At 64.7% G+C, this 111,695-nt stretch carries 106 protein-coding genes and 1 pseudogene (1 of these 107 running past the window's edge); 66 read left to right on the forward strand and 41 right to left on the reverse strand.

Translation table 11 applies throughout. The annotated features are described in order from the left end of the window. Window positions 1-249: 249 nt before the first annotated feature. Entirely contained in the window at window positions 250-2,217 is a 1,968-nt protein-coding gene (locus RPS27_RS00005; RefSeq protein WP_212067423.1) for a methyl-accepting chemotaxis protein, read from the reverse strand. Between the two features lie 168 nt (window positions 2,218-2,385). Beyond that, window positions 2,386-3,351, reverse strand: coding sequence for a glyoxylate/hydroxypyruvate reductase A (locus RPS27_RS00010; protein WP_212067422.1), 966 nt, complete (start codon window positions 3,349-3,351; stop codon window positions 2,386-2,388). A gap of 141 nt (window positions 3,352-3,492) precedes the next feature. On the opposite strand from RPS27_RS00010, the gene RPS27_RS00015 reads away from it, so the two are divergent. From RPS27_RS00015 to RPS27_RS00030, 4 genes are all read left to right on the forward strand, one after another. Then, window positions 3,493-3,861: a YciI family protein gene (locus RPS27_RS00015; RefSeq protein ID WP_194404359.1), complete on the forward strand. Its 369-nt coding sequence runs from the start codon at window positions 3,493-3,495 to the stop codon at window positions 3,859-3,861. After that, complete coding sequence (locus RPS27_RS00020; RefSeq protein ID WP_212067421.1) at window positions 3,858-5,144, forward strand: RNA polymerase sigma factor; 1,287 nt, start codon at window positions 3,858-3,860, stop codon at window positions 5,142-5,144. Before RPS27_RS00015 ends, RPS27_RS00020 begins: the two co-directional genes overlap by 4 nt. A gap of 185 nt (window positions 5,145-5,329) precedes the next feature. Continuing rightward, complete coding sequence (locus RPS27_RS00025; RefSeq protein WP_212067420.1) at window positions 5,330-5,869, forward strand: SRPBCC family protein; 540 nt, start codon at window positions 5,330-5,332, stop codon at window positions 5,867-5,869. Window positions 5,870-5,899: 30 nt separating this feature from the next. Beyond that, a complete protein-coding gene (locus RPS27_RS00030) occupies window positions 5,900-6,313 on the forward strand; it encodes a VOC family protein (protein ID WP_211415950.1) in 414 nt (137 codons plus the stop codon). A gap of 122 nt (window positions 6,314-6,435) precedes the next feature. On the opposite strand, the gene RPS27_RS00035 is transcribed toward RPS27_RS00030, so the two are convergent. The 4 genes from RPS27_RS00035 to RPS27_RS00050 all read right to left on the reverse strand — a co-directional run bounded on the left by RPS27_RS00035 (window position 6,436) and on the right by RPS27_RS00050 (window position 10,535). Further along, a complete protein-coding gene (locus RPS27_RS00035) occupies window positions 6,436-6,807 on the reverse strand; it encodes a hypothetical protein (protein WP_211415951.1) in 372 nt (123 codons plus the stop codon). 537 nt (window positions 6,808-7,344) lie between these two features. Continuing rightward, complete coding sequence (locus RPS27_RS00040) at window positions 7,345-7,779, reverse strand: hypothetical protein (RefSeq protein WP_212067419.1); 435 nt, start codon at window positions 7,777-7,779, stop codon at window positions 7,345-7,347. 113 nt (window positions 7,780-7,892) lie between these two features. Further along, window positions 7,893-8,681, reverse strand: coding sequence for an SDR family NAD(P)-dependent oxidoreductase (locus RPS27_RS00045; protein WP_212067418.1), 789 nt, complete (start codon window positions 8,679-8,681; stop codon window positions 7,893-7,895). A gap of 189 nt (window positions 8,682-8,870) precedes the next feature. Further along, the gene (locus RPS27_RS00050; RefSeq protein WP_212067417.1) at window positions 8,871-10,535 is read right to left on the reverse strand and encodes a PAS domain-containing methyl-accepting chemotaxis protein; all 1,665 of its coding nucleotides are present in this window, start codon (window positions 10,533-10,535) and stop codon (window positions 8,871-8,873) included. 319 nt (window positions 10,536-10,854) lie between these two features. Between RPS27_RS00050 and RPS27_RS00055 the strand changes: the two genes are divergently transcribed. The 7 genes from RPS27_RS00055 (at window position 10,855) to RPS27_RS00085 (ending at window position 15,682) form a co-directional block, all read left to right on the forward strand. Next, window positions 10,855-11,220 carry a nuclear transport factor 2 family protein gene (locus RPS27_RS00055; protein ID WP_212067416.1) on the forward strand — a complete coding sequence of 122 codons (366 nt, stop codon included), beginning with the start codon at window positions 10,855-10,857 and terminating at the stop codon, window positions 11,218-11,220. 110 nt (window positions 11,221-11,330) lie between these two features. Continuing rightward, on the forward strand, window positions 11,331-11,735 hold the full coding sequence (locus RPS27_RS00060; protein WP_212067415.1) for a YciI family protein: 405 nt from the start codon (window positions 11,331-11,333) through the stop codon (window positions 11,733-11,735). Between the two features lie 56 nt (window positions 11,736-11,791). After that, window positions 11,792-12,157: a YciI family protein gene (locus tag RPS27_RS00065; RefSeq protein ID WP_211415955.1), complete on the forward strand. Its 366-nt coding sequence runs from the start codon at window positions 11,792-11,794 to the stop codon at window positions 12,155-12,157. A gap of 127 nt (window positions 12,158-12,284) precedes the next feature. Beyond that, window positions 12,285-13,025, forward strand: a complete 741-nt coding sequence (locus RPS27_RS00070) for a TetR/AcrR family transcriptional regulator (RefSeq protein WP_212067414.1) — start codon at window positions 12,285-12,287, stop codon at window positions 13,023-13,025. Window positions 13,026-13,143: 118 nt separating this feature from the next. Then, complete coding sequence (locus RPS27_RS00075; RefSeq protein ID WP_194404347.1) at window positions 13,144-13,629, forward strand: DUF2852 domain-containing protein; 486 nt, start codon at window positions 13,144-13,146, stop codon at window positions 13,627-13,629. 351 nt (window positions 13,630-13,980) lie between these two features. Next, entirely contained in the window at window positions 13,981-14,874 is an 894-nt protein-coding gene (locus RPS27_RS00080) for a peptidoglycan-binding protein (RefSeq protein WP_313753834.1), read from the forward strand. A gap of 106 nt (window positions 14,875-14,980) precedes the next feature. Then, entirely contained in the window at window positions 14,981-15,682 is a 702-nt protein-coding gene (locus RPS27_RS00085) for a peptidoglycan-binding protein (RefSeq protein WP_212067411.1), read from the forward strand. A gap of 88 nt (window positions 15,683-15,770) precedes the next feature. Here RPS27_RS00085 and RPS27_RS00090 read toward each other — a convergent pair whose 3' ends face one another. Then, window positions 15,771-16,934 (reverse strand): acyl-CoA desaturase, encoded by a 1,164-nt coding sequence (locus RPS27_RS00090; RefSeq protein ID WP_212067410.1) that lies wholly within the window; start codon window positions 16,932-16,934, stop codon window positions 15,771-15,773. A gap of 320 nt (window positions 16,935-17,254) precedes the next feature. Here RPS27_RS00090 and RPS27_RS00095 point away from each other — a divergent pair, with 320 nt between their 5' ends. The 13 genes from RPS27_RS00095 to RPS27_RS00155 all read left to right on the forward strand — a co-directional run bounded on the left by RPS27_RS00095 (window position 17,255) and on the right by RPS27_RS00155 (window position 33,025). Next, window positions 17,255-18,022, forward strand: coding sequence for a serine acetyltransferase (locus tag RPS27_RS00095; protein ID WP_212067409.1), 768 nt, complete (start codon window positions 17,255-17,257; stop codon window positions 18,020-18,022). A 128-nt stretch (window positions 18,023-18,150) separates the two neighbouring features. Next, complete coding sequence (locus RPS27_RS00100) at window positions 18,151-18,408, forward strand: hypothetical protein (protein ID WP_194404342.1); 258 nt, start codon at window positions 18,151-18,153, stop codon at window positions 18,406-18,408. Between the two features lie 533 nt (window positions 18,409-18,941). After that, window positions 18,942-19,658 (forward strand): protein TolQ, encoded by a 717-nt coding sequence (gene tolQ / locus RPS27_RS00105; RefSeq protein ID WP_018641591.1) that lies wholly within the window; start codon window positions 18,942-18,944, stop codon window positions 19,656-19,658. A gap of 43 nt (window positions 19,659-19,701) precedes the next feature. Further along, the gene (gene tolR / locus RPS27_RS00110) at window positions 19,702-20,151 is read left to right on the forward strand and encodes a protein TolR (RefSeq protein ID WP_212067408.1); all 450 of its coding nucleotides are present in this window, start codon (window positions 19,702-19,704) and stop codon (window positions 20,149-20,151) included. A gap of 3 nt (window positions 20,152-20,154) precedes the next feature. Beyond that, window positions 20,155-21,114: a protein TolA gene (locus RPS27_RS00115; RefSeq protein WP_211415961.1), complete on the forward strand. Its 960-nt coding sequence runs from the start codon at window positions 20,155-20,157 to the stop codon at window positions 21,112-21,114. 41 nt (window positions 21,115-21,155) lie between these two features. After that, window positions 21,156-22,505, forward strand: coding sequence for a Tol-Pal system beta propeller repeat protein TolB (gene tolB, locus RPS27_RS00120; protein WP_194408453.1), 1,350 nt, complete (start codon window positions 21,156-21,158; stop codon window positions 22,503-22,505). A gap of 239 nt (window positions 22,506-22,744) precedes the next feature. After that, a complete protein-coding gene (locus RPS27_RS00125; protein WP_212067407.1) occupies window positions 22,745-25,075 on the forward strand; it encodes a putative bifunctional diguanylate cyclase/phosphodiesterase in 2,331 nt (776 codons plus the stop codon). Window positions 25,076-25,267: 192 nt separating this feature from the next. Continuing rightward, the gene (locus RPS27_RS00130) at window positions 25,268-26,002 is read left to right on the forward strand and encodes an N-acyl amino acid synthase FeeM domain-containing protein (protein WP_194404339.1); all 735 of its coding nucleotides are present in this window, start codon (window positions 25,268-25,270) and stop codon (window positions 26,000-26,002) included. A gap of 328 nt (window positions 26,003-26,330) precedes the next feature. Beyond that, window positions 26,331-26,819, forward strand: a complete 489-nt coding sequence (pal, locus tag RPS27_RS00135) for a peptidoglycan-associated lipoprotein Pal (protein WP_151647458.1) — start codon at window positions 26,331-26,333, stop codon at window positions 26,817-26,819. A 202-nt stretch (window positions 26,820-27,021) separates the two neighbouring features. Continuing rightward, on the forward strand, window positions 27,022-28,065 hold the full coding sequence (gene ybgF / locus RPS27_RS00140; RefSeq protein ID WP_212067406.1) for a tol-pal system protein YbgF: 1,044 nt from the start codon (window positions 27,022-27,024) through the stop codon (window positions 28,063-28,065). A gap of 76 nt (window positions 28,066-28,141) precedes the next feature. Beyond that, window positions 28,142-29,200, forward strand: a complete 1,059-nt coding sequence (gene tilS / locus RPS27_RS00145; RefSeq protein ID WP_212067405.1) for a tRNA lysidine(34) synthetase TilS — start codon at window positions 28,142-28,144, stop codon at window positions 29,198-29,200. Between the two features lie 290 nt (window positions 29,201-29,490). Continuing rightward, complete coding sequence (ftsH, locus tag RPS27_RS00150) at window positions 29,491-31,416, forward strand: ATP-dependent zinc metalloprotease FtsH (protein WP_097659839.1); 1,926 nt, start codon at window positions 29,491-29,493, stop codon at window positions 31,414-31,416. 163 nt (window positions 31,417-31,579) lie between these two features. After that, on the forward strand, window positions 31,580-33,025 hold the full coding sequence (locus RPS27_RS00155; protein WP_212067404.1) for a hypothetical protein: 1,446 nt from the start codon (window positions 31,580-31,582) through the stop codon (window positions 33,023-33,025). Between the two features lies 1 nt (window position 33,026). Here the strand turns inward: RPS27_RS00155 and RPS27_RS00160 are convergent, their stop codons facing one another. The 3 genes from RPS27_RS00160 to RPS27_RS00170 all read right to left on the reverse strand — a co-directional run bounded on the left by RPS27_RS00160 (window position 33,027) and on the right by RPS27_RS00170 (window position 36,451). Continuing rightward, window positions 33,027-33,710 carry a class I SAM-dependent methyltransferase gene (locus RPS27_RS00160; protein ID WP_212067403.1) on the reverse strand — a complete coding sequence of 228 codons (684 nt, stop codon included), beginning with the start codon at window positions 33,708-33,710 and terminating at the stop codon, window positions 33,027-33,029. A 7-nt stretch (window positions 33,711-33,717) separates the two neighbouring features. Beyond that, window positions 33,718-34,713: a glycosyltransferase family 2 protein gene (locus tag RPS27_RS00165; RefSeq protein WP_212067402.1), complete on the reverse strand. Its 996-nt coding sequence runs from the start codon at window positions 34,711-34,713 to the stop codon at window positions 33,718-33,720. Between the two features lie 175 nt (window positions 34,714-34,888). Further along, window positions 34,889-36,451 (reverse strand): hypothetical protein, encoded by a 1,563-nt coding sequence (locus RPS27_RS00170; protein WP_212067401.1) that lies wholly within the window; start codon window positions 36,449-36,451, stop codon window positions 34,889-34,891. A gap of 360 nt (window positions 36,452-36,811) precedes the next feature. Here RPS27_RS00170 and RPS27_RS00175 point away from each other — a divergent pair, with 360 nt between their 5' ends. Beyond that, on the forward strand, window positions 36,812-36,976 hold the full coding sequence (locus tag RPS27_RS00175) for a Flp family type IVb pilin (RefSeq protein WP_194404332.1): 165 nt from the start codon (window positions 36,812-36,814) through the stop codon (window positions 36,974-36,976). 69 nt (window positions 36,977-37,045) lie between these two features. On the opposite strand, the gene RPS27_RS00180 is transcribed toward RPS27_RS00175, so the two are convergent. Both RPS27_RS00180 and RPS27_RS00185 read right to left on the reverse strand, forming a co-directional pair. Continuing rightward, window positions 37,046-37,963 (reverse strand): phosphatase PAP2 family protein, encoded by a 918-nt coding sequence (locus RPS27_RS00180; RefSeq protein WP_249131871.1) that lies wholly within the window; start codon window positions 37,961-37,963, stop codon window positions 37,046-37,048. A gap of 323 nt (window positions 37,964-38,286) precedes the next feature. Then, on the reverse strand, window positions 38,287-38,718 hold the full coding sequence (locus RPS27_RS00185) for a RidA family protein (protein ID WP_212067400.1): 432 nt from the start codon (window positions 38,716-38,718) through the stop codon (window positions 38,287-38,289). 475 nt (window positions 38,719-39,193) lie between these two features. Here RPS27_RS00185 and RPS27_RS00190 point away from each other — a divergent pair. Next, window positions 39,194-39,832: pseudogene (locus RPS27_RS00190) on the forward strand (M23 family metallopeptidase); the annotation flags it as partial. 273 nt (window positions 39,833-40,105) lie between these two features. After that, window positions 40,106-40,786, forward strand: a complete 681-nt coding sequence (locus RPS27_RS00195) for a TetR/AcrR family transcriptional regulator (RefSeq protein ID WP_194404328.1) — start codon at window positions 40,106-40,108, stop codon at window positions 40,784-40,786. 151 nt (window positions 40,787-40,937) lie between these two features. Here RPS27_RS00195 and pyk read toward each other — a convergent pair whose 3' ends face one another. Together pyk and RPS27_RS00205 are read right to left on the reverse strand one after the other, a co-directional pair. Next, entirely contained in the window at window positions 40,938-42,374 is a 1,437-nt protein-coding gene (gene pyk / locus RPS27_RS00200) for a pyruvate kinase (protein WP_211415971.1), read from the reverse strand. Continuing rightward, window positions 42,371-42,952 (reverse strand): DUF1036 domain-containing protein, encoded by a 582-nt coding sequence (locus RPS27_RS00205; protein WP_194404326.1) that lies wholly within the window; start codon window positions 42,950-42,952, stop codon window positions 42,371-42,373. Before RPS27_RS00205 ends, pyk begins: the two co-directional genes overlap by 4 nt. 186 nt (window positions 42,953-43,138) lie before the next feature. Between RPS27_RS00205 and RPS27_RS00210 the strand changes: the two genes are divergently transcribed. The 3 genes from RPS27_RS00210 (at window position 43,139) to RPS27_RS00220 (ending at window position 44,494) form a co-directional block, all read left to right on the forward strand. Then, entirely contained in the window at window positions 43,139-43,450 is a 312-nt protein-coding gene (locus RPS27_RS00210) for a DUF1244 domain-containing protein (RefSeq protein ID WP_194404325.1), read from the forward strand. A gap of 190 nt (window positions 43,451-43,640) precedes the next feature. Then, window positions 43,641-43,913, forward strand: coding sequence for a DUF2312 domain-containing protein (locus tag RPS27_RS00215; RefSeq protein ID WP_142250883.1), 273 nt, complete (start codon window positions 43,641-43,643; stop codon window positions 43,911-43,913). 155 nt (window positions 43,914-44,068) lie between these two features. Next, window positions 44,069-44,494, forward strand: a complete 426-nt coding sequence (locus RPS27_RS00220) for a DUF1801 domain-containing protein (RefSeq protein WP_212067399.1) — start codon at window positions 44,069-44,071, stop codon at window positions 44,492-44,494. A gap of 121 nt (window positions 44,495-44,615) precedes the next feature. Here RPS27_RS00220 and RPS27_RS00225 read toward each other — a convergent pair whose 3' ends face one another. From RPS27_RS00225 to RPS27_RS00235, 3 genes are all read right to left on the reverse strand, one after another. After that, window positions 44,616-46,232, reverse strand: a complete 1,617-nt coding sequence (locus tag RPS27_RS00225) for a DUF882 domain-containing protein (protein WP_313753835.1) — start codon at window positions 46,230-46,232, stop codon at window positions 44,616-44,618. 281 nt (window positions 46,233-46,513) lie between these two features. Next, complete coding sequence (locus RPS27_RS00230) at window positions 46,514-48,727, reverse strand: L,D-transpeptidase family protein (RefSeq protein WP_212067397.1); 2,214 nt, start codon at window positions 48,725-48,727, stop codon at window positions 46,514-46,516. Window positions 48,728-49,074: 347 nt separating this feature from the next. Then, window positions 49,075-50,571, reverse strand: a complete 1,497-nt coding sequence (locus RPS27_RS00235) for a sigma-54-dependent transcriptional regulator (protein ID WP_211415976.1) — start codon at window positions 50,569-50,571, stop codon at window positions 49,075-49,077. A gap of 127 nt (window positions 50,572-50,698) precedes the next feature. Here RPS27_RS00235 and RPS27_RS00240 point away from each other — a divergent pair, with 127 nt between their 5' ends. Further along, on the forward strand, window positions 50,699-52,642 hold the full coding sequence (locus RPS27_RS00240) for a M3 family oligoendopeptidase (protein ID WP_313753836.1): 1,944 nt from the start codon (window positions 50,699-50,701) through the stop codon (window positions 52,640-52,642). A gap of 22 nt (window positions 52,643-52,664) precedes the next feature. Here RPS27_RS00240 and RPS27_RS00245 read toward each other — a convergent pair whose 3' ends face one another. Then, window positions 52,665-53,447: a sterol desaturase family protein gene (locus RPS27_RS00245; protein ID WP_212067395.1), complete on the reverse strand. Its 783-nt coding sequence runs from the start codon at window positions 53,445-53,447 to the stop codon at window positions 52,665-52,667. Window positions 53,448-53,533: 86 nt separating this feature from the next. Here RPS27_RS00245 and RPS27_RS00250 point away from each other — a divergent pair, with 86 nt between their 5' ends. The 11 genes from RPS27_RS00250 to RPS27_RS00300 all read left to right on the forward strand — a co-directional run bounded on the left by RPS27_RS00250 (window position 53,534) and on the right by RPS27_RS00300 (window position 65,587). Next, the gene (locus tag RPS27_RS00250; RefSeq protein WP_211415979.1) at window positions 53,534-54,232 is read left to right on the forward strand and encodes a TetR/AcrR family transcriptional regulator; all 699 of its coding nucleotides are present in this window, start codon (window positions 53,534-53,536) and stop codon (window positions 54,230-54,232) included. 70 nt (window positions 54,233-54,302) lie between these two features. Beyond that, a complete protein-coding gene (locus RPS27_RS00255) occupies window positions 54,303-57,275 on the forward strand; it encodes a cell division protein (RefSeq protein WP_212067394.1) in 2,973 nt (990 codons plus the stop codon). 138 nt (window positions 57,276-57,413) lie between these two features. Then, on the forward strand, window positions 57,414-57,566 hold the full coding sequence (locus tag RPS27_RS00260; protein WP_018317799.1) for an aa3-type cytochrome c oxidase subunit IV: 153 nt from the start codon (window positions 57,414-57,416) through the stop codon (window positions 57,564-57,566). Window positions 57,567-57,704: 138 nt separating this feature from the next. Then, window positions 57,705-58,832 (forward strand): Re/Si-specific NAD(P)(+) transhydrogenase subunit alpha, encoded by a 1,128-nt coding sequence (locus RPS27_RS00265; RefSeq protein WP_212067393.1) that lies wholly within the window; start codon window positions 57,705-57,707, stop codon window positions 58,830-58,832. 11 nt (window positions 58,833-58,843) lie between these two features. Further along, window positions 58,844-59,161, forward strand: coding sequence for a proton-translocating transhydrogenase family protein (locus RPS27_RS00270; RefSeq protein ID WP_024337650.1), 318 nt, complete (start codon window positions 58,844-58,846; stop codon window positions 59,159-59,161). Window positions 59,162-59,199: 38 nt separating this feature from the next. Then, window positions 59,200-60,597 (forward strand): NAD(P)(+) transhydrogenase (Re/Si-specific) subunit beta, encoded by a 1,398-nt coding sequence (locus RPS27_RS00275; protein WP_194404315.1) that lies wholly within the window; start codon window positions 59,200-59,202, stop codon window positions 60,595-60,597. 217 nt (window positions 60,598-60,814) lie between these two features. Further along, window positions 60,815-61,612, forward strand: a complete 798-nt coding sequence (locus RPS27_RS00280; protein WP_212067431.1) for an alpha/beta hydrolase — start codon at window positions 60,815-60,817, stop codon at window positions 61,610-61,612. A 97-nt stretch (window positions 61,613-61,709) separates the two neighbouring features. After that, window positions 61,710-63,044: a sodium:proton antiporter gene (locus RPS27_RS00285; RefSeq protein WP_249131908.1), complete on the forward strand. Its 1,335-nt coding sequence runs from the start codon at window positions 61,710-61,712 to the stop codon at window positions 63,042-63,044. 50 nt (window positions 63,045-63,094) lie between these two features. Further along, window positions 63,095-64,192 carry a calcium:proton antiporter gene (locus RPS27_RS00290; protein ID WP_212067392.1) on the forward strand — a complete coding sequence of 366 codons (1,098 nt, stop codon included), beginning with the start codon at window positions 63,095-63,097 and terminating at the stop codon, window positions 64,190-64,192. Window positions 64,193-64,244: 52 nt separating this feature from the next. Further along, window positions 64,245-64,529, forward strand: a complete 285-nt coding sequence (locus RPS27_RS00295; protein WP_028140292.1) for a cupin domain-containing protein — start codon at window positions 64,245-64,247, stop codon at window positions 64,527-64,529. A 92-nt stretch (window positions 64,530-64,621) separates the two neighbouring features. Next, complete coding sequence (locus RPS27_RS00300) at window positions 64,622-65,587, forward strand: hypothetical protein (RefSeq protein ID WP_212067391.1); 966 nt, start codon at window positions 64,622-64,624, stop codon at window positions 65,585-65,587. A gap of 27 nt (window positions 65,588-65,614) precedes the next feature. Here RPS27_RS00300 and RPS27_RS00305 read toward each other — a convergent pair whose 3' ends face one another. Further along, a complete protein-coding gene (locus tag RPS27_RS00305; protein ID WP_212067390.1) occupies window positions 65,615-66,265 on the reverse strand; it encodes a tetratricopeptide repeat protein in 651 nt (216 codons plus the stop codon). Window positions 66,266-66,479: 214 nt separating this feature from the next. Continuing rightward, a complete protein-coding gene (gene rpsU / locus RPS27_RS00310) occupies window positions 66,480-66,776 on the reverse strand; it encodes a 30S ribosomal protein S21 (protein ID WP_014492442.1) in 297 nt (98 codons plus the stop codon). 259 nt (window positions 66,777-67,035) lie between these two features. Between rpsU and aqpZ the strand changes: the two genes are divergently transcribed. Continuing rightward, window positions 67,036-67,758 (forward strand): aquaporin Z, encoded by a 723-nt coding sequence (aqpZ, locus tag RPS27_RS00315; protein WP_211415984.1) that lies wholly within the window; start codon window positions 67,036-67,038, stop codon window positions 67,756-67,758. Window positions 67,759-67,805: 47 nt separating this feature from the next. Here aqpZ and RPS27_RS00320 read toward each other — a convergent pair whose 3' ends face one another. Both RPS27_RS00320 and purE read right to left on the reverse strand, forming a co-directional pair. Continuing rightward, on the reverse strand, window positions 67,806-68,912 hold the full coding sequence (locus RPS27_RS00320) for a 5-(carboxyamino)imidazole ribonucleotide synthase (protein ID WP_212067389.1): 1,107 nt from the start codon (window positions 68,910-68,912) through the stop codon (window positions 67,806-67,808). Beyond that, a complete protein-coding gene (gene purE / locus RPS27_RS00325; RefSeq protein WP_212067388.1) occupies window positions 68,909-69,397 on the reverse strand; it encodes a 5-(carboxyamino)imidazole ribonucleotide mutase in 489 nt (162 codons plus the stop codon). Before purE ends, RPS27_RS00320 begins: the two co-directional genes overlap by 4 nt. A gap of 141 nt (window positions 69,398-69,538) precedes the next feature. On the opposite strand from purE, the gene RPS27_RS00330 reads away from it, so the two are divergent. Next, on the forward strand, window positions 69,539-70,264 hold the full coding sequence (locus tag RPS27_RS00330; RefSeq protein WP_212067387.1) for a GGDEF domain-containing protein: 726 nt from the start codon (window positions 69,539-69,541) through the stop codon (window positions 70,262-70,264). A gap of 75 nt (window positions 70,265-70,339) precedes the next feature. On the opposite strand, the gene RPS27_RS00335 is transcribed toward RPS27_RS00330, so the two are convergent. From RPS27_RS00335 to RPS27_RS00345, 3 genes are all read right to left on the reverse strand, one after another. Then, window positions 70,340-70,591: a hypothetical protein gene (locus tag RPS27_RS00335; protein ID WP_211415987.1), complete on the reverse strand. Its 252-nt coding sequence runs from the start codon at window positions 70,589-70,591 to the stop codon at window positions 70,340-70,342. Between the two features lie 22 nt (window positions 70,592-70,613). Continuing rightward, window positions 70,614-70,832, reverse strand: coding sequence for a hypothetical protein (locus RPS27_RS00340; protein WP_194404305.1), 219 nt, complete (start codon window positions 70,830-70,832; stop codon window positions 70,614-70,616). A 113-nt stretch (window positions 70,833-70,945) separates the two neighbouring features. Further along, entirely contained in the window at window positions 70,946-71,152 is a 207-nt protein-coding gene (locus RPS27_RS00345) for a YdcH family protein (protein ID WP_008546179.1), read from the reverse strand. A 330-nt stretch (window positions 71,153-71,482) separates the two neighbouring features. Here RPS27_RS00345 and RPS27_RS00350 point away from each other — a divergent pair, with 330 nt between their 5' ends. Further along, window positions 71,483-71,662, forward strand: coding sequence for a YdcH family protein (locus RPS27_RS00350; protein ID WP_061880823.1), 180 nt, complete (start codon window positions 71,483-71,485; stop codon window positions 71,660-71,662). A 147-nt stretch (window positions 71,663-71,809) separates the two neighbouring features. Here the strand turns inward: RPS27_RS00350 and RPS27_RS00355 are convergent, their stop codons facing one another. Further along, complete coding sequence (locus RPS27_RS00355) at window positions 71,810-72,913, reverse strand: NAD(P)/FAD-dependent oxidoreductase (RefSeq protein ID WP_212067386.1); 1,104 nt, start codon at window positions 72,911-72,913, stop codon at window positions 71,810-71,812. A gap of 202 nt (window positions 72,914-73,115) precedes the next feature. On the opposite strand from RPS27_RS00355, the gene RPS27_RS00360 reads away from it, so the two are divergent. The 7 genes from RPS27_RS00360 (at window position 73,116) to RPS27_RS00390 (ending at window position 81,798) form a co-directional block, all read left to right on the forward strand. Continuing rightward, the gene (locus RPS27_RS00360) at window positions 73,116-75,803 is read left to right on the forward strand and encodes an EAL domain-containing protein (protein ID WP_212067385.1); all 2,688 of its coding nucleotides are present in this window, start codon (window positions 73,116-73,118) and stop codon (window positions 75,801-75,803) included. Window positions 75,804-75,941: 138 nt separating this feature from the next. After that, window positions 75,942-77,405, forward strand: coding sequence for a glycerol-3-phosphate dehydrogenase (locus tag RPS27_RS00365; protein WP_313753837.1), 1,464 nt, complete (start codon window positions 75,942-75,944; stop codon window positions 77,403-77,405). Window positions 77,406-77,465: 60 nt separating this feature from the next. Further along, window positions 77,466-78,632: an ABC transporter ATP-binding protein gene (locus RPS27_RS00370; RefSeq protein ID WP_313753838.1), complete on the forward strand. Its 1,167-nt coding sequence runs from the start codon at window positions 77,466-77,468 to the stop codon at window positions 78,630-78,632. Continuing rightward, window positions 78,629-79,543, forward strand: a complete 915-nt coding sequence (locus tag RPS27_RS00375; RefSeq protein WP_212067382.1) for an ABC transporter permease — start codon at window positions 78,629-78,631, stop codon at window positions 79,541-79,543. The genes RPS27_RS00370 and RPS27_RS00375 overlap by 4 nt, the downstream gene beginning before the upstream one ends. A 4-nt stretch (window positions 79,544-79,547) precedes the next feature. Next, window positions 79,548-80,360 carry an ABC transporter permease gene (locus RPS27_RS00380; protein WP_212067381.1) on the forward strand — a complete coding sequence of 271 codons (813 nt, stop codon included), beginning with the start codon at window positions 79,548-79,550 and terminating at the stop codon, window positions 80,358-80,360. A 174-nt stretch (window positions 80,361-80,534) separates the two neighbouring features. Beyond that, a complete protein-coding gene (locus tag RPS27_RS00385; protein ID WP_212067380.1) occupies window positions 80,535-81,383 on the forward strand; it encodes a C1 family peptidase in 849 nt (282 codons plus the stop codon). Window positions 81,384-81,486: 103 nt separating this feature from the next. Then, the gene (locus RPS27_RS00390; protein WP_211415995.1) at window positions 81,487-81,798 is read left to right on the forward strand and encodes a protease inhibitor I42 family protein; all 312 of its coding nucleotides are present in this window, start codon (window positions 81,487-81,489) and stop codon (window positions 81,796-81,798) included. Window positions 81,799-81,822: 24 nt separating this feature from the next. On the opposite strand, the gene RPS27_RS00395 is transcribed toward RPS27_RS00390, so the two are convergent. The 4 genes from RPS27_RS00395 to RPS27_RS00410 all read right to left on the reverse strand — a co-directional run bounded on the left by RPS27_RS00395 (window position 81,823) and on the right by RPS27_RS00410 (window position 86,214). Then, complete coding sequence (locus tag RPS27_RS00395) at window positions 81,823-82,689, reverse strand: carbohydrate ABC transporter permease (protein WP_194404297.1); 867 nt, start codon at window positions 82,687-82,689, stop codon at window positions 81,823-81,825. Further along, window positions 82,686-83,558: a carbohydrate ABC transporter permease gene (locus RPS27_RS00400; protein ID WP_194404296.1), complete on the reverse strand. Its 873-nt coding sequence runs from the start codon at window positions 83,556-83,558 to the stop codon at window positions 82,686-82,688. The genes RPS27_RS00395 and RPS27_RS00400 overlap by 4 nt, the downstream gene beginning before the upstream one ends. A 94-nt stretch (window positions 83,559-83,652) precedes the next feature. Beyond that, complete coding sequence (locus tag RPS27_RS00405; RefSeq protein ID WP_194404295.1) at window positions 83,653-85,038, reverse strand: ABC transporter substrate-binding protein; 1,386 nt, start codon at window positions 85,036-85,038, stop codon at window positions 83,653-83,655. Window positions 85,039-85,233: 195 nt separating this feature from the next. After that, window positions 85,234-86,214, reverse strand: a complete 981-nt coding sequence (locus tag RPS27_RS00410) for a LysR family transcriptional regulator (protein ID WP_212067378.1) — start codon at window positions 86,212-86,214, stop codon at window positions 85,234-85,236. A 118-nt stretch (window positions 86,215-86,332) separates the two neighbouring features. Here RPS27_RS00410 and RPS27_RS00415 point away from each other — a divergent pair, with 118 nt between their 5' ends. After that, complete coding sequence (locus tag RPS27_RS00415) at window positions 86,333-87,406, forward strand: 4-oxalomesaconate tautomerase (protein WP_212067377.1); 1,074 nt, start codon at window positions 86,333-86,335, stop codon at window positions 87,404-87,406. A gap of 52 nt (window positions 87,407-87,458) precedes the next feature. Next, complete coding sequence (gene dctA / locus RPS27_RS00420; RefSeq protein ID WP_211415999.1) at window positions 87,459-88,844, forward strand: C4-dicarboxylate transporter DctA; 1,386 nt, start codon at window positions 87,459-87,461, stop codon at window positions 88,842-88,844. 126 nt (window positions 88,845-88,970) lie between these two features. Here the strand turns inward: dctA and RPS27_RS00425 are convergent, their stop codons facing one another. Continuing rightward, window positions 88,971-90,857, reverse strand: coding sequence for an AsmA family protein (locus RPS27_RS00425; protein WP_212067376.1), 1,887 nt, complete (start codon window positions 90,855-90,857; stop codon window positions 88,971-88,973). Window positions 90,858-91,144: 287 nt separating this feature from the next. On the opposite strand from RPS27_RS00425, the gene RPS27_RS00430 reads away from it, so the two are divergent. Genes RPS27_RS00430 through RPS27_RS00440 form a run of 3 tightly spaced genes read left to right on the forward strand, consistent with a single transcriptional unit; the run spans window position 91,145 to window position 93,176 of the window. Next, window positions 91,145-91,852, forward strand: coding sequence for a CoA transferase subunit A (locus RPS27_RS00430; RefSeq protein ID WP_018317833.1), 708 nt, complete (start codon window positions 91,145-91,147; stop codon window positions 91,850-91,852). Window positions 91,853-91,867: 15 nt separating this feature from the next. Further along, a complete protein-coding gene (locus RPS27_RS00435) occupies window positions 91,868-92,518 on the forward strand; it encodes a 3-oxoacid CoA-transferase subunit B (RefSeq protein ID WP_027532494.1) in 651 nt (216 codons plus the stop codon). 22 nt (window positions 92,519-92,540) lie between these two features. Further along, complete coding sequence (locus RPS27_RS00440; protein ID WP_212067375.1) at window positions 92,541-93,176, forward strand: GNAT family N-acetyltransferase; 636 nt, start codon at window positions 92,541-92,543, stop codon at window positions 93,174-93,176. 34 nt (window positions 93,177-93,210) lie between these two features. Here the strand turns inward: RPS27_RS00440 and RPS27_RS00445 are convergent, their stop codons facing one another. From RPS27_RS00445 to RPS27_RS00460, 4 genes are all read right to left on the reverse strand, one after another. Continuing rightward, entirely contained in the window at window positions 93,211-94,089 is an 879-nt protein-coding gene (locus tag RPS27_RS00445; protein WP_212067374.1) for an SUMF1/EgtB/PvdO family nonheme iron enzyme, read from the reverse strand. A 51-nt stretch (window positions 94,090-94,140) separates the two neighbouring features. Continuing rightward, the gene (gene nirK / locus RPS27_RS00450; RefSeq protein WP_211416002.1) at window positions 94,141-95,238 is read right to left on the reverse strand and encodes a copper-containing nitrite reductase; all 1,098 of its coding nucleotides are present in this window, start codon (window positions 95,236-95,238) and stop codon (window positions 94,141-94,143) included. A gap of 123 nt (window positions 95,239-95,361) precedes the next feature. Then, window positions 95,362-96,237, reverse strand: a complete 876-nt coding sequence (locus tag RPS27_RS00455) for a copper chaperone PCu(A)C (RefSeq protein ID WP_212067373.1) — start codon at window positions 96,235-96,237, stop codon at window positions 95,362-95,364. 25 nt (window positions 96,238-96,262) lie between these two features. After that, a complete protein-coding gene (locus RPS27_RS00460; protein WP_211416004.1) occupies window positions 96,263-96,463 on the reverse strand; it encodes a hypothetical protein in 201 nt (66 codons plus the stop codon). 211 nt (window positions 96,464-96,674) lie between these two features. Here RPS27_RS00460 and hemN point away from each other — a divergent pair, with 211 nt between their 5' ends. Together hemN and RPS27_RS00470 are read left to right on the forward strand one after the other, a co-directional pair. Continuing rightward, window positions 96,675-98,027: an oxygen-independent coproporphyrinogen III oxidase gene (gene hemN, locus RPS27_RS00465; RefSeq protein ID WP_212067372.1), complete on the forward strand. Its 1,353-nt coding sequence runs from the start codon at window positions 96,675-96,677 to the stop codon at window positions 98,025-98,027. Between the two features lie 133 nt (window positions 98,028-98,160). Continuing rightward, complete coding sequence (locus RPS27_RS00470) at window positions 98,161-98,358, forward strand: DUF1858 domain-containing protein (RefSeq protein WP_212067371.1); 198 nt, start codon at window positions 98,161-98,163, stop codon at window positions 98,356-98,358. A 111-nt stretch (window positions 98,359-98,469) separates the two neighbouring features. On the opposite strand, the gene RPS27_RS00475 is transcribed toward RPS27_RS00470, so the two are convergent. Then, window positions 98,470-99,180: a Crp/Fnr family transcriptional regulator gene (locus tag RPS27_RS00475; protein WP_211416006.1), complete on the reverse strand. Its 711-nt coding sequence runs from the start codon at window positions 99,178-99,180 to the stop codon at window positions 98,470-98,472. Between the two features lie 129 nt (window positions 99,181-99,309). Between RPS27_RS00475 and RPS27_RS00480 the strand changes: the two genes are divergently transcribed. Further along, entirely contained in the window at window positions 99,310-100,521 is a 1,212-nt protein-coding gene (locus RPS27_RS00480) for an NnrS family protein (protein ID WP_212067370.1), read from the forward strand. Between the two features lie 2 nt (window positions 100,522-100,523). Here RPS27_RS00480 and RPS27_RS00485 read toward each other — a convergent pair whose 3' ends face one another. Then, complete coding sequence (locus RPS27_RS00485) at window positions 100,524-101,561, reverse strand: AraC family transcriptional regulator (protein ID WP_212067369.1); 1,038 nt, start codon at window positions 101,559-101,561, stop codon at window positions 100,524-100,526. 205 nt (window positions 101,562-101,766) lie between these two features. Between RPS27_RS00485 and RPS27_RS00490 the strand changes: the two genes are divergently transcribed. Further along, window positions 101,767-102,387 (forward strand): response regulator transcription factor, encoded by a 621-nt coding sequence (locus RPS27_RS00490; RefSeq protein ID WP_194404284.1) that lies wholly within the window; start codon window positions 101,767-101,769, stop codon window positions 102,385-102,387. A 168-nt stretch (window positions 102,388-102,555) separates the two neighbouring features. Beyond that, window positions 102,556-104,235 carry a mucoidy inhibitor MuiA family protein gene (locus tag RPS27_RS00495; protein WP_212067368.1) on the forward strand — a complete coding sequence of 560 codons (1,680 nt, stop codon included), beginning with the start codon at window positions 102,556-102,558 and terminating at the stop codon, window positions 104,233-104,235. Between the two features lie 47 nt (window positions 104,236-104,282). Here RPS27_RS00495 and RPS27_RS00500 read toward each other — a convergent pair whose 3' ends face one another. The 4 genes from RPS27_RS00500 to RPS27_RS00515 are packed head-to-tail and all read right to left on the reverse strand — an operon-like array spanning window position 104,283 to window position 107,331. Further along, the gene (locus RPS27_RS00500) at window positions 104,283-105,083 is read right to left on the reverse strand and encodes a heme ABC transporter ATP-binding protein (protein WP_212067367.1); all 801 of its coding nucleotides are present in this window, start codon (window positions 105,081-105,083) and stop codon (window positions 104,283-104,285) included. After that, the gene (locus RPS27_RS00505; protein ID WP_212067366.1) at window positions 105,080-106,171 is read right to left on the reverse strand and encodes an iron ABC transporter permease; all 1,092 of its coding nucleotides are present in this window, start codon (window positions 106,169-106,171) and stop codon (window positions 105,080-105,082) included. Before RPS27_RS00505 ends, RPS27_RS00500 begins: the two co-directional genes overlap by 4 nt. Continuing rightward, a complete protein-coding gene (locus RPS27_RS00510; RefSeq protein ID WP_212067365.1) occupies window positions 106,168-107,121 on the reverse strand; it encodes a hemin ABC transporter substrate-binding protein in 954 nt (317 codons plus the stop codon). The genes RPS27_RS00505 and RPS27_RS00510 overlap by 4 nt, the downstream gene beginning before the upstream one ends. Window positions 107,122-107,127: 6 nt before the next feature. Continuing rightward, window positions 107,128-107,331 carry a hemin uptake protein HemP gene (locus tag RPS27_RS00515; RefSeq protein WP_313753839.1) on the reverse strand — a complete coding sequence of 68 codons (204 nt, stop codon included), beginning with the start codon at window positions 107,329-107,331 and terminating at the stop codon, window positions 107,128-107,130. A gap of 263 nt (window positions 107,332-107,594) precedes the next feature. Here RPS27_RS00515 and RPS27_RS00520 point away from each other — a divergent pair, with 263 nt between their 5' ends. The 4 genes from RPS27_RS00520 to exbB form a co-directional block, all read left to right on the forward strand. Beyond that, window positions 107,595-109,940: a TonB-dependent hemoglobin/transferrin/lactoferrin family receptor gene (locus RPS27_RS00520; protein ID WP_212067364.1), complete on the forward strand. Its 2,346-nt coding sequence runs from the start codon at window positions 107,595-107,597 to the stop codon at window positions 109,938-109,940. A gap of 93 nt (window positions 109,941-110,033) precedes the next feature. Next, window positions 110,034-110,366 (forward strand): antibiotic biosynthesis monooxygenase, encoded by a 333-nt coding sequence (locus RPS27_RS00525; protein WP_212067363.1) that lies wholly within the window; start codon window positions 110,034-110,036, stop codon window positions 110,364-110,366. Window positions 110,367-110,393: 27 nt separating this feature from the next. Beyond that, a complete protein-coding gene (hutX, locus tag RPS27_RS00530) occupies window positions 110,394-110,903 on the forward strand; it encodes a heme utilization cystosolic carrier protein HutX (protein WP_212067362.1) in 510 nt (169 codons plus the stop codon). 25 nt (window positions 110,904-110,928) lie between these two features. Next, window positions 110,929-111,695, forward strand: partial view of a tonB-system energizer ExbB gene (gene exbB / locus RPS27_RS00535; protein ID WP_212067361.1) — the 5' portion only. 10 nt of this gene lie beyond the right edge of the window; the window shows 767 of its 777 coding nt (coding positions 1-767); its start codon is at window positions 110,929-110,931; its stop codon lies beyond the right edge, outside the window.

The raw sequence follows: 111,695 nt of genomic DNA on the forward strand, positions 1-111,695 counted from the left end.
GTGCAACTGTTCAGGTTGATAGATGGAACGGGCGGGAGACCGAGCCGGCTCACGGCGTCAAGCGCCAAGGACCCAACGGCTTCCCGCCCACTCCACCATGACAGAATTTCGATACACAGGGACCCATACGCCGCAGCAGTCATTTGGCGAGGACACGGAGTCGCCACCTTGCGCCGCAACTTCTCCCTGTGGTTATGGGTCCCCGCGTTCGCGGGGACGACACTGAAGTCGCCGCGTTGGTTTCGTCCCCTACGCCGCGCGGATCTGCCCGAGGAAGCGATCCACCTCGTCGCGCAGCCGCTGCGACTGTTTCGACAGCTCGATCGCCGAACCCAGCACTTCCTCCGCCGCCGTGCCGGTGGCGGCGATGCCGTCGGTGACGCCCGCGATGTTTTGCGAGACCTCGCCGGTGCGGGCGGCGGCCTGTTGGACGTTCTGTGCGATCTCCTGTGTCGCCGTGCCCTGCTGGCCGACGGCAGCCGCAATCGCGGCGGAGATTTCGTCGACCTGCTGGATCGTCGCGCAGATCGACTGGATGCCGTCGACCGCGCCTGACGTCTCGCCCTGCACGGCCGTGACCTGTGCGCCGATCTCCTCGGTCGCCTTCGCCGTCTGCGTCGCCAGCGCCTTGACCTCGGAAGCGACCACGGCAAAGCCGCGGCCGGCTTCGCCCGCACGCGCCGCTTCGATGGTCGCGTTCAGCGCGAGCAGGTTGGTCTGGCCGGCGATGCCGTTGATGAAGGAGACGACGTCGCCGATCTTCTGTGCGGCTTCCGCCAGGCTCTGCACGCGTGCATTCGACTGCCGTCCGTCGTTGGCGGCCTTGCCGACGACCTCGGTCGCGTGGGCGAGGCGGCGGCTGATCTCGGTCATCGACGAGGACAGTTCCTCCGCCGCTGCGGCGACGGTCTGCACGTTCTCCGAGGCCAGTGTCGAGGCCGACGACACCGCGCGCGTCTGCTGCCTCGACTGCTCGACGATGGCCGACATCGAGCGGGCCGTATGCTCCATCTCGACCGCGGCCGAGGACACCGTGGTGACGACGTCGCGGATGCTGGCCTCGAAATTGTCGGCAAGCGCGGCGAAGGCGCGCCGCTTCTCCGCCTCCGACTTCGCCTTGGCTTCCAGCTGCTCGGCCTGGAGCTCGTTGAATCTCACGGCATTGTCGCGGAACACCGTGACCGCCTTCACCATCGCACCGACCTCGTCATTCGCCTTGCTGGCGGGAACGGCGACGTCGATGCGCCCGTCCGCAAGCTCGCGCATGACGGATGTGATGGCGAGGATCGGACGCGAGATGCTGCGGGCAATGAGATAGCCGACGATCGCGGCCAGCACGAGGCCGAGCGCGGCGATGCTGAAGGCAAGCAGCCAGGCGCGGTCGGCCGAGGCCACGTAATCGGCATTGTCCATCACCAGCTCGACGGCGCCGAGCGGCTTTCCGGAGAAATCCTTGATCGGTCCGAGCAGCGCGGCGACCGGAATGTTGTCGAGCTTGGCCTGTCTCACGGTGAAGTCGCCGGCGGTGGCGCGGCCGTAATCAGCCGCGTCGAAGAAGCTCTTGCCCTTCAGCGTGCCGCCGAACAGCTTGAAGGCCGAGCCGTCGGCCAGATGGAAGGCGATGTCGACGTGGCGGTTCGCCTTGAAATCGTCGAGGAAGGACTGGCCGAAGGTCAGGCCGAATTCGACCGTGCCCAGTTGCTTGCCCCCTTGCGCGATCGGCACCACGCCGCGGATGCCGAGCCCGGCGACGCCGCCTTCGAGGCCGACGACGACCTTGTGCTCCTGGTTGGCGACCAGAACGGTCTTGCGGAAGCCGGAGAGGTCGTCGCCGAATTTCGCGGGCTGGTGCACGCGCAGGAACGAGGTCGCCGGCGCCGTATGGAACTGGAACTGCTCGACACCGTATTCCGATTTTGTCGCGGCAAAGACCGGCCCGAACAGGGCCGTCAGGGCGCTGCGGTCCTGCTTGGCCATCGCATCCTGCGTCGCCGGCATCGCGGCCACGACCGTGCTCATGGCGGCCGCGCGGTGCGACTCTTCCGCGATCCGCGACAGCAGGGCATCGTAATGGCTGCGCAGCTCGCGCTGGTCGGCGCGATCGATGATCCCGGCGATGATCCACATCGCCCCGAGCACGGCAAACAGTGCCGTCGCCGCCGCCGTCACCGCGAGGGCAACCGTGATCCGCATCCTGAGACCGAGGCTCGCGCGCATATCCGACTCGTTCGTTGACCGTTGGTTAAGGACGCATATCAAGTTCTCGCTAAGAGAGGATGAACGGGATACCGCCGGAGCGCAGTGGTTGTGGGGAGAGATCGTCGGGGCAGGGCTGTCTGACCCACCTGGCATGAGGCGCGCGTGCCTCTTCCGGCCAGCTAAAGCCTAATACCCCCGCGTCCGGTCCACCACGTTGTCGAGCGCGCCGCCAGCCTCGAACCGTGCGATCTGCTCGGCGACATAGGCCGAGATCGCGTCCGCATCGGTGTCGGCTGCGTTGTGTGGCGTCAGCACCACCTTGGGGTGGGTCCAGAACCGGCTGTCCTGCGGCTGCGGCTCCTGCACGAAGACGTCGAGCGAGGCGGCGCCCAGCGTGCCGTCGTCGAGGCAGGCCAGGATGTCGGCCTCGTTCTGCAGGCCGCCGCGGCCGGCATTGATCAGCACGGGTGCGCCGAGCGGGCTGTTGCGGTTGAGCTTTGCGAAGACGTCGCGGTTGAGGATGCCGTTCGTCTCCGGCGTCAGCGGCAGCAGGCAGACCAGGATGTCGGTCTTGCGCAGGAACGCATCCATGCCCGTGGTGCCATGGAAGCATTCGACGCCGTCGATCGTGCGGGGGCTGCGGCTCCAGCCGGCGACACGGAAGCCGAGCCGCCGCAGCACGTCGGCGGCATCGGCCCCCAGCGTTCCCAGCCCCATGATGCCGACCGTCACGGCACTCGCCGGCCACTGATATTTCGGCTCCCAACGCTTCGCGCGCTGCGAAGCCCGCAAATAGGGCTCCTGGCGGTGGTGCATCAGCACGTGTAGCACGACATATTCGGTCATGCGGTTGGTGAGATCTGGCACGGCGACGCGGACCAGCGGCACGTCAGGCAGGCTCTTGTCCGCCATCAGCGCATCGACGCCGGCGCCCAGATTGAAGATGGCCCGCAGATTGGGAAACGCGCCGAGAGCGCCCGGCACCGGCTTCCACACCGCGGCATAGTGCACCTCGGCCGGGTCGAGCCCGGCATCCGGCAGCAGCACCACGCGACGGTCGCCGCAGACGGCGTCGAACCGGGCCTTCCAGCGCTCCGGCGACCAGTTCTGCTGCGTGCTGTTGATCAGGACGGCCAGGGTGCCCATGGTCATGCGAAGTGCCTCGTCAAAGTTCCGCTGGAGAAGGCCCTCCTTGGCACGATCTGCCTGATTTTTCCTGCAAATTTTTTCCGCAGTCCTGTCGGAGCGGGGCATATTGGCGCGTCTTTAGAACAGACGAGGAAAGTGCCGCCTATGCTTTATGCCATCCTTTGCTATCACGATGAGGACTTCGTCGGCTCCTGGAGCAAGGAGCAGGACGAAGCCGTGATGAAGAAGCTCGCCGTGGTGCAGGAGAAGCTCACCCAACAAGGCCGGCTCGGCCCGGTGGCGCGGCTGTTGCCGACCACGGCGGCGGCGACCTTGCGTAAGGAAGACCCGCCGCTGGTGCTCGACGGCCCCTATGCCGAGACCAAGGAGCAGTTGCTCGGCTTCTACATCGTCGATTGCAAGAATCTCGACGAGGCCCTCGACGTCGCCCGCGATCTCGGCGCCGTCAATCCGGGCGGCGCCTATGAGGTGCGCCCCGTGGGCGTGTTCAGGCCGGGAGGACTTTCGACGTGAGCGAAGCCGACACCGCCTGGATCGAGACTGCGCTGACCTCGGCGCGCCCCCAGGCGGTCGGCGCGCTGCTGCGCTATTTCCGGGACCTCGACACGGCCGAGGAGGCCTTCCAGAACGCGTGCCTGCGCGCGCTGAAGACCTGGCCGCAGAATGGGCCGCCGCGCGATCCCGCGGCCTGGCTGATCATGGTCGGCCGCAACGTCGCCATCGACGAGGTGCGGCGCACGCGCAGGCAGCAGCCGCTCCCTGAGGACGACCAGGCGATTTCCGATCTCGACGACGCCGAGGGGGCGCTCGCCGAGCGGCTCGACGGCTCGCATTACCGCGACGACATCTTGCGGCTGATGTTCATCTGCTGCCATCCGCAATTGCCGGCGACGCAGCAGATCGCGCTGGCGCTGCGCATCGTCTCGGGCCTGACCGTGAAGCAGATCGCGCGCGCCTTCCTGGTTTCGGACGCGGCGATGGAGCAGCGTATCACCCGTGCCAAGGCGAAGGTTGCCGAGGCGGGGACGCCGTTCGAAGCGCCCGGCGCGGTCGAGCGCTCCGAGAGGCTCGCCGGTGTCGCGGCGATGATCTATTTGATCTTCAACGAGGGCTATTCGGCGAGCGGCGACACCGCCGAGATCCGCAAGCCGCTCTGCGAGGAGGCGATCCGGCTGGCACGGCTGCTGCTGCGGCTGTTTCCGAGCGAGCCGGAGATCATGGGGCTCACCGCGCTCATCTTGCTGCAGCATGCGCGCAGTGCCGCGCGCTTTGCCGCGGACGGCTCGCTGATCCTGCTGGACGATCAGGACCGTTCACTGTGGAACGGGACCATGATCGCGGAGGGGCTTGCCTTGATCGACAAGGCGATGCGCCATCGCCGCAGCGGGCCGTACCAGATCCAGGCTGCGATCGCCGCGCTGCATGCCCGCGCGGCGGCACCGGAAGAGACCGACTGGGCGCAGATCGACCTGCTCTACGGCGCGCTCGAGGTCGTGCAGCCCTCGCCGGTGGTGACGCTCAACCGCGCAGTCGCGGTCTCCAAGGTGCGAGGGCCGCAAGCCGCGCTCGATTTGATCGAGCCGCTGGCCCCCAAGCTCGCCAATTACTTCCATTTCTACGGCGTCCGCGGCGCCTTCCTGATGCAGCTCGGCCGCAACGACGAAGCCCGCATCGCCTTCGACCGCGCCATTGCCCTGGCCAACACATCCGCGGAAGCCGCCCATATCCGCATGCATCTCGATCGCCTGATCCGGGACAGCCAGCCGAAGGCAAAGGAAACTGCGAAGGCGAAATAGGGGCGCCTCGTCATTCCAAGGCGATGCGAAGCATCGGACCCGGAATCTCGAGATTCTCAGGGGCGTAATTGCGCACCGGAGACTGGTCCTTCGGACCGTTCCGAAATGACGATCAAAAAACATTCCATCAATTGTCGGCTCCAGCCCTCCCGTTTCGTCCTTTGCCCGTATCCACGGAGCCATCCATGCTGAAAGCCATTGCCATCATCGCCATCGTGCTCGCGGTCGGAATCGCGGGCGTCCTCGTCTTCGCATTGACAAAACCCGACACCTTCCGGGTCGAGCGCAGCCTCGCGGTGAAGGCGCCGGCCGGTGCGATCTACCCGCAGGTTGCCGATTTCCACCGCTGGACCGGTTGGTCCCCCTATGAGAACCGCGATCCCGCCATGAAGCGCAGCTTCGGTGGACCTGAGGAAGGCAAGGGCGCGACCTATGCCTGGGACGGCAACAACAATGTCGGCGCCGGCCGCATGGAGATCCTCGAGGCGAACGGGCCGTCCAAGCTTCGCATCCAGCTCGATTTCGAGCGGCCTTTCGAAGGTCACAACACCGCCGAGTTCACCTTTGTGCCGCAAGGCGATGCCACTCTGGTCACATGGGCGATGTACGGTCCGGCTCCGTTCATGTCCAAGATCATGCAGGTGTTCATCAACATGGACAGCATGATCGGCAAGGATTTCGAGGCCGGTCTCGTCAGCCTCAAGAAGCTGGCCGAGAAACAATAAACCTCACTGTAAACGAAGAGGAGAGAAACGATGCTCAATGCCTATCTGTTCTATCAGGACAATTGCGAAGCCGCGTTCAACTTCTACGCCAAGGTTCTCGGCGGCAAGATCGATGCGATGATGCGCGCCTCGGAGGCGCCGCCCGACATGCCCGCCGCGCCAGGCCGCGAGAAGACGATCATGCATGCGCGGATGTCGCTGCCCGACGGCAGCGTGCTGATGGCCTCCGACGCTCCGCCGGAGCATTTTCACAAGCCGCAGGGCTTCTCGATTTCGCTCACGGTCAAGGATCCCGCCGATGGCGAGCGCAAGTTCAACGCGCTCGCCGACGGTGGCAGCGTCACCATGCCGTTCAGCAAGACCTTCTGGGCCAAGGGCTTCGGCATGTGCGTCGACAAGTTCGGCATTCCCTGGATGGTGAACTGTCCGGCGGAAGGCATGTGACGCGCGCATGTTTGGTTGAGTTGGAAATCCCCTCTCTCCAAATGCTGCGGGAGAGGGGACACAGGGGAGCCGTCACAGGGCGCAAGCGTCGTTCCGTCACGCGCCGATCGGCCGATTCCCTTTTAGCGGATTGATCCGGTCACCTCCTCGCCTTGCGGCGAGGGTTGCACGCAGCGAGGGCAGATGACGAGTTTGGTGCCGAGCTGCCTGTCGTTCTCCGCTTCGATCTCGTCGTGGACCGCCCACCACGCCTCGGAGTAGGGCCGCAAGGTGCCGAGCACGCGTTCCCGTTCCTGATTTGGATCGCTCGCCGCAGGCGTGGGACTCGCTGCTTGCCGCTTCGCGCTATGAGGGCGGCTCTTGTTGGCGGCGCTCTTGTTGGGGTCTTGGCCAAGACCATCCCACGCGATCGGACGACGCTCCTGCGCCGGCGCGACTGCACATCCGAGCAGCGCTGTGCAGAAGGTGAGCAAGATGAAGCCGTGTCGCAGCATGCCGGACCCAAAGTTCGCGCAATGCGCACGCTCCGCCAGGGAACTCGCATCGCGTCGGTGAAATGGAACTTAAGGCAAACGAGTTGGCCGGCATGGCCGCGGAATGAACACAACGAGTCGCATCACTTTGCGGGAGCAGTGAGGCCGCTTCGTGAAACCGTGCGGACTGCATCGCACAACAATTGACGCAATATTGGGCTGTGATGTGCACGTCAGAATCGCTATTGGTGACTCATAAAATCTAAAAAGCTGGGGTGGACGTCACTCGTGGAAGGGGAGCGACCGATGGCGGCGGCGCTACAGATCAATTTTGCCCTGTGGGGGATGCTTATCTGCGTCAGCATGAAGCTGGGGCCGGTGATCCAGACTCTTTATTGAAGGCAGCCAAGCGTGATGGCGTAGCAGACCTGGTGCGCACATTCGGTGCGAGCACAGGGAACCTGCCGTATGGCCTCGCGCCAGCCAAGCCACATGCCATTGGTGTGACGCGGTTCACACAACTCGTTCACGTCGCATGCAAGGCGGTTGCCACACTCGTCAGCGGCAGCGCGGATAGATCGCGGCGAGATCACGCCCCTTGAGCAGGAGCAGCCGCGAGGTGAGGCCACCGCGGCGGCTGATCCAGTCGCGGACCGGGCCGGGATAGGCGGCAAGCACAGCGACCGATGCTTCCGGCTCGGCATAAAAGCGCCCGCGCCGGTCCACCGAACGTGCTGCGTGGAAGCCCAGCACGGCGCGCTTGGTGACGCAGATGCGTTCCTCCGGCACGATGCTCAGCACCAGCGTGCAGGCAGACAGGCAGGGACCGTCGATCACGACGCGCTCGCCGCTCTCGCGCACCTTCTCGAACAAATCGAGGAACGGTCCGACCTGTCCGCCCGGAGATTGGATGATGCGGATTTCGGCGGCGGCCGGCGAAATCGCAAGAAGTGCCGATGCGAGCATCAGGGCTTTGACGAAAGCGCGTCGCATGGAGCACTCCACAAGCTCGGTTTCGTAAGGGTGGGCAAAGCGCGCCGTGTCCACCAATGTCACGTGGTGGATACGGCGCTCACGCGCCGTTACCCACCTTACAATTTTCGTACCTACCCGTTCCGCCTTTGACCGCGCAGCGTCGGCAGGCCGATCCCGGCCGCATCGAAGCCGCCATCAACGGCCAAAATTTGGCCGGTGATGTAGCTCGCATTTGCCGAGCACAGGAAGTAGATCGCTTCCGCGAGCTCCTCCTCCAGGCCGTAACGGTTGAGCGGGATGGCGTCGTGATAGTCCGCGCGGATCTCCTTGGTGTGCACCTGCTTGGCCATCGCGGTGTCGACCGGCCCCGGCGCGACCGCGTTGACGCGGATGTTGAGAGAGGCGAGCTCGACCGCGAGCTGCTTGGTCAGGTGTGCGAGTCCGGCCTTGCTGGTGCCGTAGGCCGAGCGCAGCGTCGAGGCGCGCACCGCCGAGATCGAGGTGATGTTGACGATGGCGCCGCCATGGCCCTCGCGCATCAAGGGCACGGCCGCCTTGGTGCAGAGGAAGGGGCCGGTGAGATTGACCTCGAGCACGCGGCGCCAATCGGTCTCGGATGTCTCCATCAGCGGTGCGAACACGGCAATGCCGGCATTGTTGACCAGCGCATCCAACCGGCCGAACCGCCGCTCGATCGCCGTCATCGCATCGCTCACGGCAGCTGCGTCGGAGACGTCGCAGGTCAGCGCCAGCGTCACCTCGTTTTGGTCGATCCCGGCGACCGCCCGGCCGAGCAACTCGCCCTCGATGTCGAGCAGCGCCACACGCCAGCCCTCGGCCAGGAACTTCTTCGCGGTCGCAAGTCCGATGCCGCGCGCGGCTCCGGTGACGAGGGCGACTTTTTGCGGGGAGGCGGGCATGGGCGATTTGTCCTGTGTCGAAATACGGGCGCGCGTGAGCAGCCGCTCCTTTTACTGTGCTTCGGTATCGATGAGGAAGAGCTTATGGCGCTGGAGCGGCGCGCTCACGCTTGAACCGTCCCCCTGCGGTGGCCACTTTTTCAGAGGCCCCCGAAGGAGGACAGGACTAAAAACAGCGGAGACGACGCCCTATGACAGCTCTGCCGACGCGCGCTGCATGTTGGCCGACATGTCGGAGGTCACGATGCTCTGCTCCTCGACCGCGGCGGCGGTGGAGGCGATGAACTCGTTGACGCCGGCGATCGCAACCTTGATCGCGCTGAGCGAGCTCGCGACGTCGCCGGAGATGGTGTTCAACGCGTCGATCTCGGAGGTGATCGTGTCGGTCGCGCGCTTGGCCTGGCCGGCGAGGTTCTTCACCTCGGAAGCGACCACTGCAAAGCCTCGCCCGGCTTCGCCCGCTCGCGCCGATTCGATCGTGGCGTTGAGTGCGAGCAGGTTGATCTGGCTGGTGATGCCCGAAATCATGTCAACAATGCCGCTCATGGCGTGGGCGGCCGTGGCCAGTTTCTGCGCCTGGTTATCCGCCGATTCGACTCTCGTGGTCGCGACCTTGGAGGTCTCCCGCGACTTCGCCATGGTCTCGGAGATTTCGCGGATCGAGGCGCTCATCTGCTCGCTGCCGGCGGCAACCGCCTCGATCAGTCCGCGGGCATTGTCGGCCTTCTTGCGGCCGATCGCCTGCGCGGTGATGTCGGTGGCGTATTTCACCACCTTGTAGGGCTTGCCGTTGAGGTCCAAGATCGGATTGTATGATGCCTGGATCCAGATCTCGCGGCCGCCCTTTGCGATCCGCTTGTATTCGGCGGCCTGGTATTCGCCGCGGTTGAGCGTCTCCCAGAACTGGCGGTAGGCGGCCGAGTTCTTCTCGTTTGGCTCGACGAACATCGCGTGGTGCTGGCCCTTGATCTCGGCCAGCGCATAGCCCATCGCCTTCAGGAAGTTCTCGTTGGCGGTGCGGATCGTGCCGTCCATGTTGAACTCGATCACCGCTTGCGATTTCTCAATTGCGGCGAGCTGGCCGTCATTGTCGGCCGCCTTCATCTTCTGCGCGGTGACGTCGGTCGCGAACTTCACAACCTTGAACGGCTTGCCGGCTTCGTCGAGGATCGGATTGTAGGTGGCGATGATCCAGATCTCCTTGCCGCCCTTGCCCAGCCGCTTGTATTCGGCCGCCTCGAACTCGCCGCGGTTCAGCTTGGCCCAGAACGCGGCATAGGCCGCACTCGCGCGGTCCTCGGGCGTCACGAACATGCTGTGATGCTTGCCCTTGATCTCGTCGAGCGAGTAGCCCATCGCGGCAAGGAAATTCTCGTTGGCGGTGACGATGGTGCCGTCCATGTTGAACTCGATCACGGCCTGGGCGCGATTGATCGCGGCGATCTTGCCGGAATCCTCCATGGTCTTGATCTTGTACGCCGTGATGTCGGTGGCGAACTTGATGAAGCTGATGACCTTGCCGTTCTCGTCGCGCAGCGGCGCATAGGAGGCGTGGATCCAGACCTCCTTGCCGCCCTTGCCGAAACGCTTGTATTGCGTGGTCTGGAATTCGCCGCGGTTCAGGCTGGCCCAGAAGTCGCGGTAGCGCGCGCTGTCGCGCTCGATCGGGCTGACGAAGATGCTGTGATGCTTGCCCTTGATCTCGGCCAGCGTGTAGCCGCTCATCTTGAGCAGGTTCTCATTGGCATCGAGGATGGTGCCGTCGAGACCGAATTCGATCACGGCCTGTGACCGGTCGAGTGCCTCGACCTCCGCGATCGCGTGTCTGATCTTCTTGCTCTGGAAATTAAACACGTTGGCTCCGCAATGCTCGGGAACGAATCGGCAGATCGAATACCGTTATCCCGAACTGAAAATTGCAGGCTCTTCTTGATCATCTGTAAACCATGCTCAACCTCCGCCGGTTCCGCAATTCGATGTGCGTTCGGTCCAACCCCTTCAACTAACGGGTGTTTCTGATCTGTATGCACGGCGGAGTTCATAACTCGGACCCGCACTTTTACGGAGGCCCAGGAGAAATATTTTTCGCGTCGCGTGACCGCGCACGGCCGGCGGTGTCGGCAGGCTCAGGCGTGAACCGTCTTTATAGGATGTTTGTCTGCGGAGACGATTGATGCCCGACGACCATGAACGCCTGATCCGAGACCTATTCGCCGCCTATCTCGCCAACGACCGGCCGCGGGTTGCCGACGCGTTGGCCGACGATTTCCGCTTCACCAGCCCGTTTGACAGCGATCTCGACAAGGCGACCTATTTCGAGCGCTGCTGGGGCGACAGCGGCTGGATCGCGCGCCATGACATCGAGCGCATCTTCGTCCGGGGCGAGGAGGCCTTCGTCACTTATCTCTGCCTTGCGACGGATGGCCGGAGTTTTCGCAACACGGAGTTCTTCACCTTCGCAGCCGGCAAGGTCCGGCGCATTGAGGTCTATTTCGGCGCTGCCCGAAAGGAAGGTCGGTTCCTGCCGCAGCCGCGCTGAGGCTCCTCGAATTAATTTCACTCTCGTGTCGGTTCCACGAGGGGCCGTTCGTCTTGAAGGCGAGCGCGACCCGGGCGGGAGCCCGGCAGGACGAACAACGAGGAAACTCCATGCGATTCATGATGCTGATGATCCCGCTCGGTTACGAGACCGCGCCGCCGGACGTGCAGCTCGATCCCGAGCGGGTCGCGGCGATGATGCGCTACAATGAGGCGCTGAAGGACGCCGGCGTGTTGATCACGCTCGACGGTCTGCATCCGCCGTCGATGGGCGCGCGGGTGTCGTTTGCGACCGGCGAGCCCATCGTCACCGACGGCCCGTTCGCCGAGGCCAAGGAAGTCCTCGGCGGGTATTGGATGATCGAGGTGGCCTCGCGGGCGGAGGCGATCGCCTGGGCAAAGCGGTGTCCGGCCTCGCCGAACGAAATCATCGAGATCCGGCAGGTGCAGGAGATGGCCGACTTTCCGCCTGACGTGCAGGCCGCTGCCGCCGGTTTTGGCGACCTGAAGACATAGCCCGCATTGGCCGCGACGAGATCGCGGCCGTCACGATATCAACAAGGGAGAGACCGATGAGCACCGAACACAGATTCCTCGCCATTTACCTCGGCAGCATGAGTGGCGAGAAGATGAAGGCCTGGCATGCGATGCCCGAGGCGGAACGGAAGGCAAAGGAGCGCGAGGGCATGGCCGCCTGGCACGGCTGGGTCGAGAAGCACAAGGATGTCATCGTCGAGCTGGGCGGCCCGCTCGGCAAGACCCGCAGGATCGACGGCCGCGGCATCTCCGAGATCAGCAATGCACTGACCGGTTTCACGGTGGTACGCGCCGCCTCGCAGGAGGAAGCCGCAAAACTGTTCGAGAACCATCCGCATTTTGCGATCTTCCCGGGCGAGGCGATCGAAGTCATGCCCGTGCTGCCGATTCCGCAGATGTAGCTGCGGACGAGGCCCAATTCCGGGCGATGTCGTCGCTCCGGCCCGGCATCGCCGTGGAAGCACGGGGGTAATCACGCCCAATTCCCGCTAGTGACCTTCACCGCCGGCTCATGTAAAAGTCGTTCACATGAGCTGGCGCAAGGAGCAGCGCCGCGCCGAGCGCGGCTATCATCACGGCAATCTGAAGGAAGCACTTCTGCAGGCCGCTCTCGGGCTGATCGCCGAGAAGGGTGCGGCCGGCTTCACCTTCGCCGATGCCGCGCGCATGGCCGGCGTCAGCGCCGCGGCGCCCTATCGGCATTTCCGAGACCGCGAAGAGCTGTTGTCCTCGATCGCCCAGCGCGGTTTCGAGCAGTTCGAGGCGCGCCTGACCGCGGCCTGGGACGACGGGCGGCCCGACACGGTCACCGCATTCGAGCGCGTCGGCAGGGCCTATCTTGCTTTCGCCCGCGAGGAGCCCGCCTTCTACAACGCGATGTTCGAGTCCGGTCTGCCGGTCGATGCCAATCCGGCGCTGCAGGCCGCGAGCGAGCGCGCTTTCAACATCATTCGCGCCGCGGCCGAGCGGCTCGCGGCGCTGGCGCCGCCCGGCATGCCCCGACCGCCGGCGATGATGATGGCCCTGCACATCTGGTCGATGGCGCACGGCGTCGCCTCGCTGTTCTCCCGTGGCGACGCCGCGCGACGAAAACTGCCGATGTCGCCGGACGAGTTGCTCGAAGCCGAGGTGTTGATCTATCTGCGCGGTCTCGGCTTCCCGACCGATCGCCGTCCGCCAGCCAAGAGCGCCGAGCCGCCGCCGGTGCCACCGGAGGCGTCCTCCGGTTCAGGCGTGCCGCCAGGCGGTCCTTGGGGCAAGCCGAAATAAGATTACGCAAATCATCACGCGGGCGTGTCTTGCAGCCAGCTTGACAAAATCCCGGGATGGTCTAGCTATGTAAATGTTATTTACATTCACAACGGCTGATGCCGTCATGGAGAAGGAAATGGCCTACACCGCTGATGTCAATCGCTGGCGCGGCCCTTCGGACCAAAACTACGAGCGCCCCCATATGCTCGATACGCCCTGGCATCCCGGCTGGATCGCCGTGACCATCCTCGGCTTCATCATCTGGTGGCCGATCGGACTTGCCCTTCTCTTTTTCACACTCGGGAGCAGAAGAATGTCGTGCTGGAGCCACCAGGATCGCTGGCAGAACAAGATGGAAAAGATGCAGTACAAGATGGACCGCATGCGCGGTCGCATGGAGCGCCGCGGCTTCGGCTTTGGCTTCGGCCCGCCGTCCTCCGGCAACCGCGCCTTCGACGAATACCGCTCTGAGACGCTGCAGCGCCTCGAAGAGGAGCAGGTCGAGTTCAGGAACTTCCTCGACCGTCTGCGTCACGCCAAGGACAAGGAAGAGTTCGACCAGTTCATGGCGCAGCACAAGACGCGTCCGACCCCGCCGCCGACCGATCAGCAGCAGGGCTGACCTTCAAGCCTGACATCTCTCAAAGCCTTCAGGCGCATGCCCCCAAAGTCCTGATGGCCCCGAGCCGCCCGTCTGCGCAACCCGCAGGCGGGCGGTTTGGTTTGAGGATCTGCTTTCGATTCTCCGTGCGCGAAGAGGAGGGGCGGAGTTCGGACGACATCCGGACGGCGGGTTGTAGTTGCGCGCGACAGCAACCGTAATCATTGGCCGGGCAACCACCTCTCATGCCGCCGACTGCGGCGATCCGGCTCGCCCCGAAATTGAATCAGCTCTTGCAACCAGAGGGTGCCACGCGTAACCTCGGGGCGTTTCATGCGATGATATTTGACTGAATATTTCGGGAGTATTTTCGTGCGGATCGTATCGATCGTTCGGAAAGTGGCCCCTCGCTGCTATCCCAATTATCTCAAGGCCTTTGAAGACGGCGACGACATCTTCGACCGCTTCAAGATCAACACACCCCTGCGCATCTCGCACTTCCTCGCCCAGGCGCTCTACGAGACGGGCCGCGGTACGGTCCTGTTCGAGAACCTCAAATACAAGACGGCAGCGCGCCTCCTCGAGATTTTCGGCGTCGGCAATCACACCGCGGCCATCCGCCCCGACGAGGTCGATCAGTATCTCAACAATGATCGCGCTCTGGCCGAGCGCGTCTACGGGCTGGGGAATCCAAAGAAGGCGAAGGAGCTCGGCAACACCAAGCCCGGAGACGGGTACAAATATCGCGGCGGCGGCCTGATGCAGACGACGGGCGGCGCCAACTATCTGCGCATGGGCAAACTTGCAGGCGTGGATTTCTACAATGATCCGGACCTGATCGTCGCACCCGAAGCATCTCTCCTTCCCGCGCTTCACGAATGGAACGAGGGAGGACTGAACGCCTACGCGGATCAGAACGATATCCGCACGATCACGCGCATCATCAACGGCGGCTACAACGGCCTCAGCGGTCGCACGGAGCTGTTCGAAACCGTGTGGAGCGCAATCGGCAAGAGCGGCGCCAACCAGGTGGCCTGGAAAGCCGCGGCTACTTCGGATGAAACGCGCGAGCTTCAGGAGGCCCTGAACGATCTTGGGGTCGACCCGGCGCTTGTCGTGGACGGACGATATGGTCCTGCCACCGAGAAGGCCGTCACGTGGTTTCAACGCCAGGCCAAGATACCGGTCGATGGAAATGCCGGCATGGTCACGCTGGCGGCGCTGAAGCTCCGCTTGAACGCAAGGACTGCTTCAGAGCGCGCTTGAGCGCTCGTCGCCTTTGACATGCGAGCTTCGCCGGAGCTTCGCAGATGGATGTCTCGATATTGAGGGCCGAACTTTAGCGAATTTGATCACGCAGAAGGGAAATAGCATGACCGACGGCGAAAAGATGCTGAAGCTGGCCGAGTCCCGCATCGGCGAGAAATACGTCAACGTCTGCGTGCCGAAGAACAACAAGAACTGGCACGGTCCATGGGACTGTGCGGAGTTCATGTCCTGGCTGGTGTATCAGGTCGGCGGATCCCTGTACGGCTGCGTCGACGACAACGGCAATCCCGCAACGGTCGAGGCCTACACCGGCGCCTGGAAGAGCGATTCACAGAGACTCGGAAAGCGTGTTCCGTGGCAGAAGGCAGCTGCAACGGTCGGAGGCATTCTGCTTCGCTACCCGCCCGGGCCCGGCATGATGGGACACATCGTCGTATGTGACGGCGAGGGAGGCACCGTGGAGGCGATGGGCTCGGCCTATGGCGTCCGTCGCGGCAAGGTGTCGGGCCGGAATTGGGATACGGGCGTCTTTCTCCCAAACTTCACATACGGGAAGGCCGGTGAAGATCTCGATGTGGCCGAGCCGACCCAGCTCTATGCGCTCGGGCGCCCGGGCATGAAGGCGTCCGTGGTTCGCGATATTCAGCGCGCCCTGAAGGAGCTGGGGTTCAATCCGGGGCCGATCGGCGGTGAATATAACGACCTGACGGTGGCGGCGGTCGCGGCGTTTCAGGCGACCAAGGGACTCGTCGTCGACGGCCAGGTCGGGCCTCAGACGGCAAGGCGGTTGAAGGTCGAGCTCTAGGGTTGGCGCAGTTCTTTCAGTTGCCGGCGCGTACGACGCACGCGCCGGCAGCAGCACCGGCACCGAGCTGCTTCACCTGAGAAACGCTTCAGCGCACCGTCACGAGCTGCGACCGAACCGAAGCCAGGAAGTGCTCGTAGGCGTGATCAACGATCTCGTTGAGCGATCGCGTCCGCGCGAAGATCGCCTTGGCCTCCGTGAGAAACTCTTCGCGGGTCGGTATCTTCGGCAGATGCAGGTGGGTCAGCGCGTCCACCCCGTCATGCGCACGATTGAGGATGTCGTGCAACGTCGGCAATTGCAGCTGTGCGAGGTCGGCGCGGTGCAGCGCCGACGAGATCGCGTGCGCCAGAGCCTGTGCATCGAACCGTCCGGCCAGCTCGCGGGCGGCGCGATTGATCACCCGGGCGCCGAGCGGCTGCTCGTTGCGTAGCACCTGTTCGGGCGGTGCCTTCATGTCCCAGACGATTCCGAACCACGACAGCATTGTCAGGACGTAATAGGTGACGTCGATCTCCCACCAGCGAAAGCCCTGTCGCACGCTGCTCTGGTAGGCGTGATGATTGTTGTGCCAGCCCTCGCCCATGGTGAGGAGCGCAAGCAGCCAGTTGTTGCGGGAATCATCGCCGGTCACATAGCGCTTGCGTCCGTGAACGTGGGCGAGCGAATTGATGCAGAAGGTCGCGTGATAGACCAGCACCGTGCTCCACAGGAAGCCGACCACCAGGCCCGACCATCCCCCAACCAGGAAGCAGAGTCCTGCAAGCACGAAGGCCGGCAGCAGCTCCAGCCGATGCAGCCACAACAGCTCCGGATAGGCCGTGAGATCGCCGACCTTCACGAGGTCGGTCGCATCGTGTTCGCGATAGAAGATCCAGCCGACATGGCTGTACAGGAAGCCGCGTTGACGCGGCGAATGCACGTCCAGCTCGGTGTCGGAATGCAGATGATGGTGGCGATGCTTGGCGGCCCACCACAACACGCTCTTCTGGGCAGTGCTCTGCGCAAGGCAGGCCAGAATGAACTGAAACACCCGGCCGGTGGCAAAAGCCTTATGCGAGAAATAGCGGTGGTAGCCTGCCCCGATGGCAAACATGCGCACGACATACAGTGAAACGCAGATCGCCAGGGCTTGCCAGGTGACGCCAGTCCAGATGGCGGCAAAGCAGCCGAGATGAACCAGCACGAACGGTATGGCGGAGGGGTACATGACGTCGTCGTGGTGGTCGTCGGCGGGCGCGTTAGGCGACATGTCTTGGCGTGACCTCAGGTAACGGGGATCCGGGATTCGTGTCGGCAGCGTTGCGAGCCGCCGGGTACGAAAAACCCGCGGATGGCGGACCACCGCGGGGTTGAACCAGCTGCTTGACGTGGGCAGTCCCGGCCAAAGCAGCGTCGGCCGGACATTCGACGGACTATATGGGCGTGGATGCCTGGCATGCAAGCTCGTAGCCTCACGGGGAGCTGCGGCATGGTGCTCGGGTCGCGCGCCGTGCTCGCGGCGTGGCGAGCGGGCTGCCTACGGCCTATATTTCGAGATGTGAAGCAAGTACCCAAGCACCGGAGGCGGCGATGACGCCAGCTGTGACCGCGACGAAAGATCGCCTCTGGCAGAAGATTCGCGACGAGGCGCAGCGTGCGCTTGCATCCGATCCCGTCTTCGGCAAGTCGCTGGCCGAGACCGTCCTCGTGCATGAGAGTCTTGCCGCGGCTCTCGCCGATCTGATCGGGCGCAGGCTTGGCGGCAACCTCGCCGAGCAGGCGCGCTTCGCAGCGTTTGCCCGCAACGCGTTTCACGCCTCGCCGGAACTGATCGAAGCTGCGGGCCGCGACTTGCAGGCCATCGTGCGCAGCGATCCCGCCATCAGCGGTCTGTTGGCGCCGCTGCTGCATTTCAAGGGCTATGTCGCGTTGCAGGCCTGGCGCGTCTCGAACTGGCTCTGGCGCCATGACCAGCGCGATGCCGCGCTCTTGTTTCAGAACGAGGCGTCGAACGTCCTGCAGGTCAGCATTCATCCGGCCGCCAGCATCGGCTCGTCCGTCTATCTCGATCACGCCACGGGCATCGTGATCGGCGCCGATGTCGTGATCGGCGACGAGGTCACGATCCTGCAGAATGTCAGCATCGGCCGCAGCCACGAGCTGCCGCCGCGCTCGCCGCGCATCGGCCGCCATGTCTTCATCGGCGCCGGCGCGACCATTCTGGGCGATATCCGGATCGGTGACTTCGCCAGGATCGGCGCCGATACGGTCGTGACCTCCGACGTTCCCGGCGGCTGCACCGCGGTCGGAAATCCCGCGCGATTGACCAACTGCCCCGAGCCCGTCTCGGCGGCCTGACACGCCTCCAATGGCGACGTCGCGGTCCCGGTGCCCGTCTGAAAACGTGCGCCCCATAGAACCTGGTCGCGACGAGATCCGACCAAGCCGCAACGGCGCCTTTTTCGCCTGTGCCGACGGGTAGGGCCATGACCATTGCTGAATGCAAGGAGACCAGGCAGCGCATCGCTCTGTTCGCGCGTGCCTCAGACCGGTTCGAGCGGTTCGGGTGCTGGCTGCCGCTCGCGATTGCATTCCTCAATGGATGGCCGACAGAGGTCAAAACCTATCAGGAGTTCGTAGACGGCGGTGCCTGGCACCTCTTTCTCAGCGGCGCCCTCTATCAACTCGCCGCCTTCGCGCTCAGGCGTGCGGTCTCATTCGCCGAAGCGGGTCTTGACCCGTGATCCTGCTGCGCGATTTCACCCTCTTCGGCCTGCCCGTGCTGATCGCCGCTGGCGGCTGGGTGTATGCGTTCAGCCTGCGCCGGCAGCGCCGCCTGTAACCCCGGGCCACGTCGCCGCTATTGGCGGAAAGTGATTTTCGGGACAATTTTCCGGGGTGGGCGTGGTTCCTCGGGTCGAACCGGGACAAGGGCCAGGCCTGCCCACCCCCCAACCGCCTGCGCCGCCTACCTTTCCCGCGGCCTAATTCACCTCTGGTAACCCGGCATTAACCAACGCCGGGCTCTGGTAAGGGCGGACAGTCGCGCCCAAAGCCCGCAGCCGAGCCCCGTCAAGGCCCGGGGCCAAAGGCCCATAGTTTTGACATCTTGGCAGGGAATGCAGACGGCCGCTTTGGATGAGCCCCTGCACCCCAGAAAGACAAGGCTTTGAGCGGGCTTGCCGGCCGCGCCGGTTCTGACGCGGCCCATTGGGGAACCGGCAGCCATTTGCTGGCCGGCACATCGGGTAACGATCGCCTTGAGAGGATACTGCTTATGAATCCGGCCGACGTGGCTCAGTCAGCCCTTCCGGTTGCCGCTTCCGCGGACGTGTCGCTGATCGCTCTGTTCTGGCAGGCTCACTGGATCGTGAAAGCGGTGATGCTGGGACTTCTGTCCTGCTCGGTCTGGGTCTGGGCGATCGCCATCGACAAGATCTTCCTGTTTGCCCGCACCCGCCGCTCGATGGACCGGTTCGAGCAGGCGTTCTGGTCCGGCGAGTCGATCGAGGAGCTCTATCGCACGCTCTCCGCCAAGCCGACGCATTCGATGGCGGCCTGTTTCGTCGCGGCGATGCGCGAGTGGAAGCGCTCGTTCGAGAGCCACGCCCGCTCGGTCGCGGGCCTGCAGATGCGTATCGACAAGGTCATGAACGTCTCGATCGCGCGCGAGGTCGAGCGGCTGGAGCGCCGCCTGCTGGTGCTCGCGACGGTCGGCTCCGCCGGCCCCTTCGTCGGCCTGTTCGGCACGGTCTGGGGCATCATGTCGAGCTTCCAGTCGATCGCGGCGTCGAAAAATACCTCTCTGGCGGTGGTGGCGCCTGGCATCGCGGAGGCGCTGTTTGCGACCGCCGTCGGCCTTATCGCCGCCATTCCTGCCACTATCTTCTACAATAAGTTCACGTCCGAGGTGAACCGGCAGGCCCAGCGGCTGGAGGGCTTCGCTGATGAATTTTCCGCCATTCTGTCGCGTCAGATCGACGAGCGGGGCTGACGGGCGGCATGTATAGTGTGAAGGGCAATTTGGGCACGCGATCATGGCGATGAACGTTGCGAGTTCGTCCGGCGGCGGCGGGCGCCGAGGCCGGCGCAAGCCGGTCGTGGCCGAGATCAACGTCACGCCGATGGTCGACGTGATGCTGGTGCTGCTCATCATCTTCATGGTGTCGGCGCCGATGCTGACGGTCGGCGTGCCGCTCGACCTGCCGCAGACCCGGGCCAAGAGCCTCGAAAACAACGACCAGAAGCCGATCCAGATGTCGGTCGACATCAAGGGCAAGGTGTTCATCAACGATGCCGAGATCGCGATCAACGAACTGATACCCAAGCTGAAGGCGATCACGGACGCGCGCGGCGGGCTCGAGGAGCGCATCTATCTGCGCGCCGACAAGAAGGCGGATTACGGCACGGTGGCCAAGGTGATGGGCCTGCTGTCCGGCGCCGGTTTCAAGAAGCTCGCCCTCGTCACGGAAGCGGATCAGGGGTAAGCCGTGAAGGTGAACGTCGACAAGACACTCGTTGCGTCGATTGCCCTCCACGTCCTCGTGCTGGGATGGGGGCTCGTCACCTTCAGCAGCAAGGCCTACATCGCGCCGGAAGAGTCGCTGCCGGTCGACATCATCTCCACCGATCAGCTCGCCAAGATGATGGCGGGACAGAAGACCGGCAAGAAGGAAGAGCCCAAGCCGAAGGTCGAGAAGATCGCGGAGCCGAAGCCCGAGGAAGACGCGGTCGGCAAGGTCACCGAGAAGAAAGAGCTGATCAAGACCAATTCGCAGCCGGAGCCGCCGCCGAAGCCCGTCGAGAAGCCGGTGGAGAAGAAGCCCGAGCCGCCGAAGCCCGTGGCTGAGGCGAAGCCGAAGGAAGAGCCGAAGCCGCAGGAAAAGAAGCCTGACCCGGCCAAGGAAGATCCGATCGCCGAATTGCAGAAGAAGCTGGAGACGAAGAAGCCGCCGCCGAAGCCCGTGGAGCAGAAGGTCGCGGCGGTGCAGCCGCAGCAGCAGCCGAAGCCCAAGGAACGCAGCTTCGATCCCGCGCAGATCCAGCGCGATCTCGACAAGCGCGCTGCGACCCGGCACGAGCAGACCGGCTCGGCGCTGAATGCGTCAGCCTCGCTGGGGGCAGCGACAGGGACTTCCGCCAACAACGTTGCGACCTGGCAAGGCGCCTTCCAGGGCGCCGTCAAGCGCTGCTTCACGCCGACCTATAATGGGCAGGACGCCAATCTCTACGAAGCCGACATCGACATTCCCATGAAGGTCGATGGCTCGCTCGCCTCCGAGCCCATCATCGTCGCGGTGCGAGGGCCCTCGCGGTCGATCGCCCAGGCGGTCGCCGAGAGCGCCAAGCGCGCCATCGTGCAGTGCCAGGTCTATTCGTTCCTGCCGAAGCAGCAGTACGACAGCTGGAAGCTCATCCCGATGACTTTCGGCCTGAAAGATATGTTGTGACATCCGAACAAAAGAATTTTGCAATGAATGACGTCCGATCGATGAACCGCCGCCGCTTCATGACCCTGACGGGGTCGACGCTCGCGATGCTCGGGGGCGGGCATGCTTTTGGCCAGACCCAGCAGGGGCGCCTTCGCATCGATCCAACCGAATTCCAGCCAATCCCGATCGCGATCTCCGGCTTTGTGCCGGGCTCGCCCTCCGACGGCGACGTTGGCAATGGCGTCACACAGGTCATCACCAACAACCTGAAACGCTCGGGCCTGTTCGCGCCGATCGACCAGGCCGCCTTCATCGAGCGCATCAGCAACATCGACGTCGCGCCGCAATTCCAGAACTGGAAGACCATCAACGCACAGGCGTTGGTCACAGGCCGGATGACGCGCCAGCCGGACGGCAGGCTCAAGGCCGAATTCCGTCTCTGGGACGTCGTCACCGGCCAGCAACTCGCCGGCCAGCAATATTTCACCTCGCCGGAATATTGGCGCCGGATCGCCCACATCATCTCCGACCAGATCTACGAGCGGATGACCGGCGAGAAGGGTTATTTCGACAGCCGCGTGGTGTTCGTGGACGAAAGCGGCCCGAAGGAGCGCCGCGTCAAGCGGCTCGCGATGATGGACCAGGACGGCGCCAATGTGCGCTATTTGACCCGCGGCTCCGATCTCGTGCTGACGCCGCGCTTCTCGCCGAACTCGCAAGAGATCACCTACATGGAGTTCGGCCAGGGCGATCCGAAAGTCTATCTGTTCAACATCGAGACCGGCCAGCGCGAGATCGTCGGCAACTTCCCCGGCATGACCTTTGCGCCGCGCTTCTCGCCGGACGGCCAGCGCGTCATCATGAGCCTGCAGCAGGGCGGCAATTCCAACCTGTTCGTGATGGATTTGCGCTCGCGCTCGACCACGCGCCTCACCGACACGCCGGCGATCGACACCTCGCCGTCCTACTCGCCGGACGGCACCCGCATCTGTTTCGAGTCCGATCGCGGCGGCCGGTCGCAGATCTACGTGATGGCGGCGGGCGGGGGGCAGGCGCAGCGCATCTCGTTCTCCAAGGACGACACCAACGCCAGCTATTCGACCCCGGTGTGGTCGCCGAAGGGCGATTACATCGCCTTCACCCGGCAAGGCGGCGGGCAGTTCTCGATCGGCGTCATGAAGCCTGATGGCTCTGGCGAGCGGCTGCTCACCTCCGGCTTCCACAATGAAGGTCCGACCTTCTCGCCGAACGGCCGCGTGCTGATGTTCTTCCGCGATCCCGGCGGCAATGGCGGGCCGTCGCTGTACAGCGTCGACATCTCCGGTCGCAACGAGCTCAAGGTGCCGACGCCGGGCTTCGCCTCAGACCCGGCCTGGTCGCCGCTGTTGTCCTCGACGGCAGGTCAATAGACTCGCGCGTTCGCAACGCGCGATTTCTTCGAAGAAAAGTGCATCGATTCTTGGCATTCGGTGAGGAAAGCAATCCTTTCTTCACCTTGCGCCCGGCAAGGCTTGCCCAGTTGCTTGATATTTAAGCGGAAATCGGTTCGCCGTTACCGAAAAACAACTCGACTTTAACGATGTTCCCTCAGAAAGACTTCATATGGCTTGAGTAAAAGTACGCGCCAAACAGGACGCGTAACAAGCCAATGCAACTGGCCGACCAGAAGCAGAGTGATCGAGACGAGCTGGAGCCGATACTCTTCGCCGCTCTCATCAACTCCATGGTGCAGAATTTCTGGGCGATCTTCCTCGGCTCGGCCTCCGCGGCCGTGGCCGCGGTGATGACTGCGTTGAAGACGGGCGACGTCCTTCTGTGGCCGATCGCATTCCTGCTCATCGCCATCGGCACCGCGCGCGCCTTCCAGATGCGCGGATACGAGAACCGCACCCAGCCGCTGTCGTTCGAAGAAGCCAAGCATCTGGAGCCGCGTTACTGGATCGGCGCGCTGAGCTACGCGGCGGTGCTCGGCGTGTGGGCGTTCGTCGTCATCTACAACAACAACGATCCGGTCGCCGACATGCTCTGTGTCGCCATCGGCATCGGCTACACCGCGGGCGGCGCCGCCCGCAATTACGGGCAGCCCCGCGTCATCCAGTGGCACGTCGCGCTGGCCTGCGGTCCGATGTCGCTCGCTCTGCTGCTGCACGGCGGCTTTTATCACATCGGTCTTGCCATCCTGCTCGTGTTCTTCTTCATCGGGCTCAAGAACATCAACCTCAGCCTGCACGCGATCTTCGTCAAGGCGTTGACCTCGAGCTTCCGCGAATCCGCGCTGGCGAGTCAGTTCGACACCGCGCTCAACAACATGCCGCACGGCCTGTGCATGTTCCGCGCCGACGGCCGCCTTGCGGTGATGAACCACCGCTTCGGCGAGCTGATGAGCTTGCCGGAGGATCTCGTCAAGCGCGGCGCCACGGCCGCCGACATCGTGTCGGCATGCGTTTCCGCCGGATCGATCTCGGCGGAGAGCGGCGACCAGATCCTGGCGGAGATCGAGCATGCGCGGGTTTGCGAGATCGTCACCGCCGATCCGGATTCCTCGCGCGGCCGCACGCTGTCCTGGACGTTCCAGCCGATGTCCCGCGGCGGCACGGTGCTGCTGCTGGAAGACATCACGGAACGCACCAATGCGGAAGCCCGCATCAGCCATCTGGCCCGTTACGACGAGCTCACGGCGCTGCCCAACCGGGTCAGCTTCCATGACGAGATCGAGCGGCTGCTGAAGAATTCGCATCATGCCGAGCGGCTCTCGGCGCTGCTCTTCGTCGACCTCGACCAGTTCAAGCAGGTCAACGACACGCTCGGTCATCCCTGCGGCGACCAGTTGCTTTGCGCCGTCGCCAATCGTCTGCGCGAGATGCTGCGTCCCGACGATTTCGTCGCTCGCTTCGGCGGCGACGAGTTCGTTGTGTTCCAGCAGGACATCGCTTCGCCCGAGGACGCCGCCGCGCTTGCCCGCCGCATCGTCGAGCGGCTGAGCGAGCGCTACCGCATCGACAATCACCTCGTCGAGATCGGCGCCAGCGTCGGCATCGCGCTGACCTCGCCGGGGGGCGTCAGCGCCGACACGCTGCTCAAGAACGCCGACATGGCGTTGTATCGTGCCAAAGCGGATGGCCGCGGCACCTTCTGCTTCTTCCGCGACGAGATGGCGGCGACCGTCGAGGCGCGCCGCATCCTCGAACTCGACCTGCGCAAGGCGCTCGCCAACGAGGAGTTCGAGCTGTTCTATCAGCCGCTGGTCAACCTGAAGTCCGGCAAGATCACCACCTGCGAGGCGCTGCTGCGCTGGAACCATCCGGTGCGCGGCACGGTCTCGCCGGTCGACATCATTCCGGTCGCCGAGGACATGGGCCTGATCGTCGACCTCGGCCGCTGGATCCTGCGCCGCGCCTGCATGGAATGCATGAAGTGGCCGGAGGGCGTCAGCGTCGCCGTCAACTTCTCGCCGCAGCAATTCCACCAGCGCGACGTCCTGAGCGAAATCCGCTACGCGCTCGAAGTGTCGGGCTTGCCGGCGCATCGGCTGGAGATCGAGATTACCGAATCCTCGCTGCTGCGCAACACCCAGCTCACCCACGACATCCTGTCGCAATTGCATGCGCTCGGCGTGCGCATCTCGCTCGACGATTTCGGCACCGGCTATTCCAGCCTCAGCTATCTGCACAATTTCCCGATGCAGAAGGTGAAGATCGATCGCTCCTTCCTCGAGGGCATCGACACCGACCGCCCGCTGACGCTGCTGCGCGGCGTGGCGCGGCTATCCGCCGATCTCGGCATGTCCGTCGTGGTCGAGGGCATCGAGACCAACGAGCAGCTCGATCTGATCAGCGCCGACGGCACCGTCTCCGAGGCGCAGGGCTATCTGTTCAGCCGCCCGGTGCCTGCCGTCCGGATGCGCCAGCTGCTCAACGCTTCGCATGGACGGCGCGGCGAAGGCCAGCTTCAGGTCGTCGGCTCGCGCTCTATCGCTTAAGTCCATTTCCCGAAACGTCTCATCATTTCACGCCGTTGCAGCGTCACCGTAGTGCTACGGGGGTTAACCCTAACCCTTCGATTGCTTTGCAAGCTTGTTAAGAAGGTGTTAATAAATTCCCACGCGCGCGCAAGTTGTCTTGCAGGAAAGACCTTCGAATACCGCGGCGTGAGTGTGGGTAAGGGAGTTGGAATGCAGTCCTCAGCCAGATCTGTCATTTCGGCTGTTGGACGAGGAGCAGAACTCCTGACCGACGTCGATTATCACCTTGCGGAAACCGCGGCGGAGAAAGAGGAGATCTACAATCTCCGCTATCGCGCCTATTTGAGGGAAGGCGCCGTCAAGCCGTCTGCAGACCAAAGGGTCACCGACCGCTACGACGAGCTGCCGAACGCGTGGACCTTCGGCGTCTATCTCCATGGCGAGCTCTGCAGCTCGGTGCGCATCAGCGTGCTGACGTCGGAATGGCGCGAATCCACTTCGGCCGACGTCTTCCCGGACATCCTGCTGCCGCGGCTCGACCGCGGCGAGGTCATGATCGACCCGACCCGCTTCGTCGCCGATCCCGACCAGGTCAAGCGGGTTCCGGAATTGCCCTATCTGACGACCCGTCTCGCCTACATGGCCTGCGAGCATTTCAATGCCGATCTCGGCCTCGCCATCGTGCGTTCCGAGCATCAGGCCTTCTACCGGCGGGTCTTCCTGCACGAGACCATCGCCGAGCCGCGGCTGGTTCCCGGCCTCACCAAGCCGTTCGGATTGATGGCGGCGGATTTCCCAACCTTCCGCAAGAAGGTGTTCGAGCGTTATCCGATCATGCGGTCGACCGCTTTCGAGCGGCGGATGCTGTTCGGACGCGGCGGCCAGCGTCAGGTGCCGCAGCGGCCGGTGCTCGTGGCCGACCTGGCGGACGCCGCACACGCCTGAGACCGTGCCGGCCCGGTCCTGGATCCCCACCGGGAGCCCAAGGCCTCAGGGCAGGACCTGGCCATGAGCCGGGTGCCGGCATGTCGCCCACCGGCACCACGCCCTCCATCCAAAATTCCGGCAAAAGCCAGCGTTTTTGCTGACGGGCCCGACTTGCCTTCACCCTCGTGCCACATTTACAACCCATTAACCATGACGGGTGCTTTTCGCTGGTTGGGGGCATTTGACCGGCTGAGGCAAGGTTCCGTCAAGGTTGACGGAACGTTCGCTTAACCAACCCCCTGTAGACCGGACAGCAGTGGACGAACGTGAGCGTGGAGGCTCCGGAATGAAATATCCTATGCGTATCCTCCAGGGATTGAAGCTGGCGGCAGTGGTCGCAATCGCGCTGTCGATGGGCGCCTGCGCCAACAAGAATGCTGCGACGGATGCGATGGCCAATGCGGCGACGCCGGGCAGCCAGCAGGACTTCGTGGTCAATGTCGGCGACCGCGTGTTCTTCGAAAGCGACCAGACCGATCTGACCCCGCAGGCGATCGTGACCCTGGAGAAGCAGGCGCAGTGGCTCCAGAGCTATCCGCGCTACAGCTTCACCATCGAAGGTCACGCCGACGAGCGCGGCACCCGCGAATACAACATCGCGCTCGGCGCCCGTCGTGCCCAGTCGGTGCGGTCGTTCCTCGCCTCGCGCGGCATCGATCCGAACCGCATGCGCACGATCTCCTACGGCAAGGAGCGGCCGGTCGCCGTCTGTAACGACATCTCCTGCTGGTCGCAGAACCGTCGCGCCGTCACCGTGCTGAACGCGAGCTCCTGATACCGGGACACTGACACTCGGTCAGGCGCCGTTCATCTTCAGAAACCGATCATGCCGGCGCCCTCTCGGGCGCCGGTTTCGTTTCAGCAATCCGTGACCTAAAACCCCGTGGTGCCTGTCACAGTTTTGGCGTACTCCCCTTCAATGTGTGGCGCGTCGCATGTTCCGTCGCAGGCCATTTCGCTTTCGTCGTCAGGGCAAGATGTCATCCAGATTTAAGGTCTTTACCGGCACCGTGGCGATGGCCACGCTGCTCTCTTTGGGCTCGCCTGCATTCGCGCAGACGGACGATGATCCCGAGATGCGGATCGAGCGGCTGGAGAACCAGCTGCGCCAGCTCACCGGCCAGAACGAGGAGCTGCAGTACCGCAACCGCCAGCTCGAAGAGCGGCTGCGGGCGCTCGAAGGCGGCGCGCAGGCCGCACCCGGACAGGCGCCCAATGTCGCGGCCATGCCGCCCGCCCACATCGCACCAAATCAGGTCGCGCCGGGCTATCGCCAGCCGCAGCAGCAGGCCGTGCAGCCGAATTACGAGCAGCCGCAGGTCGCATCTCCCGCGCCGATCGTTCAGGAGCAGCCGGCGCCCGGCGGCCCCGGCAAGAGCCGCCGCGGCGATGCCTTCGACCCCGGCCAGAACCCGAATGCGCCCGGCGCGCCGCGCGCACTCGGCGGCGGCCAGCAGCCGATGTCGGCAGGAGCTCCGGGCGGGCGTAACGCCGGCGAGCCGCTCGATCTCGCCAACACCAGCCCGCGCTATCAGCCGCAGGCCGCCCCGCCGGCGGCCCAGCCGGGCTATCCGCCCGCCCAGCAAGGCTATCCGCCACAAGCTGGCGCTCCGGCCTTGACCACGCTGCCTCCCTCGGCAACGCCGCGCGACGAGTTCGACCTCGGCATCGGCTACATGCAGCGCAAGGACTATGCGCTCGCCGAGCAGACCATGAAGAACTTCACGCAGAAATATCCCAGCGATCCGCTGCTCGGGGACGCGCAATACTGGCTGGGCGAGAGCTATTTCCAGCGCCAGCAATATCGCGACTCCGCGGAAGCCTTCCTCGCCGTCACCACCAAATACGAGAAATCGGCCAAGGCGCCGGATGCGCTGCTGCGGCTCGGCCAGTCGCTCGCCGCGTTGAAGGAGATGGAGGCCGCCTGCGCCGCCTTCGGCGAGGTCGGCCGCAAATATCCGCGCGCCTCCGCTGGCGTCAAAGCCGCCGTCGACCGCGAGCAGAAGCGGGTGAAGTGCTGACGCCTGGGTCCTGACAACGCGGATGGTGCTGCGCTAGATTGTGCCCGCCATTCGCTGGCGATTGCTGGGCAACGTCATGTCAGACGACGACAATTCTCCGATCTCGGCACGCGAGGCGAGGCGGCTCTTCGCCGGCCTGCGAAGCGCGCCAGCGCTGGTGCTCGCCGTCTCAGGCGGGCCCGATTCGGTCGCGCTGATGTGGCTTGCGGCGCGCTGGCAGCGCAGCTTGGCGCGCGCGCCGGTTCTCACCGCCGTCACGATCGATCATGGCCTCCGGCAAGAGGCGGCGCGCGAGGCGCGCGAGGTCAAGCGGCTTGCCACCGAGCTTGGCCTGCCGCACCGGACCCTGCGCTGGCGCGGGGCCAAGCCGAAGACGGGAGTGCCGGCCGCCGCGCGCGAAGCGCGCTACCGCCTGCTCGCAGAGGCCGCGCGTGCTCTCGGCGCGAGCCATGTGCTGACCGCCCATACCCGCGACGACCAGGCCGAGACATTGTTGATGCGGCTGCTCCGCGGCAGCGGACTTGCCGGGCTCTCGGCGATGGCGCAGCTGACGGAGCGCGACGGCATCGTGCTGGCGCGCCCGCTGCTCGACGTTCCGAAGGCGCAGCTGATCGCGACCTTGAAGCGGGCCAAGATCGGTTTCGCCGACGACCCCACCAACCGCGACACCGCCTTCACCCGGCCGCGGCTGCGCGCGCTGCTGCCGCTTCTCGCGGCCGAGGGCGGCGATGTCAGGAATCTGGCGCGGCTTGCGACGAGGTTGGCGCGGGCCAATGCGGCGGTCGAGGTGCTGGCCGACGGCGCCGAGCGCTTCCTCCGTTTGCGTGATCGCGGCGAAGCGCCGCAGGTGGGGGTGCGAAGCTTCGAGGCTTCGGCCTTTGCCGCCCTGCCGGACGAGGTCCGGCTGCGGCTCCTGCTGCGGGCCATCAACGCGCTCGGGCATGAAGGTCCTGCGGAACTCGGCAAGGTCGAAACCCTCCTGGCGGCGCTCGATCAGGCCATCGCCGCACCTCCTCGCGCAGCCTCAAATGGCCGGCCAGCCATGAGGCAGACGCTTGCGGGAGCCTTGATCAGCCTCGCTGGCGGGCGTATCCAGATCGCGCCGGCGCCGGCCCGGCGGCGCAAGGGTGCATGAATGGCGCCCCGAGGGCCGCATGAAGTCGGATCATGACACCGGCCATTTCGGCCCCGCAGCGTCAGGACACCTTAACCAGGCAGGAAAAACCCCGCCTCAAGCGCCATTATTTCAGCGGGAATCGCTCTAAGATGGGCTAAATAGTCCCATCTCGTTCCCTTGGCAGCGACCGGGGCGGCACCTAAATTGTATGCGTCTAACCGAGAGGATTCCTTGGGGATTTCCTCGTACGGCCCAAAATAACCGCCCGAGGATCAGGCCGCGATCCGCGCGACCACGAAGGAAGATCGATGAACGCCAATCTGCGCAATTTCGCCCTCTGGGTCATCATTGTCTTGCTGCTGTTGGCGTTGTTCACGCTCTTCCAGAATCCGGGTCAGCGAGCCTCCTCGCAGGACATCGCCTTCTCGCAGCTGCTGAGCGAAGTTGACCGCGGCAATGTGCGCGACGTCGTGATCCAGGGGCCTGACATTCACGGCACCTTCACCAACGGCTCCAGCTTCCAGACCTATGCGCCGAACGACCCGACGCTGGTGAAGCGCCTGTATGACAGCAAGGTGCAGATCACCGCGAAGCCGCCCGGCGACAACGTGCCGTGGTTCGTCTCGCTGCTGGTCTCCTGGCTGCCGTTCATCGCGCTGATCGGCGTGTGGATCTTCCTGTCGCGGCAGATGCAGGGCGGCGCCGGCAAGGCGATGGGCTTCGGCAAGTCGCGCGCCAAGATGCTGACCGAAGCGCATGGCCGCGTCACCTTCGAGGACGTCGCCGGCGTGGACGAAGCCAAGCAGGACCTGCAGGAGATCGTCGAATTCCTGCGCGACCCCGGCAAATTCCAGCGCCTCGGCGGCCGCATTCCGCGCGGCGTGCTGCTGGTCGGCCCTCCCGGCACCGGTAAGACCCTGATCGCACGTGCGGTCGCGGGCGAAGCCAACGTGCCGTTCTTCACCATTTCGGGTTCGGACTTCGTCGAGATGTTCGTCGGCGTCGGCGCCTCTCGTGTGCGCGACATGTTCGAGCAGGCCAAGAAGAACGCGCCCTGCATCATCTTCATCGACGAAATCGACGCCGTCGGTCGTCACCGTGGCGCCGGTCTCGGCGGCGGCAATGACGAGCGCGAGCAGACGCTGAACCAGTTGCTGGTCGAGATGGACGGCTTCGAGGCGAACGAGGGCGTGATCCTGATCGCCGCGACCAACCGCCCCGACGTGCTCGATCCCGCGCTGCTGCGTCCGGGCCGCTTCGACCGTCAGGTCGTGGTGCCGAATCCCGACGTCGTCGGCCGCGAGCAGATCCTGAAGGTCCACGTTCGCAAGGTGCCGCTGGCGCCGGATATCAACCTCAAGACCATCGCGCGCGGCACCCCGGGCTTCTCCGGCGCCGACCTGATGAACCTCGTCAACGAAGCCGCGCTCACCGCCGCCCGCCGTAACAAGCGGATGGTGACGCAGGCCGAGTTCGAGGAAGCCAAGGACAAGGTGATGATGGGCGCCGAGCGCAAGTCGCTCGTCATGACCGAGGAAGAGAAGCTGTTGACGGCCTATCACGAGGGCGGCCACGCCATCGTCGGCCTCAACGTGCCCGCGACCGATCCGATCCACAAGGCGACCATCATCCCGCGCGGCCGTGCGCTCGGCATGGTCATGCAACTCCCCGAGCGCGACAAGCTGTCGATGTCTCTGGAGCAGATGACCTCGCGCCTCGCGATCATGATGGGCGGCCGCGTCGCCGAAGAGCTGATCTTCGGCCGCGAGAAGGTGACCTCGGGCGCCGCCTCCGACATCGAGCAGGCCACGCGCCTCGCCCGCATGATGGTGACGCGCTGGGGCCTGTCGGAAGAGCTCGGCACGGTCTCCTACGGCGAGAACCAGGACGAGGTGTTCCTGGGCATGTCGGTGTCGCGGACGCAGAACGCCTCTGAGGCGACCGTGCAGAAGATCGACTCCGAGATCCGCCGTCTGGTCGAGGAAGGCTACAAGGAAGCAACCCGGATCCTCACCGAGAAGCATGCCGACCTCGAGGCGCTGGCCAAGGGCCTGCTGGAGTTCGAGACGCTGAGCGGCGACGAGATCGTCGATCTGCTCAAGGGCAAGAAGCCGAACCGCGAATCCGTGCTCGAGCCGACCACGCCGCGCGCCTCCGCGGTGCCCCCGGCCGGCAAGTCGCCGCGCCCGCGGCCCGATGCTGATCCCGGCCTGGAGCCGCAGCCGCAGGCGTAATCGCCGGGCGTCATATGAGATTGAAAAACGCGGCGGAAACGCCGCGTTTTTTGTTGGCTGGCTGCGCATCGCGGGGCGCGAGCGAAGTGCCTGAACCGCCTTCGCGGCAAACGCGCGAAACATTAAAGAAGAACTTAACGCTTGCGGCCTATTTTGGCCCGCCATGACTGACCAGGTCGTCCACAGCGCGGTTCAACCGTTCTCGGCACGTGCAGCGCTCCCTTGGGCAGTAGGCCTTTGCGTCTATGCCATGCTGCTGGTGGCGGGGCCGCGGCTGCTTGCCGATCCCGACAGCTATTCTCACATCGAGGTTGGACGCTGGATCATCGCGCACGGCGCCCTGCCGGCGAGCGACCCGTTTTCCTTTTCGATGCGCGGCGCGCCCTGGATCACCTTCGAGTGGTTGTCCGAGGTCATCTACGCCGGAATCTACGCGCTTGCCGGCTGGCCAGGCGTGGTCGCCATCGCGGCCGCGGCGATCGCGCTCGCCTTCGGCCTGTTCACCTCCTTCCTGCTGCGCGAGCTTTCGCCGACCCTGACGCTGCTCATGGTGATGGCGGCCGTCGTCCTGCTGGCGCCGCACATGCTCGCGCGTCCCCATGTCTTCGTGCTGCCGGTGATGGTGACCTGGGCGGCTGCGCTGGTCCGCGGCATGGATCGTGCGGGGCCGCCGCCCTATTGGGCCCTGCCGCTCCTGGTGCTGTGGACCAATCTGCACGGCAGCGTGGTGCTGGCGCTTGGACTGATCGGCCCGGCGGTGCTCGAGGCGCTGCTGCGTGAAGCGCGAAGCGAATGGCCGCGCGTGCTGCTGCGCTGGCTGCCATTCACGGCCCTTGCGGTCGCCGCATCCTGCCTGACGCCGCACGGGCCGGAGCCGCTGCTGATGCCGCTGACGACGCTCGGCCTCGGCTCCGCGCTCGCCTGGATCGCGGAATGGCGGCCACAGGATTTCAGCCACATCGGTGGCTTCGAGTTGCTGCTGCTGGGCAGCATCTTCGCGCTCTCGCGCGGCATCACGCTGCCGGTCGTGCGCGCCCTCGTGGTGATCGGCCTGCTGCATTTCGCGCTGGCGCAAATCCGCAATGCGGATCTGCTGGCCATGCTGGCGCCGCTCTATCTGGCGGCTCCGCTAGGCCGGAAGTTCGGCGGACCGGCCGAGGATGATGCAGCGGTCGCCTCGCGCGGCCTGAGCCTGGCTGGGCTCGGTGTTTTGATCGCGATGAGCGGGGTGGCCCTGGCGCGCGACGTCAGGCCGGCTCCATCCGTCGCCCCGCAAGCCGCGATCGCCAAGGCCGACCTTGCCAAGGCGGGGCCTGTGCTCAACGATTATTCCTTCGGCGGCTATTTGATCTTTTCCGGCATTCCCACCTTCATCGATGGTCGCGGCGAACTGTACGGGGGCCCGTTCATCAACCGCTACAATCGCGCGCTGGCGCTGGTCGACCTCGTAGACTTTCTCAAGCTGCTCGACGAATACAAGATCGGCGCGACGCTGCTCGCACCAAGCACGCCGGCGGTCGCCATGCTCGACCGGCTGCCGGAGTGGCAGCGCGTCTACAGCGACGATGTGGCGGTCGTGCACAAGCGGCGGGATACGCCGCAAAAATAACTCAGGCGGTTCCGAAGGCGGCGTATTGGCCGCCGAGCCACACGCCGCTCAGGGCGCCTTCCAGGCGCCGTGCCGGCTTGCTGTCCCAGGGAAGCAGCAGGAAATGCCGCGCACCGATCTCGCGCAGGCCGCCAGCCGTCATCAATTTTCGGGTCGTGCCGGCACCGAGCAACACCGCGTCGCGGTCGAACTCGCAGCGCGCGACGGCAAGCCGCGTCAGCGGATTGTACGGATTGTGCTCGATCACGCAGACGAGCCCGCCGGGGCGTGCCACCCGGCGCATCTCGGCGATGAACTGCGCCCACTCGGTCGGCACGATATGGTGCATCACGCAGACGGCGGTGACGAGATCGAAGCTGGCATCGGCAAACGGAAAAGCGCGCCCGTCGAACTCCCGGTAGTCGACCCCGTGATTGCGAGCGCGCGCCTGCGCCAGGCTGGCCGAGGAGACGTCGATGCCGCTCAAGCGGCCGACCATGCCGTGCAGCAGCGGATGAAGGCTGCCGACGCCGCAGCCGACGTCCAGCAAGTCGGGCTTCTCGACATCCAGCCGCTGCGCGATCAGATCGCGCAGCAGGTCGGCCTTTGCGCGCATGAAGAAATCATGCGGCAAGCCCGAGAAGTCGATCGAGGATTGCACCACGTCACGGTAGTTGTCGTGATAGCCGTCGAACAGTTCGGTCATGCGTTGGTCACTCGTTGACGGCGTGGATCGCCGGCGTCGCCGCCGTCTCGTCGCGATCGAAGCCGACGCGGGCCTGCACCACGTAGAGCGGGCGGCGCTTCACCTCGGCATGGATCCGGCCGACATAGAGCCCCACGATGCCCGTCATCAGCATGTTCATGCCGCACAGCAGCGACACGACGACCATCGTCGAGGACCAGCCGGTGACGAGATGACTGTCCTTGCTGAGCCACAACAGGACGACCCAGCCGCCGTAGAGCAGCGCGAGCCCGGACACCGTCAATCCGCACCAGATGGCAAGCCGCAGGGGCAGATCGGAAAAGCCGAGCGCGGCGTTCACCGCCAGACGAACCATTTTGAACAGCGGGTACTTGGTTTCGCCCGCGGCGCGCTCGAGGCGGTGGAAGGCGACCTCGGCCTGGCGGAAGCCGAGCCAGGCGATCATGCCGCGCACGAAGCGGTCCTGCTCCGGCATCTGCCGCAGCGCCTCGAGCACTTTGCGATCGATCAGGCGGAAGTCGCCGACATCGGCAGGGATCCCGACCGAGGACATCTTGCCGAGCAGCCGGTAGAACAGATGCGCGGTCGCGCGCTTGAAACGGCTTTCGCCCTCGCGCGACAGGCGGCGGGCGTGGACGATGTCGTTGCCCTCCTTCCACTTCGCGATCAATTGCTCGATCACCTCGGGAGGATCCTGCAGATCGGCATCCATGACGATGATCGCGTCACCTTCCGCGGCGTCCATGCCGGCGGTGATGGCGATCTGGTGGCCGAAATTTCGCGACAAGCCGATGTAGCGAAAGCGCGAGTCGCGCGCGGCGAGCGCCTTTAGCACGATCGAGCTGGAGTCGCGGCTGCCGTCGTCGACGAAGATCGCTTCCGCCGGCCCGTCGAGCCGGAACATGACCTGGTCGAGCCGGCGCAACAGGACCGGCAGCACGGCTTCCTCGTTGAACACGGGGATGACGAGGCTGTAGCGGATCGATCTGGAAGTGGCCGCCATGCGAGGGGATTCCGACTGGGTTGCAGGGGCGGAAGTCTATGAGGCGGTGGTTAAGGTCGCCTTGCCGCAACCGTTAAGGGTCTAGCGCCCGGAGCATTGCCGGAGGCGAACAGCGGGGAGGCGGAGCGGGATGGTGAAGGCCGGTTAACCACGCTTGGGCAGCCGCGGCGTCGGTCTAGGGCTTGCGGCGGATCCTGTAGAGAACAAATCGCTCCGAGGTCTCCAAGACTTCCAGCCGATCCGGCAGCGGGTTCGCGGCCGGCGCCCCAAGCATATAGAGGTAGTCGAAATCGCGGTCCCAGCTGCGGACGAACGGCGGAACGTCCGCCGGCGGCTGGCCTGTCGCGATCGCGGCCAGCAGGCCTGACGGCACCGGTCCGCCATAGGGAATGGCGATATTGCGCATGGCCTCGCGCGGCCGCACGGGCTGCTTGCCCGTTTCAGTGAACAGGTTCGGCACGAACGCATTGGCGTAGTGCACGGCCAACGTCGGCGCATAATACATGGGATACGAGGTGAGGTCGGCGAAGGGCGGGTCTCCATCGTCGACCGTGCTGCCGACCAGGACGCGCGAGCCGCGATCGATCTTCTGGAACGAGGCGATGATCGCCGCGTAATCGGCGCGGTAGGGCAGCCACACCGAAAGGACGACGGCGAGATTGAGCAATATGATGCTGCTGATGCCCGCGAGCGACGCCATTTTCCACCGACGGCTCGGCAGCGACAGCGAGCAGAAGGCCGGCAGGATCAGGGCCGCGGCGGGAATCACGCGAAGATCGACGAAGGAGGTTCCGAACAGCTTCGATGGAATGACCAGATAGAGCAGCGCAAAACCGATCGCGAGCCAGGTGCCTGAAGGCTCGAGCCGGAGGATGCCGCGTCGTGCCGCGAAAAACAGCGCGATCATCAGCGCCAGTCCGGTCGCTGCCGCCGTCGTCAGATTGTAGCCGTTCATGATGCGCAGCGGCCAGATCGGCTTGAAGGCAAGGAACCAGCTCGTCCCTTCGCTTCCGATCGAGCCTGCGGTGAAATGCATGAGCGCAAACAGCGCCAGCGCCGGGAGCGCCAGCGCGCCAAGCCGTGCGGCCGCGACGGGATAGGCGATCTGCCGTTGGCGAATGCGCGACAACTCGAACAGGCCCAGTGTCGCGCCATAAATGCCGAGCGAAAAGAAATGCGCCACATACAGCGCAGCGACGAAGATCAGATTGGCGAGGAAACGCAGCGGCCATGGGCTTTCTGCCAGCATCAGATAAACGGCGATGCCCCAGAGCGCGAGGCCGAGCCCGAACTCGAAATTCACGAAGCCCCAGCTGAACGGCAGGCAGTAGAGGACAGCGAGCGCGGCGAAGCCGGCAAGCTCGACCCGTCCCTTCCGGACCCATTCGAGCAGCAGCGCGCCTCCGACGATCAGCAATTGGCTCAGCAGCAGAAACAGCCGTGTGGCGCTCTCGACGCTCATCAGCCGCGCCATCTGCGGCACCAGCAGATCCATGCCGAGATTGGGATAGAAGGCCCAGGTCACCTCGTAATGCGGATTGGCGTTGGGGGTGCCGCTTTGGCTCAGAATGTACATGCGGGCGAGGTGATTGGGATAATCGACCATCGCGGGAATGGGGGTCAGCAGAACCGGAAGGAACGAGACGGCCGCCAGCACCGCAAGAACGATGATCGCGATGGATCGGTCCGAGCCGGGACGCGTCGAGATTGTCAAAGCCGGCCTCTCGGAGGGAACCATGTCATGGGATCGCTGTGCGGCGCGGATTTCCGAGAGGGCCATGCTCGAACAACGTCATGAAGCGCGACGCATGATCATCATGTCGCGCTTCGGTTCGAGCGGGCGGCATTGGACCATGGCGGTCATAACTTCGGGTAAACCGGCAGCGTCATGCCGGCTTCATGTCCCGACAATTTAACTGATTGTTTTAGATTTCGATTTACCATCGGCCCACACACGCAATCCGCTCGGTGTTTACGCAGTCGAATTAACTGCGGCGCAATTCTTTGTCTCTACATTCGGTTCCATGGTCGGGCGGCGCTGGGAAGCCGAAAAGACCAGATCAGTTGCAAGCCTCGTGTACTCATTTGGAGCACCTCTATGAAGAACCTCGTTGCGCGTTTCGTGAAGGATGAATCTGGCGCCACCGCCATTGAATACGGACTGATCGCTGCCGGCATCGCGCTGGCGATCATCACCGTCGTCAACAACCTCGGCACCACGCTGAACACCAAGTTCACCGCGATCTCGACCGGCCTCAAGTAAAGCCGGACGACCAGAAGATTTCAGAGAGCCCCGTCCTTGACGGGGCTCTTTTCTTTTCGAAGAAGCTTGTCAATTCTCCTGGACGAGGCCTGTCAGTCCGCTCGACGCAGCGGGCGCTGCAGACCCATGCAGCGCGCGGCTCCGGCCGAGGTAGAACTTCGCCGCCCAGATCGAAGCCGCTGCGAGACCGACGCCGGCAGCGACGTCGATGATGTAATGCGCGCCGATCACCGGCGTCGCCGCGATCATTGCCAAGTTGAGCACGGCCGCGATGCCGCCGAGGCCGCGCACCGGCCACAGCGCCCACATGTAGAGCACCCCGGATGCCGCGTGAAAGCTCGGAAACGAGACGATTCCGGAGAGAAAGAACAGCCGAAGCTCCTGCAGGCTGCCGTCCCGGAGCGCCAGGATGTCGCGCAGCTGCCCGGCATAGACCTCGGTGTTGATCTCTGGGAAATGCGCGGCCGATAAATGCAGGCCGTAATAGGTTCCGATCGCGGGGACCACGGCCGAGATCGTGATGGTGACCGCGAGCGCGAGGCTCATCGCCAGCATGAATAATTGCAGCCGCACATAGCGCGCCGTCAGTGCCAGCACGACGGGAATGCCGAGCAGCGGAAACTTGATCAGTCCATAGGCGCGCGTGAGGCAGTTCGCGAGCCAGGGGTGATCGTTGACATAGCGCGCGATCGGTTCCGGATCGAGGCCCAGCGCCCGGTCGATCGCCAGCAGCGCCTGGTCCTGCAGCGGCCAGTTCAGCTTGCCCGCGACGTAAGTCAGCGGCCCGATAATGGTGCAGAGCAGGAGGAGCTGTCCGATGGTGCCGAGCGAAAACACCAGCTTCGGGTCCGCAAGGTCTCCTTTGACGATCCGGTGCCCATAGACGATCGCGGCCAGCGCCGCGGCGATCGCAACGGTCACGCCAAAGGCGACCGGCTCGAGAGCGAGTCCGGTCAAGGGAAGGCCAAGCGCCAGCAGGGTCCCCATGCCGAGAATCGGAAGCCAGTTGAGTTGGAAAAGCTGCCAGGCGGTCCGGGAGTCCCTGTCGAGCATGGTGTACCGAGATGGAATTACATTGCCTCCGCACAGTTACGGATCTGCATTAAGATCGCCGTAAGAAGTGTGGTTATCGGACTTAGAACCATTGCATGGTACTTTTATCTATGCGTTTACAGCGCCCTCTCCCGGGGGCGTCCACGCGTTTGGTCCTTCTGTGATCCGGATTGGAAGGCCAAGCCCATTTTCGAGATTACGATGTCTCGATTTTGGGTAGACCGTACACTTCGGGCCCCAAATTGAGGTCGCGTGACCTAAGGTCGTTCGCGGCCTGCTCGCGCAAGAAAAACGTTGGAGGGCTCGACCTCTATCAGGAATGCGTCGTTGGCGAGACCTGGCACCCCGATCCACGTTGCGCATGGCGGGTCGTCGCCGAATGTTGCCCTGAGCGCGCCACTGATCGCCTCGCCTTCGTGCAGATGATCGTGCTTGATGTAGAGACGGAGTGAGCCGACGTCATTGAGCGTTGCCCCAACCGACGCCAATGCGACAGCCAGATTTTCCAGGCTCTTTTCCAGTTGACGTCCGATGTCGCCGGGGCCAACGATCTTTCGATCGGCATCCCAAGCGACCTTGCCAGATATATTTGCAACGTCACCAAACGGTGTCCGGATGATTGCGACCTGTGCAAAGCCATACGGCCGGCTATCAAAGAGTCCTGCAGCAACCTGAATGGATCGGCTCATTGTCGCTCCTTGCTTTTTGGTGCGGGCTGACGGCGTGCGGCAGCATGATACTAGCCAGCTTTCGGGCGCCGCGCGTGGCGCGTCTTGGCGCCAAGCTCATTGAACGGACGGATCGGATGAGAAGGTGTTTGGCTGCATCGGCTATTTGCATGCTCGTCACTTGCGCATCAGTATCTCACGGCTCCGAGCCACAGCTTTTCGCCTGGCCGGTTGCCTGCGAGTTGGGAACGACCTGCTTCATCCAGAACTATGTCGACCATGATCCCTCGGACAATGCCCTGGACTTTCGATGCGGGCACCGAACCTATGACGGCCACGACGGCACCGACATCCGGTTACCCGATCTGGACGTTCAGAGAAAAGGCGTCGAGGTCGTTGCTGCCGCTGCGGGGCGCGTCGCGCACACGCGCGACGGCATGGATGACATCTCGGTCAAGGTCGTCGGCAAAGCCGCAATCGTCGGCCGGAATGCGGCAACGGCGCGCTCGTCGAGCATGAGAACGGCTGGAGCACGCAATACTGCCACATGGCCAAAGGCAGTCTCAGGGTGCAGCCCGGTGACCGGGTCAGCTCCGGGCAGGCGCTCGGGTTGGTGGGCCTGTCCGGAAACACCGAATTCCCACACCTGCATTTCACCGTGCGGCATGACAGGACGGTTGTGGATCCGTTCGCTGAGGGCGCCGCGAAAGGCGAATGCAGCTCCGGCCGTTCGCTGTGGCAGCCGACGCCAAGCACGGTTTCGAACTATCGGCCGACGGAGATCATCAATGCCGGCTTTGCCGATCGAGCAGTGACCATGGACGAGATCGAGACCGGAGAGATCAAGCAATCTCTACCTGGCTCTCATTCGGCCGCCATCGTGGCCTATGTTCGCGCGATCGGACTTCAGGCGGACGACGAGCAAACTCTCGAGCTGAAGTCACCCGAAGGGCAAGTGATCGCGGAGTATCGGGCACCGAAGTTGCCGCGTGACCAGGCCCAATATTTCATCTCGGCCGGAAGGAAGCGCGGAGGCGTCGTCTGGCCGCCTGGCACCTATAGGGCAACTTACGTTCTTCGCCGAAAAGCTGCCGAGATCGGGCGGCGGTCCTTCCAGTTGGACATCGCGCCATAGCATCGCGTCTCGCGACGCCGGCCATCGCACAGGCGGCATTTCGGCTCCCTTTCGGCAAGCAGGAATCCGCGGCGAGGTGGAGCGAGCACGCCCTGATCAGCCTCCGCAACCAGGGTTGGCGCTTCAGTCCGTCGCCGTGACGCTCCACGCATTTCCCATCTTGTCATCTACCCTGAATAGTTGTTCAGTCCTTGCGGGGCGATTTGCATCTTTGACGTGACGAAGCGTTCGGCCGCAGGGCGTGCGGCACGCGTGTGGGACAGGAAGCGCGCCATGGTTTATCGGCGGACGCATCAAGTGGTGAAGCGCCTTGCGGCGCGGCGCAGTGCGATTCTCGCGGCGGCGCGGGAGACTGCGGCGGAAGGCGGGATGGCGGCGGTGCAGATCGCGCCGGTCGCGGTCCGGGCCAATGTCGCGGCCGGCACGGTCTACCGCTATTTTCCCTCCAAGGCCGAGCTGATCTCTGAACTCATCGCCGAGGTCTCCCGCGACGAGCTCGCGGCGATCCGCCGGGCGGCCGATGCGGCGCCGGGGCCGTCCTCAGCCTTGGCCGCGGCCGTGACCACCGTGGCGGTCCATACCCTGTCGCAGCGCCGGCTCGCCTGGGGCATCCTGGCCGAGCCCGTCGATGTCGATGTCAGTGCCTCGCGCTTGGCCAGCCGGCGCGAGATCGCGGGCGAGATTGCTGGGCGGATCGACGCTGCGGTGCGGGCCGGTCACCTGCCGGCGCAGGACACCGCGCTCGCCGCCACCGCGTTGCTCGGTGCGCTACACGAGGCGCTGGTCGGGCCGCTCGCGCCCGACAATCTCGATGATCCCGTCAAGATGCGCGATGCGGTGCAGACCGTGACGCTGCTGGCGCTGCGCGCGGTCGGCGTCATGGACGCCCGCGCCCGTGGTCTGGTGGTGCAGCAGACGCTGCTGCCGGCGACGAAAGCGCTGGTTGGCGCGTAAGAACCGCCGCGCGATCGGGGCGGCGGCCTGATCCTGCTTAGGTCGTTGAGCGGGAAAGCCTTTTCGTCAGATCGCAGCAAGCTCGCCGGACCCTCCGGCTACTGTGCATGGGGTTGTTCTTCGATATTTGTGTTGGAGGGGTGCCGGCGACCTACATGTTCGCGTCGCCTTCGGGGCCGACCGAGGCGATGCGTACCATGTTGGTGGTGCCGGGAATGCCGAGCGGCACGCCGGCGACGATGAGCACGCGCTGGCCGGCACGGACGAAGCCGTCACGGAACGCGATCTGGCCGGCACGGCTGACCATGTCGTCCTGGTCCCGGGCATCCTCAGCGACCACGCAGTGCACGCCCCAAGTGACGGCGAGCCGCCGTCCTGCCGTGATGTTCGGCGTGATCGCCACGATCGGCGGCTTCGGCCGTTCGCGCGCCACGCGCACTGCGGTCGAGCCCGACGAGGTCCAGCAGATCAAGGCGGGCAGGTCGAGGGTCTCGGCGATCTGCCGCGCCGCATCCGCGATCGCATCGCCCACAGTCGCTTCCGGCGCCGGGCGCTGGGCCATGATCACCGAGCGGTATGTCGGGTCGCGTTCGACCTCCTCGCCGATGCGGTTCATGGTCGAGACTGCCTCGACGGGGAATTTGCCGGCGGCCGACTCGGCCGACAGCATGATGGCGTCGGCGCCCTCATAGACCGCCGTTGCGACGTCCGAGACTTCGGCGCGGGTCGGGACCGGCGACTGGATCATCGATTCCAGCATCTGGGTCGCGATCACCACCGGCTTGCCGGCGCGGCGCGCCATCCGCGTCATCTGCTTCTGCAGGCTCGGCACGCGCTCGAGCGGCAGCTCGACGCCGAGGTCGCCGCGCGCCACCATCAGCGCGTCGGAGGCCTCGATGATGTCGGCGAGGCGGTCGATCGCCTGCGGCTTCTCGATCTTGGCCATGACGGCGGCGCGGCCGCGGATCATCTTCTTGGCTTCGAGCACGTCGTCGGCGCGCTGCACGAAGGACAGCGCGATCCAGTCGATTCCGGTGACGAGCGCCGCCTCGAGGTCGGCGCGATCCTTCGGCGTCATGGCGGAGACCGGCAGGTCGGTGTCGGGCAGGCTGACGCCCTTGCGGTCGCTCATCTTGCCGCCGACCACGACACGCGTCACCGCGTGCTCCTTCGAGGTCTCCTCTGCGATCAGGCGCACCTTGCCGTCGTCGAGCAGCAGCGCGTGGCCCGGCCTGAGCGCGGCCAGGATCTCCGGATGCGGCAGGTGGACGCGCGTGGCATCGCCGGGCGTCTTGTTGGAATCGAGCGTGAAGGTCTGGCCGTTCTGGAGCTGCACCGAGCCTTCGGCGAAGGCGCCCAATCTGAGCTTCGGGCCCTGCAGGTCGACCAGGATGCCGATCGGCCGGCCGTAGCTCGACTCGACGTTGCGGATCGTCGCCACCAGCTCCCGCATCTTGTCATGCGGGGTGTGGCTCATGTTGATGCGAAACAGGTCGGCGCCGGCCTCGAACAGGCGGCGGATCATCGCGAGATCTGAAGAGGCCGGTCCCAGGGTCGCGAGAATCTTGATACGGCGAAGACGCCTCATGGCTTATTTCCAGACTGGGGTGGCAGGCCGGGCGAGCCCGGGGGCGTAGCACCGGGCGGGCTGGTGGGCAAACCCGGAACCCCGCCTGGGCCAACCGGACCGGGCAGGCCAGGTACGCGTTGCTGCGCCGGCTGTTCGTTGGCGTCGGTCAGTTGCACCGTCCACGCCCGCTGCTCGCCGGTGTCGACCTCGAAATAGCCGGTCCGGTCGTAGCCGCGCGCGAGGCAATCCTCGGTGCCGCGGATGGTGAACTCCTTGTCGCGGGAGCACATGAAGGCCTGCCCCGACCACTCGCCGCCGCGATCATAGTCGATCGCGTAGATGTAATAGTAACGGGCGACCAGCGTTCCCCGCAGCAGGGTCTCGCAGGAGCGCGACGAGATGTTCCACCAGCCCTCGGTGGTCCAGCCCTCGGCGTCCTTGTAGCCGAGGGCAATGCCGACCCGGCTCGATGTGTTGTTGCAGAGCCGGAAATCGGCCGAGGCCGGGCTGGCGCCAAGGCATAGCCAGGCGACCATCAGCACCGGGACCAACCGGGCGAGCAGGCGAAGCGGGGAGCGGGGAGATTCGGCAATCATTGTCGCGGTAGCTATACCAGATCATTGACGATTTGGCGTAGGGCCGGGGAACCGCCACAAACGAGCGGCAACCCGGCTTCGGACCGGTCTGCGCCGGGATATGGCAAAATCTGTGACAGGGCCCAATTGATCCCGTAAGGGTGACCCCCATCGGGGTCAGGCCCAAAGGTTACCGGGGATACAGCCATGGCAATCGACGACAAAACCAGAACCGAGCTCGAGGCGGCCGCTTTCCGGCGTCTGGTCGATCATCTCAAGACCCGGACCGACGTCCAGAACATCGACCTGATGAATCTGGCGGGCTTCTGCCGCAACTGCCTGTCCAACTGGCTCAAGGAAGCTGCCGACGCCCAAGGTGTCGCCTTGAGCAAGGACGAGAGCCGTGAGGCCGTCTACGGCATGCCCTACGAGACCTGGAAGTCGAAACATCAGGGCGCGGCCACGCCCGAGCAGCTCGAGACCATGAAGAAGGTCCATCCCCACGGCCACGGGCATTGAGTTCGCGCAAGCCTTGAGTCGCACCGCACAACAGCTTTCTTCGCCCCGCCGCAGGAAGGTGTGGGCGCGCTGTGGACGAGCGCGATGCTGCCTTGAACGCGACCGGCGCCAACCCTAAGGGTTCTGCCAGCACGCGCGGTGAGGGATGCCGGCGTCACCTCGTTTTGCCAGTTCCATTTGGAGTACCAAGATGGCCACCACCGCCGCCGTCCGCGATGACGAGCCCGCGACGAAATTTGCCAAGGACCAGCTCAAATCCATCATCGAGCGCATCGAGCGGCTGGAGGAAGAGAAGAAGGCGATCTCCGACGACATCCGCGACGTCTATGCCGAGAGCAAGGGCAATGGCTACGACGTCAAGGCGCTGCGCACCATTGTGCGGCTGCGCAAGCAGGATCCGAACGAGCGCGCCGAGGCCGAAACGATTCTCGAGACCTACATGCAGGCGCTGGGGATGATCTGAGGCGCTCGCGCCTCAAACGTCGCTGCCGTAGCCCGGATGGAGCGCAAGCGGAATCCGGGTTCTGGCAGCGCAGGCCGCATTCCCGGGATGACGCTTTCGCTCCGTCCGGGCTACAAGGCTGGCGTGTTGCCCTTCGTTTGTGAACGGAGACCGCCGTGACTGCGCCACCGCTGCCGCGCGAATTGAACCGTGCCTTCGGCGCTCTGCCGGCACCGATCGGCAAGCGGCTGCTGCAGGTGCGCGACCTGATCTTCGCGACTGCCGCTGCGGACGAGCATGTCGGCCGCCTTACCGAGACCCTGAAATGGGGCGAGCCGGCTTATCTGACCGATGAGACCGGCAGCGGATCGACGATCCGGCTTGGCCGCGTCAAGGACTCCGACGCCGCCGCCATTCTCTTCAACTGCAAGACGACCCTGATCGACACGTTCCGCGAACGCTTTCCCGATCAGTTCGAATATCGGCAAACCAGGGCGCTGTTGTTGCCGGTGTCGGGCAAGCTGCTGACGCGGGAGCTATCGATCTGTCTGTCGCTGGCGCTGACCTATCATCGGGATCGGCGGGGCAAGCAGGCGCGGTAGCACCACCTGTAGCCCGGATGGAGCGCAGCGAAATCCGGGGCCGTCGTTGCATGCGGCATGATTCCCGGATTGCGCTTCGCTCCGAGCTACGAGAGTGAAATTCTGGAAACAGCAGCGGCGCTCAGCGCAGCGCCGCGGTCCGCACGACGAACGACGTCGTCTGGAGCTTTGCGGTGGCGCTGCCGGAGAAGGTCTCGCAGGACAGCCCCTGCATCGGGTCGTCGGCAAAGCCCATCGCGATCACGGCCCGCGGCTTGACGAAATAAGCGCGCAGCGCCGCGGTATCGAGCTCGCCCATCAGCGTGACCGACATCGCACGGCTGGCGCTCGGCGACAGCATCACGATCTTGAGCCAGACGCTCTCGCCCTTGGCGGCAGAGAGGCGCGTCGCGGTCGCGACCATGCCGTCGGTGCTCTTGCCGACCACGGTGTTGATCTCCGTCGCCTGGGCGAGGCTGCGCGAGGCGGGGCGGGCGGAGCGCGGGATCGGCGCCGAGGCGGCAACGACATTGGCGCGGTCAACCGGGGAGGCCGCGGGCGCGAAAGCCAGCGCCTGCAGGGCCGCGTTGGACACGCTCGCGGTGGCCTGCGGATCGGTGGCGGCGGCAAGGGCCTGGCGGGCCTGCAGCGCAGCGACCTGCGCCGGCGTCGCCTGCTGTGGCGCGGCCGGGACGTCATCCCAGAAGCCGCGGGCATTGATGATGTCGGCCGGCGTCTCCGGCTTGTCGTCAGCAGATTTGCCGGCAGCGGGCTTGTCAGCAACCGGCGCGGGCTTCGGCTTGGGCGGGGCAACGAGCTGCGCATCGGCCGAGGCGAGCTGGATCGCGGCCATTTGCGGCTTGGCTCGCGGCGTCGGCACCGGTTCGGCGGGCTTGGCTGCGGCTGCGACGACGGTGGGGGCTGCCGGCTTCGCGGCCGGGGCGGGCGCGCCCTCGTCATCCTCATCGCTGCTGGCAGCCGGAGCTGCCGATTTGCCCCTGAACAGGGCGGCGAAGAAGTTCGGCTTGCTGCTGCTGGAATCGTCGCCGTTGCCGCGGCGCTCGATCTCGGCCTTGGCGAGCTCATAGCCCTTCAGCGGCGTGCCGTCGGTCGGCAGATGCACCGTCTTGCCGTCCGGGAAGACGCGGGCGAGTTGGTCATGCGTCATGCGCGGCCAGTGCCGGATGCTGCCGGTGTCCAGATGCACGAAGGGCGAGCCTGAGGTCGGATAGAAGCCGACGCCGCCGCGCTGCAGGCGCAAGCCGGCGAAGCGGATCTGCTCCAGCGGCACGCCCGGAATGTAGAAGTCCATCGCATGTCCCAGCATGTGCTGGCTGAAGCGCGCCACCCCGGAGGAGCGGCGGCGGAGCATGGCGTTGGTGGCGGGGGAGCGGTAGGACGAGATGATCTGGATCGGCTGCTTGGCGTCGACGTCGCGATAGACTTCCCAGAGGATGTCGAACAGGCGGCGGTCCATGACCGTCTCGTCCTGGGTGCGCCAGTCGCGCAGGAAGTGGTTGAGCTGCTTCAGCGCCGCTTCGTCATAACGGCCGTCGCGCTTGAAGGTGACGGTGAGGTCTTCGCCGGAATGGGTGTGGTGGAAGGAGAGCGTCTTGGTCTCGTTCAGCGCGGCCGCGTTATGAACCGATCCCGCGGCAGCAAGCAGCAATGCGGCAGCGAGGCCGATGCGCGAACCGGCCTTCACTCCCGCATGGGACAACGACAGCACAGCGAATTGGCGTGCGAGACCAGTCAGCACGTATGAGCCCACCCAGTCGACGAGCGTTCAAAATGGACTCTCCCGCCAACCCCGTTAGCAGCGCGAAGAGGATGAACGCTTTCTTAAAGCGAGAAGGTTAATTCGAGGTTGACCTTCCCGCCCCCAAACCAAGTCAGAATACGATCCTAACCGGTTGACTGTGGCAAAAAAACGCCCGCTCTCCGGGCCGAGGTGGACAATGGTTAACGTTAAACGGCCCCATCCATGGGATGGGACCGTTGATATCGTTGCAGAATTTTGGAAACAGCCGTCGAGCAGGCTTACCGGGTAAATACCCGCTGCTGCTGGGGCCGGCGGCCGACCGGAGCCGGCGGCGGGGTCGGAGCCCCGCCTCCGAACAGCCGCTCGAAGAAGTTCGGGCCGGACGAGCCGAAGCCGCCGCCATTGTTGGCCACCGCGACGCCGGAGGGCAGGGTCGTCGCCGGGCGCGAATAGCTGGGCTGCGAGTGCGCAACGACGGCCTCAAGGTCCTTGCCGCGATTGTTCTTCAGGATGTTGATCATGGTCGCGTCGCGGCCATAGACGTCCTTGCGGAATTGCAGCTTGCCGGCGTCATCCACGAACGCGGTCTGATAGGTGATGTTGACCGGCATCGGCGTCGGGAATTTCAGGTCGATCTCGCTCCTGCCGTACATGCTGCGCACGCGCTCCGGCGTGTACTTCTCGTTCGGCATGACGATGTTGAGCAGCACCGAGGCGTACTGATCGGGGTTCTGCACGCGCATGCAGCCATGGCTGAAGGCGCGATCTTCCCTGGCGAACAGGTTCTTGTCCGGCGTGTCGTGCTGATAGACCAGGAACTTGTTCGGGAAGTTGAAGCGGATGCGGCCGAGCGCGTTGGCTTCGCCGGGCGGCTGCGAGATGTGCACCGAGCCATCGCGGTTCTGCTCGAGCTTGAGGCCCATGCGCTGCAGCACGGTGGGGTCCTGCTGAAGCGCCGGCAGATACTCGTTGTAGACGATCGACGGCGGCACGTTCCAGGTCGGGTTGACCGTGATGTACTTCATCGTCTCGGTCAGCAGCGGAGTCGCATGCGTGCCCGGCTTGCCGGTGACGACGCGGGTGGTCCAGACCTGCTGGCCGCGCTGCATCACCTTCAGCGTGTAGTCGGGAATGTTGAGGATCACATAGGCATCGCCCAGCGATGGCGCGCCGAGGTCGCGCGGCAGCCAGCGCCAGCGCTCCATGTTGACCAGCACGACGTCGATCTGCTTGTCGCGCTTCGGGGTGTTGAGCGCCTTGACCGTCTTGTCGTCGAGGATGCCGGTCGCCTTCATTTCGGCGCTGTTCTGGAACTTGCGCACGGCGTCGGCGACGGCGGCGTCATAGCGGGTGTCGCTGGCGTTCTCGGCGAGGCCCAGCTTGGCGCGGAGCTGCGGCACGCGCGAATCTTCCACGACGATTTCGGCCTGCTTCTTGGTGGCCGGAGTGTATTTCAGCGCCGGACCGTCGGTGATCTCGATCGCCGGGCCGCTGCCCTGACCGCGAAGCTCCGCGAGCTTCGCCTTCAGCTCCTTGTAGAGCTTGTGCGGCGGGTTGTAGCTGTCGAGCGCTGCGGAAGCGTCAGTTGCGGTCGTGACCTTGGCGAGCACCTCGTTCGGGTCGACCGGATGCTCGGGATATAGGATGTCGCCAGAGACCTGCGACCAATGCATGCGGCCGCTCTGGGCTTGGCGCGCATAGTCGAACATGCTGGCGGTGAGCTTGAGCTCGGCATCGGCCAGCGCATCGGGCGTGGTGGCGCTGGCGAAATCCGGCACCGGATAATCCGCCGGATTGAGGCCGTCGGAGGCGGCGTCCTTCAGCCGCGCGATGACCCCCTTGGCCGCAGCCGTCAGGCTGCCGCCTTGCGTCCAGACCGGCGCGAAGTCGCGTGCGCCGTAAAATTTCTCGATCGCCGCGCGCTCGTTCTTGCGGTCGAAATGGCGCGACGTCTTGGCGCCGACGATGTCCTTGAGCTTGTCGGCGACCGGCTGGTCGGCGGCGGGGACGCTGCTCGCAGCCTTGACCGGCTCGGCGGCCGGAGCCGCAGCGGGTGCTGAAGGCGCAGCCGGATTTGCCGTGGCGGTGTCGGCCTTTGCAGGCTCGGTCTTCGCAGGCTCAGTCTTTGCAGACTCGGTTTTGGCAGTCTCGCTCTTCGGCGCCTCGGTGGCGGGCGTCGTGGCGACGTCGGAAGGCTTGGTCTCGACCTTGTCGGCGGCTGGGGCGACGTCAGCCCTCACAGGCTCCCTTGCCGGCTCCTTGGCGGAGTCCTGAACCGTGGCGGTGGTGTCGAGCTTGATGTCCGATGCGGTCGGGGGCGGGACATTGGCCGGCTCGGGGCGCGGGATCGCGGCTTCGATCGCGAGCTCCGCAGCGCTGCTGCGCGCCTGATCCTGCGCCAGGGCTGAGCTGGCCGACACCGTGAGGAAGGTTGCCGCGACCGTCATCAAGACACGGTCGAAGCCCGCACGGTGGTTCAAACAGTCACGCATTGTGTCGCACCCCTTGGGTGAACTGTCCCTTATGGAACAGCTTTGTTATCGCCAATTGAGCTTCGGCTAAATCGCGCCGGCCTCTCGAAAGTTGCACGCCTGCACGCAACGATTCATACGCAGACGATATACAGACCCCGGTTTTGCAGCCAGCGCTAACCGGGACAACTCACGCCAAACTGACTTCAAGGGAGCCTCTTGGCAACGGATTGTGCGCTGGCCTCAAGCGCTTTTCCCTGTGTCTGTCACTTCCAAGTCACGGTTCAAGTCGCAGTCGAATTCCGTCGTCATGCGAACGGCTTACAACCGGTCTCGCATCGCCTCGCGAACCTCCGTTCGCATGAGGCTCAGTGCGTCTCTTCGCCGCTTTTCCCGCCATGGCCGGGAACCCCGGCTTCGTCGAGTTTGCGGTAGAGGGTGGACCGGCCGATTTTGAGACGGCGGGCCACCTCGGACATCTGGCCGCGATAATGCGAGATCGCGAAACGGATGATCTCGTTCTCCATGTCCTCGAGTGCGCGGACATCGCCGGTTGGGGTCAGCATCGCCAAAGTTCCCACGGCCGGGAGAGGAGCGATTGGTATATCGTTACCTGACACGACCGACGGGCTCGCCGCCGGCTCGAGCATCAGCGGCGCGGTCGGAATCTCGGTGGCGTGGTGCGGCTGCGACGCGAGCAGCGGGAAATCACTGAGGCCGAGCTGGTCGCCCTCGCTCATCACCACCGCACGGTAGACCGCATTCTCGAGCTGGCGGATGTTGCCGGGCCAGTCGAGTTGGGCGAGATGCGCCATGGCCTCGCCGCTGATGCCGGTGATCTGGCGGTTCTCCTCGGCGGCAAAGCGCGCCAGGAAATGCCGGAGCAGATGCGGGATGTCCTCGCGCCGGGCCCGGAGCGAGGGGATCGTCAGCGGCAGCACGTGCAGGCGATAGAACAGATCTTCCCGGAAGTGTCCCTGCTTGACCCGCTCCAGCAGCCGGCGATTGGTGGCCGAGACGATGCGGACGTCGACCTTGACGGGCTTGCGGCCGCCGACCGCCTCGACGGCGCCTTCCTGGAGCGCGCGCAGCAGCTTCACCTGCGCGGTCAGCGGCAGCTCGCTGACCTCGTCCAGAAACAGCGTGCCGCCATGGGCTTCGACGAATTTGCCCATGTGCCGTTCGGTGGCGCCGGTGAAAGCACCCTTTTCGTGGCCGAACAGAATGGACTCGACGAGGTTGTCGGGAATCGCGCCGCAATTGACGGCGACGAACGGCTTCGCCTTGCGCTCGCCGCTGCCATGGATGGCGCGCGCGAACATCTCCTTGCCGACGCCGGACTCGCCCTCGATCAGCACCGGAATGGAAGAGTTCGCGGCTTTCTGCGCGGCGCGCATCACGCCGGCCATCGCCTCGGCGCGGGTGATGATATCGGAGAAGGTCAGCCGGCCCTCGCGGCTGTGCCGGATACGCTGCAATTCGCCCTTGAGCGCGGAGGCGTTGAGAGCATTGCGCAGTGAGACCTGAAGTCGCTCGAGGCCGACCGGCTTGACCACGAAATCGGCCGCGCCAGCGCGCATCGCCGAGATCACGTTGTCGATGCCGCCATGGGCGGTCTGCACGATGACGGGGACGCTGAGGCCCGCTTCGCGGATTTTGGCCAGCACGCCCATGCCGTCGAGGCCGGGCATCACGAGATCGAGGATGACACCGTCGATGGCCGGAGCATCGGGAGCGGTGAGGGCGGCGATCGCGGCATCGCCGGAGTCCACGACGACCGTCTCATAGCCGCATTTCTGCACCATGTTCTCGACCAGCCGGCGTGCTACGGCATCGTCGTCGGCGATCAAAATACTGGCAGCCATGGTGTTCCCCGCACGCTACTACTATCTGTCTCGAATCGGGGCACTCTGGCCGAAGCCGATTAACGCACTCTTAAACCTTGATGCCCCCGCCCGCCGCCGCGATGGTTGAACACAGGTTTCCCACACAATGAATTCGCGCTCCAAGTCTGCTCTCAACAAGCCTGCCCTCAACAAGTCTGCCCTCAACAAGCCTGCTCTCCGCAAGTCTGCTGCTGCGAAGACATCTGCCGTCAAGAAATCGGCAGCCAAGAAATCTACCGCCAAGGCAAAACCCTCCGCTAAGCCTGCGAGCAAAACCGGCAAGCTTCCCGAGTGGAACCTGGCCGATCTCTATTCCGGGATCGATGCGCCGGAAGTGGCGCGCGATCTCGAAAAGATGGATGCCGACTGCGTCGCGTTCGAGACGGACTACAAGGGCAAGCTCTCGACAGGGACAGCAAACGAAGATGGCGGAAAATGGCTCGCGGAGGCGGTGCGACGCTTTGAGGCGATCGACGATCTCGCCGGCCGCCTCGGCTCCTATGCAGGGCTCGTCCATGCCGGCGACAGCGTGGACCCTGCGATTTCAAAGTTTTACGGCGATGTTTCGGAGCGGCTGACGGCGGCGTCGACGCATCTTCTGTTCTTTGCGCTCGAGCTCAATCGCGTCGATGACGATATTTTGAACCGCGCGATGCAAGCCCCCGAGCTTGCGTACTACCGCCCGTGGATTGAGGACCTGCGCAAGGAGAAGCCGTATCAGCTCGACGACAAGCTCGAGCAATTGTTCCTGGAGAAGGCGCAGACCGGCTATTCCGCCTTCAACCGGCTGTTCGACCAGACCATCTCCGGCCTGCGTTTCAAGGTCGGGTCCAAGGAGCTGGCGATCGAGCCGACGCTCAATCTGCTGCAGGACCGTGATGGCGCAAAGCGCAAGAGCGCGGCTGAGGCACTGGCAAAGACTTTCAAGGCCAATGAGCGCACCTTTGCGCTGATCACCAACACGCTCGCCAAGGACAAAGACATCTCCGACCGCTGGCGCGGTTTTCAGGATGTTGCGGATTCCCGGCACCTCAACAACCGGGTCGAGCGCGAGGTTGTGGATGCGCTGGTGGCCTCGGTGCGCGCGGCCTATCCAAAGCTGTCGCATCGCTATTATGCGCTGAAGGCGAAGTGGTTCGGCAAGAAGCGGCTGGCCTATTGGGACCGCAACGCGCCGTTGCCGTTTGCCGCGACCGACGTCATCGGCTGGCCCGATGCGCGCAACATGGTGCTGACGGCCTATCGCGGCTTCTCGCCCAAAATGGCCGATATCGCCGAGCGCTTCTTCACCGATCGCTGGATCGACGCGCCGGTGCGGCCGGGCAAGGCGCCGGGTGCGTTCTCGCATCCGACCACGCCCTCCGCGCACCCTTACGTGCTCATGAACTACCAGGGCAAGCCGCGCGACGTGATGACGCTCGCCCACGAGCTCGGCCATGGCGTGCATCAGGTGCTGGCGGCCAAGAACGGTGCGCTGATGGCGCCGACGCCGCTCACGCTGGCGGAGACCGCGAGCGTGTTCGGCGAGATGCTGACGTTCAAGCGGCTCCTTGCCCAGACCAAAAATGCAAAACAGCGCCAGGCGCTGCTGGCCGGCAAGGTCGAGGACATGATCAACACCGTGGTGCGGCAGATCGCGTTCTATTCCTTCGAGCGCGCGGTCCACACCGAACGCAAGAACGGCGAGCTCACCGCGACGCGGCTCGGGGAGATCTGGCTGTCGGTGCAGGGCGAGAGCCTCGGGCCTGCGATCGAGATCAAGGCGGGCTATGAGAACTACTGGATGTACATCCCGCACTTCATCCATTCGCCGTTCTACGTCTACGCCTATGCTTTCGGCGATTGCCTCGTGAACTCGCTCTATGCCGTCTACGAAAACGCGGCCGAGGGCTTTGCCGAGCGCTATCTCGACATGCTCGCGGCCGGCGGCACCAAGCATTATTCCGAGCTGCTGCGCCCGTTCGGGCTCGATGCCAAGGATCCCAAATTCTGGGATGGCGGCCTGTCGGTCATCGCCGGGATGATCGACGAGCTGGAGGCGATGGGCTGAGATTGAACGCGGACGCTTTGCTCTAGCCGGTCGCGTTGGGGCTGCGGCCGAGGCTGTTCTGCCCGATCGCGGGCTCGTTCACGTCGACGAAGCCGAGCATCGCACCAAACCGGTCGGTCGCCGGCTTGTCGAAGCCGACCGCGCCCTCGAAGCTTGCCGGATTGCGGAAGGTGCCGAACAGCATGTCCCAGATCGGCAGGTCGCCATAATTGAAGGCGTGCACGTCGCGCTGGTGATGGATGCAATGCGCCTCCGGCCGCTGGATGACGAAGCCGAGCCATTGCGGCGTGCGCACATTCATGTGCTGGAAATAGCCGTAGAAGGCGGCGATATAGCCGGTCGCTGCCGCCGCGACCGGATCGAGCCCGAGCACCAGCGTCGTCACCACGGATGCGATCGCAAAGAATGAGATCGTCTCCAGCGGGTGAAACAGGGCCGCGCCGGACATGTCCATGCGTTGCGGGCTGTGATGGATCTGGTGGAACAGCCGCCACATCAGGGGAAAGGTGTGCGCGCTGCGGTGCCAGCCGTAATTGACGAGTGAGAGCACGACATAGCCGAGTGCCGTTCCGCCGGCGACGCCGAGACCGGTGAGGTCCATCAACCTGTGCCGCTCCAGCCAGGCTTCCGGGATCAGCAGCGGGGTCAGCGTCGCCAGCAGGCCCTGAACAATCAAGAAGCAGAAGCCCCTGAGCCGCCAATAAGGAATCTCCGGGAATTGCCGCGCCGGGATCAGGCGCTCGATGGCCAGCATGACGAGATAGGTCGCCGGCACCAAGAGGCCAAACAGGTCGATTGCGGACATCGCTTCGGCTCCAGGCTTACAGTGTAAGGTGACTTCACAATACCGCCTTGCAGTGTAAGGTTGCAAGCGGTTTCGATTCGGATGTCATGACCAGAAAAGCCAGAGCGGGCCGGAAAGCCTCGACTGTCCCGCGCAAGCGCCGGCCGCCGCGCGAAGGGGGCAGGGGGCTGTCCCGCGAGCTTATTGCGGCCTCCGCGATGGCGCTGGTCGATCGCGAGGGACTTGCCAAGCTCTCGACGCGCCGGCTGGGCGAGGAGCTCGGCTGCGAGGCCATGAGCATCTATCATCACTTCCCGAGCAAGGCGCATTTGATGGATGCGCTCGTCGATCTGATGCTCGCACAGGCGCGCGTGGCGATGGAGCCGCAATGGGACTGGCGCGAGCGCCTGCGCCGGGCTGCCCACGGCTTCCGCGCCATGGCGCTCAAGCACCCTGCCTTCTTCCCGTTCTTCGCGGTGCACCGGCTCAATACACCTGCCGGGGTCGCCTATATCGACGGAATCATCGGCATCCTCCGCGAGGCGGGCTTCTCTGACCGCGACGCCGCAATCTATTTCCGCGAGCTCGGCTATTACCTCACGGGCGCGGCGCTGGATGAGACGGCGGGCTACGCCCGCGGGCCCTCATCGGCGGAGCCGGTCCCGAACGAAACGATCGCCGCGAGCTTCAGGCATCTTGCGGCGGCTGCTCCGTATTTTCAGCCGGCCCATTTTGACGCGACGTTCGAGACGGGTTTGGAGATCCTGCTCGCCGGCATTGAACGCTCGGCCCAGAGACGAGACTAAGCCAGTAGATACTTTGTCGTGTTTTTCAACTATTGATTGTTGATCGTGATTTGCCGCTGGGGAGGCTCGCATGGTCGATCGGGGACAGGTTCCGCGACCTGAAGCAGCGCGGAACGCCGCGGCCTTCGAAGAGGAAACGCCCTGGTGCCAGAAACACCAGCAGATCGTTCGCGACGAGATCAAGGCGATCAACACGCGCCGCGAGACGGCGCGGCAGCTCAATCCCGACCGCGTCGATGCCTGCCAGATGCTCGACGTTGTCGGGCTCGCTTTGTCCGGCGGCGGCATCCGCTCTTCAGCCACCTGTCTCGGCGTGCTTCAGGCATTGAACCATCACGATCTGATCGGGCGAATCGACTATCTCTCCACGGTGTCGGGCGGCGGCTACATCGGCACCTCGCTCAGCACCACCATGACGGTGACCGGGCGTTTCGTGTTTGGCGAACGGCCGGCCGGTGGAATTGCGACCGCCAGCGAGATCAGCGACACGCCGTCGGTCGGCCATATCAGGAATTACTCCAACTATTTGATCCCGGCCGGCGTCCGCGACCTGCTGACCGGGATCGCGATCGTGGTGCGCGGCCTGATCGCCAATATCGGACTGACCCTGCCGGTCGTGCTGCTGCTCGCGGCCGTCACGATCTGGTCGACGCCGCTGCGGAGCTGCCTGACGGTCGCGAACTTCTTCGGCGTCGATCTCGCCGACGGCGCGTTGCCGCAGTGCGAGCTGCATCATTTCGGCTGGGTCGCGGACCGCTTCGGCTTCGCGGCGATCGGCACGATGGTCGCGCTGGGGCTGCTCGTCTGCGGCGGAATTGCCTATCTGGTCGCGCGCGCCGAGCGCGGCATGGGTCCGACGCTGTCCTTCATCTATGCCGCGGCGATCGCGTTCCTGCTCGGCATCGCCTGCGACTTCGCGCGCCTCCTGCAGATCAAGCACTTCGCGCTGACGCTGGCGACCGCGATCATCGGTATAGGCCTGTTCTTCGTCTGGGCGCTCAAGCAATCATTGGCGAGCCCCGAAAAACGTCAAGAGTTTCGTTCGCACTGGCCGACTGCCGGCGCAACCTTCCTGGTGCTGCTTGCCGTAATCGCATTCTTCGAGTTCCAGCCCTTCATGCTGTCGCAGATGTTCGATGTCGTCGACAGCGACGCGATCGGCGGGCCGGTCGGCGGCGTCGCCGTCACCTGGATCAAGGCGTTCGCCGCGATCGCCGCGCCGATCGGCGTGTTCGTCACGGCCTTCAGGCAGCAATTCGCCGAATTTCTCAAGGGCAACAGCGTGTCCTCGCAATGGGGCGCGCTGCTGGTCGCGATCATTGCCAAGGTCGCGCTGTGGATCGCGGGCCTGGCGCTGCCGCTGATCATCTGGGTCGCCTACCTCTATCTATCCTATTGGGGCATCGCCAACGACCCGCTCGAAAAATGCCAGGCGCCTCTGGCCCTCGTCGGGCAGAGGAGCTGCCTTGCCGCCAGCAAATCGACCGCGCCCGCATCGGGCAATCTGGCCGGCAAGATCGCGTTCGACGCGGGCGCGGGCACCTTCACGGCCGAGATCACGCCGCAGCCCGCCGCACCGGCGGCGACGATGGAGTGGCTGACGCCGGTCTCCCACGTGCCGGTCTGGCTCAGATCCGCCGCGAGCAACGTCGCACGACAATTCCATTGGTCGGATGCAGGTTCGGGCTATTCGCACAGCCTGCCTCTGGTCATTCTTTATGCGCTCGTCGGCCTGCTGTTGTTTGCAGTCTCCTGGTCTTTGACGCCCAACGCGAATTCGCTGCACCGTCTCTACCGAGATCGGCTGAGCAAGGCGTTTCTGTTCGACCCTGATCGTTCGGCGGACGGCAATATCGCGCGCGCCGAGGCGAGCCTCGACCAGGGGCGTGATTTCATGCCGCTCGATCGCATGAAGCTGAGCGAGCTCTATGCAGCCGCCAGGGACGGCGCCGACAAGGATGGCCTGGCGGCGGCGTCGAAGCTGGGGGCACCCTATCATCTCATCAACACGGCGCTGAACATCCAGGGCTCCGACTTCGCCAACCGGCGCGGTCGCAACGCGGACTTCTTCGTCTTCTCGCCGCTCTATGTCGGCAGCGAAGCGACACGCTACGCCAAGACGGAGGCGGTCGAGCGCCTGGAGCAAGGCCTCGACCTCGCCACCGCCATGGCGATCTCAGGGGCTGCGGCGTCGTCGAACATGGGCTCGAACTCGATCAAGGCGCTGACGCCGACGCTCGCGCTGCTCAACGTGCGGCTGGGCTACTGGCTGAGCAATCCGCGCTATGTCGAGGCCACGGCCCGGCCGCAGCGGCGCTCCACGCCCTTATTCCTGTGGTCGGAAATCTCCGGCCGTCTCTACGAGAACAGCGACGGCGTCTATCTCACCGACGGCGGCCACATCGAGAATCTCGGCGTCTACGAGCTGCTGCGCCGGCGTTGCAGGGTGATCGTCGCAGTCGACGCGGAAGCAGACGCGCCCATGAATTTCGCCTCGCTGATGAAGCTGCAGCGCTACGCCCGCATCGATCTCGGGGTCCGCATCGATCTGCCCTGGACCCCGATCCGCGACCGCACGCGTGCCATCATGGCGGAGAATGCGGACAAGACCTCCGCGCAAGCGTCCCCTGGGACATCGGAAGAAGCCTCGAAGCCCCACGTTCACGTGGCGATCGGCGTCATCGACTATGGCGGCGATGACAAGGGCTATCTCGTCTATATCAAGTCCTCGCTCTCCAGCGACGAGAACGACTACATCCGCGACTATGCGCGCCGTAACGACACCTTTCCCCACGAGACCACCGGCGACCAGTTCTTCTCGGAGGAGCAGTTCGAGGTCTATCGCGCGCTCGGGTTTCACATGACCCATGGTTTCCTGGCCGGCGACCATGATGTCGCGGTCGGTCCCGGCACCGCTCCGCGCATGGCGCGGTTCACCGCGGCTGGAGAGACGGCCGTCGCCGAGGTGCGCGCGGCGCTCGGGCTCCCGGCGCTCCGGCGACGGCCCGTGAGTGCCGCCGCCACGGAGGTCGAACAGGACTGAGCAGCGCGCGCCCCGATTCCCGGCAATTGGAATTCCAAATCACCTGATTTGCAGGAAAACCGCGCCCGCCTGCCGTTGCCCTGCCCGAAACTTTGCGGTATCCCAGCCTAAGAATTGAACTTTCGACTGGGGACATCCATGGCTGATCATAGCGAAGTGGCGTACAGCACCGCCGACGGCAACGACTACGTTGCCCACGAGCAGACCTACGAGGGCTTCATCAAGCTGGTGAAGTACGGCACGGCCTCGGTCGCGCTCATCGTGATCCTGATGGCGATCTTCCTGACCTGACCGATCGGCAGCTGCACACGCCAGCGGCAGCAGCTGCCCAGAATATTTGCATTCAAGCCGGTGCTAAAACCGGTATCGAACGCCGCGGGAGTAACGCTCAAGTTTGCGCGCGCGCTGTCCCGCGCCGCCGGAGGACCTATGAAGATCGCCGTTGCCAAGGAAATCGATCCGTCGGAGCCGCGTGTCGCCGCTTCGCCTGATACGGTGAAGAAGTTCAAGGCGCTGGGCGCCGAGATCGCCGTCCAGCCGGGTGCCGGACTCAAGTCGGGCCTGCCGGATTCCGAATTTACCGCCGCAGGCGCCACCGTCAGTGCAGACGCCCTGAAAGATGCCGACATCATCATCAAGGTGAAGCGCCCCGAGGCATCGGAGCTGTCGCAGTACAAGCGCGGTGCGCTCGTCATCGCCATCATGGATCCCTACGGCAACGAGGCCGCGCTGAAGACGATCGCCGATGCCGGCGTCTCCGCCTTCGCCATGGAGCTGATGCCGCGCATCACCCGCGCGCAGGTGATGGACGTGCTGTCCTCGCAGGCGAACCTTGCCGGTTACCGCGCCGTGATCGAGGGCGCCGAAGCCTTCGGCCGCGCCTTCCCGATGATGATGACCGCGGCCGGCACCGTGCCCGCCGCCAAGGTGTTCGTGATGGGCGTCGGCGTCGCTGGCCTCCAGGCGATCGCGACCGCACGCCGCTTAGGGGCCGTCGTGACCGCGACCGACGTGCGTCCCGCCACGAAAGAGCAGGTCGAATCGCTCGGCGCCAAGTTCCTCGCCGTCGAGGACGAGGAGTTCAAGAACGCGCAGACCGCCGGCGGCTACGCCAAGGAGATGTCCAAGGAGTATCAGGCCAAGCAGGCCGCGCTCACCGCCGAGCACATCAAGAAGCAGGACATCGTGATCACCACCGCGCTGATTCCGGGCCGGCCCGCGCCGAAGCTCGTCTCCGGCGAGATGGTCAAGTCGATGAAGCCCGGTTCGGTGCTGGTCGATCTCGCCGTCGAGCGCGGCGGCAATGTCGAGGGTGCGAAGCCGGGCGAGGTCGTCGACCTCGATGGCATTAAGATCGTCGGTTACACCAACGTCGCCGGCCGCGTCGCGGCCTCGGCCTCCAGCCTCTACGCGCGCAATTTGTTCTCCTTCATCGAGACCATGGTCGACAAGAAAGAGAAGAAGCTCGCCGTCAACTGGGACGACGAACTGGTCAAGGCCACCGCGCTCACCAAAGACGGCGCCGTCATCCACCCGAACTTCCAGCCGAAGGTTTAAGGAGACCCGCCATGGAGCATGCTGCACAGGTCGTCGACCCCTTCATCTTCCGGCTGTCGATCTTCGTCCTCGCCGTCTTCGTCGGCTATTTCGTGGTGTGGTCGGTGACCCCGGCCCTGCACACGCCGCTGATGAGCGTGACCAACGCGATCTCCTCGGTGATCGTGGTCGGCGCGCTGCTCGCGGTCGGCGTCGGCATGGTTTCGAGCGGCTCGGGATGGGCGCGCGGCTTCGGCTTCGTCGCGCTCATCTTTGCCTGCGTGAACATCTTTGGCGGCTTCCTTGTCACCCAGCGCATGCTGGCGATGTACAAGAAGAAGTCGAAGTAAGCGGCCACCTCGGGCTGAAGGATTAATGGGGACCTGAGATGAGCGCCAATCTCTCTGCATTCTTGTATCTCGTAGCGGGGGTGCTGTTCATCCTGTCGCTGCGCGGACTTTCGAGCCCGGCTTCGTCGCGCCAGGGCAATCTGTTCGGCATGATCGGCATGGCGATCGCGGTCGCCACCACGCTGGCGAGCCATCCGCCGGCCGACGGCGTCGCCTGGGTGCTGGTCATCCTCGCGGTCGCCATCGGCGGCGGCATCGGTGCGGTGATCGCCCGCCGCGTGCCGATGACCTCGATGCCGGAACTGGTCGCCGCCTTCCATTCGCTGGTCGGCATGGCTGCGGTGCTGGTCGCCGCCGGCGCGTTCTACGCGCCCGAGGCCTTCGACATCGGCACGCCCGGCAACATCCATACGCAGAGCCTGGTCGAGATGTCGCTCGGCGTCGCCATCGGCGCGCTGACCTTCACCGGCTCGGTGATCGCGTTCCTGAAGCTGTCCGCGCGGATGAGCGGCGCGCCGATCATCTTGCCCGCCCGCCACATCATCAACATCGCGCTCGCATTGGCGCTGGTGTTCTTCGTCGTCCGCCTCGTCCTCACCGGCGGCGCGTTCGATTTCTGGATGATCACCATCCTGGCGCTGGCGCTCGGCGTGCTCATGATCATCCCGATCGGCGGCGCCGACATGCCGGTCGTGATCTCGATGCTGAACTCCTACTCCGGCTGGGCCGCGGCCGGCATCGGCTTCACGCTGGGCAATTCCGCGCTGATCATCACCGGCGCGCTGGTCGGCTCCTCCGGTGCGATCCTGTCCTACATCATGTGCCACGCGATGAACCGCTCGTTCATCTCGGTCATCCTCGGCGGCTTCGGCGGAGAAACCGCCGCGGCCGGCGGTGGCGGCGGCGAGCAGAAGCCCGCCAAGCTCGGCTCGGCGGACGACGCGGCCTTCATCATGAAGAACGCGCAGAAGGTCATCATCGTGCCCGGCTACGGCATGGCGGTGGCGCAGGCTCAGCACGCGCTGCGCGAAATGGGCGACATCCTGAAGAAGGAAGGCGTCGAGGTGAAGTACGCCATTCACCCGGTCGCGGGCCGCATGCCCGGCCACATGAACGTGCTGCTCGCCGAGGCCAACGTGCCCTATGACGAGGTATTTGAGCTCGAGGACATCAACTCCGAATTCGCGCAGGCCGACATCGCCTTCGTGATCGGTGCCAACGACGTCACCAATCCGGCGGCCGAAGAGGACAAGACCTCGCCGATCTACGGCATGCCCGTGCTGCAGGTCTGGAAGGCCGGCACCGTGATGTTCATCAAGCGCTCGCTGGCGTCAGGTTATGCCGGCATCGACAATCCGCTGTTCTATCGCGACAACACCATGATGCTGCTCGGCGACGCCAAGAAGGTCACCGAGAACATCGTCAAGGCGATGTAGCGCGCGAACGAGACGGACCCTGGCCATCAACAAAGAATGGCACCGGTCCCATCGCATGCCGCCCAAGGCGACGCGCGAGCAGCGCATCAAATGGCACGCCGCCCATAAGGCGGCGTGCGGCTGCCGCGGCGTCCCGGCAAGCCTTCGGCCTGACGTCATGAAATCGCTGCGGAGCCGTCGCAAGCCCTGAGTGGAAACCGGGGCCGGCCGCGCAATGATCACCATCGCCAAATGGACTGTCATCCTGCTCGTGGCCGCCTATCTCGCCGGGCTCGTCCTGCTGTATGTCCGGCAGCGCGAGATGCTGTTTCCCATACCGACGATTGAGCGAACCTCGCCCGCTGCGGCGGATTGTCCCGAGGCGGAGGAGCATGTCCTGACCACCTCGGATGGCGAGAAGGTCATTGTCTGGCACGTGCCGGCGAAACCTGGCCGTCCCGTGATCCTGTATTTTCCGGGTAATGGCGATTTCCTTGCCGGTCGTGTCAGCCGCTTCAAGGCGATGACGGCCGACGGCACCGGCCTCGTCGCGCTGTCCTATCGCGGCTATGCCGGCTCGAGCGGCGCGCCGAGCGAGCAGGGCCTGCTCAGCGATGCGGCCGCAGCCTACGCTTTCACCAGCGCGCGCTATGGGGCGGACCGAATCGTCGCCTGGGGCTTTTCGCTCGGGACGGGCGTGGCGGTCGCGCTTGCCTCCGACCACGCCATCGGCAAATTGATCCTGGAGGCGCCGTACACCTCGACGGTCGATATTGCAGCATTGGCATTCCGCTACGTGCCGGTGCGCCTGCTCATGCGCGACCAGTTTCGTTCCGACGAACGGATCGCGCGCGTCACGGTGCCGCTGCTCGTGATGCATGGCACCAATGATCTTGCCATTTCGATCCTGTTCGGAGACCGTCTGTTCGCGTTCGCGCATGAACCGAAGCAGTTCGTTGGTTTTGCGGGCGGCGGACATGACAATCTCGATAGTTTCGGTGCGGTCGAAACGGCAAGGCGCTTCATTGGATATTAAACGACCTGTCACGCGGCTCCGGGGCGTCTTCCTCCTTGCCGTCTTCATCTTGTTGCCGCAGCAGGCATGGGCGGCCACCGGGCTCGACGGTGCGGCGATGCGCTGGCCCTATGCGCTGCCCTTTGCGGGTCTGTTGCTGTCGATCGCGCTCGGGCCCTTGTTGTTTCCGAAGATCTGGCACCACCATTACGGCAAGATCGCCGCCGCCTGGTCGCTGGCGGCGCTGGCCTCGCTGGTGATTTTTGCCGGAGGCACGGCGACGCTGGCGGCGCTCGTGCACGCTCTGCTCGCTGAATATCTCGGCTTCATCGTGCTGCTGTTCTCGCTCTATGTCGTGGCCGGCGGAATCCTCATTACCGGCGACATCAAGGCCACGCCGGCGATCAATGCCGGCATCCTCGCGCTCGGCACGCTGGGCGCGAGCATCGTCGGCACCACGGGTGCCGCGATGATCCTGATTCGTCCGCTGATCCGGGCCAACCGGCCGCGGCGCCACAACGCTCATGTCATCGTCTTCTTCATCATCCTGGTTGCCAATGTCGGCGGCGCGTTGAGCCCGCTCGGCGATCCCCCGCTGTTCGTCGGTTTCCTGCACGGCGTCGACTTCTTCTGGACCACCCGGACCATCTGGCTGCAGACCGCGGTCGTGGCCGGATTGCTGCTTGCCATTTTCGTCGCCGTCGACGTCTGGCGCTTCCGCAGCGAGCCTTTGCTCGACGACGCCGGCCCCGGCAAGCCCGTCCGCATCCGCGGCCTCGTCAATCTCGTGCTGATAGCCGCCATCGTCGCGAGCCTGCTGGTGTCGGCGATGTGGAAGCCCGGCATTGCCTTCGACGTTCTCGGAACGAAGTTCGAGCTGGAGGATATCGCGCGCAATTTGGCCCTGCTCGTCATTGCGGCGCTATCGGTGTGGCTGACGCCGGACGAGCACAGGCTGGCCAACGGCTTCACGTGGGAGCCGATCCGCGAGGTCGCAAAGCTTTTCGCCGGCATCTTTGTCGCCATCATCCCGGTCATCGCCATGCTCAACGCCGGCCACCACGGCGCCTTCGCGTGGCTGTTGTCAGCCGTGACGGCACCGGACGGCACGCCGCGCGAGGTGGCCTATTTCTGGTTCACGGGCTTGATGTCGGCGTTCCTCGACAATGCGCCGACCTATCTGCTGTTCTTCGAGCTCGCCGGCGGCGATCCGCAGGTGTTGATGCATCAGCTCTCGGGCACGCTCGCTTCCATCTCCATGGGGGCGGTCTACATGGGGGCGCTGACCTATATCGGCAATGCGCCGAACTTCATGGTGAGCAGCATCGCAAGCGAGAACGGCATCGAGATGCCGAGCTTCTTCGGCTATTTCCTGCGGGCCGGCGCCGTGCTGATCCCGCTGTTCCTGCTGCTGACGTTGCTGCCGGTCGCGCCGATCTTGCGCTGGCATTGAATCTGCCGGCCGATTTGCTACAGCTCGGCTGACATGATTGGATCCGGTGGATGAGCGCCCATAATCCGATGCCCCGGTCATCCTGGATCTTCCCGGCGCTGGCCGTGCTGTTGTTCGCAGCCGTCAGTGCGACGAATTACGTGTTCACGCTCTCGCCGAGCGGGCTCGTCTTCGCCATCGTCCTCCTGGTCATCCTGTTCGGCGCGGTGTTCGCCGCGGTTCATCATGCCGAGGTGATCGCCGAACGGGTCGGCGAACCCTATGGCACGCTGGTGCTGACACTCTCGGTGACCATCATCGAGGTGGCGCTGATCACCACGATCATGCTGGGTGACAAGCCTGCGCCGGCACTGGCGCGTGACACCGTGTTCGCCGTGGTCATGATCGTCTGCAACGGCCTCGTCGGGCTCTGCATCTTCATCGGCGGCCTGCGCTATCGCGAGCAGGGCTTTCAGCTCTCCGGCGCCAACGTCTATCTCAGCGTCCTGTTCGCGCTCGCGACCATCACCCTGATCATGCCGAACTACACGACCAGCACGCCGGGGCCGGTCTTTTCGGCGGCTCAGCTCGGTTTCGTCGACGTGGTCACGCTCGCCCTGTACGGCGTGTTCCTCTACACCCAGACCGTCTTGCATAAGGATTACTTCGTCCATGAACGGGCGGACGGGGAGGCCGGCGGGGTGCACCCGTCGGGCAGGATGTTCGTGCTCAGCATCGTGCTGCTGCTGGTTGCGCTGCTGGCGGTCGTGCTGCTGGCCAAGAAGTTTTCGCTGGTGGTCGACGCGGTCGCGGCCAAGATCGGCGCGCCGCCGGCCTTCACCGGGCTTCTGGTCGCGCTCCTGATCCTGATGCCGGAGGGCGTCGCGGCCGTCTCCGCGGCTCGCAAGAACGACCTGCAGAAGAGCATCAACCTGGCGCTTGGCTCGTCGCTGGCCACCATCGGGCTGACGATCCCGGCCGTCGGCATTGCCACCTACGCGCTCGACAAGGAGCTCGAGCTCGGCCTCAGCGCCCAGGGCAGCGTGCTTTTGCTCCTGACCTTCTTCCTGAGCATGCTGACCTTCGGCACGGGCAGGACGAATGTCCTGTTCGGGCTGGTCCATATGGTGGTATTTGCCGTCTACGTTTTCATGGTTTTCGTACCCTGACCCACCGCCTCCGCGACCCCTTCAGGTCCGGGTCGCATCCCTGGAGTTCCCGATGCTTGCCGCCAGATCCGAAGTTCAGGTCGATAACGAGGAGGTTCGGGTCACCGAATGGCGGCTCGGTCCGGGCAGCGCCACCGGGCATCACACGCACGGCATGGATTACGTGATTGTTCCCGTCGTGGCGGGGGAGATGACCATCGTAGCCCCCGGTGGCGAGCGGTCCAAGGCGCAGCTGGCGGCCGGGAAATCCTATTTCCGTAAGGCTGGCGTCCAACATGACGTACTTAACGAAACCTCAACCGAGATCGTGTTCCTTGAGATCGAGCTGAAGCCGTAACTTCGGCCTTAACACTTGCCATCGATCCGTCGCAGTTGATCCCTTACAATGCCCCAAAGTTCCCGCATCAGATCGCGCGGGGAGTGGCCGGAATGCTGAAATACCTCGCTAAAATTTCGATGGATATTTTCCCCTCGGTGCTCGCGACGATCATCGGGGCGTACATCGTTAATCACTACATCAACGCCAAGCCGGCGGCTGATGCCCCCTCGGCCGTGGTAGCTCCCGCCGAGGCCGGCAAGGACGGCAAGCCGGCCGATGTCGCCAATCTCCCGGCCCCCGGCGTCAAGGCGAAAGGCATCCCCGAGAAGCACGTGACGGACAAGCCGGCGGCTGAGAAGGCCGCCGATCAGCCTGCCGTCGAGCACAAGGCCGCGGATGTGACGCCGGGCGATGCCAGCCCGCGCGGCAAGCCGCCCGCGCGCGAGAAGGCTGCCGCCAAGTCTACGCCGACTTCGCCCGCGGCTGCACCCGCTTCCGCTGCCCCAGTGGCGGAGGCGAATTCGGCGCCGGCTGCGACCCCCGACGCAAACGATCTCGTGCGTGCCGCGATCGAACGCCTGCGCAAGACGCCTGAAGGCAAGTCGTCTGAAGCCAAGTCGTCTGAAGCCAAGTCTGCTGAGGCTAAATCTTCCGAAACCAAGCCGTCCGAGATTCGACCGTCCGAGCCCAAGTCAGCCGAGCGGCCAGCCGAGCCTGCCGTGCGGGAGGCCTCCCGCACGCCCGAGGCCCCGCGAATCATCAATATGGAGCCGGCCGCGGTCCGCCCGCTGCCGCCGCCGATTACGGTGTCGACGCCGTCACCCGAGGCCTATGGCAATAATGGTTCCTCGTCGGCCAATCCGCCCTACACGGCCTCGGTTGGCAACGACGATCCGAATCGGATGACGCCGCCGGCCGACATTCCCGTGCCGATGATTGCGCCGCCGCTCGATCTGCGCGCCGATGCCGGTGCCTCCATGCCACGGCCGAAGAAGACCAATGTGGCCGACGAGATGCTGTCAGGCATGAAGTCGATGTTCCACTCCGTTCTGCCGAAGAGCGCCACCCCCGACTAAGGCAGCGCCTGCGCTGCGCCCAAACCGTCAGCCGCCGACGCGGGCAAGGCCGCTGCGCGCGGTGTCGTCGCGTGGGCGGAGGGAGACGGCACGGGTGTAGGATGCGGCCGCCTTGGCCTTGTCGCCCAGCCGTTCATAGGCCTGTCCGCGCGCGGTCCAGACCTGGGCGCTGTGCGGATCCACCTCGGAAGCCTCATCCAGATCGGCTGCGGCTTCCTTGACCTTGCCGAGCGCAAGATAGCTGATGGCGCGCCCAAGCAGCGGCTCGACCTTCTGGGGGTTGAGCCCGCTCGCAGCGGTGAAATCGGCGATCGCGAAGTCGTGCTGATGATTGCCCTGGTAGATCAGGGCACGGCCATAAAGCGCCTGCGCATTGTAGGGATCGAGATCGACCGCGCGATTGAACTCGTCGAGCGCTGCCGCGGTCTCGCCTGACTTCGCCAGGGATTGGGCTTTTGCGGTGCGGGCCTGAGCTTCGGTGACGTTGCCGGCGCTCACCGCGCTCTCAGCGGGCGCGGCCGCCTTGGGTGCCTCCTGCTGCGGCTTGTCCTTCTCCGGCATCAATGATCCCAGATCGAAGGAGCAGCCGCACAGCGCGATCCCCGTCAAAGCCAGCGCGAACGGCCACCAGATCCGGCGTCGCCGCGCCGAGCCGCGTTCGGGGAAAGGGGAGGCCATCTACGGTCGCTCGCGCTGGAGCATGATCCGGAAAAGTGTGAAGCGGTTTTCCGAAGAGTTCATGCTCAAACAATAGACCAAAGCACGATGAAAGACCCATCGCGCTTCGGTGCCGCATCGTGAGTGCCCCGTCCCAGAAAGGCACCGCCCACAAACAATGACGCGGGCCAAGGGCCCGCGTCATCGGAAACTGAATCTTGCAAGATCCGGTGGATCAGCGCGGTCCGCGCGGACCTGCACCCGGGCCGCTACGACCGCCACGATCACCGCCGGGACCGGCGCCGAACACCGGCTTCGGCTTCATCGGCAACAGGCCTTCGCGCTGCAGCTTCTTGCGGGCCAGCTTGCGCGCACGGCGCACGGCTTCGGCCTTTTCGCGGGCCTTCTTCTCGGAGGGCTTTTCGTAGTGACCGCGGAGCTTCATCTCGCGGAAAATACCCTCGCGCTGCATCTTCTTCTTCAGCGCCTTGAGGGCTTGATCGACATTGTTATCGCGAACGAGAACCTGCACGCGGCATCCTCTTTAGTGGATCGGATTTGAATTCTGGTAAGACGAAGGGGATGGCGAAACGCGCAAGCCCTTAACCTTGAGGGCGCGGATGTATCAGACAAAACCGGGGATGTCCACCTGCCAAGCGCGGATTCGGGCCAAGTTCAGCCATTAAATAAGGCAAAATATCTCCGTGCGGCCCTGATTTGGGAGATTTGACGCCAAGGGTGGGGCCGTTTCCGGAGCTTTGTTCCGGAATCTTGAAAGCAGGGGACGACACATGGATATCAAGAAATACGCTGCTGAAGCCATCGGCACCTTCTGGCTCACATTCGCAGGTTGCGGGAGCGCGGTGATAGCCGCCGGCTTTCCGCAGGTCGGAATCGGCCTGGTCGGTGTCTCCCTCGCGTTCGGGCTTAGCGTGGTCACCATGGCCTATGCGATCGGCCATATCTCGGGTTGCCATCTCAACCCCGCGGTCACTGTCGGTCTTGCTGCCGGCGGCCGTTTTCCCGCCGGGCAGATCCTGCCCTATGTGATTGCGCAGGTGGCAGGTGCGATCGTGGCGGCTTGGCTGCTCTATGTCATCGCGAGCGGGGCTCCCGGATTCGACGTCAGCAAGGGCTTCGCATCCAACGGCTATGATGCGCATTCGCCCGGCCAGTACAGCATGATCGTCTGCTTCCTCACCGAGGTGGTGATGACCATGATGTTCCTGTTCATCATCATGGGCGCCACGCATGGCCGCGCGCCCGCCGGCTTCGCACCGCTCGCGATCGGGCTCGCGCTGGTGATGATCCATCTCGTGAGCATCCCCGTCACGAACACGTCGGTGAACCCGGCGCGCAGCACGGGCCCCGCGTTGTTCGTCGGCGGCTGGGCGACAGCGCAGCTTTGGCTGTTCTGGGTCGCACCGCTGATCGGCGGCGCGCTGGGCGGGGTGATCTATCGCTGGCTCAGCGAGGAGCCCACCGGCGTCGTCGCGGGCGTGAAGACGGCGTAACACGAAAGGGGATCGCAGCGATTGCTGCGGTCCCCCACGTGCCCTTGTCACTTGTCTTTCGACGGCCTGACTTCGGTGACGTGGCCCATCTTGCGGCCGGGGCGCGGCGTGCCCTTGCCATAGATGTGCACGGTCGCGCCCGGCACGCCCAGCCACTTCTCGTAATCGTTGATCTCGTCGCCGATCAAATTTGTCATGGTGACGACCTCGCCGTGGCGCACCGGCTTGCCGAGCGGCCAGCCGGCGATGGCGCGGATGTGCTGCTCAAACTGCGAGACCGACGCGCCGTCGAGCGTCCAGTGCCCGGAATTATGCACGCGCGGGGCGATCTCGTTGACCAGCACCTTCGGTCCCGTGCCATTGGCGAGCACGAACATCTCGACGGCGAGCACGCCGACATAGTCGAGCGCGCTGGCGATCTTTCCGGCAATGCCGCGCGCTTCCTCGGCAAGTAAATCCGGGATCCGTGCGGGTGCGCGCGAGATCTTCAGGATGTGGTCGCGATGCTCGTTCTCGGTGACGTCGAAGCACTCGACCTCGCCTGTGATCGAGCGTGCGGCGATCACGGAAATCTCGCGCTCGTACGGCACGAAGGCTTCCAGGATCGCAGATTTGGTGGCGAGGCTGGTCCACACCTTGGCGATGTCGTCGCCCGCGCGGATGATGGCCTGGCCCTTGCCGTCATAACCGAAGCGGCGGGTCTTGAGCACGGCCGGAAGACCGATCCTGACGATGGCCTCGCGCAGCGACGCCACCGAGGTGACGTCGGCGTAGGCGGCCGTACCGATGCCGAGGCGGGTGACAAAATCCTTCTCGGCGAGCCGGTCCTGGGTGGTCTCGAGGATCTTGCGGTTGGGCAGCACCGGCCGGCGCGCATCCAGCACCATCGCCGCAGCCGAGGGCACGTTCTCGAATTCGTAGGTGATGACGTCGACGTCGTTGGCGAACAGTTCGAGCGCTTCAACGTCGGCATATTCGGCACAGGTCGCGTTCAGCACGACGTCGAAAGCGGGCGAGTCCGGATCGGGCGAAAACACCTGGCAGCGCAGGCCGAGCCGCGCCGCCGCCATCGCCAGCATCCGTCCCAATTGTCCGCCGCCGAGGATTCCGATGGTGTCGCCGGGCTTCAGCTTCACCTGCTTTGCGTCGCTCACGCCTTGTCCTCCGGGCGCTCGGCAACCGCCTCGGTTTGCGCCTTGCGCCAGGCGGCGAGGCGATCCGACAGGGCCGGGTCGGACAATGCCAGCACGGCAGCGGCAAGCAGTGCCGCATTGATGGCGCCCGCCTTGCCGATGGCGAGCGTGCCGACCGGGATGCCCGCGGGCATCTGGACGATCGAATGGAGCGAGTCGACGCCCTTGAGCGTCTTCGATTCGACGGGCACGCCGAACACCGGCAGTTCCGTCAGGGCCGCCGCCATGCCGGGCAGATGAGCAGCGCCTCCGGCGCCGGCGATGATGATCTTGTACCCCGCGGCCTTGGCGCCCTTGGCGAAAGCAAACAGCCGGTCGGGGGTGCGGTGGGCCGAAACGATGCGGGGGTCGGCGGCAACGCCGAGCGCAGCAAGCGTGTCGGCGGCATGCCGCATCGTGTCCCAGTCCGACTGGCTTCCCATGATGATGGCGATCGGCGCGGTCATGACGTTAATTGTGCCCGAAAAACAGAAGGATAGGCCAGATTAACGGTTCCGGCCGGCGGCTCGCAAGGCGGTGGCAAGGAGAAGGGAATGCACTATCCTGTCTTGGTGAATCCCCGCAAGCCTTCATTGAGCAGGATGCCCATGAAGAAACCAAAAAGGGCGAGCGCTGCGAAGGCCAAAAAGGGCCGGAAAACCAGCGCCAGCCGTTCCAAGGCCGCCCCGAAGCGGCTGACCAGGCGTCCGGCGCAGCCGCCGCGGCGTGGCGCGTCGGGCGATGATGGAGCCAAGGAAACCACGAGAGCGACGATCCGGGGCTTGCGGACCAAGCTCAAGGAGGCGTTGCGCCGGGTCGCGGAGCTGGAAGCTGCGGCCGATACCGACTTCCTGCTCGAGATCCCCAACCGGCGCGGCTTCGAGCGCGAGCTCGCGCGCGCCATCGCCTACATGAAGCGCTACCGCGCCAGTGGGGCGCTGATTGTGCTCGACGTCGATCGGTTGAAGCCGATCAACGATTCGTTCGGTCACGGCGCCGGCGACGAGGTGCTCAAGGCGATTGCCGCCACGCTGACGCGGCAGGTCCGTGCCTCCGACGTGGTCGGCCGGCTCGGGGGCGACGAGTTCGCGCTGCTGCTCTGGAATCTGAGCGAGACCGATGCCAAGGCGAAGGCCGCCGCCTTCGAACAGGCGATCGACGAATTGTCCTTCGTCTTTCGCGGCCAGCACGTGACCGCGGGTGCCTCCGCCGGCGTCGCGCTGCTGGGAGCGCAATCCGACGCAGGCCGCGCCCTGGAGGAGGCGGATGCCGCCATGTATGTGCGCAAGGCGCACCGGCGGCACGAGCCGCGGATCAGGCTGGTCAGCAGCTAGAACATGATCCGGACCCGAAGGGCCGCGTCAGCGAAAAGCGTGAAGCGGCTTTCCGAAGAGATCAAGCCACGACCCTTACAGCGTGGCGAGATCTTCCGGCACGTTGCCGAATTTGCGCAGCAGCGTGGCGTCGCCGAATTCGCCGGTCATGGGATCGCCGCTGCGGCTGAATGCGACCGCGCCGATGTGGCCTGCGCCGCGCGACAAGGCCTCGGCGCGCCGCAACGCGGAGGTCGAACTCTGGCATTCTTCCGCTGCGCCCGCGACAGGCGAGCCGTCGGCGTCGATCAAAAAGGGCATTGCAACGTAATAGGTCACGTCCGACATGGCGTTGCTCCAATATTGAAGTTCAAGCGGCGCTGCTCTTGCTCCGCGTCTTGCTGCGGGAGGTGTCCGGAATGCAGCCGGCGGAGATCGCCGCCTGCAATTCCTCCAGTTCGGCTTCCAGATATTCGTTGGCCATGATCAGCGCCTTGATGGTGCTGCGCAGATTGCCGTCGCACATGGCGATGGCCTGGTCGCAGGCCTGTTCATAGTGGCTGTTGTCGAGAAGGGCGGCTGTCGACATCTGCGTTTCCTCGGGCGTTCCAGGGGGCGTTGGGTATCCGAATGTTCTTATTTTGTTCTTTTTGAGTCAAGCGGATTCGATGCCCAGCAGGCTCGTCGCGTGCGGTCTGTGGATCAGGCGATGATGTCCGGGGTAATCTGGTCTTCGATGAACGCGATGCGGTCACGCAACAACAGCTTGCGCTTCTTCAACCGCTGCAGCCGCAACAGGTCGGGGGCGGGCGATTGATGCAGTGCATCGATCGCCGCATCGAGATCTCGGTGTTCCTGCTGCAACCGGGTGAGCTCGGCTTCGAGCTCACGCTCGTCTTCATTGGTCATGTCTGCGGTGGCCGAAAACCGATAGGCGTGAGACTAAGGCTGTGGATGCCCTGTGGAAATTATCGTCCTTGCGCGGCGTGATCGCAAGCGATCTGCGATCCCTCTTCGCCGATCTCCCGCAACATATTTCTGAGGAGCGCTGACGGGGCCGCGCAAGCGCATTGATATCATGGATTTTTCCCGCGGGGTTCCTTTACTCACGCTTCGTTACATATGAATTTTCAAAAATGAAGCTGCGACGACGGATACCCATCGACAGAACGAATCGGTGATGTAGACTTCATTGTCCGGATCGAATCCTGAGGTTCAACCCTACCGAGGAGGTTTCGAATGACAATTCAGGCACATCTCGTTGAATTGGAACGGAAGCACAAACTTCTGGAAAACGAATTGCACGAAGCTCTCGTGCACCTTTCAACAGACGACCTGCAAATTGTTGAGTTGAAGCGCCGGAAGTTGATGGTCAAGGACCAGATCGAGCGTCTGAAGCACGGCGACACGCTCCACTAGTAACCCCCGTAACAGCGTAGAGTTGATCGTACCCTTATCCAGCAGGGATGAGAGCTTTGCGCTCATCTCTGCTGAAGGGGTGCGCACCGTGCAAAGCCATTTGCGCGGCTCTTGGATTTCGTCTCGATGCTCTAGAGACCTGCGAGCCTAGACGTCTACGAGCTCGGCGACGTGATCGGCGATCGCGAGCGACGACGTCAGACCCGGCGATTCGATGCCGAACAGATTGACCAGACCTGCGATGCCGTGATCGCGCGGCCCCTGCATCAAGAAGTCTTGCGTGGCCACCGCGGGCGGCACGATCTTCGGCCGGATGCCTGAATAGCTCGGCATCAACGCGCCGTCAGGCAGTGTCGGCCAGTATTTGCGGATCGCCGGATAGAACCGCTCGGCACGCGACGGATCGACCTCGTAATCGATCGTCTCGATCCACTCGACGTCGGGGCCGAAGCGCGCCTGGCCGGCCATGTCCAGCGTCAGGTGCACGCCAAGTCCGCCGGGTTCGGGCACCGGATAGATCAGGCGCGAGAACGGCGCCTTGGCATTGCAGCTGAAGTAATTTCCCTTGGCGAGATAGGCCGGTGGAATGCGATCCAGCGGCATGCCGTCGATGTTGCGCGCTACCGCCGTCGCCGAGAGCCCAGCGGCGTTGACGAGCAGGCCGCATTGCAGCGTCATCGGCGCCTCGCCGCCGGCCTCGATCTCGATGACGCCGCCGGCCGCCTTGGCACGGACCAGCGGGGTGTGAAACGCGAAGGCGGCGCCTGCCGCCTCGGCTTCGCCGCGCAGCGACAGCATGTAGGCGTGGCTGTCGATGATGCCCGTCGAGGGCGACAGCAGTGCGGCGTCGCAGGCCAGCGCCGGCTCCAGCGCGCGTGCCGCCTCGCCCGCGAGCAGCTGCATGTCGAGCACGCCATTGGCCTCGGCATGCGCCTTGATCGCTTGCAGCTTGGCGGTCTCCTGCGGGCTGGTCGCGACGATCAGCTTGCCGCAGTTCTTGTGCGGGATGCCGCGCTCGGCACAGTAGCGGTAGAGCGCGTGCTTGCCGTCGACGCACATGCGCGCCATCCAGCTCCCGGCGCGGTAGTAGATGCCGGCATGGATCACCTCGCTGTTGCGCGAGGAGGTGATGGTGCCGATCGCCTCGGCCTCCTCGAGCACGATGACCTCGCGCCCGGCCTGCGCCAGCTTTCGGGCCACCGCGAGCCCGACCACCCCGGCTCCGACGACGACGCAATCGACCCTATCCATGGTTGTGCAGCATGTCCGCTGGTCGCGCCGGTGGCATCAGGCCCGGAATGAATGGCGCGGGGGCGTTTTCCGTTAAGGAAGAATTTATCATGTCAGGGCAATTGCCGTATTTTACATCACATTTTTCTGTTGCGCGTACAGGCGTTTACCCGATCCAAACCCGTGAAGCCAGACAATCCGACGTTGAAATCGCGGGTGGCTGATGGCTGAGAAGAACTGGCACGAGGGCAGCACGCTTCCGATTGCTGTGCAGGCCGTTGTGTGCCTGGCCGGCACGGTTGCGCCCGCGCGCGCCTATGCGCTGTCGGACGGCTTCGCCGCGCCGAGCTATCTTGGTCAGCTCGATCCCAATGTGGTCTGGGAAGTCCTGATCGCGGGCATCGTCGTTTGCGCCTTCCTTGCCGCGATCGCGCTGTGGATCCATTCCTCGCTGCGCCGGACCAGGCGTTTGCAGCTGCGGCGCAACGCCTTCGTCTCCTCCGCCATGAACAATCTCAATCAGGGCGTGGTGATGACGGATTCGCAGCGCCGCATCATCTTCTGCAACGACCGCTATCTCGAGATTTACGGCCTGACGCGCTCGGACATCTGGGCCAACATGAACGGCTATGAACTCCTCGAGCTGCGGCGCAAGCGCGGGGTGCTCGGCGTGGCCTCCGACGACGAGTTCTATGAGAAGGCGGCCAGCACCAACGGCCTGATCACCGAGCTGCCGGACGGGCGGGCCATCCTGGTGAAATATTTCGTGCTGCCGAACGGCGGCTCGGTGGCGACGCATCTCGACGTCAGCGAGCAGCGGCGGCTGTCACGGCAGCTCGCCTCGACCAAGCAGTTCCTCGAAACGGTGCTGGACAACGTCCCGGCTTGCGTGGCCGCGAAGAACATCGAGGATGGCCGCTATATCTTCGCCAACAGTGCCTATGAGCGGTTCTGGGGCTTCTCGCGCGACCACGTCGTCGGCAAGAATGCGCGCGAGCTGTTCGCGTCGGTTTCGGCTGCCAGCATCGAGGCGACCGACCGGGCGGCGCTCAATTCGTCGGACGGCCAGTTCCGCAACGAATTCGAGGTCGACCGCGGCGGCGAGCGGCGCATGGTCGCCTCGATCCGGATCGTGGTCCGCGACGAGAGCAACAAGCCCGAATTCCTGATGCTCGTATTCGAGGACATCACCGACCGCCGCTCGCTGTCGAAGGAGCTGGAGAGCACCAAGAAGTTCCTCGAACTGGTGGTCGACAACATCCCGGTGGCCCTGATCGTCGAGCAGGTCAAGGATGGCCGCTATCTGCTCGCCAACCGCAGCGCCGAGACGATCCTCAATCGCAGGCGCGAGGAAGCCACGGGCCTGACGGCGTCCGACATCTTCAACCCCAAGGAAGCCAAGCTGATCATCGCGCGCGACGAGGCCGCGATCAAGAAACGCGGGATGATCACCGAGGAGCACCCGATCTCCACCAAGGACGGGCTGCGGCTGTTCCTGACCCGCCGCGCCACCGTGCTCGGCGATACCGGCGAGCCGCAATATCTGATCAAGACCCACGAGGACGTCACCGACCGCCGGCAGACCGAGTCGCGCATGGCGCACATGGCCTATCACGACGGCCTCACCGATTTGCCGAACCGCGCCGCCTTCCTGCAGGCGTTGACCCAGATGATCGAGGCCTGCGAAGGCACCGACGAGGAATTCGCCGTCCTCTGCGTCGACCTCGACGGCCTCAAGGAGGTCAACGACGTCTTCGGCCACGCACTCGGCGACAAGCTCCTGGTCGAAGTGGCCCAGCGGCTTCAGGACTCCGCCCGCGGCGGCGTGGTCGCGCGCCTCTCCGGCGACGAATTCGGCCTCATCATCGACGGCAAGCAGCCGGATTCGGGCCTTGCGCTGGCGCAGCACCTCGGCGAAGCCGTCGCGAAGGAATTCCAGATCGACGGCCGGGCGGTCCGCGCCGGCGCCACCACCGGCATGGCGGTCTTCCCGCACAATGGTGCTGACGGCGCCTCGCTGCTCGCCAATGCGGGTGCGGCGCTGTTCCGGGCCAAGCAGAAGTCCCGCGGCACGATCAGCCTCTACCAGCCGGAGATGGACCAGCAGATCCGCGATCGCCGCGTGCTGCACCAGGACCTCTCAATGGCGATCAAGAACGGCGAGCTCTCGCTTGCCTTCCAGCCGCAGGGGGCCGCGGGCCACAGCGTCGCCGAGAGCGAGATCATCGGCTTCGAGGCACTGGCGCGCTGGCAGCATCCGGTGCGCGGCCAGGTCTCGCCGGCCGAATTCATTCCGATCGCCGAGGAGAGCGGCCTGATCGTCGAGATGGGCGAGTGGATCCTGCGCGAGGCCTGCCGCGAGGCGGCGTCCTGGCCGAAGCCGCTCCAAGTCGCGGTCAATCTGTCGCCGGCGCAGTTCATGCACGGCGACGTGGTTGGCCTCGTCCATTCGATCCTGATCGAGACCGGCCTTGCACCCGGCCGGCTCGAGCTGGAGATCACCGAGGGCGTGCTGATCGAAGATTTCGACCGGGGCCTCGCGCTGCTGCGCCGATTGAAGGCGCTCGGCGTTCGGATCTCGATGGACGATTTCGGCAGCGGTTATTCTTCCCTGAGCTACCTACAGGCGTTCCCGTTCGACAAGATCAAGATCGACCGCGCCTTCATCATCAATCTCGGCCGCAATCCGCAATCGGCTGCGATCGTCCGTGCGGTGATCGATCTCGGCCATGGCCTCGACATGTCGATCATCGCCGAGGGCGTCGAAACGGTCGAGCAACTCGCCTTCCTCGCCAAGGAGGGCTGCGACGGCGTGCAGGGCTATCTGCTCGGCAAGCCGCTGCCGATCGGCAAATATGCCGGTCTCGTCGGCCGCGCCGAGGTCATGGAGCTTGCGCTCAAGACCGGCTAGGGCGCTTTCGAGCGAAGTGGACGCCGGTTCGCGTCAAGAAAACGCGCTAGCCTATGAATCCAGAGCACCGTTCCGATTTCATCGGAACGGAAATGGCTCTAGAGATGAGAGGGCGCTTCGCTCCTTCTCGACGGCTTCATGGCGGATTACGACCTTGCGATCATCGGCGGCGGCCTGAACGGTGTCAGTCTCGCGCGCGATGCGGCCGGCCGTGGTCTGCGGGTTATTCTGTTCGAGCAGGGCGATCTCGGCGGCGCGGCGTCCTCGGCGACACCGCGGCTGATCCACGGCGATCTGTCGGTGCTGGAGCGGCGCGGGTTCTGGCGGGTGCGCCGGTCGCTGGCCGAGCGCCCGATCTGGCTTTCCATCGCCCCGCATGTCGTACGGCCGATGCGCTTCGTGATCCCCGCGCATTCCGACGAGCGTCCGCCATGGCTGCTGCGCGCCGGCTTGTTTCTCTACGACGGCCTCATCAGCCGGAACGGACTGCCTGGATCTGTGACCCTCGACATCACCCATCATCCGGTCGGCAACGCGCTGAAGCGCCCGTTCGGTACGGCCTTCGAATATTCGGACTGCGTGGTGGACGATTCCCGCCTGGTGGTGCTCACCGCGCTGGATGCATCCGAGCGCGGCGCCGCGATCCGCACGGGGGCGCGCTGCGTGCGCGCCGATCGAACCGACGTCTGGCGGCTCGCGGTGGTCGATCGCGGCCATCGCCGCACGATCACGGCCCGGGCGCTGGCCAACGCGACCGGGGGCTGGAAGTCGATGGTCGCCGACACCGTGCTGCGGCAGCCGCAGCCGGCTATGGCGGCTACGCAGATGAGTCAGATCGTGGTGCCCAGGCTGTTCGACTCCGAGAATGTCTACGTGTTTCAGAACCACGATGGACGACTGATCTACGCTCAGCCGTTCGAGCGCGCGTTCACGCTGATCGGCACGGTCACGCATGCCTTCACCGGAGATCCCGCGATCGTCGCAATGCCGGGGGCCGATGTCAGCTATCTCTGCGAGGCGGCCAGCCGCTATTTCCGCGAGCGCGTTGCGCCCACCGACGTGGTTCGGACGGTCTCCGGCGTCAACCTGACGCTGGCGTCCGCGCGGGGACGCGACGGCGCGATGCTGTTCCATGCCCGCCGACGCAAGGCGCCGCTGATCACGATGTTTGGCGGCGACGTTACCACCTCGCGCCTGCGTGCCGAGCAGGCGGTGACGAAGCTGACGCCATTCTATCCGATGTCGCCGCCCTGGACGGCCGGCGCCGTGCTGCCTGGCGGCGATTTCGCCTGGGATCGCTTCGACACCGAAGTCGACCTTGCGCGCGACCGCTGGCGCTTTCTTGAGGAGACACAGGCCCAGCGCCTGGTCGGGGCCTATGGCTCGCGGCTCTCGGCAGTGCTCGGCGAGGCCAAGGCCCGCGACGAGCTCGGCCCTGCTTTCGGCCCAGAGCTAACGGGCGCCGAAGTGCGCTATCTCATGACCCGCGAATGGGCGCGCTTTCCAGATGATGTCCTGTGGCGCCGTTCCAAGCTCGGCCTGACCATGGCTGCGGCGGATCGTGAGGCGCTGGCAGCGTTCATGGCGGATGTCCACCGCTAACCGGTTGAGCAAAGGTCGATCGGCCGCTAGCGTGCGGCGGAATCGGGGTTGGCAGGGACCATGACGGACGAATTGCCCAAAACGCGCGCCACCACAAATGCGGTCGATGGAGACGCTGCTGTCGGCCAGCCGCTGCTGCGCATCGAGAACGTCGCCAAGACGTTCGGGACGTTCCGCGCCGTCGACGGCGTGTCGCTCGACATCAAGGCCGGCGAGTTCTTCGCGCTGCTCGGTCCGAGCGGCTGTGGCAAGACCACTCTGCTGCGCATGCTCGCGGGCTTCGAGGCCCCGGACGAGGGCCGCATCCTGCTCGGGGACAAGGACATCGCGCAGGCGCTGCCGCACGAGCGCCCGATCAATATGATGTTCCAGAACTACGCGTTGTTTCCGCATCTGTCGGTGCGCGAAAACATCGCCTTTGGACTGAAGCGTGCCGGCATGGCGCGCGCCGAGATCGCCACCCGTGTGGCCGAGATGGTCGCGTTGGTGAAGCTCGAGGGGCTGGAGAAGCGCAAGCCCGACCAGCTCTCCGGCGGCCAGCGCCAGCGCGTCGCGCTCGCCCGCGCATTGGCGCGGCGGCCACAACTTCTTTTGCTCGACGAGCCGCTCGCGGCGCTCGACAAGAAGCTGCGCGAGAGCACGCAGGGCGAGCTGATGGAGCTGCAGCGCCGGCTCGGCATGACCTTCATCATCGTCACGCACGACCAGGAGGAGGCGATGACGATGGCGAGCCGGATCGGCGTGATGAAATCAGGCAAGCTGGCGCAGGTCGCGAGCGCCCGCGAGCTCTATGAAGCGCCGCGCTCGCGCTGGATCGCGGAGTTCGTCGGCGACGTCAATCTGTTCGACGGCGAGACCAAATTGCGCGACGGTCATCGCCTGGTCGTCGGCACGCGTGATGCGGGCACGTTGGTGGTCGCCGAACCACGCGAGCCGGTCGGCGCGGGACGATTCTCGATCGCGATCCGTCCCGAGAAGGTCAAGCTGTCGCGCCGGGGCCCGGTGAGCGAGGCCGGCCGTGAAAACGCGATCAACGCCCTGGACGGCGTGATCGCCGACATCTGCTATCTCGGCGGCACCACCACTTACAAGGTGAAGCTCGATGCCGGCGGAACGGTGCAGGCGTCCGTCGCCAACAGTGCGCGCCTCGACGTCGATGCCTACAGCCTGAATCAGCATGTCGTCGCCTGGTTCTCTCCCGACGATTGCGTGGTGCTGCAATCATGAGCGCCCGCCGCATCTTCGCGCGCCCGGCGCGCTTCGCCGCGATCGCCCCCTATGTCTGGATGGTGCTGTTCTTCCTGGTGCCGTTCGCTTTCGTGCTGAAGATCAGCCTGTCGCAGACGGCGATCGCGCAGCCGCCCTATGAGCCCGTGTTCGACCTGACGGCAGGATGGGACGCGCTCAGGGCGGCCTTTGCCGCACTCTCGATCGATAATTTCAAGCTGCTCGCTTCTGACGATATCTACGTGTTCGCCTATGTGCGCAGCCTCACCGTTGCGGTGACGGCCACCGCCCTGTTGCTGCTGATCGGCTATCCCATCGCCTATGGCATGGCGCGACTGCCGAAGGCTTGGCAGGCGGTGGCGATGGTGCTGGTGATCGTGCCGTTCTGGACCTCGTTCCTGATCCGCATCTATGCCTGGATCAACATCCTCCAGCACGACGGCCTGCTCAACCAGATCCTGCTGGCTTTGCACCTGGTCAGCCAGCCCGTGGTCTGGCTCTCCACCGACAGCGCGATGTATATCGGCATCGTCTATTCCTATCTGCCGTTCATGATCCTGCCGCTCTACGCCACGCTCGCCAAGATGGAGCCGGCGCTAGAGGAGGCGGCCGGCGATCTCGGTGCTCCGCCCTGGCAGGTGTTCTGGCTCGTCACCTTTCCGTTGTCGCTGCCTGGCGTCGGCGCCGGCGTGCTGCTGTGCTTCATCCCGATCGTCGGCGAGTTCGTCATTCCGGATCTTCTGGCCGGCTCCAATTCGCTGATGATCGGCCAGACCCTGTGGCTCGAATTCTTCACCAACAAGGACTGGCCGGTCGCGTCCGCCGCGGCCATCGTGTTGCTGGTCGTGCTGCTGGTGCCGCTGCTGCTTTATGAGCGGCTGCAAAAGCGGCAGCTGGAACAAGGGCGCTGAGACGATGCGCAGGGTCTCTCGCCTCTCCCGCTTCAACATCGCCTCGCTCGCGCTGGGTCTGGCATTCCTCTATCTGCCGATCCTCATCCTCATGATCTATTCCTTCAACGCCTCGCGCCTCGTCACGGTGTGGGGCGGCTGGTCGCTGCGCTGGTATCACGAGCTCTTCAATGACCGCGCCATGATCGAGGCGGCCTGGATGAGCCTGCGGGTCGCGGTCTCCTCGGCGACCATCGCCACGCTGCTCGGCACGCTGGCCGCGGTCGCGCTGTCGCGCGGCGAGCGGTTCCGTGGCCGCACGCTGTTCTCCGGCATGCTCTATGCGCCGCTGGTGATGCCAGAGGTGATCACCGGATTGTCGTTGCTGCTGCTGTTCGTGGCGCTCAACGCCGAGCGCGGCTTCTGGACCGTGACGATCGCCCACACCACGCTGACGATGTGCTTCGTCGCGGTCGTCGTGCAGTCCCGCCTCGGCTCGCTCGATCGCTCGCTGGAGGAAGCGGCGATGGATCTCGGCTGCAACCCGCTCCGCGCATTCGTCTCCGTGACGTTGCCGCTGATCGCGCCTGCGATCGTCGCCGGCTGGATGCTGGCCTTCACGCTGTCGCTCGACGATCTCGTCATCGCGAGCTTCACTACCGGACCGGGCTCGGCCACCTTGCCGATCCGCATCTATTCCGAGGTGCGTTTGGGGGTGAAGCCGGAGATCAACGCGATCTGCACGCTGGTGATCGCCCTGATCGCCGTCGTTATCGTCATCGCCTCGCTCGCTTCGAAGCTGTCGAGCTCGCGGGGCGAGAGCGCAGCGCCGCTGTAACAACTGAGGGCGACTCGTCGCGCGCGCGACGAAGTGACGCTGAATAACATTATTCTACCTCTGGATGTGTAATCCACTTCACAGCTCTCCGCTGAGGTCGGGCGCATAAAGTTATGTCGCCCCACGGGCGTCAGCTCGCATTGCCTCACATCCTCATTTCACAAGGAAATCATTATGGCGAAGCGTAAGAAGAGCGACAGAAATCAGAAGTCATCTGCCTCTGAAACGTCGGGACGTCCCGAACAGCACCGAATTTGCAATCTGCTGCCGTCCCGCGACACTCAGAATGACTGGCAGTATGAAAATGCGCTGGCCGCAAACGCCGTCACCGCGCCCGCGGCGCTTCCGGCCAGTGTCGATCTGCGCGCGGCGTGGTGGGACATTGGAAACCAGGAATCGACGGGATCCTGCGTTGGCTGGAGCTCGACGGACGGCATCGCCCGGTATCATCTGGTCAAGGCCGGCAAGCTGGATGCGAAAGTCAAGCTGTCGCCCCGCTTTACCTGGATGGCGTCCAAAGAGACGGACACGCTGACCAGTTTGCCGGAAACGATGATCGAGGGAGCAGGCACCACCCTGAAGGCGGCAATGGACATCCTCCGGAATTACGGTCCGGTGCCCGAGACCTTGCTGCCGTTTCACATTACGACCAACATGTATCTTGGCGACGAAAAGACCTTCTTCGCAACGGCCGCGACGCGCAAGATTGCGTCCTACGTCAATCTGCAACGCAATACGGCAAACTGGCGGTCATGGCTCGCGACGCACGGGCCGATCCTGGTCGGATTGAATGTCGATCACGCCTGGGACAATGCCACTGCCACGCACGGCATCATCGACACGTTCCAGCCGGGAACGGTACGCGGCGGCCATGCGGTGTGCGCCGTCGGATACCGGGCCGATGGCCGCATCATCATCCGCAACAGCTGGGGCACCGCCTGGGGCGACAAGGGGTTTGCTTACGTCAGCGAAGCCTACATCAATGCCGCTTTCTATTCAGAGAGTTATGGGGCGACCGTCTAGACTGGATTGGCGGGCTCGGCGCGGACGGGCAGGAACTTGACGTCCGTCCGCGCGTTTGGTGTGCTGCCGTGCACAGGCGGGCTTTGCTGCGGGATTGAAGCGTATGCCGTCGTTGACCGAAGCTGATAACGATCGCACGCTTGATCTGCGGGGCGGAGACACCGTTGAAATCACGCTCCCCGAAAACGCCACCACCGGCTATCGCTGGGCCATCGAGCGGATCGATTCAGGCATTGTCGAGGATGGCCAAGCGACGCCGAATTATTCTTCGGGCCAGCTCGGAAGCGGAGGCGAAGTGAAGTTCTCCTTCAGACGCATTTCGGCCGGAAGCGGCGATGTCGTGCTGAAGTACTGGCGCCACTTCGAGGGCGACACATCCGTGACGAGACGGTTTCGCATCCGGCTCGAGTCATGATCCTGAATCGCGCAAACCTGATGCTTACGACTTCACCGCACCTGCCGTGAGCCCGCCTACCATGTAGCGGCGGAAGGCGTAGTAGACCGCGGCCGGCGGCAGCGCGTAGATGAAGCCGGTGGTCATCAGCAGCTCCCAGGGCGAGTCATCGGCGGCGAGGAAGTTGCCGAGCGCGACGGGAAGGGTGATCTCGCGGTCGTTGGAGAGCAGCAGGAACGCGTAGAGATATTCGTTCCAGGCCAGCAGCACCGCATAGGTGCCGATCGCGACCAGCGAGGGCATCATCAGCGGCAAATAGACCAGGCGGAAAATCTGCAGCGTCGTCGCGCCGTCCATCACCGCGGCCTCGTCGAGCTCGACCGGCAGCTTGTCCGACGCCTGCTTGAGCACCCAGATGGCGTAAGGCGAGGCGATCGTCACCATCGCCAGGATCAGCGACCAGTGATTGTTGAGCAGGCCGTAATTGCCCATGGTCCGGTACATCGGCACGGCCAGGAACGCGGCCGGAATGAAATAGGTGAAGAGCGCGAGGTTCAGCACGATCCGTCCGCCCGGCACTTTCAGCCGCGAGATCGAGAACGCAGCCGCGGTCGCGATGAACAGCGTCAGCACGCCGACGGACGCCGCAATCACCACCGAATTCCAGAACTGCACGTAGAAATCGCGCAGGAAGTAGTGCTGCTGCTTGAACACGATCTCGAAGTTGTGCAGCGTCGGATGGTCCGGCCACAGCTTGCCCGAGAATGCGTCCTCCTTCGGGGAGATCGCGAACAGGAACATGTGATAGATCGGGATCATCGTCCACAGGAAGACGGGAATGCCGATCAGCAGGAGCCGCGCTTCGATCCCGACTTCGCGCCAGGAAAACTCTCTTACGCCGGGGAGCTTCATCGGGACAACCGTTTCATCATGAAGTACACGAGCGGCAGGACGAACGGCATCGCGCAGACGATGGATGCCATTGCCAGCGAGAGCTGGTCGAGCCGGAGATAGCGGATGCCGAGCGTCGACAGCACGTGCGTGAGGTCGGCCGGGCCGCCGCCGGTGAGCAGATAGACGCTGTTGAAGTCGCCGAGCGTCCAGATCATCGAGAGCAGCGTGCAGGTGACGTAGAGCGTCTGCATCGACGGCCAGGTGATGTAGCGGAATTTCTGCCACCAGCTCGCACCGTCGACTTCGGCGGCCTCGAACAGGTCGTGCGAGATCGCAAGGCGGCCGGTGATCAGGATCAGCGTCCAGAACGGCAGAGACTTCCAGATATGCACGGCGATCGCCATGGTCAGCGCCACGGTCGGATCGTTCAGCCAGTTCGGGCCGTCATCGCCGGTGAAGGAGAAGATGAAATGGTTGATCATGCCCCATTCGGGATTGAGCATGAAGCGCACCGACAGGATGGTCGGGATCGACGGCACGGCCCAGGGCAGGATGAAGATCACCGAGAGCCATTTGATCCAGGGGCGCTGCTGGGCGAAGAAGCCGGACAGGAACAGCGCGATCAGCATCTTGATGTTGATGCCGATGACCAGGAAGATCAGCGTGTTGACCGCAGCGCGCGCGAAGATCGGGTCGTTATAGAGCGCGACATAGTTCGAGGGGGCCCGCGCCAGCCAGAGCCCGTAGCAGACGGGATAGACCACGAAGGCGAGGAAAACGAGCAGATAGGGCGCGAGCAGCACGATGCCCCAGACCTGCGCCGGGGTCAGCCGAGACGACAGGGGCGGGCCGGGGACTGCCTGATCGCCTGAGAGCGTGATCGCCATTCTTTTTGGACTCTTCAAAGAGAAGCCGGCCGCGAAACGCGGCCGGTGTTGTTCTTACACCTCTCCCCGCAATGCGGGGAGAGGGGCGGATGAATTAACCCGCGACCTGCTTGATGCGGGCGATCAGTTCGTCGACGGCTTTGTCGACCGGAACCTTCTCGCTGACGACGCGGTTCATCGCCTTCGCCCACACGTTCTCGTTGTTGAGAATCGTGAACTTCCAGTTCTTGGTGAAGTCGAACGCCGCGGTGCCGCCCTTGAACTGGGTGTAGACGGCCTTGCGGTGCTTGTCAGCCTGCCAGAACGGGCTTTCCTGGCTTTCCTTCGTCACCGGGAACCAGCGGCCGAGCGCGCCCTCGATGTAAGGACGGACGTTCTCTTCCTGGAGCAGGAAGCTGATGAACTGCTTGGCCTCGGCCTTGTTCTTGGCCGCGGTGAACACCAGTCCGGTCTTGACGTCGGAGCGGTAGCGGATGGTCGAACCATCCGGTGCCTTGGGGAAGGAGGCCGTGATGATGTCCTGCTCATAGGCCTTCTTGCCGGCCTCGCGCTGCTCGGGCGTCAGCGCCTGGTTCGTGGAATCCTCAAACCACTTCGCCGCAATCGAGATCGTGAAGTTGTGGGTCATCACGATGGTCTTGTTGTGGAAGGCGACGTTGTTGTCGGGATCCTTCCAGGTCGTGGAGGACGGCGGCGTGCAGCCCTTGATGTAGGTGTCGGTGTAATCCTTCATCGCCTTGATCAGGTTCTCGCGAACCTTGGGATCGTCGACGGTGAGCTTGCCGTCATCGTCGACCAGCTTGACATGGTAGGCGTCCATGAAGGTGTAGAAGGACTGGAAGGCGTCGGTGGATTCCACGCCCATCGGCTGGCCGACGGCATAGATGCGCTGGCCGGTCGCCTTGCGGATCGCGGGCTGCACCTTGTCGCACCAGAAGGTCCAGTAACCGCTCCAGTCGTTCGGAATGTCGCTCAGCTTGAAGCCGGCCTTCTCCAGCATGTCGTTCCAAATCTGGACGTGCATGCTCTGCTGTTTCAGCGGAAAGCCGTAATAGGCCTTCTTCTTGGTGACGTCGTTGTAGAGGATCGACGCATCGAGCGTGTTCTGCACGAAGCGGCCCTTGATCGGCTCCATGACGTCGGAGAGATCCTCGAGCTTGCCCTCATAGGCCCACTTGCCCTGCGCCTGGACGTCATAGGAATCGGAATAGGCGACATCGGGCACGGTGCCGGCATCGAGAGCGGCGACCGTCTTCGGAATCATGTCCTGGATCGCATACTGCGACAATTCGACCTTGATGCCGGTCTTGGCTTCGAATTTCTTGATCGTCTCGATCAACGCGTCGTCTTCGGAGCGGTAGAAGCCCTTGCCCCACCAGACCGTGATCGTCTTCTGCTGCGCAAATGCGGGTGCAGCGGCTGCAAACAGCCCGGCCGCAGCGACCGCCAGTGATACTGCGCCAATAACCTTGGATTTCACGTTTTTCTCCCTCAAACGGCCGGTGTTTTTAACCGGTCGTATAAAACACTAGCGCATGGCCGTCATCCGATCTAGCGGCTTCTTGTCAGACCTATGTCGCGGTTGAAGAGAGGCTGTGGGGCTGCGGATTCGCGCATCGATCCAAAGGCCGCATCAATACATGCCAATCAATTCGCCTCGCGGTGTCCGGCCTTGTCAGCGTTTCCCGCGAGGCACGGTCGCAGCGACATTCGCGCTCGTGTCGGCAGATCGGGAGCGCGGCCTGCCTTGCCCGCTGGTCCGGGCAGGCGAGCGCCATGCCTCCAGCAGCATCTTCAGAAACTGGCTGGCATGAGGGGACAGGGTCGCCCCGCGCCTGCGCACGATGCCGATCGTCCGCGACACTTCCGGCTCGATCAGGCGAATGGTGTGAATGATCGGATGGCCGGCCGCGGGCGTCGCGAGCTTCGGGAGCACGGCGATGCCGAGACCCGCCTCGACCAGGCCAAGCGAACCGGAGAGGTGGGCGACTTCATAGGACCAGTTCAGCTGCAGCCCGTGTCGCGCCAGTGCATTGTCGATCAGCGCGCGATTGCCGCTGTTGCGACCGACGGTGATGACCCGGTGCGGCACGATCTCCGGCCAGCTGACCTGCTTGCGCGACGCCAACGGATGGTCATGACGGCAGGCCAGCACGAAGGGATCCTCGACGAGCTTCTCGAATTCGATCTCGGCATGCGAGGCGCCGATGAAATTGATGCCGAAATCAACTTCCCCGCGCGCGACCGCTTCCAATCCCTCATTGGCGCCGATGTCGAGAATCCGGATGCGAATGCGCGGATACGCTTCCGCAAACCGGCCGATCGCACGCGGCAGGAAATAGAATACCGCTGTCGGCACGGCCGCCACCGAGACCAGGCCTGAGCTTCGCGCGCCGATGTCCTGGATGGCGAGCACCGAGGTCTCGAACTCGTCGATGAGGCGGCGCACCTTCGGCAGGAAGTCACGGCCGGTCATGGTGAGATTGACGTGGCGGGTCGACCGTTCGAGCAGGGGCGCCCCGAGACTTTCCTCGAGCTTCTGAATGCGCCGGCTGAGCGCGGGTTGCGACAGGTTGAGCGCCTTGGCGGTGCGGACGAAGCTTCCCGTCTCCGCCACGGTGATGAACGCCTTGAGGTCGAGCAATTCCGCGTTCATTACGGCCTCCCCATTATACCGATATCCGAAATAATACATCAGATATTTGCATTTCACAAAAGAGTTCTGCCGAGGGATGCTCCGGCCTGCGCGAGATTGTCGCCAACGGAACAGCTCCATGAACGATCAGATTGCCATTCCCTGTGTGGTCATGCGCGGAGGCACCTCGCGCGGACCGTTCTTCCTGGCCAGCGACCTTCCGGCCGACCCGGGGTCACGCGACGCTGTCCTGTTGTCCGTGATGGGAGGGGGACACGATCTCGGAATCGACGGGATCGGCGGCGGCAATGCCGTCATCAACAAGGTCGCGATCGTCGGACCGGCATCGGTGCCCGGCGCCGATGTCGATTATCTGTTTGCCCAGGTACGTGTTCGGGAAGGCATCGTCGATACCTCGCCGAATTGCGGAAACATGCTGGCGGCGGTGGGGCCGTTCGCAATCGAAGTCGGTCTCGTCGCCGCCACCGCGGATCGCACGCATGTACGCATCCACAACGTCAATACCGGCAAGCTGATCGACGCGACGATTGCCACGCCGGGAGGGCGGGTGACTTACGAGGGCGAGGCGCGGATCGACGGCGTGCCGGGAACGGCCGCGCCCATCGAATTGTCGTTCCCCAACGCGGCCGGCGCGCGCTCCGGCCGTCTGCTGCCGACGGGACGAGCGGTCGATCGCATCCACGGAATCGACGTGACCTGCCTCGATGCGGCGATGCCGGTCATGCTGGTCCGTGCGGCGGATCTGGGATGCAGCGGCCGCGAGGCGCCTTCCGATTTTGCCGACAGCAGCTTCCGCGCGCGTCTCGAAGACCTGCGGATCGAAGCGGGACGCCGGATGGGGTTTCCCAATCCCGCGAACATGGTGATCCCGAAACCGGTTCTGATTGCGCCCGCGAGCGGGGCGACGTTGAACGTCAGGTACTTCATGCCGCACGACTGCCATAGCGCGCTCGCGGTGACCGGCGCGGTCGCGATCGCCACGGCGTGCGTCACATCAGGAACGATCGCTGCAGAGATGGTCGGACCGCTGGCACCGCCGGTGCCGATCACGCTCGCCCATCCCTCCGGCCAGCTCGTGGTGAAGCTCGAGCCCGGTCCGGTTGCCCGGGTGTTGCGGACAGCCCGGCGGATCTTCGAGGGCCACGTCTTCGCCCGCCGGTCACAAGTGCCTCATTCCGTGCTGGCGGCCTGACGCTCGCGCCCCGCGAAGCCATCACAAAAACAGAGCCATGGGAGACAAGAGGATGCACAAGGAAGCGCTGGCCGGGCATGCGAGCACCGAGGCTCGGAAACCCTTCTACCGGATTCTCTACGTCCAGGTGCTCATTGGCCTCGTACTGGGTGTCCTCACGGGCCATTTCTGGCCCGAATTCGGCGCCGCGCTCAAGCCGTTCGGAGACGGCTTCGTCAAGCTGGTCAAGATGATGATCGCGCCGATCGTGTTCTGCACCATCGTCAGCGGCATCACCAGCATCAGCGATTCGCGCGAGGTCGGCCGCACGCTCGTGAAATCCATGGCGCTGTTCTATCTGCTGACCGTGCTCGCGCTGTTGGCCGGGCTCGTCGCCGTGTCCCTGATCCAGCCCGGCGCTGGCATGCATGTCTCCGTCAGCACGCTGGATCCGTCGGTGGCCGCGAAGTTCACCAAGCAGGCCGGTGCGACCGGATTTGCGGACTTCATGCTGCACATCATCCCGCATTCGTTCTTTGGCGCGTTCGCCGATGGTGAAGTGCTGCCGGTCCTGCTGATCTCCATCCTGATCGCCTTCGGCCTCAGCCGTGCCGGCGATGGGGGTGTCGTGGTGACAAAGGCAGTCGCCTCGTTCTCTCACGTGCTGTTCGTGTCGTTCGGCTTCATCATGAAGCTCGCGCCGCTCGGCGCCTTCGGTGCCATGGCGTTCACGGTGGGCCGCTACGGCATCCGTTCGATCGGCTCGCTCGGACTATTGATCCTGACCTTCTATATCGCCTGCTCCGTATTCGTGGTGGTCGTGCTGGGTACGCTGGCGCGGCTGAACGGCTTCAGCCTGTGGAAGACCATCCGCTACTTCAAGGAAGAATTGCTGATCGTGCTCGGCACGTCATCCTCGGAGCCAGCGCTCCCTGGCGCGCTGCGCAAGCTGGAGCAGCTCGGGTGTCGCAAGGGGGTCTCGGGCCTGGTGCTGCCGATGGGCTATTCCTTCAATCTGGACGGCAGCGCCATCTATCTCACCCTGGCGTCTCTGTTCATCGCGCAGGCCTGCGACATCCATCTGTCCTGGGGCCAGATCGCGGCGATGCTCGGATTGATGCTGCTGACCTCCAAGGGAGCGGCTGGCGTCACCGGCAGCGGCTTCGTTGCGCTGGTCGCGACGCTTTCGGTGATGCCGGATCTGCCTGTGACCGGCGTGGCGCTGCTTGTCGGCATCGACCGCTTCATGTCGGAGGCGCGGGCGCTGACCAGCATGATCAGCAATTGTGTCGCGTCCATCACGATTTCGCTGTGGGAGAACGCCTGTGACCGCGAGGTCTTGGACCGCGAACTGGGCCAGGGCAGCACGCCTGCGATCGCGACCGCACCGAGGATCGCTGCCGCCCCGCTGGTGCGGGAGGACAAAAGCTGGATTTCGACGACGCAATCGGCCGCTTGAGGCCGCCAAGCCGAGAGAGCGATGTCACCTTTCCTAAGCGCGATGACGATGAATCGTCATCGCGCTTCAGATGGCGTTTGGACACGATCTTTTCGGAGAGCCGGCGCGCACTGTCCAGATCATGGATCAGTTGGACTTGGCGCTTTCCTTGGCATTCTCGGCCGTCGGCGATCCCTCGGGACGCTTTCCGCCGCCCGTAATGCGCTGCTTCAGCAGATCGAGGAAGGGGGACGCCGCGGGCGATTGCCGGATCAGGCTCTCAGGGTCGGGGAAGATCAGCGGATCGTCCCAGGGACCCTGCACCATGAAGGGCAATTGAAAGCCGGACGTCGTATTGAGGCTTGCCACGCCCTTCATGTCGTATTCGCGCGTCGGCACCGAGGCGGTGCCGGTCAGCGTGATCTTCGCCGACGGCCCTTCAATACGGATGTCCTCGGCGGTGGCGATGCCATCGGAGAATTTCACCGCGATGGTGAGATTGTTGTACGGCGTCGACCCGTTGCGGAAATTGCCGCCGCCCGACAGAGGCCGCCGCTCCAGGCGCTTCAGGAGCTGCTCGGCGTTGAAGCCCGAGATCGCGCCGTCGTGCCCGGTGACCGTCGCGCTGCCGTCGAGCGACTGGACGAGGCCAAACGGGCTCGAGCCCGAGGCGAACAGCGACACGTTGATGTTGCCGCGACCGGACAGCTTGTTGAGGCCGAACAATTCGGTGGCGCAGGCCTGGAGATCGACGTCGGTGAACTGGAATTGCGCCTTGATGTCGGCGACGGCGTCGGTGCGCGCGATACCGAACGAGCCCTTGGCGATCCCGCCATAGACCTGGGCCTCGCCGACCGAGAGCGCCAGCGTGCCGTTGCGCAAATTGGCGCCGATCGCGGTACGGCCGAGCTTGGTCGGCCCGACCGTCAGCTTGGCTGCCGACAGGCGCATGTCGAGGTCGGTGGTCGACAATCCCTGGAGATCGAACAGCTGCCTGTTCCAGTCGCGCGCCCCGCTCGCGAGCAGGCGGAAGGTGGAGATGTAAGGCGTGAAGTCGAGCGCGTCGGCGGCGAGCGTCGCCTGCAGCGTCTGCCGGCCGTTATTGGCGTAGGTCATGACACCCTCGGCGGCGTTGCCGTCGAGTTCGACATTGACGTTGGTAAGCGCGATCGAGGGGCCGACGACGTTGGCGCGGGCCTTCAGCGCAAAACGGCCGAAGCCGCCGCTGGCGGGCTGCGGCTGCCCGGCCCAGCGCAGCGCGTTGCGCAAGGAGGGGCTGTCGATCGTCAGCGTGCCCTCCATCATCGGGCTGGTGCGGTTGGCGACGCTGCCGTCGAAGGCGAGCTTGAGCGGCGCACTGGCGATCCGTGCCTTCAACCCCGAGCGCTCGCCGGACAAAGCGGCGACGAAATCGGAAAAGCTGATCGAGCCGTCGACGCGCTCGCCGCGCCAGTCGAACTGTCCCGTCGCGGCGAAGGAGCGCGAGATCGAGGGCCAGGCCAGCGACAGGTCGATGTCGTCGAATTGCTCGGTGGCGTGGGTGGCGGCGTCCTCGTATTCGAGCACGCCGTCCTGGATCCGGATTTCGGAGAACGAGACCTGGTTCTCGGCCCCGGGCTTCATGGTGCGCGCGATGGTCTGGATGAAGGGCGTCCAGTTGCTCTCGCCGTCCGGCTTCAGGCTGACATGGATACGCGGCCGCAGCAGCGTCAGGTCGGCGATCTCGAACCGTTGCAGCAAGAGCGGCAGCAGCCGCAGATTGGCGGTGAGCACGTCGACATGGAGCGCGGAATCGCTGGTGCCGCCGCCCTTGAGGCCGACGTCGTGGAAGGAGATGTAGCTCGCGGGCAGCACCGAGATGTCGATGCTGCCCGCGACATTGAGCTCGAGGCCGGTAACGTCGCGGATCTGCGCTTCGACCGCCTTGCGCAGCGCGTCGCGGTTGATGAGCCAGGAGGTCGCGATCAGGGCGATCAGCGCCACGCCGAGCAGCGCCGCGATCGGCGTCCCGAGGCGCTTCATTCCTTGGGCCATGGTCAATGGCATGTCCTGATCGGGTTGGTCGTTGGAGCCAGAAGGGCGGGTCGGGAAACCTGCGTGCCCACGCCCAAGCCCTATTATGTTAAGTCCTGCAACTTGATGGGTTTTCTTGTCGCTTTCAAGGCCGCGGACGGTTCTGCCCACGGCGTGGGCAGCTTCTATCACCCGGGCGCGGTGCGGAGAACCCCGTATCATTGACGGCTTTGGAGGATTTCGCCTAATAATCGCCGCCAATAGGGCGCGACGCCTCCAAGCCGCAGGTTCAGTCGAAGGTTATTTGCATGAACAAGGTCTATCCCGACGCCAAGTCGGCTCTGTCAGGCATTTTGAAAGACAACATGATGATCATGTCGGGAGGTTTCGGCCTCTGCGGCATCGCCGAGGAGCTGTCGGATGCAATCCGCGAGTCCGGCGTCAAGGGTCTGACGGTGGTCTCCAACAATGCCGGCGTCGACGGCATCGGCCTCAGCCGCCTGTTGGAAACCCGGCAGATCAAGAAGATGATCTCGTCCTATGTCGGCGAGAACAAGCTGTTCGCCCAGCAATTCCTCGCCGGCGAGCTGGAACTCGAATTCAATCCGCAGGGCACGCTCGCCGAGCGCATCCGCGCCGGCGGCGCCGGCATTCCGGCCTTCTACACCAAGACCGGCGTCGGCACGCTGATCGCCGAAGGCAAGGAAGTGAAGGAATTCGACGGCGAGAAGTATCTGATGGAACGCGGCCTGTTCGCCGACCTCGCCATCGTGCATGCCTGGAAGGGCGACACGGCCGGCAACCTCATCTACCGCAAGACCGCGCGCAACTTTAACCCGATGATGGCGACCGCCGCCAAGATCACGGTGGCCGAGGTCGAGCATCTGGTTCCGGCCGGTGAACTCAACCCCGACCACATCCACACGCCCGGCATCTTCGTGAAGCGCATCGTCGAGGTCGGCACGGCCAAGAAGCGCATCGAATTCCGCAACACACGCCCGCGCACGGCAGCTTGAGATCAGGAGACGAAGATGGCCTGGACCCGTGAACAGATGGCCGCGCGCGCCGCGAAGGAATTGCGCGACGGCTATTACGTCAATCTCGGCATCGGCATCCCGACGCTGGTCTCGAACTACATTCCGGATGGTGTCGACGTCAGCCTGCAGAGCGAGAACGGCATGCTCGGCATGGGACCGTTCCCCTATGAGGACGAGGTGGATGCCGATCTCATCAATGCCGGCAAGCAGACGGTGAGCGAACTGCCGTCGACCTCGTATTTCTCGAGCGCGGATTCCTTCGGCATGATCCGCGGCGGCCACATGGATCTGTCGATCCTCGGCGCCATGCAGGTGGCCCAGAACGGCGATCTCGCCAACTGGATGATTCCCGGCAAGATGGTCAAGGGCATGGGCGGCGCGATGGACCTCGTCGCGGGCGTCAAGCGCGTCGTCGTGGTGATGGAGCACTCGGCCAAGGATGGCCCGAAGCTCCTGAAGAAATGTAATCTGCCGCTGACCGGCGAGCGTGTGGTCGACATGGTCGTCACGGATCTCGCCGTCTTCACCATCGACAAGCACGGCGACGGCGGCATGGCCCTGATCGAGCTCGCCGACGGCGTCACGCTCGACGAGGTCAAGTCCAAGACCGAAGCCGAATTCCGCGTCGCGCTGAAGAACACCTGAGGTCTTCGCAAAGGGGGCGCGCATGACGGTACGGTCGGCGCGTCCCGAAGACGCCGGCTTCATCGCTCGAACCATCCTGTCGTCGCAGCGCGGCTATCGGCCGCGCGGTTGGTTCGACGTCGCGCTCGGCTGGCCCGAAGCGCAATGCCGCGACTTCATCGCGCGCATCGCGGTCGCGCAGGCCGTGTCGATGTGGCACGTCTCGCAATTCCTGATCGCCGAGGTCGATGGCAAGCCGGCCGTGGCGCTGTGCGCGCTGCCCGCAGCCGGTACCGGACCTGCAGCCTGGAGCGCGATCGCGGAAGTCGGGGCTGCAACCGGGCTGTCTGAGACGGAGCTGGATGCGATCCGCCGACGCGGCGCCTATACGCGGGCCTGCTGGGTCCAGGGCGGCGAGGGCGACTGGATGATCGAGCATGTCGCGACCGACCCCGCCTATCGTGGCCGTGGTCTGGTGCCGGCGTTGATTGCGCATGCGCTCGACAAGGGCCGCGCGGCCGGATTTGGGCGGGCCACGATCTCGTTCCTGATCGGCAACGAGCCGGCCGAACGCGCCTACGCGAAGGCGGGCTTTGCCTTCGCGGAGGAAAAGCACGATCCCGCTTTCGAGACGATCATCGGCGCGCCCGGCTTTCGCATGTTCGCGCGGACGATTTGAGAAGCCGTGGTGCGGAAGATAGCGCGCTAATAGACTACGACCTCGCCGACCATACCTTGCTCCAGCGCGCCGACACGCTCGCGACCCACGAAGTCTCTTCGCGCACCAGGCGGAAGCCGAGATTGGCTGGCGGCACCCCTTGGGCGCAGCCGCCGGCGCGGGCGTCGCGGATGAAATCGGTGACATAGGCGCGGTGCGCGCCCTCGGCGACGCGCACGCCGCAATTCACGGTGGGGCGACCGGCATTGCCTGCTTCGTCGACGCGCGAGCGCACGAAGCAGGTCGAGGTCCACTCCCAGACGTTGCCGGCGAGATCTTCAACGCCGTGCTCGTTCGGGCCGAACTTACCGAACGGATAGGCCGTGGTGTCGGAGAGGTCGCGTTCGGATTCGCGCTCATAGCGGCTGATCCAGCGCTTCGAAGGATCGTTCGCATCGACTGCTACGCCATCGTCCTTGAATCTGGAGCCGGCGGCAAAGGCCCATTCGGCATCGCTGGGCAGGCGGTAATGGCGGCCGGTCTTGCGCGACAGCCAGCCCGCATAGGCCTCGGCGTCATGCCAGTTCACCTGCACCGCGGGGCGATCGGGGGCAACCGCCACGTCGCGATCGAGCGCGCGGCAGGCGCCGTCCTGCACGCAGAGCTGATAATCGGATGACGAGACCTGGTTTCGCATGATGTGCAGCGGTCGGTCGACGCGCATCGCGCGCAGCGGTGCTTCCGCCTGCTGTCCGGCGCGCGTGAAGTCGCCGGCCTCGCGATAGGACAGGCTGCCCGGCGCGACGCTGACGATCGCAGGCTCCCCGGCCGTGCCGCGGACCGCCACGGTCGAAACCAGCGGCGCCATCGCGATCGGCCCCGCGAGTCCGGCGACGCAGGCGAGGGCCATTTTGAGCTTGAATGCGATCAGCATGGTCATTCCCTGAAGAAGAAGGGGCCGGTGATGACCGGCCCCTTGTCGCGTTTAGTTGGTCTTGGGAGCCGGTATTTCGGCAGGTGCCTTCACCTGGGTCATCAGATCGTCGTTCCACTTGCCTTCGACCTTGAAGTGCGCGGTGGCACCGAGGTCTGCGGCTTCGATCAGATTGTGCGTGACATAGGCGTAGATGCCGGGCTGCTGGAACTTGTACAGCGCAGCTCCTGCCGAGCCGCCGCGGATGAACCAGGTCTCGAGCCCGACCTCAGGTGCATTGCCGAACTTGCCGGTCTCCCAGACATAGTCGCCATGACCGCCGATCAGATGCGGACGGCTGTCGCGATTGGCCTGCGAATGCACGATCAGCACGTTCTCGCCGACATTGGCGGTCAGGGCGTTCTTGCCGGTGAGCGCGCCGGCCTTGCCGTTGAACACGACGTGGGTCGGGATCAGCTTCTTCATCACCTCTTCAGTGTCGGTGAAGGCTTCACCCGGCGAGTCGTAGGACTTGAAGTTGCCCTTCTCGTCGCGTGGCACGTACATGTCCTGCTCGCCGATGTAATAGACCTTGTCGTACTTCAGCGCGTGGCCCTTGCCGTCGTTCAGGCCCTCGCGCGGCAGCACCATCACAGCGCCGTTCATGCCGGAGACGACGTGCCAGGGGATCATCGGGCCGCCCGGGGCGCAGTGATAGACGAACACGCCGGTCTTGGTCGCCTTCCAGCGCAGCACGACCTGCTCGCCGGGATTGATCAGGGTGAGCGCGCCGCCGCCGAGCGCGCCGGTCGCGGAATGGAAGTCGATGTTGTGCGGCATGGTGTTGGTCGCGGGATTGACCAGCGTCGTCTCGACGTAGTCGCCCTCATGCACGACCATCAGCGGGCCCGGCATCGAGCCGTTGAAGGTCATCGCCTGGAAAGTGGTGCCCTTCTCGTCGATGACGACCTTCTTCTCCTCGATCGTGAGCTTGAACTCGATGATCTTGGGGCCTTGCTTGGTCGCCTGCTCATGCGCATGCACGAAGGGCGGAGCGACCAGCTCGACCTTCTGGCGCGGCAGCTTGAGATCGTCGGCAGCCAAGGCGGGGGTCGCCAGCATCAGAGCGGTCGCTGCGGCGCTGATCAATGCGACTCTGCGGGTGAACATCGTAAGCATCCTTCATCTGGAAAGGTTTTGATGACGGGATGCACTGTGCGCCAACCGCGGCAAGAGTGTTTGCGCTGCGACAAGGTTTTGCCGGATTCGGTTCCGCAACAGTACGTAGGTGTCTTAACGGAGCAGGATCGGTGACACCACGTTAACCGCATCCAATGGCGTGATGCGGATGTCGAGGCCGAGCGACCAGCGGCCGGACAGTGGTGCCGACATCCTGACTCGCCACTGATCATGACTGATGCGCTCGGCATTTGCGGTGATCGGCGCCACGCCATGCTCGGGATTGCCGAGCGTGACCGCAACCGCATCCGCACTCAGGGGCAGTTCGTTGGCATCTTCGAGCTGGATTGCGATCTCCACCGGGCCGGCGCGTCCGGGAGAGACCGTGACGTTGGCCATGGCCTTTTCAGCATGGAGATGCGTGAAGAAGCTTTCGTCTGCGTCGGATGTCGCCGCGGGTGGGACCGCCGTCGCCTGCTCCGCGCGATGCGCAGGCTCCGTCGCAGCGGTGCTCTCCGTGCTTGCGGGCGCCTGTGCGCCCATGGCCTGCACATCCAGCGTCACGTTCACGTCTCCGGCGCGCTCGAACGACAGCTTCACCGGCATCTGGTCGCCGGCATGCAGCGGCACGTCGAGGCCTATGAACATCAGGTGTCCGCCGCCGGGCGCCAGCGTGATGACTTGTCCGGGTGCGATGACAAGCCCCTTGTCGAGCGGGCGCATGGTCATGATGCCGTCGTTGACGGTCATCTCGTGGATCTCGGTTCGAAGCGCATGGATGGCCGATGCAGCCTGCAGCCGCTCCGGCGCGTCGCCCCTGTTCTCGATCGTCAGATAGCCGCCAGCGACCTTGGCTCCGCCGGGCGTTGCCCGGCTCCACGCCTTGCTGATGACGAGATCGCCGCTGGTCGTGTCGGCGGCGAGGGCAGGCGACCCGACAAGGCATGTTAGGATGATGGCGCAGGCGACCGCGCGCTTGGATGAGATCATGATCGGGGCCCTGGACAGGACGTGACTAGAAGAGATGTGTGACAAGCCAGACCGCCGCCCAGATCGCCAGCGACAGCACGGCGAGGACAGCGATGACTGCGGCCAGAGCGCGCGCGGTGCCGGCCGGAGCCGGTGCGACCGGGGCCGGCCGGAAGTCGTCGAAACGCGGGATATGGCCGCGGACGTCGAGCAGGGAGAAAATCAGTTCGAGGACGAGAAGCCTCATGGGCAAATGCTCCGGATGTCGTGCCAATTTCAATGATCCTGGCCCGGAACAGGCCGCTGCGCTTTGCGCGAGCGCAACCTCCGGCGCGCGCCTCCTCCCGGGCCGACTTTGCGCGAGCGCAAGGTCGCCCCCTCGGATCCGGGTTAGTGGAGTGCATTCCGTGATTTGCCGTGACGTCTGCACACGGCCGAAATTTACGAATGGGTAAGATATGAGAGCTGACCTCGCGGCGAGCTACGGCGAAGAACGATTGCCACGCTATACGAGCTACCCGACCGCACCGCATTTCTCAAAAGCGATCGGTCCGGACACCTACGGCCGGTGGCTGGCCGAGTTGCCCGCGAGCGCCAGCGCCTCGCTCTATCTCCACGTCCCGTTCTGCCGTGAGATGTGCTGGTATTGCGGTTGTCACACCCAGATCGTCCGCCGCGACGAGCTCATCGCCGGCTATCAGCGGACCCTGCGCAACGAGATCGTGCAGGTCGCCGAAACCATCGGCCGCCGCATCAAGGTGGAGCACATCCATTTCGGCGGGGGCACGCCAACGATCATGATGCCGGAGGCTTTCGCCGAGTTGATGGCGACGATGCGCCAGAAGTTCTTCGTGCTGCCTTCGGCCGAGGTCGCGGTCGAGATCGATCCTCGCACATTGACCGCCGACATGGTCGAGGCGATGCGGCTCTCCGGCGTCAACCGCGCGAGCCTTGGCGTGCAGAGCTTCGATCCCGTGGTGCAACGGGCGATCAATCGGGTGCAAAGCTTCGAGCAGACGGCGTCCGTAGTCGAGCAGCTTCGGCACGCCGGCATCGTCGGAATCAATTTCGACCTGATCTACGGCTTGCCGCACCAGACCGTCGCATCGTGCCTGGATACGGTTCGGCGCAGCCTCACCCTCGCACCCGACCGCTTCTCCGTGTTCGGTTACGCCCATGTGCCCGAATTCAAGAAGCACCAGCGCATGATCAACGAGGGCGTGCTGCCTGACGGCCTCGCGCGCCACGACCAGGCCTGCGCGATCGCCAATGCGCTGAAGGAGGCCGGCTACGTGCAGATCGGGCTCGATCATTTCGCGCGGCCCGACGATTCCATGGCGGTGGCCTTCGAGGAGCGGACGTTGCGGCGCAACTTTCAGGGCTACACCACCGACAAGGGTGAAGTCCTGCTCGGTTTCGGCGCGAGCGCGATCGGCCATTTGCCGCAAGGTTACGTTCAGAACGAGGTGCAGATCGGCGCCTATGCGCAGAGCATCGCCGCCGGCCGTCCCGCCACCGCGAAGGGCTACGGGCTCACCGACGACGACCGGCTGCGCGCCGACATCATCGAACGCATCATGTGCGAGTTCAGCGCCGACCTCGGCGACATCTGCGCGCGCCATGGCGCCGAGGCCGGGGCGATGCTGAACTCGGCGGCGCGTTTGAAGCCGCTGATCTCCGACGGCGTCGTAAGGCTGGAGGGCAATCGCCTCGCAGTCGCAAAAGACTCGCGCTTCCTGGTCCGCAGCGTCGCCGCCGCGTTCGACGCGCATCTCAATCCGGCAAAGCAACTGCACAGCCGGGCTGTGTAACCCTCTCTCCGCCATTCCGGGTTCGCGACTTGGTCGCACCTGGAATGACGGTGGAGAGAAGCAGCGCCAGCTTGCGCTTCCACAAAGAAACTCCGCGCCCTTCCGCTATCGTCGTATCGGAACGGAGTTGTCCATGTCCTTTGGATCCGACGATCTGGTCGATGACATCATGCGCACGGCGCCGCACACGATCCGCGTGTTTCTGGCCTTCAAACTGGCTTGTGTCGGTTGCCCGATCGCAACCTTCCACACGGTGGAGGATGCCTGCCGCGAGCACGGCATCGACCGCGAAAAATTCCTCGCCGCGCTGGTTGATTGCGTGCCGGCGTGAAACGGTCTGGAATTCGCGCGGGCGCGCGCGGATTCTCGGGTGAGGGGCGGCTTTCGCCGTAAGCGGAAGCCCCCCACCCCTATCCTGGACGGAGGCGCCTTGGTGCGCCCGTCACGCCGCCCCGCTGTCTGCGTTCCGTTCCGCCAACACGACGATCCCGTGCGGGTCGCGCAGAATGATGCGCTGGCGGCCGCTCTCGACGAGGCCTTGGCTCTCCCAGCCGCTCAGGATGCGGCTGACGGTGTGCAGCGTGGTGCCGGTCATCTGCGCGATGTCCTGGCGGCTGATCGGGAAATCGATCTCGATGCCGTGGTCGAGCTTCTTGCCGGATTGCTTGGCGAGGCGCAGCAGCGCATGCGCGACGCGCTGCTCGACCTGCTGCGTCGACATTTCCAGGATGCGGGTGTGGCTCTCCTGGAGGCGCGTGCCGACGGTCTGGAGCGTGTTGGCGGCCAGCGAAGGAAATCGCTCGACCAGCCGCGGCCAGGCCGAGGTCGGCCAGATCAGCACGACGCTGTCGTCGACCGCGATCGCGGTCGCCGGATATCGCGCGGCCCCGATCGCCATGGCGAGCCCGAAGGTTTCGCCGGGCGCGACGTAGCGCACCACGATCTGCTCGCCGGTCGGCGTGGTCTTGGCCGCGCGGACGTGGCCGTGCAGCAGCAGGAAAAAGGACTGTGCGTCTGCGCCCTGCTCGAAGATGGCGCTGTTCTTGGGATATCGCGCCGAACGGGCCTCGCGCAGGATCTCGTCCAGAGCTTCCGGCGTGACCCCGGCAAACAGCGGCAAATGCGCAACCAGCGATGTGTCGACCTTGGCCATTCTGCCTCCTTGGCACTGGGAGTGTGATGGCACCTGCAATCGTCCGACAGTTTGCGATAGCGCAAAACGGGACGGCGGGCTGGCAGTATTTTTCCAGACAACGAACTGAGATTTATTGGAGTTGACCCCATGGCTGGCGCCCGATCCCGAAAATATGAGGGCTGGCCGCTGTTTGCGAACAGTTTTCGGCCGTTTTTCCTGCTCGCCGCGATCCAGGCGGGGCTGTCGATCCTGGCTTGGCTGCCGATGTTCTATGGCGAATTGTCGGTGAGTTCCGCCTTCGCGCCGCGCGACTGGCACGTCCACGAGATGCTCTATGGCTTCCTGCCGGCTGTCATCACCGGGTTCCTGTTCACGGCCATTCCGAACTGGACCGGCCGGCTGCCGATCCAAGGCGCCTCGCTTGGGGCTCTGGTGATGGTCTGGCTTGCCGGGCGTGCGGTGGTCACGTTGTCGGCCGATACCGGCTGGGCGTTCGCGCTCGTCGTCGATGCGGCCTTCCTGGCGCTGGTCGTCGCCGCCGCGGCGCGCGAGATCGTCGCAGGCGGCAATTGGCGCAACCTTCCGGTGGTGGGGCTGGTGTCCGTTCTGCTCGCCGGCAACGTCGCTTTCCATCTCGAGGCGCATTACCAGGGCGCGGCCGATATCAGCATCCGCGTCGGCATCGGCGTGGTCGTGCTGCTGATCGCGCTGATCGGTGGACGCATCATTCCGAGCTTCACCCGCAACTGGCTGGTCAAGTTCAATCCCGGCCGCCTGCCGGTGCCGTTCGGACGCTTTGACGGCGCAGTGATCGGATGCAGCGCGCTCGCGCTCATCGCCTGGGTCGTCGCGCCGCTGAATGCCGTCACCGGTGTCCTGATGGCGCTGGTCGGCGGGCTGCATCTTTTGCGGCTTGCGCGCTGGGCCGGCGACCGAACCTTCCACGAGCGGCTGCTGGTGATCCTCCATATTGGTTATGTCTTCGTGCCGCTCGGCTTCATCCTGCACGCCATTGCAGTGTTCGGAGCGCTGCCGCCAAGCGCCGGCATCCATGCCTGGATGGCGGGTGCCGCGGGAACCATGACGCTCGCCGTGATGACGCGCGCGAGCCTCGGCCATACCGGTCAGGCGCTAACCGCTTCGCCGGCGATCCAGGTCATCTATGCCGCGGTCGTCATCGCGGCTCTGGCCAGGGTCGCGGCCGTGGTATTTCCCGCGCAGAGCGATGTGCTGCTGCACATCGCTGCCTGCGGTTGGCTCGTCGCATTTCCAGGATTTGCCGTCGCGTTCGGCCCGCTGCTCGCCGGCAGCCGGCGGCGTGCTCTCGCGATCATGGGCGTGCCTGCGCCGGCGCGTTGAGCTCAAGCAGCGGTCGCCGACGGCGTATCGGCCGGCGCTGCCGGAGGCCGCACGCCCTTGCGCCAGTCGGTGATGGTGCAGCCGAAGCGGCCGCGAAACCAGCGCGCCATGGCGCTCTGCGCGGAGAAGCCAAGCTGCACCGCGATGTCAGCCAGCGGTCGGTCGGGATCGTCAATCAACTGGATGACGAGATCGGCGCGTTGCGCATCCAGGATGGCCGAGAAGCTGGTGCCTGACGCTGCGAGATGGCGGTGGATGGTACGGCGGGTGCAGGCAAGATGCTCGGCGACGCGTTCGACGGTGCAGTCGCCGGTCGCGAGCAGGGTCCGCACGACCTCGTCGACCTTCCCTTCCCAGCTTGCCGGCCGGGTCTCGATGGCCTCGATCCGCTTGCGCAGATAAGCCGCGATCAGGGGATGCGCGCTCGGGATCCGGCGCTCCATGTCGTGCACCGACAGCAGGATCGCATCGTCCTCGGCGTTGAAAGTCACGCGGCAGCTGAAGAAGTCGCGATAGCGCTTGCGGTCCTTCGGCGGCGGATAATGCAGATGCACCTCCTGCGGTCGCCAATCGTGGCCGTAAAGCGACTGGATGATGCGGTGGATGCTGCCCAGCGCCATGTCGATCGACTGGCGCGGCGCCATCGGCCGACGGCCGCGCAGATGCAGCGTGACGGCCACGGTCTGCTTGCCGCGCGTGACGTCCAGCCGCATGCCCTCATGGTGGATATGGATGAAGCGCGAGAACGCTTCGATGGCTTCGCCGACGGTCGCCTGCTCGCGCACGATCAGGCCGACCGCGCCGAAATTGGTCAGGCCGCCGCGCTCGGCGAGACGCAAGCCGAAATCTTCGGCACCGGACGCCTTTGCCGACAATTCGAGCAGGCGGCGCAGGCCGGCGACGGCAATGGGGGTATCGGGTTTGTCGAGACAGGCCAGCGGCAGCCTGGCCTTGCGCATCATCTGTTTGGGATCGAGCCCCACCGACCGGGCAATTTCCGGGTAATAGCTCAAGCCTGCGCTGCGAACGAGGTCGGTCATGCGAACCGTTCCTGCCAGCCATTCCCGCAGATGTCCCGAAATGTAAAGTTTCTGTCTCGATCCGTCAAATCGGGGAACCGGGCGCCGCATACATAAGGGAAACCGAAGCACTGGCGTGAATGCCGTGCTCATGACGGCGCGGCGCGGCGATGGGGCCCGCCTTCCGTTTCGGACCATTTGACCAAGACATTGCTGGATCGGGATTATGCCGGGAAACATGCTTTCCAAGGGTGAGGTATTCGTCATCGACACCGACGCTGCCTCCCGCGAACAACTTTCGACCGCGCTCCAACAGAGCGCCTATGACGTGATCTGCTTCGCTGACGGTGCGTCTCTGTTGTCCGAGGCGAAGGCGCGGATGCCGGCCTGCGTGCTGATGGAGCTGCCGCCGGATCGCTCCGGCCTCGACATGCTCAGGCGGCTGCGCGAGGAAAACTGCATGGCGCCGGTGCTGGTGACCTCGGCGAATGGCAGCATCGCCATGGCTGTCGACGCCATCAAGAGCGGCGCGACCGACTTCATCGAAAAGCCGTTCCGCACCCATGATCTCGTCGATCGGATCGATGCCGCCATCGACGAATTCGCCCAGCCCGGCACGAGCCGACAGGGCTGGCTGCCCGGTTGCGAGCCACTGACCGCGCGCGAAGTCGACGTGCTCGGGCACCTTGCCGCCGGTCTGACCAACAAGGAGATCGCCCGCCGCATGCATCTGAGCGCGCGGACGGTCGAAGGCTACCGCGCCGGCATTTTGAAGAAGGCCGGCGCGAAGAACGTGACCGATCTGCTCCGGCGCATCTTCGGCCAGGGCTCGCCGACCCAGGTGTGAGGATTGCCGCGGGACTGCAAGACGTTCCGCGGCCTTGGTGCCGCCGCAGCGGCGCCCCAAGGAAACCCCAATCGAACCAGTTCCTTCCCTGCCGCGTCCAACCATGTTGGCGAGGCATCTTTCGCGCGTCCGGCTGGCGACGCGTCGATATCGGCAGGGAGGAATTTCATGCGCATCACCGCAAAATGTCTGGCAACGACGAGCCTGGTCCTGGTGACCACGGCGCTCGCGGTGCCGTCATGGGCCGCCGAATTGGACGCCAATTCGGCGATCGACGCCGTCACCGTCTATCCCGATGGCGCGACCGTGACCCGGATCATTTCGCTGGACCTTACTTCCGGTGACAGCACGCTGGTCGCCAGGGATTTTCCGCTCTCGCTCGATCCGTCCTCCCTCCGCGTCGAAGGCGAAGCAGGCGCCAAGCTCACCATCGGCACGATCGATGCGCGGCCACCGCGGACCACGCCGCCCGTCAACCTGCCCGAGCTCGACAAGCGCATCGAAGCGCTGAAGGATCAGCGGGCCGACCTGCAAGGTGCAATCGACTCGGCCAACGCAAGGCGCAAATTCGCGCAGCACTTTGCCGAGGCCTCGCCCACAGGCCTCGGGGACAAGGGCGAGGCCCGGCCGATCACCGAATGGCGCACGGCCTTTGCCGCGGTCGGCGAGGAGATCGCGACCGCCGACACGGCGATCCGCGACGCCACGCGCAAGCAGCGCGAGATCGACCGCCAGATCGCACAGCTCGAGGCCGAGCGCTCGGCCAAGCCGCCGAGCAAGCTGGAAGTGCGGATCGACGTCGCCTCGGCCGCAGCGACCAAGGCGACGCTGCGGGTGACCTATGCCGTGCGCAACGCGCGCTGGGTGCCGCTCTACGACGCCCGGCTCGACACCGGCGCCAAGGACCGCAAGCCGCAGCTCGAACTCGTGCGTCGCGCCGAGATCACGCAGTCGACCGGCGAGGATTGGTCGAACGTCGCGCTCGGCGTCTCTACGGTGCGCATCGGCCGCGGCGGCAGCGCCCCGGAGCTGAGCTCGCTGGTGGCGCAATATCCGCAGGTGCCGAAGCCGCTGGCCCTCGGCACGGTCTCGGACCTGGCGCGGCCTGCACCCATGACCCGCCAGGCACAATCGCCGGCGATGGCCAAGATCGCGGAGGCGGCCGAGCCGCGCGAACGCGCGGACGAGCAGCAGGCGGTCGCCGAGATCGGCGGCTTCCAGGCGACGTTCAAGATTCCCGGCCGCGTCAGCCTCGGCGCCCAGGAGGGAGCCAAGAGCATGCGTATCGCAGCCATGAGCGTGCCCGCCGACCTTGCGGTGCGAGCTGCGCCGGTGCTGGACCCGACCGCTTTCCTCGAAGCGAGCTTCAAGCAGAGCGACGACACGACGCTGCTGCCGGGCAAGGTCGCGATCTACCGCGACGGCGTCTTTGTCGGCCGCGGCAAGATCTCGGCGTCCGCCAAGGACGACATCGTGCGGCTCGGCTTCGGCGCCGACGACAAGGTGAAGATCGAGCGTGCCGTGCTCAAGCGCAACGAGGGCTCGGCAGGCCTGCTGGTCACGACGTCCAAGACCGACGAGCGTTCGTTCAAGACCACGATCCGCAACGGTCACGATTTCCCGATCAAGGTCGCGATCGAGGATCAGTTGCCGGTTAGCGAGAGCGAGGACATCGTCGTCGAAATGCTGCCCGCGACCACGCCGCCCACGGCAAAGGATATCCACGACAAGCGCGGCGTGCTGGAATGGTCGTTCGATGCCAAGCCGGGCGAGGTCCGCGACATCAATTTCGCCTGGCGGATCCGCTGGCCGAAGGACAAGAGCATGGTGATCGTTCCGGCGGGGTAGGCGGCGCCCTTCACCTCGCCCCGCTTGCGGGGCGAGGGAGCGCACCTTCACAGCGAAGGCCCCGCCGCCCGCATCGATTGCGGCAGCACGTACGGCACGCCGTCGGCCTGATGCACCTCGGCGTCGATCTCGAAAATATCGCGGATGATCTCGCTCGTGACAATGTCCGCGCGCGGGCCATCGGCGGCGAGCTTGCCACCCGCCAGCACGACGAGCCGGTCGGCGAAGCGGATCGCGAGATTGAGGTCGTGCAGGATCGCGATCACTGCCGTGCCGCCGCCGGCGCGGCGGCGGGCGGCTTCGACCAGGTCGATCTGGTGACGCAGATCGAGGCTCGAGGTCGGCTCGTCCAGCAGCAGAAGTCCCGGGCCATGCTCGGCCTCGCCGCAGGCAAGCTGCACCAGCACGCGGGCGAAATGGGCGCGCTGCTGCTCGCCGCCCGATAGCGTCGGCAATTGCCGGTCGCGGAAATGCGCAAGGCCGACCTCGTCGAGGGCCGCATCGACGAGCCGGCCTGCGTCACGTGCGCTGCGCTCTCCCGCGCCCATCAGCACGATCTCCTGGACGGTGAAGGGGAAGGTGACGCTGATGTGCTGGGACAACATCGCGCGGCGCGCGGCGAGCTCGCGCGGCGTCAAGCTGCTGATGTCGCGCTGCTTCAGGCGCACCTCGCCTGCATTCGGCCGGAGATCGCCGGAGAGCAGCCGCAGCAACGTCGATTTGCCGGCGCCGTTCGGGCCGATGATCGCGACCATCTCGCCGGCATTGACCTCAAGGCCGACGCCGTCGAGCAGCGTCGCGCGGCCGGCACGCTTGCTGAGGGACCGCGCCTCGATCACGGCACTCATAGCGAGGCGAGCCCGCGCTGGCGCAGGAGGATGAAGAGGAAGAGCGGCGCGCCGACGGCTGCGGTCAGGATGCCGATCGGCATCTCCGCCGGCGCCACGATCGTGCGCGCCAGCGTGTCGGCGCCGACCATCAGGATCGCGCCTGATAGCACCGAGGCCGGCAACAGCAGGCGATGCGCGGGGCCAATGACGAGCCGGAGCAGATGCGGCACGACGATGCCGACGAAACCGATGACGCCGCTGATCGACACCGCGACGCCGGTCATGGCGGAGACCATGACGATCGAGATCCGCTTCAGGCGCTCGACATCGACACCGCCGTGAAAGGCGTCGGCCTCGCCGAGCACCAGGAGATCGAGGCCGCGTGTGATGAAGCTGCAGGCGCCGAGCCCGATGACGAGGACCGGCGCGAGCACGGCCGCTTTGGTCCAGGTCACGCCGCTCATCGAGCCCAGCATCCAGAACGTGATGTCGCGAAGCTGGCGGTCATCGGCGACGAAGACCAGAAGCCCGATGCCGGCATTGGCGATGGCAGTGATGGCGACGCCGGCGAGCAGGAAGATCGCGATCGAGGTGCGCCCCGAGCGGCTCGAGATCCCGTAGAGGATGGCGGTCGTGGCCAGCGATCCCGCGAATGCCGCGAGCGGCAGCAGCTCGGTCTGCAGGAAGCGCAGCGACTCGCCGAAGCGCGAATCGGTGAAGACGATCGCGCTTGCGGCTGCGAGCGCGCCGCCGCTGGAGACGCCGACCAGCGCAGGATCGGCGAGGGGATTGCGAAACAGTCCTTGCATGATCGCGCCGGCCGCCGCGAGCAGGCCGCCGATCATCGCGGCCGCCGCGATCCGGGGCACGCGGATCGACCACAGCACGAGCTGGTCGCGGGCTGTCATGGCCGTGCTTTCGGCTGATAGCCCGAGTGCGGCGGGCAGGCGGGAGAGGGGGATGCCGGCGGCGCCGACGGTCAGCGCGACGATCGCGGTGACCGCGAGCACCGCGACCAGGAGCGGGATCGCGAGCGATGCGGACCGTCGCCTGGCGCTGGCGCTGCGTTCCGGGCTGCGCGCTCCAGTTCCGATCGCCACGCTCATTGCCGGCAATTCGCCGCCGACAAGGCCGACGTGAACCCATCGCTCCCTTCAGCCAAAGCCGGATAAAGCCTTGCGGAAAGATCGCGCGCCGCCGCGGCCGTGCGCGGCCCGAAGCCGAGCAGATAGAGCCCGTCCATGGTGATGAAGCTCTTGTTCGTCGCGACCGGCGTCAGTGCAAAGCCGGGGTGGGCATAGATCGCCTCGGCAGGAAGCGAGTCCTTGCCGCGTTCGATCGACAGCGCGACGTCGGGTCTTGCCGCTGCGATCGCCTCGTCGCCGATGATCTTGTAGCCGTCGAAATCGTCGATGGCGTTGGCGGCGCCGGCGAGCCGAATGATCTCCTCGGCCGCCGTCTCGCGACCGGCCACCAGCGCTCGCCCGTTCTGCAGCGACATCACGAACATCACGCGCACCGGCTTGGTCACCCTGGCACGCAGGACGCGGAGCTGCGCAAGATCGGCGCTGACCGCGGCGCTCAGGCACGCGGCGCGCGCGTCGACGCCCATGGCGTGACCGACCAGTTTTATCTTCTCGATCAGGCCGGCTTCGGTGAAGGTGTCGGGCACCAGCACCAACGGCACTTTCGCCGCTTCCAGGATGTCCATGGTCTCGCGCGGGCCCGAGCCCTGGATCGCGAGGATCAGGGTGGGATTGAGCCCCAGCACGCCTTCGGCGGAGATCTGGCGCATATAGCCGACATTGGGTTTGTCGTGCAGCGCCGCCGCCGGATAAAGGCTCGTGGTGTCGACGCCGACCAGCCGGCTCTCGAGCCCGAGCGCGTAAAGGATTTCGGTGATGGCGCCGCCGATCGAGACCGTGCGCGCGAAGTCGGCGACGGTGACCTCGCGATTACGCGCGTCATGCACGGTGATGCCGGCGGCGTGCGCGGCCGGCGCCAGCACGATTGTGATGGAGAGCAGGAGACTGGCGAAGGTGCGACAAAATGCCATTGCGGGTTACTTCGTCAGGATCAGCTTGTTCTGCGAGGTCAGGCGAAGCCGGTAGCTGTCTTCGCCATGCGCAATGATGATCTCGCGGGCGGCTGCGAACAGCTCGCGGCTGTCGATCCGGCTTCCACGCATGGTCAGGGTTCTCGTTGTCGCAGAAGAGCTTCCTGCCGATCCCGCCGCGTCGCCGTCGTTGTCTGCGGACGCTGACATGTGAAATGTGATGCGCCTTCGAAATCCTTGGAGTGCTGCTTGTTTGTATAAGCGGCACGGGGTGCATTCCAACGGCTGCAATTTACAATCGATATAAACTGCAACCTGATGTCATTGACCGTCAGAGTGTTGCCACGTAACCAATTATGGCAGCGGGGAACATGCCCGCGACTTGAGACATCAGCCAGCCAGTCGTTCGCGTTGCGAGCGCACGCCAGCCAGAAGACTCCAAAAACTAGAGTGAAGTGCAGGCTGGGGCTGATATGGCTGACGGGGCTTGGTATTCGCGCGCCCTGATTTTGGGCGCGTCGGTGGTTTCAATCGCGGCAATGATGACGGAGAGTAGTCTCGCGCAGACTGCATCGCCGCAAGCCGAAAACGCGTCCTCTGAGCGGCCGAAGCAGGCCGGGCGCAAGCCGCCCAAGCCACAAATGGCGCAGCAGGCAACGCCTGAGGCGCTGAACGCCAGAGCGCAAGCCGGCGCTGCGCCGGTGCAGACGCTGGACACCATCACGGTCGCAGCGACGAAGACCAGGGAGCGCGCGATCGACTCGCTCGCGCCCGTCAGCTCCGTGTCGCTCGAGCAGATCCAGGGCCTTCAACCAAACCGGCTGTCGGATGTGCTCTACGCCGTTCCCGGCGTGTCATTCCAGGAGCGCGGCGATGATCCCGCGACCGTCGTCAACATCCGCGGCTTGCAGGAGTTCGGCCGCGTTGCGGTGGTCGTCGACGGGGCGCGCCAGAACTACCAGCGCACCGGCCACAACGCGAGCGGCTCCTTCTTCCTTGATCCCGAGCTGGTCGGGGGTATCGATGTCGTGCGCGGTCCGACTGCCAATATCTACGGCTCCGGCGCGATCGGCGGCCTCGTCTCGTTTCGCACCAAGGACATCGAGGACGTGCTGCGCCCCGGCGAGCGCTGGGGCGTCGATCTCTCCGGCTCCTATGGCTCCAACAACAATCGCGGCCTTGGCTCGGTGTTCGGCGGCCTCCGCGCCGCGCCCGACGTCGATATCTTCGGCGGGGCGGTTTACCGCACGCAAGGCAATTACAAGGACGGCAACGGCACCGAGATCGGCAACACAGGCAACCAGGTCGAGAGCGGCCTGATGAAGCTCACGGTCCGTCCCGCGCTCGGCCATGAGGTCAAGTTCGGCGCGATATTCCAGGACTACCAATATGATATCGGCCAGTTCAACAGGGGGCCGACGACGACACCCGCGTTGATTGCGTTGAATCGCGGTTCGTCGGTTTATGCATCCGACGCCAAGAACTACACCGGCACCATCACCTGGAATTACGCGTTGCCGAGCGACAATCTGTTTGACTGGCACATGTCGGTCTACGGCAATCGCACCGACAACGATCAGACCAAGACCTATCATTACGGCACCACGCCGTCGGCCTATTGCAACGGCGGCTTCGGCAACAACGTTTCGGGCTGTGTTGGCGACAAGCGCGGCTATGTCCTCAATACCTACGGCATCGACGCCAACAACACCACGCGCTTCAACGTCGGCGACTGGCGCAATGCGCTCACCGTGGGCTTCGACGCGTTCCAGGACGACGTGATCACGACCGACAGCCGCGGCAATTCCAACATCACGACGCCGAGCGGCATCCGTACCGTGTCGGGTGGTTTCCTGCAGTTGAAGCAGAACTACAGCACCTGGTTCGAGGCGGTGAGCGCGATCCGCTACGACCGCTACGATCTGGAATCGGGCAGGACCAATGGCAGCGGCGACCGTTTCTCGCCGAAGATCACCCTCGGCGTCACGCCGGTTCCGGGCTTCCAGCCCTATGTGAGCTACGCCGAAGGCTATCGCGCCCCATCGATCACCGAGACGGTGATTTCCGGCGCGCACGCGACCGGTGGCGGCCCGGCATTCTTTGTCTGTCCCAACGGGACCGCCGGCATCTTCTGCTTCCTGCCTAACCCGAACCTTCGTCCCGAAGTCGGCAAGAACAAGGAAGTCGGCATCAACCTGAAATACGACAACATCTTCACTGCGTCCGACTCGTTCCGCGGCAAGATCAATCTGTTCCGGAATGACGTCAGCGATTATATCGACCTCGTTCCGTTCGGGTTCGTCACCTTCCCGGGCGTTGGCTCGTTCGCCCAGTTCTACCAGTACCAGAACATCGCGCAGGCTCGCATCCAGGGTTTCGAAGTGGAGACGATGTACGATGCCGGCGACTGGTTCGTCGGCGTCGCCGGCCACTACATCCAGGGCAAGAACGCCGTCACCAATGTCGGGCTTGCGACCATCACCCCGCGCAAGGTCGTCACGACAGGTGGTGTCCGCCTGCTCGACCGCACGCTGATCCTGTCGGCGCAGTGGGCCTCGTTCGGCGCCAACAACGATGTCCCCGCCGGTTATCTGCCGGCGACCGGCTACGAGCTTGTCAATCTGTACATGACGTACAACGCGACCAAGGACATCGTGCTCTCGGCCTCGATCGACAATCTCTTGAACCAGTACTACCGGCCTTACGCCATTCCCGGCACGTCGACCGACGGCACCACGCAGAACGACGTGCTGTGGTCGAGCCCGGGACCGGGCCGGGTCTACAAGGCCGGCATGAAGATTCACTTTGGAGGTGCGTAACGCGCGCAGCAACACCACAAACCTCCGCCGGGCCGCGCTGATGCTCCAGCGCGGCTTCGGTGCGTTTCGTTTTGATCAGAAGGAGAGACTTTGATGTTCATCGCCATGAATCGTTTCCATGTGAAGAAGGGCGCGGAGACCGCGTTCGAGACCGTCTGGGCCACGCGCGAATCCTATCTCGGCAGCATGCCGGGTTTCGTCGAGTTTCATCTGTTGAAGGGCCCGGAGGCCGAGGACCACACGCTCTACTGGTCGCACACCAGCTGGGTCGACAAGGCGGCGTTCGAGGCCTGGACGCGCTCCGAGGAATTCCGCCGCGCCCATGCCCGTGCCGACAACAGAACCGGCGAGAGCCTCTATCTCGGCCATCCCAAGTTCGAGGGCTTTGAGGTGATCCAGAGCGAGCGCAAGGCCGCGGCAGCTTGAGGCCACGACGCACTGGAGGATCCGGACATGTTGAGCACCGATCTCGCCGATCTCAGGGCCTATATGGCCGACAACCCTGGCGCGGTGATCGAGGACGTCGCGCGCGAGCGCAACGTCACCCCGCGCGCGGTGATCGAGGCGCTGCCATCCTCCATGGTGCGCCTCGGTGGCGGCGAGCAATTTGCCGCCGCCATGCAGGACATCGCGGCGTGGGGTGAGGTCACGCTGATCGTTCACACCGATGATGCGATCTTCGAATTCACCGGCGCCATTCCTGCCGGCGAGATCGGCCGCGGCTATTTCAACCTGATGCAGCCGAAGGGCCTGCACGGCCATCTGCGCCACGAGCGCTGCGCGGCCGTTGCCTTCGTCGAGCGGCCCTTCATGGGCAAGACCTCCGCCTTCGTCGCTTTCGTCAATGCCGACGGCGGCATCATGTTCAAGGTGTTCGTCGGGCGCGACGAGACAAGGGCGTTGCGGGCGGATCAGCTGGTGCGGTTCCGGCAGCTTGCAGATCGGATCGTGGCCGCAGTGTAGTTCGCTTCAACCTCGGGAGCTCAGGATGCAGAGCAATTCCAGGCTTCGGCATATGATCCTAACCATCGCGCTGGCGCTCGCGCCGGCACCGGCCTTCGCGATCGACCAGGCCCTGCTGCCGCGCAATCTGTCGCCCTGGGGCATGTTCCTCGGCGCCGACGTCGTGGTGAGGACGGTGATGGTCGGACTCGCCCTCGCCTCGCTGGTGACCTGGACGGTGTGGCTCGCCAAGACCATCGAGCTGCGCCGCAAGGGCGCGCTCGCCCTCGAGCGGACGCGCGCGCTGGAAGGCAAATTGACGCTGGCCGAGGCGTCCGCACGGGCCGGCGACGTCCACGACGCGGTTGCCCAACTCATCCAGTCCTGCGCCAGGGAGGCCGAGCTCTCCGGCGGCGTGCTCGACGACGGCCTTCAGGAACGTGTCGCGCTGCGGCTCGAGCGGGTCGAGGCGGCAATGTCTCGGCAGATCGCGCGCGGCACCGGCTTGCTCGCGACCATCGGCGCGACCGCGCCGTTTGTCGGGCTGTTCGGTACCGTCTGGGGTATCATGAACTCCTTCGTCGGCATTTCGGAGAGCCACACCACCAGCCTCGCGGTGGTCGCACCTGGTATCGCGGAGGCGCTGCTTGCCACCGCGCTTGGCCTCGTCGCGGCGATCCCGGCGGTCGTGATCTACAATCATCTCGTTCGCAGCATTGCCAATTACCGCGCCCTGCTCGGCGACGCCTCGGCGCAGCTGATGTTGCTGGTCAGCCGCCAACGCGACCACAGGGAATTCCGTCTGGCGCGGGC

The sequence above is a fragment of the Bradyrhizobium sp. WYCCWR 12699 genome, from assembly GCF_032144035.1.
Taxonomy (GTDB): Bacteria; Pseudomonadota; Alphaproteobacteria; order Rhizobiales; family Xanthobacteraceae; genus Bradyrhizobium.

What these genes read in the sequence shown, in the direction of transcription:
- RPS27_RS00435 (WP_027532494.1), top strand. Translation starts at nt 91,868, where the DNA reads ATGGCCTGGACCCGTGAACAGATGGCCGCGCGCGCCGCGAAGGAATTG.
- RPS27_RS00475 (WP_211416006.1), bottom strand. Translation starts at nt 99,180, where the DNA reads ATGGCCAAGGTCGACACATCGCTGGTTGCGCATTTGCCGCTGTTTGCC.
- RPS27_RS00240 (WP_313753836.1), top strand. Translation starts at nt 50,699, where the DNA reads ATGAATTCGCGCTCCAAGTCTGCTCTCAACAAGCCTGCCCTCAACAAG.
- RPS27_RS00235 (WP_211415976.1), bottom strand. Translation starts at nt 50,571, where the DNA reads ATGGCTGCCAGTATTTTGATCGCCGACGACGATGCCGTAGCACGCCGG.
- RPS27_RS00095 (WP_212067409.1), top strand. Translation starts at nt 17,255, where the DNA reads ATGACGCCAGCTGTGACCGCGACGAAAGATCGCCTCTGGCAGAAGATT.
- RPS27_RS00245 (WP_212067395.1), bottom strand. Translation starts at nt 53,447, where the DNA reads ATGTCCGCAATCGACCTGTTTGGCCTCTTGGTGCCGGCGACCTATCTC.
- RPS27_RS00355 (WP_212067386.1), bottom strand. Translation starts at nt 72,913, where the DNA reads ATGGATAGGGTCGATTGCGTCGTCGTCGGAGCCGGGGTGGTCGGGCTC.
- RPS27_RS00130 (WP_194404339.1), top strand. Translation starts at nt 25,268, where the DNA reads ATGCAGTCCTCAGCCAGATCTGTCATTTCGGCTGTTGGACGAGGAGCA.
- RPS27_RS00460 (WP_211416004.1), bottom strand. Translation starts at nt 96,463, where the DNA reads ATGAGGCTTCTCGTCCTCGAACTGATTTTCTCCCTGCTCGACGTCCGC.
- RPS27_RS00290 (WP_212067392.1), top strand. Translation starts at nt 63,095, where the DNA reads ATGAGCGCCCATAATCCGATGCCCCGGTCATCCTGGATCTTCCCGGCG.
- RPS27_RS00125 (WP_212067407.1), top strand. Translation starts at nt 22,745, where the DNA reads ATGCAACTGGCCGACCAGAAGCAGAGTGATCGAGACGAGCTGGAGCCG.
- RPS27_RS00265 (WP_212067393.1), top strand. Translation starts at nt 57,705, where the DNA reads ATGAAGATCGCCGTTGCCAAGGAAATCGATCCGTCGGAGCCGCGTGTC.
- RPS27_RS00495 (WP_212067368.1), top strand. Translation starts at nt 102,556, where the DNA reads ATGCGCATCACCGCAAAATGTCTGGCAACGACGAGCCTGGTCCTGGTG.
- nirK (WP_211416002.1), bottom strand. Translation starts at nt 95,238, where the DNA reads ATGTTCACCCGCAGAGTCGCATTGATCAGCGCCGCAGCGACCGCTCTG.
- RPS27_RS00180 (WP_249131871.1), bottom strand. Translation starts at nt 37,963, where the DNA reads ATGGGGACCCTGCTGGCGCTTGGCCTTCCCTTGACCGGACTCGCTCTC.
- RPS27_RS00360 (WP_212067385.1), top strand. Translation starts at nt 73,116, where the DNA reads ATGGCTGAGAAGAACTGGCACGAGGGCAGCACGCTTCCGATTGCTGTG.
- hutX (WP_212067362.1), top strand. Translation starts at nt 110,394, where the DNA reads ATGTTGAGCACCGATCTCGCCGATCTCAGGGCCTATATGGCCGACAAC.
- RPS27_RS00070 (WP_212067414.1), top strand. Translation starts at nt 12,285, where the DNA reads ATGAGCTGGCGCAAGGAGCAGCGCCGCGCCGAGCGCGGCTATCATCAC.
- RPS27_RS00160 (WP_212067403.1), bottom strand. Translation starts at nt 33,710, where the DNA reads ATGACCGAACTGTTCGACGGCTATCACGACAACTACCGTGACGTGGTG.
- RPS27_RS00410 (WP_212067378.1), bottom strand. Translation starts at nt 86,214, where the DNA reads ATGAACGCGGAATTGCTCGACCTCAAGGCGTTCATCACCGTGGCGGAG.
- RPS27_RS00100 (WP_194404342.1), top strand. Translation starts at nt 18,151, where the DNA reads ATGACCATTGCTGAATGCAAGGAGACCAGGCAGCGCATCGCTCTGTTC.
- RPS27_RS00445 (WP_212067374.1), bottom strand. Translation starts at nt 94,089, where the DNA reads ATGCTGATCGCATTCAAGCTCAAAATGGCCCTCGCCTGCGTCGCCGGA.
- RPS27_RS00330 (WP_212067387.1), top strand. Translation starts at nt 69,539, where the DNA reads ATGAAGAAACCAAAAAGGGCGAGCGCTGCGAAGGCCAAAAAGGGCCGG.
- RPS27_RS00305 (WP_212067390.1), bottom strand. Translation starts at nt 66,265, where the DNA reads ATGGCCTCCCCTTTCCCCGAACGCGGCTCGGCGCGGCGACGCCGGATC.
- RPS27_RS00030 (WP_211415950.1), top strand. Translation starts at nt 5,900, where the DNA reads ATGCTCAATGCCTATCTGTTCTATCAGGACAATTGCGAAGCCGCGTTC.
- RPS27_RS00470 (WP_212067371.1), top strand. Translation starts at nt 98,161, where the DNA reads ATGTCCTTTGGATCCGACGATCTGGTCGATGACATCATGCGCACGGCG.
- RPS27_RS00490 (WP_194404284.1), top strand. Translation starts at nt 101,767, where the DNA reads ATGCCGGGAAACATGCTTTCCAAGGGTGAGGTATTCGTCATCGACACC.
- aqpZ (WP_211415984.1), top strand. Translation starts at nt 67,036, where the DNA reads ATGGATATCAAGAAATACGCTGCTGAAGCCATCGGCACCTTCTGGCTC.
- tolR (WP_212067408.1), top strand. Translation starts at nt 19,702, where the DNA reads ATGGCGATGAACGTTGCGAGTTCGTCCGGCGGCGGCGGGCGCCGAGGC.
- RPS27_RS00005 (WP_212067423.1), bottom strand. Translation starts at nt 2,217, where the DNA reads ATGCGCGCGAGCCTCGGTCTCAGGATGCGGATCACGGTTGCCCTCGCG.
- RPS27_RS00395 (WP_194404297.1), bottom strand. Translation starts at nt 82,689, where the DNA reads ATGAAGCTCCCCGGCGTAAGAGAGTTTTCCTGGCGCGAAGTCGGGATC.
- RPS27_RS00485 (WP_212067369.1), bottom strand. Translation starts at nt 101,561, where the DNA reads ATGACCGACCTCGTTCGCAGCGCAGGCTTGAGCTATTACCCGGAAATT.
- RPS27_RS00300 (WP_212067391.1), top strand. Translation starts at nt 64,622, where the DNA reads ATGCTGAAATACCTCGCTAAAATTTCGATGGATATTTTCCCCTCGGTG.
- RPS27_RS00025 (WP_212067420.1), top strand. Translation starts at nt 5,330, where the DNA reads ATGCTGAAAGCCATTGCCATCATCGCCATCGTGCTCGCGGTCGGAATC.
- RPS27_RS00065 (WP_211415955.1), top strand. Translation starts at nt 11,792, where the DNA reads ATGAGCACCGAACACAGATTCCTCGCCATTTACCTCGGCAGCATGAGT.
- RPS27_RS00165 (WP_212067402.1), bottom strand. Translation starts at nt 34,713, where the DNA reads ATGGCGGCCACTTCCAGATCGATCCGCTACAGCCTCGTCATCCCCGTG.
- RPS27_RS00525 (WP_212067363.1), top strand. Translation starts at nt 110,034, where the DNA reads ATGTTCATCGCCATGAATCGTTTCCATGTGAAGAAGGGCGCGGAGACC.
- RPS27_RS00515 (WP_313753839.1), bottom strand. Translation starts at nt 107,331, where the DNA reads ATGTCAGCGTCCGCAGACAACGACGGCGACGCGGCGGGATCGGCAGGA.
- RPS27_RS00210 (WP_194404325.1), top strand. Translation starts at nt 43,139, where the DNA reads ATGGCAATCGACGACAAAACCAGAACCGAGCTCGAGGCGGCCGCTTTC.
- ybgF (WP_212067406.1), top strand. Translation starts at nt 27,022, where the DNA reads ATGTCATCCAGATTTAAGGTCTTTACCGGCACCGTGGCGATGGCCACG.
- RPS27_RS00295 (WP_028140292.1), top strand. Translation starts at nt 64,245, where the DNA reads ATGCTTGCCGCCAGATCCGAAGTTCAGGTCGATAACGAGGAGGTTCGG.
- tolQ (WP_018641591.1), top strand. Translation starts at nt 18,942, where the DNA reads ATGAATCCGGCCGACGTGGCTCAGTCAGCCCTTCCGGTTGCCGCTTCC.
- RPS27_RS00035 (WP_211415951.1), bottom strand. Translation starts at nt 6,807, where the DNA reads ATGCTGCGACACGGCTTCATCTTGCTCACCTTCTGCACAGCGCTGCTC.
- RPS27_RS00285 (WP_249131908.1), top strand. Translation starts at nt 61,710, where the DNA reads ATGCGCTGGCCCTATGCGCTGCCCTTTGCGGGTCTGTTGCTGTCGATC.
- RPS27_RS00075 (WP_194404347.1), top strand. Translation starts at nt 13,144, where the DNA reads ATGGCCTACACCGCTGATGTCAATCGCTGGCGCGGCCCTTCGGACCAA.
- RPS27_RS00480 (WP_212067370.1), top strand. Translation starts at nt 99,310, where the DNA reads ATGGCTGGCGCCCGATCCCGAAAATATGAGGGCTGGCCGCTGTTTGCG.
- RPS27_RS00230 (WP_212067397.1), bottom strand. Translation starts at nt 48,727, where the DNA reads ATGCGTGACTGTTTGAACCACCGTGCGGGCTTCGACCGTGTCTTGATG.
- RPS27_RS00260 (WP_018317799.1), top strand. Translation starts at nt 57,414, where the DNA reads ATGGCTGATCATAGCGAAGTGGCGTACAGCACCGCCGACGGCAACGAC.
- tilS (WP_212067405.1), top strand. Translation starts at nt 28,142, where the DNA reads ATGTCAGACGACGACAATTCTCCGATCTCGGCACGCGAGGCGAGGCGG.
- RPS27_RS00340 (WP_194404305.1), bottom strand. Translation starts at nt 70,832, where the DNA reads ATGTCGACAGCCGCCCTTCTCGACAACAGCCACTATGAACAGGCCTGC.
- purE (WP_212067388.1), bottom strand. Translation starts at nt 69,397, where the DNA reads ATGACCGCGCCGATCGCCATCATCATGGGAAGCCAGTCGGACTGGGAC.
- RPS27_RS00455 (WP_212067373.1), bottom strand. Translation starts at nt 96,237, where the DNA reads ATGATCTCATCCAAGCGCGCGGTCGCCTGCGCCATCATCCTAACATGC.
- RPS27_RS00385 (WP_212067380.1), top strand. Translation starts at nt 80,535, where the DNA reads ATGGCGAAGCGTAAGAAGAGCGACAGAAATCAGAAGTCATCTGCCTCT.
- RPS27_RS00380 (WP_212067381.1), top strand. Translation starts at nt 79,548, where the DNA reads ATGCGCAGGGTCTCTCGCCTCTCCCGCTTCAACATCGCCTCGCTCGCG.
- RPS27_RS00350 (WP_061880823.1), top strand. Translation starts at nt 71,483, where the DNA reads ATGACAATTCAGGCACATCTCGTTGAATTGGAACGGAAGCACAAACTT.
- RPS27_RS00045 (WP_212067418.1), bottom strand. Translation starts at nt 8,681, where the DNA reads ATGCCCGCCTCCCCGCAAAAAGTCGCCCTCGTCACCGGAGCCGCGCGC.
- RPS27_RS00085 (WP_212067411.1), top strand. Translation starts at nt 14,981, where the DNA reads ATGACCGACGGCGAAAAGATGCTGAAGCTGGCCGAGTCCCGCATCGGC.
- hemN (WP_212067372.1), top strand. Translation starts at nt 96,675, where the DNA reads ATGAGAGCTGACCTCGCGGCGAGCTACGGCGAAGAACGATTGCCACGC.
- RPS27_RS00345 (WP_008546179.1), bottom strand. Translation starts at nt 71,152, where the DNA reads ATGACCAATGAAGACGAGCGTGAGCTCGAAGCCGAGCTCACCCGGTTG.
- RPS27_RS00205 (WP_194404326.1), bottom strand. Translation starts at nt 42,952, where the DNA reads ATGATTGCCGAATCTCCCCGCTCCCCGCTTCGCCTGCTCGCCCGGTTG.
- RPS27_RS00195 (WP_194404328.1), top strand. Translation starts at nt 40,106, where the DNA reads ATGGTTTATCGGCGGACGCATCAAGTGGTGAAGCGCCTTGCGGCGCGG.
- ftsH (WP_097659839.1), top strand. Translation starts at nt 29,491, where the DNA reads ATGAACGCCAATCTGCGCAATTTCGCCCTCTGGGTCATCATTGTCTTG.
- RPS27_RS00440 (WP_212067375.1), top strand. Translation starts at nt 92,541, where the DNA reads ATGACGGTACGGTCGGCGCGTCCCGAAGACGCCGGCTTCATCGCTCGA.
- RPS27_RS00040 (WP_212067419.1), bottom strand. Translation starts at nt 7,779, where the DNA reads ATGCGACGCGCTTTCGTCAAAGCCCTGATGCTCGCATCGGCACTTCTT.
- RPS27_RS00170 (WP_212067401.1), bottom strand. Translation starts at nt 36,451, where the DNA reads ATGGTTCCCTCCGAGAGGCCGGCTTTGACAATCTCGACGCGTCCCGGC.
- RPS27_RS00175 (WP_194404332.1), top strand. Translation starts at nt 36,812, where the DNA reads ATGAAGAACCTCGTTGCGCGTTTCGTGAAGGATGAATCTGGCGCCACC.
- RPS27_RS00400 (WP_194404296.1), bottom strand. Translation starts at nt 83,558, where the DNA reads ATGGCGATCACGCTCTCAGGCGATCAGGCAGTCCCCGGCCCGCCCCTG.
- RPS27_RS00055 (WP_212067416.1), top strand. Translation starts at nt 10,855, where the DNA reads ATGCCCGACGACCATGAACGCCTGATCCGAGACCTATTCGCCGCCTAT.
- RPS27_RS00090 (WP_212067410.1), bottom strand. Translation starts at nt 16,934, where the DNA reads ATGTCGCCTAACGCGCCCGCCGACGACCACCACGACGACGTCATGTAC.
- RPS27_RS00500 (WP_212067367.1), bottom strand. Translation starts at nt 105,083, where the DNA reads ATGAGTGCCGTGATCGAGGCGCGGTCCCTCAGCAAGCGTGCCGGCCGC.
- RPS27_RS00010 (WP_212067422.1), bottom strand. Translation starts at nt 3,351, where the DNA reads ATGACCATGGGCACCCTGGCCGTCCTGATCAACAGCACGCAGCAGAAC.
- RPS27_RS00425 (WP_212067376.1), bottom strand. Translation starts at nt 90,857, where the DNA reads ATGGCCCAAGGAATGAAGCGCCTCGGGACGCCGATCGCGGCGCTGCTC.
- RPS27_RS00365 (WP_313753837.1), top strand. Translation starts at nt 75,942, where the DNA reads ATGGCGGATTACGACCTTGCGATCATCGGCGGCGGCCTGAACGGTGTC.
- RPS27_RS00015 (WP_194404359.1), top strand. Translation starts at nt 3,493, where the DNA reads ATGCTTTATGCCATCCTTTGCTATCACGATGAGGACTTCGTCGGCTCC.
- pal (WP_151647458.1), top strand. Translation starts at nt 26,331, where the DNA reads ATGAAATATCCTATGCGTATCCTCCAGGGATTGAAGCTGGCGGCAGTG.
- RPS27_RS00335 (WP_211415987.1), bottom strand. Translation starts at nt 70,591, where the DNA reads ATGTCGGACGTGACCTATTACGTTGCAATGCCCTTTTTGATCGACGCC.
- RPS27_RS00520 (WP_212067364.1), top strand. Translation starts at nt 107,595, where the DNA reads ATGGCTGACGGGGCTTGGTATTCGCGCGCCCTGATTTTGGGCGCGTCG.
- RPS27_RS00510 (WP_212067365.1), bottom strand. Translation starts at nt 107,121, where the DNA reads ATGGCATTTTGTCGCACCTTCGCCAGTCTCCTGCTCTCCATCACAATC.
- RPS27_RS00270 (WP_024337650.1), top strand. Translation starts at nt 58,844, where the DNA reads ATGGAGCATGCTGCACAGGTCGTCGACCCCTTCATCTTCCGGCTGTCG.
- dctA (WP_211415999.1), top strand. Translation starts at nt 87,459, where the DNA reads ATGCACAAGGAAGCGCTGGCCGGGCATGCGAGCACCGAGGCTCGGAAA.
- RPS27_RS00185 (WP_212067400.1), bottom strand. Translation starts at nt 38,718, where the DNA reads ATGAGCCGATCCATTCAGGTTGCTGCAGGACTCTTTGATAGCCGGCCG.
- RPS27_RS00390 (WP_211415995.1), top strand. Translation starts at nt 81,487, where the DNA reads ATGCCGTCGTTGACCGAAGCTGATAACGATCGCACGCTTGATCTGCGG.
- RPS27_RS00155 (WP_212067404.1), top strand. Translation starts at nt 31,580, where the DNA reads ATGACTGACCAGGTCGTCCACAGCGCGGTTCAACCGTTCTCGGCACGT.
- RPS27_RS00250 (WP_211415979.1), top strand. Translation starts at nt 53,534, where the DNA reads ATGACCAGAAAAGCCAGAGCGGGCCGGAAAGCCTCGACTGTCCCGCGC.
- RPS27_RS00430 (WP_018317833.1), top strand. Translation starts at nt 91,145, where the DNA reads ATGAACAAGGTCTATCCCGACGCCAAGTCGGCTCTGTCAGGCATTTTG.
- RPS27_RS00370 (WP_313753838.1), top strand. Translation starts at nt 77,466, where the DNA reads ATGACGGACGAATTGCCCAAAACGCGCGCCACCACAAATGCGGTCGAT.
- RPS27_RS00275 (WP_194404315.1), top strand. Translation starts at nt 59,200, where the DNA reads ATGAGCGCCAATCTCTCTGCATTCTTGTATCTCGTAGCGGGGGTGCTG.
- pyk (WP_211415971.1), bottom strand. Translation starts at nt 42,374, where the DNA reads ATGAGGCGTCTTCGCCGTATCAAGATTCTCGCGACCCTGGGACCGGCC.
- RPS27_RS00255 (WP_212067394.1), top strand. Translation starts at nt 54,303, where the DNA reads ATGGTCGATCGGGGACAGGTTCCGCGACCTGAAGCAGCGCGGAACGCC.
- RPS27_RS00060 (WP_212067415.1), top strand. Translation starts at nt 11,331, where the DNA reads ATGCGATTCATGATGCTGATGATCCCGCTCGGTTACGAGACCGCGCCG.
- RPS27_RS00215 (WP_142250883.1), top strand. Translation starts at nt 43,641, where the DNA reads ATGGCCACCACCGCCGCCGTCCGCGATGACGAGCCCGCGACGAAATTT.
- RPS27_RS00505 (WP_212067366.1), bottom strand. Translation starts at nt 106,171, where the DNA reads ATGAGCGTGGCGATCGGAACTGGAGCGCGCAGCCCGGAACGCAGCGCC.
- RPS27_RS00415 (WP_212067377.1), top strand. Translation starts at nt 86,333, where the DNA reads ATGAACGATCAGATTGCCATTCCCTGTGTGGTCATGCGCGGAGGCACC.
- tolB (WP_194408453.1), top strand. Translation starts at nt 21,156, where the DNA reads ATGAACCGCCGCCGCTTCATGACCCTGACGGGGTCGACGCTCGCGATG.
- RPS27_RS00375 (WP_212067382.1), top strand. Translation starts at nt 78,629, where the DNA reads ATGAGCGCCCGCCGCATCTTCGCGCGCCCGGCGCGCTTCGCCGCGATC.